The sequence below is a fragment of the Actinokineospora lacus genome (genome assembly GCF_053813445.1).
In genome coordinates this window covers 173,014-288,356 of the sequence record NZ_JBQERA010000004.1, presented here as the reverse complement: position 1 = coordinate 288,356, position 115,343 = coordinate 173,014, and the positions used below count along the sequence as shown (strand labels likewise).

9 protein-coding genes and 1 pseudogene (2 of these 10 only partly in view) are annotated in these 115,343 nt (G+C 74.5%); all 10 read left to right on the top strand.

Annotation, left to right across the window (positions count from 1 at the left end; translation table 11 throughout):
• On the top strand, positions 1-10,851 hold the 3' portion of the coding sequence (locus ACTG9Q_RS12385) for an SDR family NAD(P)-dependent oxidoreductase (RefSeq protein ID WP_455572861.1). The gene continues 4,446 nt to the left of window position 1, outside the view; only the last 10,851 of its 15,297 coding nucleotides appear in the window; its start codon lies off the left edge, out of view; the stop codon is at positions 10,849-10,851.
• Between the two features lie 21 nt (positions 10,852-10,872).
• The gene (locus ACTG9Q_RS12380; protein WP_455572860.1) at positions 10,873-15,324 is read left to right on the top strand and encodes an SDR family NAD(P)-dependent oxidoreductase; all 4,452 of its coding nucleotides are present in this window, start codon (positions 10,873-10,875) and stop codon (positions 15,322-15,324) included.
• Between the two features lie 29 nt (positions 15,325-15,353).
• Entirely contained in the window at positions 15,354-25,715 is a 10,362-nt protein-coding gene (locus ACTG9Q_RS12375; RefSeq protein ID WP_455573081.1) for an SDR family NAD(P)-dependent oxidoreductase, read from the top strand.
• Positions 25,716-25,771: 56 nt separating this feature from the next.
• Positions 25,772-26,545: an ABC transporter ATP-binding protein gene (locus ACTG9Q_RS12370; protein WP_455572859.1), complete on the top strand. Its 774-nt coding sequence runs from the start codon at positions 25,772-25,774 to the stop codon at positions 26,543-26,545.
• A gap of 5 nt (positions 26,546-26,550) precedes the next feature.
• Positions 26,551-28,410: a hypothetical protein gene (locus ACTG9Q_RS12365; protein WP_455572858.1), complete on the top strand. Its 1,860-nt coding sequence runs from the start codon at positions 26,551-26,553 to the stop codon at positions 28,408-28,410.
• 254 nt (positions 28,411-28,664) lie between these two features.
• Complete coding sequence (locus ACTG9Q_RS12360) at positions 28,665-50,735, top strand: type I polyketide synthase (RefSeq protein ID WP_455572857.1); 22,071 nt, start codon at positions 28,665-28,667, stop codon at positions 50,733-50,735.
• Between the two features lie 18 nt (positions 50,736-50,753).
• Positions 50,754-75,500, top strand: coding sequence for an SDR family NAD(P)-dependent oxidoreductase (locus tag ACTG9Q_RS12355; protein WP_455572856.1), 24,747 nt, complete (start codon positions 50,754-50,756; stop codon positions 75,498-75,500).
• A 27-nt stretch (positions 75,501-75,527) separates the two neighbouring features.
• Positions 75,528-98,528: a type I polyketide synthase gene (locus tag ACTG9Q_RS12350; RefSeq protein ID WP_455572855.1), complete on the top strand. Its 23,001-nt coding sequence runs from the start codon at positions 75,528-75,530 to the stop codon at positions 98,526-98,528.
• Between the two features lie 264 nt (positions 98,529-98,792).
• On the top strand, positions 98,793-114,119 hold the full coding sequence (locus ACTG9Q_RS12345; RefSeq protein ID WP_455572854.1) for a type I polyketide synthase: 15,327 nt from the start codon (positions 98,793-98,795) through the stop codon (positions 114,117-114,119).
• Positions 114,120-114,154: 35 nt separating this feature from the next.
• Positions 114,155-115,343: pseudogene (locus tag ACTG9Q_RS12340) on the top strand (type I polyketide synthase); its annotated part runs 8,183 nt beyond the window's last position; the annotation flags it as partial.

Here is a 115,343-nt window from a genome sequence, read left to right as displayed (position 1 = left end):
CTCGGTCTCGGCCACCCCGCGGTCGTGCCGACCCGGCTCAACCCGGCGGCCTTCGCGGGCGCGCCGCCCCACCTGCTGCACGCGCTGATCAGGCCGACCCGGCGCAGCGCGGGCGAGACCGGCCCCGCCCGGCTCACCGCGCTGTCCACGGCGGATCGACACCGCGCCCTGCTGGACCTGGTCCGCGCCCAAGCCGCCACGACGCTCGGTTTCAGCACCGCCGAGGCCATCGCGCCCGACCGGCCTTTCGCCGAACTCGGCGTCGGCTCGCTGGCCGCGGTCGAACTGCGCAACCGGCTGGTCGCGGCGACCGGCGTCGCGCTGCCGACCACTGTGGTCTTCGACCACGCCACCCCGGACGCGCTCGCCGCTCACCTCCTCCGCGAACTGGTCGGCGAGGACCCGCAGGACACCGCCGAACCGCGCGGGCAGGCCGACGAGCCCATCGCGATCATCGGGATGAGCTGCCGGTTCCCCGGCGGCGCGGCCAGCCCGGAAGACCTGTGGCGGCTCGTGGCCGACGGCGTGGACGCGCTCGGCGGGTTCCCGACCGACCGCGGCTGGGACGTCGACGCGCTCACCGCCCTGGGCACCACCCCCATCGGCGGCTTCATCGCCGACGCTGACCGCTTCGACCCGGCGTTCTTCGCCATCAGCCCCCGCGAGGCGCTGGCGATGGACCCGCAGCAGCGGCTCCTGCTGGAGATCTCGTGGGAGGCGTTCGAGCGGGCGGGCATCCCCCCGGCGACGCTGCGCGGCAGCCGCACCGCGGTGTTCGTCGGCGCCGCCAACTCCGCCTACGGATTCGGCCAGTTCGACCTGCCCGAAGGCACCCGGGGGCACATGCTGACCGGCGCGGCCACCAGCGTGCTGTCCGGCAGGCTCGCCTACGCCTTCGGCCTCGAAGGGCCCGCGATCACCGTCGACACCGCGTGCTCGTCGTCGCTGGTCGCCCTGCACCTCGCCGTCCGCGCCCTGCGCGCCGGGGAGGCGACGATGGCGCTGGCGGGCGGCATCACCGTCATGACCAACCCGGCGATGTTCGTCGACAGCGGGCAGGTCGGCGCGCTCGCCCCCGACGGCCGCTGCAAGGCGTTCTCCGCCGAGGCCGACGGCACCGGGTGGGGCGAGGGCGTCGGGATGCTGCTCGTCGAGCGCCTGTCCGACGCCCGGCGCAACGGGCACCCGGTCCTCGCGGTGGTCCGCGGCACCGCGATCAACTCCGACGGCGCGTCCAACGGCCTCACCGCGCCCAGCGGCGCCGCGCAGCAGCGGGTGATCCGCCAGGCCCTCGCCGACGCCGGGCTCACCCCGTCCGACGTGGACGCGGTGGAGGCCCACGGCACCGGCACCGCGCTCGGCGACCCGATCGAGGCCACCGCGCTGATCGCCACCTACGGTCGCGACCGGGAGCGCCCGCTGTGGCTGGGGTCGGTGAAGTCCAACCTCGGCCACACCCAGGCCGCCGCGGGCGTCGCCGGGGTGATCAAGATGGTGATGGCGCTGCGGCACGGCTCCCTGCCCCGGACGCTGCACGCGGACGCGCCCTCACCGCACGTGGACTGGGCCTCAGGCGCGGTCGACATCCTCACCCGGCACCAGCCCTGGCCGGACACCGGCCGGGCGCCCCGCGCCGCGGTGTCCTCGTTCGGCATGAGCGGCACCAACGCCCACGCCATCATCGAGGGCGTTCCCTTCTTGCCTGCCGTCAGCCCGGAAGGCACCCCCGCCCCGGCCGAGCTGGCCGCTTCCGGCCTAGTCGAGTTGATCACCCCTGACCCGGCCGCGCTGGTCACCCCTGACCCGGTCGAGCTGGCCGCCTCCGACCCGGCTGAGTTGGCCGCTTCCGGCCCGGTCGAGCTGATCACCTCCGACCAGCAGGCGGGCGCGGGTCCCCGGCTGCCCTGGTTGCTCTCGGCGCGCACCGCGACCGCCCTGGCCGAGACGGCGCGGCGGCTCCGCGCCCGCCTGGGCGATCAGCGCGACATCGACATCGCCCACTCGCTGGCGACCACCCGCTCCGCGTTCGAGCACCGGGCCGTGCTCACCGGCCCCGACCGCGCGCGCCAGCTCGCCGCGCTGGCGGCGGGGGAGGCCGACCCCGGGCTGGTGCGCGGCACCGCCCGGTCCGGCAGGGTCGCCTTCGTCTTCCCGGGCCAGGGGTCGCAGTGGGCGGGCATGGCCCGCGAGCTGCTGGCGACCTCCCCGGTATTCGCCGAGCAGGCGGGGCGGTGCGCGCGGGCGATCGAGGAGCACGTCGACTGGTCGGTGCTGGACGTGCTGCGCGGCGCCGAGGGCGCGCCGTCGCTGGACCGGGTCGACGTCGTGCAGCCCGCGCTGTTCACCGTGCTGGTGTCGCTGGCGGCGGTGTGGCGCTCGCTCGGTGTCGAGCCGGACGCGGTGATCGGCCACTCCCAGGGCGAGATCGCCGCCGCCCACGTCGCGGGCGGGCTGAGCCTGGCCGACGCCGCGCTGATCATCGCCCTGCGCAGCAAGGCGGGCGCGAGCCTGGTCGGCCGCGGCGGCATGGTGTCCGTCGGCGCCGACGCCGAGCGGGTCCGCGGCTGGCTGTCCCGGTGGGGCGGCAGGCTGTCCGTGGCGGCGGTCAACGGTCCCGCGGCGGTCGTGGTCGCGGGCGACGTCGACGCGCTCGACGAGCTGGAGCGGCTCTGCACGGCCGAATCCTTGCGCGCCAAGCGGATTCCCGCCGCGTGGGCCGGGCACTCGGCGCAGGTCGACCTGATCCGCGAGCACCTGCTCGACGTCCTCGACGGCGTGCGCCCGTCGACCGGCGCCGTCCCAATGATGTCCACTGTGGACGTCGGCTGGATCGACACCGCGACGATGGACGCCGAGTACTGGTACCGCAACACCCGCGAGACCGTCGAGTTCGAGGCGGGCATCCGGGCCCTCGTCGAGGACGGCCACCGGTTCTTCCTGGAGATCAGCCCGCACCCGGTGCTGCTCGCCGCGATCGGCGACATCGGCGAGCGCGCGGCGGACGACCTGCTCGCGGTCGGCTCCCTGCGCCGCGACGACGGCGGAACCGACCGGCTGCTCGGCTCACTGGCCGAGCTGCACGCCCACGGCGCCCCGGTCGACGTCGCCGCCCTGTTCGCCGACACGGGCGCCCGCGTGGTCGACCTGCCCACCTACCCGTTCCAGCGGGACCGCTACTGGCTAGACGCCCCCAGCCCGGCCAAGGCGGCAACCGACCCAGCCGAGGCCGCCTTCTGGGACGCGGTCGACCGAGGGGACCGCGACGGCCTGGCCGACACGCTCGCCGTCCCCGCCGACGGCGTCGAGGCCGTGGGGAACCTGCTGCCGGTGCTCTCGACATGGCGCAAACGTCACCGCGCCCAAGCGGCCGTGGACGGCTGGCGCTACCGCGTGACCTGGCGGCCCGTCCGACCCGCCGGGGGAGCGGCGCTATCGGGCACCTGGCTGGTGATCAGCGACCCCGCCGCGAACCTCACCGCCCACTGCGTCAACGCCCTCACCACCGCCGGCGCGAACGCGGTGCTGGTCAACGAGATCCCCGAAGGCAGAGACATCGCGGGCGTGCTGTCCCTGCTCGCCCTCAACAAAACCGCCCACCCAGGAGTCGCACAGGAAACCGCCGACACCCTGGATTTGCTTGCCGTCAGGGCGGACGCGGTGCCGGTTGACGAGATTCCCGAAGGTGAGGACGGTGCGGGGGTGCTGTCCCGGCTCGCCCGCAACGGTACCGCCCACTCCGGGGTTCCTCAGGGAACCGCCGATGCCCTGGATTTGGTCGCTGCCGGGGCTGATGCGGCGCCAGTCAACGAGATTCCCGAAGGTGGGAACGATGCGGGTGTACGGTCCCTGCTCGCCCGCAACGGGACCGCATATTTTGGTGGGGTTCCTCAGGGGACCGCCGACACCCTGAACTTGGTCAACACCCTGGTCGCTGCCGGGATCACCGCCCCGCTGTGGCTGGTGACGAGCGGCGCGGTGGCCACCGGCGCCGACGACCGGTTGCGCGACCCGGCCCAGGCGCAGGTCTGGGGGCTGGGCATCGTCACCGGCTTGGAGCGTCCCGAGCTGTGGGGCGGTGTCGTGGACCTGCCTGAATCGATCGACGGCCAGGCGCTCGACCACCTCGTGGCCGCCCTCGCGGGCATCGATGACGAGGACCAGCTCGCCATCCGCCCGTCCGGGGTGCTCGCCCGCCGCCTCGTTCGCGCCACAGTGGACACTCGCGACCGCTGGCGTCCCCACGGCACCGTCCTGATCACCGGCGGCACTGGGGCACTCGGCGGCCACGTCGCCGCCTGGCTGGCCGCCAACGGCGCCGAACGGCTGGTGCTGGTCAGCCGCAGCGGCCCGGACGCCCCGGGCGCGGCCGCGCTGGCCGACCTCGGGGCGGGCGTCGAGGTCGTCATCGAGTCCTGCGACCTGACCGACCGCGCCGCCGTCGCCGACCTGCTCGCCCGGTACCCGGCCGACGCGGTCGTGCACGCCGCGGGCGTGACCCAGACAACCGCGCTGGCCGACCTCGACACCGCCGCCCTGGCCGACACGCTGGCCGCGAAGGTCACCGGGGCGGCGATCCTCGACGAGCTGACCGACGCGCCACTGGTGCTGTTCTCCTCCGGGGCCGGGGTGTGGGGCAGCGCGGGCCAGGCCGCCTACGCCGCCGCCAACGCCCACCTCGACGCGCTGGCCCGGCACCGCAGGGACCGCGGCCTGCCCGCCACCGCGATCGCCTGGGGCGGCTGGGCGGGCGGCGGCATGACCGACGACGCGACCGCCGCCCGGCTGGGCGTGCGGGGACTGCGCATGATGGAGCCCGAGTCGGCGCTGCTGGCGCTCGCGCAGGCCGTCGGGGCCGACGAGACCGCGCTGACCGTCGCCGACATCGACTGGGCGGGCTTCGTCCCGACCTACACCGCCGCCCGCTCCCGTCCGCTGATCGGCGAGATCCCCGAGGTGCGCGCCGCCCTCGCCGACGCCGAGCCCGCCGAGACCGAGCAGACCGGCCTGCGGCAGCGGGTCCTCGCCCTGCCGGAGCCCGACCGGGCGCCGTTCCTGCTGGAGCTGGTGCGGACCGAGGCCGCCGCCGCGCTCGGCTACCCGGACCGCTCGGCGATCGAGCCGGGCCGGGCGTTCCGCGACCTGGGCTTCGACTCGGTAACCGCGGTCGCCCTGCGCAACCGGCTGCGCGCCGCGACCGGCCACCGGCTGCCCACCTCCGCCGTGTTCGACCACCCGACCGCCTCGGCGCTGGCGGGCCACCTGCTCGCCGAGCTGCTCGGCGTCCGCGAGCCCGCCAGGACCGCGGTCGCGGCCACCGCCACCCTCGACGAGCCCATCGCGATCGTCGCGATGAGCTGCCGCTACCCGGGCGGGGTCACCTCGCCGGACGAGCTGTGGGAGCTGGTGCGCTCCGGCGGCGACGCGATCGGCGAGTTCCCCACCGACCGCGGCTGGGACCTGGCGAACCTGTTCCACCCCGACCCCGACCACCCCGGCACCTCCTACGCCCGGCAGGGCGGCTTCGTGCACGACGCGGGCGAGTTCGACGCCGCGTTCTTCGGGATCAGCCCGCGCGAGGCGGTCGCCATCGACCCCCAGCAGCGGATGCTGCTGGAGGCGAGCTGGGAAACCTTTGAGCGGGCCGGGATCGACCCGGAGCGGGTCCGCGGCAGTCGGGCCGGGGTGTTCGTCGGCGCGTCGTTCGTCGGCTACGGCGTTGGCGGCAGGCCCGGCGGTGAGGCCGAGGGCTACTTCCTGTTCGGCTCCGGCACCGCGGGCACCTCCGGCCGGGTGGCCTACACCTTCGGCCTCGAAGGCCCGGCGGTCACCGTCGACACCGCGTGCTCCTCGTCGCTGGTCGCCATCCACCTCGCGAGCCAGGCGCTGCGGCAGAACGAGTGCGACCTGGCGCTCGCGGGCGGCGTGGCCGTGCTGGTCTCGCCGGTGTCGTTCACCGAGTTCAGCAGGCAGCGCGGCCTCGCGGCCGACGGCCGGTGCAAGGCGTTCGCCGCCTCAGCCGACGGCATCGGCTGGGGCGAGGGCGTCGGGATGCTGCTCCTGGAGCGGCTTTCGGACGCCGAGCGCAACGGCCACCCGGTCCTCGCGGTGATCCGCGGCTCGGCGGTCAACCAGGACGGCGCGTCCAACGGCCTCTCCGCCCCGAACGGTTTGGCCCAGCAGCAGGTGATCCGCCAAGCCCTGGCCAACGCCCGCCTGCAAGGCTCCGAAGTGGACGCCGTCGAGGCGCACGGCACCGGCACCACCCTCGGCGACCCCATCGAAGCCGCCGCGATCCTGGCGACCTACGGCCAGGACCGCCCCGCGGACTCGCCGCTGTGGCTGGGCTCGGTCAAGTCGAACATCGGCCACACCAGCTCAGCCGCGGGCGTCGCCGGGGTCATCAAGATGGTGCAGGCAATGCGACACGGCCACCTGCCGCAAACCCTGCACGTCGACGAGCCCACCCCAGAGGTCGACTGGTCAGCAGGCGCGGTATCCCTGCTGACCGAGGCCCGACCATGGAAGACAACCGACCACCCCCGCCGCGCGGGCGTCTCCTCCTTCGGCGGCACCGGAACCAACGCCCACGCCGTCATCGAGCAGTACACCCCACCCCTCGCACGGCCGGACGCCGAACCCGACGACGCGGTCCCGAGGGTGTTGACCGGCAAGAGCGCCCCAGCGCAGCGGCTCACCGCGCACCTCGACAAGGTGCCCACGTCGGAGTCCGCGCGGGCGGGTGAGGAATCTGATGGTGCGGTTGCGAAGGTGTGGAGTGGTGCAGGCGCGCAGGCGCAGCGGGTTGCCTCGGACCTTGACCGGGTTGCGATGTCAGAGGCCGCGCAGGCGGGTGAGGAAGCCTACGGTCTGGTTCCGTGGGTGTTGACCGGCAAGAGCCCTCAAGTGTTGCGGGCGCAGGCGCAGCGGCTCGCTGCGCACCTTGATCGGGTTCCTGAGCTGCGTCCCGTGGAGGTCGCTAGGTCACTGTCCACCAGGGCCGTGTTCGGGCACCGCGCTGTGCTGCTTGGCGTTGGCCGGGAGGAATTTCTGTCCGCGTTGTCCGCCTTGGCGGCCGACATTCCTTCGCCTGCGGCGGTTGTGGGTGATGCCGCGCCGGGCAAGGTTGTGTTTGTCTTTCCTGGGCAGGGGTCGCAGTGGGTGGGGATGGCCCGTGAGCTGATCGACTCGTCGCCGGTGTTCGCTGCCGAGATCGCCGCCTGTGAGCGGGCGCTCGCGCCCCATGTCGACTGGTCGCTGCTCGACGTGCTCAGTGGTGATCCGCTGGACCGCGTCGACGTTGTCCAGCCGGCGCTGTTCGCGGTGATGGTGTCGCTGGCGGCGGTGTGGCGCTCGCTGGGTGTGGAGCCGGACGCGGTGATCGGTCATTCCCAGGGGGAGATCGCGGCGGCCTGTGTCGCGGGGGCGCTCTCGCTCGAGGATGCCGCGGCGATCGTGGCGTTGCGGGCCAAGGCGATCACCGCGCTGTCCGGGCACGGTGGCATGGTCTCGGTGTCGCTGCCGGTGGAGGAGGTGCGGCACCGGCTGGCCCGCTGGGCCGACCGGGTTTGTGTGGCGGCGGTGAATGGCCCGGCTTCCGTTGTGGTCGCGGGTGACGCGGGTGCACTGGGCGACCTGCTCGCCGACCTCACCGAGGACGGTGTGCGCGCCAAGCGGGTCCCGGTGGACTACGCGTCCCACACCGACCACGTCGAGCGCATCCGCGCGGAGCTGCTGGCCAGCATCGCCGGTGTCCGCCCGCGTTCGGCTAGCGTTCCGTTTTGGTCTACAGTGGACAATTGTTGGCTCGACGGTGCTGAGCTGGACGCTGAGTACTGGTTCCGCAACCTGCGTTACCCCGTCGAGTTCGAGCGGGGGGTGCGTGCGCTCGCCGAGCAGGGATTCCGGTTCTTCGTCGAGACCAGTGCCCATCCCGTGCTCACCATGGCGATCGACGAGAGCGTCGAGTCCGTGGTCGCGCTTGGGTCTTTGCGCCGCGACGGCGGCGGTCCGGACCGGGTCGTCCGGTCGGCGGCGGAGCTGTTCGTCCACGGTGGACCGGTCGACCTCACCGCGATCACCGGCACGGGCGCGACCGTCGACCTGCCGACCTACCCGTTCCAGCGCACCCGCTACTGGATCGAGCCGGTGGCGCTGGACGCCCGCGGCGGCGGACACCCGCTGGTCGGCACCCCGGTGCCGCTGGCCGACGGCGGCACCGTCGCGACCGGCTCGCTGTCCGTGCGCACCCAACCGTGGCTGGCCGATCACGCGGTACTCGGCACGATCCTGTTCCCCGCCACCGCGTTCATCGAGCTGGCCCTGCACACTGGCGCCCAAGCGGGCTGCCACGGGATCGAGGAACTCGTCCTGGAGACGCCGCTCGTGCTCACCGAGCGCGACACTGTGCGGCTCCAGGTGTCCGTCGGCAAGCCGGACCGGGACGGCCGCTGCGAGTTCACCGTCCACGCCAGGCACGACGACACCCTCGATGCCCAGTGGACCCGGCACGCCACCGGCACCCTCACCACGGGCGCACCCGCCAGCCCCGACCAGAGCACGGACGCATGGCCACCGGCCGGCGCGCGTCCGGTAGACGTCAGCGGCTTCTACCAAGGCGCCGCCGAGGCAGGTTACGGTTACGGCCCGGCATTCCAGGGAATGCGCGCGGCGTGGCACCACAACGGCGAGCTGCTTGCCGAGGTGACCCTCCCGGACGGCCTGCGCGGCGACGCGGGCGGCTACGGCCTGCACCCGGCGCTGCTCGACGCCGCCCTGCACGGCATCGGCATGGCCCGCGCCCTGCGCGCCGGCGGCAACCTCGACCGCCCCGCCGAACTCCCGTTCTCCTTCACCGGGGTCGGCTTGCACGCCGAGGGCGCCACCACGCTGCGCGTCCGGCTCGCTGTCTCCGCAGACGGCACAGTGTCGGCACGGATCACCGACGACACCGGCAACCCGGTCCTCACCGTGGGTTCGCTGGCGTGCAGGCCCGCCTCCTCGGACCTCGCCAAGGCACGCCGGGGATCGGGCGAGTCGCTGTTCGGCGTCGAATGGAGCCCGCTGACCACCCAGCCCACCGCCCCGCTGGCGCGCTGGTCGCTGCACGGCCCCGACCACCTCGGCATCGGCACAGCGGACCCGGACGGCGCCGACGTGGTCCTGGCCCAACTCGTCGCACCAGGCGCCACACCCGTGCAGGACGCGCTGAACCTGGTGCGGGACTGGCTGACGGACGATCGCAGACTCGTCGTGATCACTCGCGGCGCGGTGGCCGCACTACCCGAGGACACCGTTCCCGACCTCGCCCACGCCCCCGTGTGGGGCCTCCTGAGGTCGGCCCAATCCGAGCACCCCGGCCGGTTCCTCCTGCTGGACACCGACGACGACCCGGCATCGCTGGCCTGCCTCCCCCAAGCCATCGCCGCCGCAGCCGCCAACGCCGAACCCCAACTGGCCCTACGCGCAGGCGCCGCCTACACCCCCCGCCTGGTCCGCCTGGCCCCGCCCACCAACACCTCTGACACCGACCGCACCACCAAGGTGGGTAGTGAGTCCGGCGCCGGGACCGCGCTTGTCACCGGGGCCACGGGCACGCTTGGTGGTGAGTTGGCGCGGCATCTGGTGCGTCGGCATGGTTATCGGCATCTTGTGCTCACCAGTCGGACTGGTCGGGCCGCGCCGGGGGCGGACGACCTTGTCGCCGAGCTCACCGCGTTGGGTGCGGAGGTCACCGTTGCCGCCTGCGACGTTGCCGACCGGGACGCGCTGGCCGCCGTGTTTGACGGTGTGTCCGATGAGCACCCGCTGACCGCCGTCGTGCACACCGCCGCCGTGTTGGACGACGGGGTCGTGTCCGCGCTGACCCCGGACCGTCTGGATGCCGTCCTGGCGCCGAAGGTTCGCGGAGCGTTGAACCTGCACGAGTTGACCAGTGGCATGGATCTGGGCCTGTTCGCCCTGTTCTCCTCCGCCGCGGGTGTTCTCGGCGGGGCCGGGCAGGCCAACTACGCCGCGGCGAACACCTTCCTCGACGCGCTCGCCCAGCACCGGGTCGCGCGGGGGCTGCCCGCGGTGTCGATGGCGTGGGGGCCGTGGGCGCAGCGCACCGGGATGACCGGGGAGCTGACCGAGGTCGACGTGCGCCGCCTCACCCGCCACGGCCTCATCCCGCTGGCCACCGCCGACGGCCTGCGGTTGTTCGACGAGGCGTTGGCCACGGGTTCGGCGCTCGTGGTGCCGATGGGGTTCAGCCCCTCGGCCCTGCGCAACGGGGCCGCCGAGGTACCCCCGCTGCTGCGCGGGCTGGTCCGGGTGGCGGGCCGGGGTGTGGAGGCGGGGTCGGCCGACGCCCTGCGGCGCAGGCTCACCGGCGCGCCGGACACCGAGCGCGGCCGGATCGTGCTGGAGCTGGTCCGCACGCACGTCGCCACCGTCCTCGGGTACACCTCGCCCGGCCTGATCGACGCGGGCCGCGGCTTCATCGAACTCGGCCTTGATTCCCTCACCGGGGTCGAGCTGCGCAACCGGCTGGCCTCGGTGACGGGGCTGCGGCTGCCCGCCACGGCGGTGTTCGACCACCCCACCCCGGCCGCCCTCGCCCGGCACCTGAAGACCGGGCTGGAGCCCGAGGCGCGCACCGGCGGCGCGACCGCGCTCGCCGAGCTGGCCCGGCTGGAGCAGGCGCTGGCCGGGGTCGGCCCGGACGACGCCGACCGGTCCCTGCTGGCCGCCCGGCTGCGCGCCCTGCTGGCCGGGCTCACCGCGGCGGACGACGCCGCGCCCGACAGCCTCGACTCCGCCACGGCTGAGGACGTGTTCGAGCTTCTCGACCAGGAGTTCTCCAAGTTCTGACCGTCACCAAGGAGACGCCGCATGGCGAACGACGAGAAGCTCCTCGACTACCTCAAGCGGGCGACGACGGAGCTGCGCGAGGCCAACCGCAGGCTGCGGGACGCCGAGGAGCGGGCCGCCGAGCCGATCGCGATCATCGGGATCGGCTGCCGCTACCCCGGCGGGGTGCGCGCGCCCGAGGACCTGTGGCGGCTCGTGGAGTCCGGGACCGACGCGCTGAGCGGCTTCCCGGCCGACCGGGGCTGGGACCTCGCCGGGCTCACCGCCGCCCGCACGGGCGCGGGCGGGTTCCTGTCCGACCCCGGCGGGTTCGACCCGGGCTTCTTCGGCATCTCCCCGCGCGAGGCGCTGGCCATGGACCCCCAGCAGCGGCTGCTGCTGGAGATCTCCTGGGAAGCGGTGGAACGCGCGGGCATCGACGCCCGCGCGCTCAGGGGCAGCCGGACCGGCGTGTTCGCCGGGTGGATGTACAGCGACTACGCGGCCAGCCTCGACGCGGCGCCGGAGGTGTTCGAGGGGTTCGTCAGCACCAGCAACGCCGGCAGCGTGCTGTCCGGCCGCGTCGCCTACACCCTCGGGCTCGAAGGCCCCGCGATCACCATTGACACCGCCTGCTCGTCCTCGCTGGTGGCCCTGCACCTGGCGGGCAAGGCGCTGCGCGACGGCGAGTGCGGCCTCGCGCTCGCGGGCGGGGTCACGGTGATGGCGAGCCCGCTGATGTTCTCCGGCTTCGAGTTCGACGACGGCATGGCCCCGGACGGGCGGTGCAAGTCCTTCGCCGCCGCCGCCGACGGCACCGGCTGGGGCGAGGGCGCCGGGGTCCTGCTGCTGGAGCGGCTGTCCGACGCGGTCGCCAACCGGCACCCGGTGCTCGCGCTGGTCCGCGGCTCCGCGGTCAACTCCGACGGCGCCTCCAGCGGCCTGACCGCACCCAACGGCCCGTCGCAGCAGCGGGCGATCGAGCAGGCGCTGGAGCGCGCCCGGCTGACACCGTCCGATGTGGACGCGGTCGAGGCACACGGCACCGGCACCCGGCTCGGCGACCCCATCGAGGCCCAGGCCCTGCTGGCCACCTACGGCAGGCACCGCGCGGGCGAGCCGCTGTGGCTGGGCTCGGTCAAGTCGAACATCGGTCACACGCAGGCCGCCGCGGGCGTGGCCGGGGTCATCAAGATGGTGGGCGCGATGCGCGGTGGCGTGCTGCCGCGCACCCTGCACGTCGACGCGCCGACCCCCGTCGTGGACTGGACTTCCGGCGCGGTGTCGCTGCTGACCGAGGCCCGGCCGTGGCCCGAGACGGGCCGCCCGCGCCGCGCGGCGGTGTCGGCGTTCGGCGTGAGCGGCACCAACGCGCACGTGATCGTCGAGCAGGCGCCGGAACCCGCGGCCGCGGAACGCGCGCCCGCGCCACCCGCCGTCCTCCCGTGGCTGGTCTCCGGCAAGACCGCCGCCGGACTGCGCGGACAGGCCCGGCGGCTGCTGTCGGAGCTGGGCGGCGAGTCGGACCTGGACATCGCCCACTCCCTGGCCACCACCAGAACTCCACTCGGCCACCGGGCCGTGGTGCTGGCCCACGACCGGGCGGGCGTCACCGCCGGGCTCACCGCGCTCGCGGCGGGGGAGGAGTCCGGCGGCGTCATCACCGGCACGGCCGACGGCGGGGCGGTGGCGTTCCTGTTCACCGGCCAAGGCGCGCAGCGCGCGGGCATGGGATCGGGCCTCCACCGGTCGTTCCCGGTGTTCGCCGCCGCCTTCGACGAGGTGCGCGCCCGGCTCGGCGGCGTGCCGCTCGACGACGCCGCCGCGCTCCACCAGACCCAGCACGCCCAGGCGGGCCTGTTCGCGCTGGAAGTGGCGCTGTTCCGGCTGCTGGAGTCGTGGGGCGTCACCCCGGACTTCCTGCTCGGCCACTCGATCGGCGAACTGGCCGCCGCCCACGTGGCCGGGGTGCTGTCGCTGGAGGACGCCTGCGCGCTCGTCGCGGCCAGGGGCAGCCTGATGGGGGCGCTGCCCGCGGGTGGGGCCATGCTGGCCGTGGAGGCCGCCGAGGCCGAGATCCCCAGCGGTGTCGACATCGCCGCGGTCAACGGCCCGACTTCGCTGGTGGTCTCCGGCACCGAGGCCGAGATCAGGGCGCTGGAGTCCCGCTGGCGCGCGGAGGGCCGCCGGGTCAAGCGGCTCACCGTCTCGCACGCCTTCCACTCCCGGCTGATGGACCCGATGCTCGCCGATTTCGCCGCCGTCGCCGGGAAACTCACCTACCACCAGCCGCGGATTCCCGTTGTCGGCGGGGACGTCACCGACCCGGACCACTGGGTGCGGCAGGTCAGGGACACGGTCCGCTTCGCCGACGGGGTCCGGCGGCTGCGCGCCGAGAACGTCACCACCTGCGTCGAACTCGGGCCGGACGCGGTGCTGTCCGCCTTCGCCGACAACGCCGTCCCGATGCTGCGCGCGGGCCGGGACGAGACCGAGTCGGCGCTGCGGGCCGTGGCCGAGGTGCACGCGCGCGGTGTGGACCTCGCCTGGGACCGGGTGTTCGCCCCGTGGGGCGGCCGGACCGTCGACCTGCCCACCTACGCCTTCCAGCGCACCCGCTTCTGGCCCGCCCGCGAGACCCCGCCCGCCCACGACTGGCACTACCGCACCCAGTGGCGCCCGGTGCCCGCGGGTGCGCCGCCCCAGCTGTCTGGCACGTGGTGGATCGTGGAACCGCCGGGCACCGCCGAGCTGGCCGCGGCCTGCGCGGAAGCCATCGCCCGATACGGCGGCGCACCCGTCCGCGTCACCGACGCACCCGAGCGGCTCGCCGCCCGCGACGACCGGCCCAGCGGGGTGCTGTCCCTGCTGGCGCTGGACGAGCGCGCCCACCCCGAGCACCCGGCCATCACCACCGGCCTGGCGGACACCCTGACCCTGATCCGCACCCTCGCCGTCGACGCGAAGCTGTGGGTCGCCACCCCGGACGCGGCCGACAGCCCGACCGCCCAGGCCGTCGCCGCGCTCGGCCGGGTCGCCGCCCTGGAGCACCCCGAACGGTGGGGCGGCGTGATCGGCCTGCCCGCCGCACCCGACCCGACGGCACTGGCCGCCGTCCTGGCGGGCGGCGAGGACCAGGTCGCCCTCCGCCCGGAGGGGGTCGTCGCCCGCAGGCTCGTCCGCGCCCCGGCGGCCGAACCGCCCCGGGACTGGCGTCCACAGGGGACAGTCCTGGTCACCGGCGGCACCGGCGCGCTCGGCCGCCACACCGCCCGCTGGCTGGCCCGCCGGGGAGCCGCCCACCTCCTGCTCGCCAGCCGCGCCGGGGACCAGGCGCCCGGCGTCGCCGACCTGGTCGCCGAGATCAACGCGCTCGGCGCCAAGGCCACCGTCGCCGCCTGCGACGTCGCCGACGCCGACGCGCTGCGGGCGCTGCTCGCGGGCATCCCGGCCGAGCACCCGCTGACCGCCGTCGTGCACGCGGCCGGGGTCGGCGACCTCACCCCGCTGGCCGACACCACCACCGGGCGGCTCGCCGCCGTCCTCGCCGCCAAGGTGGGCGGAGCGCTCAACCTGGACGCCCTGTGCGGCGACGTCGAGGCGTTCGTCCTGTTCTCCTCGGCCGCCGCCACGTGGGGCGGGTCGGGGCAGGGCGCCTACGCCGCCGCCAACGCCGCCCTCGACGCGATCGCCGTCGGCCGTGCCGCGCGCGGCCTGCCCGCCACCTCGATCGCCTGGGGCGCGTGGGCGGGCGCCGGGATGGGCGACGGCGGCACCGGCGAGGCGCTGCGCCGCCGCGGCGTGCTCGCCATGGCCGCCGAACCCGCGCTCGCGGCGATGAAGCACGCCGTCGACACCGGCGAGCCGTGCGCCACGGTCGCCTGCGTCGACTGGTCGCGGTTCGCCCCCACCTTCACCCTGCACCGGCCCAGCCCGCTGCTGGCCGACCTCCCGGAAGCCCGCGCCGCCGAGCCCGAACCCGCCGCGGGTGGCGAGACGCTGCGCACCGATCTGGCCGCCCTCCCGGACTACGAACGCCGCGACCGGGTGCTCGCGGTGGTCAGGACCCAGGTGGCGGTCGTGCTCGGGCACGCGGGCGCGGGCGAGGTCGAGCCGGGCAGGCCGTTCCGCGACCTCGGGTTCGACTCGCTGTCCGCGGTGCGGCTGCGGGACCGCCTCCGCGCGGCCACCGGCCTCCCGCTGCCCGCGACGGCGGTGTTCGACCACCCCACGCCCGCACTGCTCGCCGAGCACCTGCTCACCCTGCTGAGCCCGGACGGCGCGGGCGAGCCCGACCCGGACGAGGACATCCGCCGGGCGCTGGCGGGCATCCCGCTGTCCCGGCTGCGCGAGGCGGGCGTGCTCGACCTGCTGCTGCGCCTGGCGGGCGGCGACGAGCCCGCCACGACGGCCGTCGGCGCCGACCCGCTGGACGCGATGGACGGCGAGAGCCTGCTGCGGCTGGTCACCGCCGGGGAGAGGGACCTGTCATGAGCCCCACGCTCGAGCAGTACGTCGAGGCGCTGCGCACCTCGCTCAAGGAGACCGAGCGGCTGCGCGCCCTCAACCGCGACCTCGTCGACGCGGCCGCCGAGCCGGTCGCGATCGTCGGGATGGCCTGCAGGCTGCCCGGCGCGGTGGCCTCGCCCGAGGACCTCTGGACCCTCCTCGACACCGGGGCCGACGCGATCGGCGCGGCCCCGACCGACCGCGGCTGGCCCGCCGACCTCGCCGCCGTCGGCGGGTTCCTGCCCGACGCGGGCCAGTTCGACGCCGCCCTGTTCGGCATCTCCCCGCGCGAGGCGCTGGCCATGGACCCCCAGCAGCGGCTGCTGCTGGAAACGGCGTGGGAGACCGTCGAGCGCGCGGGCATCGACCCGCTGTCGCTGCGCGGGAGCCGCACCGGGGTGTTCGTCGGCTCCTCCACCTCCGGCTACGGCGCGGCCACGCCCGCCACCGAGGAGATCGAGGGCTACCTCGGCACCGGGGCCGCGCCGAGCGTGCTCACCGGCCGCGTCGCCTACGCCCTCGGGCTGGAGGGCCCGGCGATCACCGTCGACACCGCGTGCTCCTCCGCGCTGGTCGCCCTGCACTTGGCCGCGCAGGCGCTGCGCCGCGGCGAGTGCGCGATGGCGCTGGCCGGTGGGATCACCGTGATGGCCAGCCCCGGCGCGTTCGCCGAGTTCGGCAGGCAGGGCGGGCTCGCCGCCGACGGGCGGTGCAAGTCCTTCGCCGCCGCCGCCGACGGCACCGGCTGGGCCGAGGGCGTGGCGCTGCTGCTCGTCGAACGGCTCTCCGACGCCCAGCGCAACGGGCACACCGTGCTGGCCGTCCTGCGCGGGTCCGCGGTCAACTCCGACGGGGCCTCCAACGGCCTCACCGCGCCCAACGGCCCGGCCCAGCAGCGGGTGATCGCCGACGCGCTGGCAGGCGCCCGGCTCACGCCGTCGGAGGTCGACGCCGTCGAGGCGCACGGCACCGGCACCACCCTGGGCGACCCGATCGAGGCCGCCGCGCTGCTGGCCGCCTACGGCCAGGACCGGCGGCACCCGCTGTGGCTGGGCTCGGTGAAGTCCAACATCGGCCACACCCAGTCCGCGGCGGGCGCGGCGGGCGTGATCAAGATGGTGCTGGCCATCCGGCACGGGCGGCTGCCGCGCACCCTGCACGTCGACCAGCCCTCACCGCACGTGGACTGGGCCTCGGGCGCGGTGTCGCTGCTGACCGACCCCCAGCCGTGGCCCGACACCGGGAACCCGCGCCGCGCCGGGGTCTCGGCGTTCGGGGTCAGCGGCACCAACGCGCACGTGATCATCGAGCAGGCACCCGCTGCCGAGCCCGCCGAGCCCGCCATCACCGAGCCCGCCCAGTCTCCCGCTGCCGAGTCCGCCGAGCCTTCCCCCGCCGGACCCGCCCGGCCTCCCGTCACTGGGCCCGCCGAGCCCTCCGCTGCCGAGTTCGCCGGGCATCCCGTGCCGTCGGCACGTATTCCCTGGGTGCTGTCCGGCAAGACCGAGCAGGCCCTGCGTGCCCAGGCCGACCGGCTGCGCGCCGCCACCGACCCGGCGGCCGACCTGGCCGACCCGGCCGACGTCGCGTTCTCGCTGGCCACCACCAGGGCCGCGCTGGAGCACCGCGCCGTGGTCCCGGCGGGTGACCGCGACGCCCTCCGCGCGCTGGCCCTCGGCGAGCACCACCCCGCGGTGGTCACCGGGACCGCCGCGTCCGGCGGGGTCGCGGTCCTGTTCACCGGTCAGGGATCGCAGCGCGCGGGCATGGGCCGGGAGCTGGCCGCGGCGTTCCCGGTGTTCGCCGCGGCGCTGGAGGAGGTGTGCGCGCGGCTCGGCGACGTGCCGTTCGACGACGCGCGCCTGCTCGAGCAGACCCGCCACACCCAGGCCGCCCTGTTCGCCTTCGAGGTCGCGCTGTACCGGCTCCTGGAGTCGTGGGGCGTACGCCCGCGCTACCTCATCGGCCATTCGATCGGGGAGCTGGCCGCCGCGCACGTGGCCGGGGTCCTGACCCTGGACGACGCCTGCGCGCTCGTGGCGGCCCGGGGCAGGCTCATGCAGGAGCTGCCCAGCGGCGGGGCCATGCTCGCGGCCCAGGCCACCGAGGCCGAGGTGCCCGCCGGAATCGACATCGCCGCCGTCAACAGCCCGACCTCGCTGGTGGTCTCCGGGCCCGAGACCGAGATCGCGGCGCTGGAGCGGGCCTGGCGCGACGAGGGCCGCAGGGTCAAGCGGCTGGCGGTCTCCCACGCGTTCCATTCCCGGCTCATGGACCCGATGCTGGCCGAGTTCGCCGCCGTCGCCGAGTCGCTGACCTACCACCAGCCGCGGGTCAGGATCGTGGGCGGGGACGTGACCGACCCGGCGTACTGGGTCCGGCAGGTCCGCGACACCGTGCGGTTCGCCGACGCGGTTGCCCGGCTGCGGGACGCCGAGGTCGGCGCCTGGGTGGAGATCGGGCCCGACGCGGTGCTGTCCGCGTTCGTCGACGGCGCCGTGGCGCTGCAGCGGGCGGGGCGCGGCGAGGTCGAGTCCTGGTGGCACGGGCTCGACCGGCTGCACGTCGCCGGGGCGGGCGTCGACTGGTCCGTCGCGGGCGGCACGCGCGTCGACCTGCCCACCTACGCCTTCCAGCGCGAGCACTACTGGCTGCTGCCCGCCGCGCCCACCGCCCAGACCGCTCCCGAGGACGCCTGGCGGTATCGCGTCGGCTGGAAACCCCTCGGCGACACCGGGGCCGCCGCGCTGTCGGGCACCTGGCTGCTGGTCAGCCCACCCGATCTCGACCCCGAGCCCTACGCCGACGTGCTCGCCGCGCACGGCGCGACCGTGCGCCGGACGACATCCCTCGGCCCGCCCGCCGAACCGGTCGACGGCGTGCTGTCCCTGCTCGCCCTGAACGAGACCACCGCGCTGACCGACACCGTCGCGCTCATCCAGGCGCTGGACGGGACCACGGCGCCCCTGTGGGTGGCCACCAGCGGCGCCGTCAGCGGCGAGCGGCCCAGCCCGACCGGGGCCGCGGTCTGGGCGCTGGGCCGGGTCGCCGCCCTGGAACTGCCGGACCGCTGGGGCGGTCTGGTCGACCTGCCCGCCGACCTCGACGCCCGCGCGGGCGACCGGCTCGCCAGGGTGCTGGCCGGGACCGCGGGGGAGGACCAGGTCGCGATCCGGCCGAGCGGGACGTTCGGCCGCAGGCTCCAGCCCGCGCCCGCCTCCCGGGCGGGGCGACCCTGGCGGCCGAGCGGCACGGTGCTGGTCACCGGCGGCACCGGCGCGCTCGGCGGCCACGCCGCCCGCTGGCTGGCCGACCGCGGTGCCACCCGGCTCGTGCTCACCAGCAGGCGCGGCCCCGACGCGCCGGGCGCCGCGCGCCTGGCCGCCGAGCTGACCGCGCTCGGCGCCGAGGTCACCGTGGCCGCCTGCGACGTGGCCGACCGGGAGGCACTGGCCGCGCTGCTGGCCGCGCACCCGGTGGACGCGGTCGTGCACGCCGCGGGCTGGGCGGAGTTCACCGCGCTGCCCGAGATCACCCCCGAGCACCTCGACGCCGTCTTCGCCGCCAAGGTCGCGGGAGCGGCGCACCTCGACGAACTGCTGCCCGACGCCGAGGCGTTCATCGTGTTCTCCTCGGTCGCGGGCGTGTGGGGCAGCGGGGGACAGGCCGCCTACGCCGCGGCCAACGCCGCCGTCGACGCGATCGTCCAGCGGCGCAGGGTTCGCGGCGCGGCGGGCACGTCCGTGGCCTGGGGGCCGTGGGCGGGCGGGGGCATGGTGGCCGCGGGCGCCACCGCCGAGTACCTGCGCGGCCGCGGGCTCGTCCCGATGGACCCCGCCCGCGCGATCGGCGCGCTGGCCACGGCCGTCGACGGCGGCGACGGCTGCGTCGCGGTGTCCGATGTGGACTGGCCGCGGTTCGCCGGCACCTTCACCGTGTCCCGGCCCAGCCCGCTGCTCGCCGACCTGCCCGCGCTGCGCGGGCGGCGGCCCGCGGCGAACGCGCCTTCCGCTCTCGCCACCCGGTTGCGCGGCCTGCCCGCCGCCGACCGGGACCGGATCGTCCTGGACCTCGTGCGGACCAGGGCGGCCGCCGTCCTCGGCCACTCCGGCGCGGGCGCCATCGATGCCCGCAGGCCGTTCAGGGACCTCGGGTTCGACTCGCTCACCGCGGTCGAGCTGCGCACCGCGCTCGGCGGGGCGACCGGGCTGGCACTGCCCGCGACCCTGGTCTTCGACTACCCGACCCCGGCCGCGCTCGCCGCCCACCTGCTGGCCGAGCTGACCGGTGCGGTTGTCGAGGAAACGTCAGCAGGCGGCGGGGCGGCCGACGAGCCTGTCGCGATCATCGGCATGAGCTGCCGGTACCCCGGAGGGGTGTCCTCTCCGGACGACCTGTGGCGGTTGGTAATGTCCGGTGGCGACGGGATGGGCCCCTTCCCGGCGGACCGCGGGTGGGAGCTCTCCGGTCCGGACGCGCCGCGCACGCGCGTCGGCGGGTTCGTCGACGGCGCCGCGGACTTCGATGCAGGCCTGTTCGAGATCTCCCCGCGCGAGGCGGTGACGATGGACCCCCAGCAGCGGCTGTTGCTGGAGGCGTCCTGGGAGGTGTTCGAACGAGCCCGCATCGACCCGACCTCGGTGCGCGGCAGCCGGACCGGCGTGTTCGCGGGCACCAGCGGGCAGGACTACGTGTCGCTGCTGCCCGCCGCCTCCGGGTACCTGGCCACCGGCGGCTCGGCCAGCGTCGTCTCCGGGCGGGTGTCCTACGCGCTCGGCCTGGAGGGCCCGTCGGTCTCGGTCGACACCGCGTGCTCGTCGTCGCTGGTCGCGCTGCACCTCGCGGCCCAGTCGCTGCGGCGGGGCGAGTGCGACCTCGCGCTGGCGGGCGGGGTCGTGGTGATGGCGACGCCCGCGGCGTTCGTGGAGTTCGGCAAGCAGAACGGCGTGGCCGCCGACGGGCGCTGCAAGTCCTTCGCGGCGGCGGCGGACGGCACCGGGTGGAGTGAGGGAGTGGGCTTGCTGCTGGTCGAGCGGCTGTCCGACGCGCAACGCAACGGCAGGACGATCCTGGCCGTCCTGCGGGGGTCGGCCATCAACTCCGACGGCGCCTCCAACGGGCTGACCGCGCCCAACGGCCCGGCCCAGCAGCGGGTCATCAGGGCCGCGCTGGCCGACGCCGGACTGCGGCCGTCCGATGTGGACGCCGTGGAGGCGCACGGCACCGGAACGCGCCTCGGCGACCCGATCGAGGCGCAGGCCCTGCTCAGCACCTACGGGCAGGACCGGGACGAGCCGCTGTGGCTGGGGTCGGTCAAGTCCAACATCGGGCACGGCCAGGCGGCGGCGGGTGTGGCTGGCGTGATCAAGATGGTGCAGGCGATGCGGCACGGCCACCTGCCGCCGACGCTGAACGTGGACGCGCCGACGCCCGAGGTCGACTGGACCGCGGGCGCGGTCTCGCTGCTCACCGAGGGCAGGCCGTGGCCGCGCGCCGGACGCCCGCGCCGCGCCGGGATCTCCTCCTTCGGCATGAGCGGCACCAACGCCCACGCGATCATCGAGGAAGCGCCCGCGCCGGAGCCGGTCACCCCACCCGACACCGACGGCCCCGCCGTGGTGCCGTGGGTGGTGTCCTCGCGGACCGCCGAGGGCGCCATGGCCCAGGCCGAGCGGGTGCGCTCCACTGTGGCCGGGAAGCGCCCGGTGGACGTCGGGCTGTCGCTGGCCACGACCCGGGCCGCGCTGGCCCACCGGGCCGTGCTGCTCACCGACACCACGCTCACCGGCCCCACACTCAACGGCCCCGTGCTCAACGACCCTGTGCTCACTGGCCCCACACTCAACGGCGCTGCAACCGAGGGCACCGCGCTCAACGATTCTGCGCTCACCGGCCCCGCCCTCAACGGCCTCGTGCTCACCGACCCCATGCTCAACGGCACTGTGCTCACCGGCACTGCGACCGAGGGCCGGACCGCGTTCCTGTTCACCGGCCAGGGCGCCCAGCGGGTTGGGATGGGCCGGGAGCTGCGCGCGGCGTTCCCGGTGTTCGCGGCCGCCCTGGACGAGGTGTGCGCGCGGTTCGACCGCGTTCCCCTGGACGACGCGGAGTCGTTGAACCGGACGGAGGGCGCCCAGGCGGCGCTGTTCGCCCTGGAGGTGGCGTTGTTCCGGCTGGTCGAGTCCTGGGGGGTGCGACCGGACTTCCTGCTGGGGCACTCGATCGGCGAGCTGGCCGCGGCCCACGTCGCGGGTGTGCTCTCGTTGGACGACGCCTGTGCCCTGGTCGCCGCGCGGGGCAGGCTGATGCAGGCCCTGCCGCCAGGGGGCGTGATGCTGGCGGTGGAGGCCACCGAAGCCGAGGTGCCGCAGGGCATCGACATCGCCGCGGTCAACAGCGCCACCTCGCTGGTGGTGTCCGGCGCCGAAGAGGAGATCGGCGCGGTGGAGGCGGTGTGGCGGGCTGAGGGTCGGCGGGTGAAGCGGCTTGTTGTGTCGCACGCGTTCCACTCGCGGCTGATGGAGCCGATGTTGGCGGAGTTCGCCGCCGTCGCCGAGTCGTTGACCTATGACGAGCCGCGTATCCCGATGTTCGGTGCGGTGACCGATCCGGGTTACTGGGTGCGGCAGGTGCGCGACACGGTCCGGTTCGCCGACGGCGTCACGCGGCTGCGCGAGGACGGCGTCACGACGTTCCTCGAACTGGGACCCGACCCGGTGCTCTGCGCGCACGTCGAGGAGGCCACCCCCACGCTGCGCAACGGCCGCGACGAGGTCTCGACGCTGCTCACCGCCGTCGCCACGGCGTGGACGCGCGGCACCCCGGTCGACTGGGCCGCGCTGTTCGCCACCTGGGACGCCCGGACCGTCGACCTGCCGACCTACGCGTTCCAGCGGGAGCGGTACTGGCTGGGCGGCCAGGCCCCCCTGCTCGACACCGAGGTGCCGCTCGCCTCCGGCGGGGTCGTCCTGTCCGGCAGGCTCTCCACCGCCGCCGCGCCCTGGCTCGCCGACCACCGGGTCTTCGGCCGCGTGGTCGTGCCCGGCACCGCGCTGCTGGAGATGGCGCTGCGGGCTGGCGCCCGGGTCAGCCGCCCCTCGGTCGACGAGCTGACCCTGCACACCCCGCTGGTGCTGCCCGAGGACGGCGCCGTCCAGGTGCAGGTCGTCGTGACCGCCGACCACGCCGTGGAAATCCACGCCCGGCCCGACGACGACACCGCCGAGTGGACCAGGCACGCCAGCGGGACCGTCGCCGAGACACCCGTCGCCGAGCCGTTCGACCTGACCGCCTGGCCGCCCCCCGGCGCCCGGCCCGTCGACCTGACCGGCCTCCACGACGGCCTCGCCGCGGTCGGCCTCGACTACGGCCCGGCGTTCCGCGGCCTGCGGGCGGTGTGGCGCGACGGCGCCGAGGTGGTCGCCGAGGTGGCCATGCCCGACCAGGACCGGGCCAGGACCGACCCGGGCGCGTTCGGCCTGCACCCGGCGCTGCTCGACGCGGCCCTGCACGCCGTCGGCGCGGGCGAGCTGATCGAGGGCGGCGCCGCGCGCCTGCCGTTCACCTGGTCCGGCGTCTCCCTGTACGCCACGGGCGCCTCGATGCTGCGCGTGCGGCTGTCCCGCACCGGCCCGGAGACCCTGCGCGTCAGGCTCCACGACGCCGCGGGCGCGGCCGTCGCCCTGATCGACTCCCTCACCGTGCGCAAGCCCGCCGCCGCCCCGGCCCGGCCCGTTGACGACGCCCTGTTCGCCGTCGAGTGGGCCCCGATCACGCTGCCCGCGGCGGCGGAGGACCCAGCGGCGGAGAACCTGGCCGTGGCGTGGCTGCCCACGGGTTCGGTGCACGAGGTAATACACCACGCCTTGGCACTGGTGCACGACCGCCTCGGCGACGACACCGCCAGCGCACCGCTCGTCGTGCTCTCCCGGGGCGCCGTCGCCGCCTGCCCCGGCGACACCGTCACCGACCTCGGCGCGGCGGGCGCGTGGGGGCTCATCCGGTCCGCGCAGACCGAGCACCCCGACCGCTTCGTGCTGGTCGACGCCGACGGGGACACGCCGCCGGACCTCCTCGCCGCCATCGCCGCCTCGGGTGAGCCGCAGGCGGCCGTGCGCGGCGGCGAGGTCGTCGTGCCCCGGCTGGTCCGCGCCGCCGCCCTGCCCGCGCTGATCGTGCCCGACGCGCCCACCTGGCACCTGGCCACGCCCGCGGGCGGCACGCTGGACGCCCTCGACCTGCTGCCGAGCACGCCGGAACCGCTGACGGCCAACCAGGTGCGCGTCCAGGTCCGCGCGGCGGGCATCAACTTCCGGGACGTCCTCATCGCCCTCGGCGCCTACCCGGAGGCCGCGGCGATGGGCACCGAGGCGGCGGGCGTCGTGCTGGAGGTCGGCGACGGCGTCACCGACCTGCGCCCCGGCGACCGGGTCTTCGGCCTGGTGTCCGGCGCGTTCGGGCCGGTCGCCGTGACCGACCGGCGGTTCGTGGCCCCGATACCCCCGGAATGGTCCTTTGTGGACGCGGCGTCGGTGCCGATGGCTTTCCTGACCGCCTACTACGCGCTGGTGGACTTGGCCGGGTTGCGGTCGGGGGAGTCGGTGCTGGTCCACGCCGCCGCGGGCGGGGTGGGGATGGCCGCGGTGCAGGTGGCCCGCCACCTCGGCACCGAGGTCTTCGGCACCGCAGGCCCCGCCAAGTGGGCGGCCACCGGGCTCGACGCCGAGCACGTCGCCTCGTCCCGCGACACCGCGTTCGCCGAGAAGTTCCCGCCTGTCGACGTCGTCCTGAACTCCCTGGCCGGGGAGTTCATCGACGCCTCCCTGCGCCTGCTCGCCGAGGGCGGTCGGTTCATCGAGATGGGCAAGGCCGACCTGCGCGACCCCGCGGGCACGGCCTACCGCTCGTTCGACCTGAGCGAGGCGGGACCCGAGCGCACCGGTGAGATGCTCGCCGAGCTGGTCGCCCTGTTCGACGCGGGCGCGCTGACCCTGCCGCCGGTGCGGGCCTGGGACATCCGCGAGGCCGAGGCCGCGTTCCGGCACATCGGCCAGGGCAGGCACACCGGCAAGAACGTCTTCACCATCCCGCGCCCGCTCGACCCGGGCGGCACCGTCCTGATCACCGGCGGAACGGGCGCGCTCGGCCGCGCGCTGGCCGAGCACCTGGTCACCCGGCACGGGGTCCGCCACCTGGTCCTGGCCAGCCGGGGCGGGACCGGCGCCCCCGACCTCGACGCGGACGTGCGGGTCGTGGCCTGCGACGTCGCCGACCGCGCCGCGCTCGCCGCGCTGCTCGCCGACATCCCCGCCGAGCACCCGCTCACCGGGGTGGTGCACGCCGCCGGGGTGCTCGACGACGGGACGGTCGAATCGCTCACCCCGGACCGCGTCGACACCGTGCTGGCGCCCAAGGCCGACGCCGCGCTGGCCCTGCACGAGCTCACCGCGGACGCCGACCTGGCCCTGTTCGCCCTGTACTCCTCGGCGTCGGCGCTGTTCGGCACCCCCGGGCAGGCCAACTACGCCGCCGCCAACGCCGTCCTCGACGGGCTCGCCCACCAGCGCCGCGGTGCCGGCCTGCCCGCGACCGCCCTGGCGTGGGGGATGTGGGAGGGCGGCATGACCGGCGCCCTGTCCGAGCACGACAGGGCGCGCGGCGGCACCGCGATCACCACCGCGCAGGGCACGGCGCTGTTCGACGCGGCCACCGCCCTGTCCCCGGCCCACCTCGTGCCCGCCAACCTTGACCTCGCCGGGCTCCGCGCCGCGGGGGCACCGGTCCCGCCGCTGCTGCGCGCCTTGGTGCGCCCGGCGACCCGGGCCGCGGCCAACCCGGCCAAGACCGCGGGCCTGGCCGACCAGCTGGCCCGCCTGCCCCGCCCGGAGCAGGTCCGCGTGGTGGTCGACGTGGTCCGGGCCAACGCCGCACTCGTGCTCGGCCACGCCGCACCCGAGGCGATCGGGGCCGACCGCCCGTTCACCGAACTCGGGATCGACTCGCTCACCGCGGTCGAGCTGCGCAACCGGCTGGCCGCGGTGGCGGGCGTCCGGCTGCCCGCCACGCTCGTGTTCGACCACCCCACCCCGGACGCGCTGGCCGTGTTCCTGTTGTCCGAGGTCGTCCCCGCCGGGCCGTCACCCGCCGCGGTCGCCCTGGACGACCTGGAGCGCGTGGCCGCCCTGCTGCCCGACCTGGACGGCCAGGACCTGGCCAAGGTCCGGGCCAGGATGGAGGCGCTGCTGGCCAAGTGGACCGGGTCGACACCGGCCGACGACGACCGTGCCGATGACGACGACCTCGCCCACGCCACGGAGGACACCATCTTCGACCTGATCGACAGCGAACTCGCCGACGACCTCGCCCCGCACCACTGACCGCCCGCCCCGGACCCTGACCCGACGACGCAGTTCCCCACCGAAGGAGTTCCCGCGTGAACGCGACCGGCCACCCACCCGCACTGGCGATAGCCGGACTGCACAAGACCTTCGGCGACCACGTCGCGGTCAGGCACGCCGAGCTCACCGTCGCTCCCGGCTCCTTCTACGGGCTCGTCGGCCCCAACGGGGCGGGCAAGACCACCATGCTGTCGATGGCCACCGGTCTGCTGCGGCCCGACGAGGGCCGGTCGCTGGTCTTCGGCGTCGACCTGTGGCAGGAGCCCGAGAAGGCCAAGCAGATGCTCGGCGTGCTGCCCGACGGCCTCGCCATGCCCGAGCAGCTCACCGGCCGCGAACTGCTCACCTACCTCGGGCGCCTGCGCGGCCTCGACCACGCCACCGTCACCGAGCGCGCCGCGGAGCTGCTGGAGGTGATGGAACTCGACGGCGACACCGAGCGCACCCTGATCATCGACTACTCCACCGGAATGCGGAAGAAGGTCGGCCTGGCGTGCGCGCTGCTGCACGCGCCCCGGCTGCTCGTGCTCGACGAGCCGTTCGAGGCCATCGACCCGGTGTCGGCGGCCAAGCTCAAGGCCATCCTGCGCGGGTTCGTCGCGGGCGGCGGCTCCGTCGTGCTGTCCAGCCACGTGATGGCCCTGGTCGAACAGCTCTGCGACACCGTGGCGATCATGGCGAAGGGGACCGTCCTCGCCGAGGGGCCGGTCGACGGCGTCCGCGTCGGCCGGACCCTGGAGGAGGCGTTCGTCGAACTCGTCGGCGCCGACACCGCCGAGGCGAAGGGCCTGTCGTGGTTGGCGTCCTGATCGGGATGAAGCTCGCGATTCTGCGCCGGGCGAGCACCGGCGGCAACGCCAACTGGACGGCCGTCGGCGCGCTGCTGGGCATCGTCGCCGCGTTCGCCACCATCGGGGTGGCCGGGCTCGGCAGCGACCTGGGCACGGTCCTCGACCTGCTCGCGGTCGTGCTGGCGATCTGGACGCTGGGCTGGATGGTCGCGCCCGCGTGGGTCGGCGACTCGGCGCTGCGCGCGGAGCACTTCGCGCTGCTGCCGATCCCGAAGCCCACCCTGGCCGTCGGCCTCCTCGGCGCCGCGTTCGTGGGCATCACCACCGCGGTCACGCTGGTGGCGTTCCTCTCGCTGGTGGTCTTCGCCGCCCGCCTCGGCGGGGTGCTCCCGGTCGTGGTCGCGGTGCCCGCGACGCTGGTGCAGCTCACCCTGGTGGTGCTGCTGTCCCGGCTCACCGCGCGGATGTTCGGGGCGTTGTCGCGCTCGCGCTCGGGCGCGGTCATCAGCGGGGTGATCACCGCGGTGATGATCGTGGTGGCCTCCTCGGGCTGGATCATCTTCGTCGGCGTCGAGGTTGTCCTCGCGACCGGTTTCTCGCCGGGCTTCTCGGCCGTCGTGCGGGCGCTGCCGTCGAGCTGGGGCCTGGTCGCGATCGAGGCCGCCGCCCGCCGGGACTGGGGCGTGGCCGCGCTGGCGCTGCTCGGGCTCGTCGCGCTGGCCGGGGTGCTCCTGCTGGCCTGGAGCAGGCTGCTGGGCCCGCCCCGGCTGGGCAGGCCCGCCGTCCGCGGCACCGCGAACCTCCCGGCCCAGGCGATCGGGGGCACCCGCTCGGTCTACGCCAAGGAGATGCGCACCTGGTGCCGCAGCCCGGGGCGGGTGCAGATCCTCGTCGCCGCCCCGGTGTTCGCGGTGCTGAGCTGCCTGGTGCCCCTGGCGTTCGGCTCGTCGGCGATGCTGCCGTTCGCGGGCGCGCTCACCGCGCTCATGGGCGCGGCGATGAGCGCGAACCTCTACGGCGAGGACGGCACCGCGCTGTGGCTGACCCTGGTCACGCCAGGCGCCGAGGCCGACGACGTCCGCGGCAGGCAGCTGGCCTGGCTGACGCTGTTCGCGCCTGCGGCCGTGCTGTTCTCCATCCTCGGCACGGTGCTCAGCGGGCAGTACGGCCTGTGGCCGTGGGCGTCGGCGGCGACGACCGCCGTGCTCGGCGCGGGGGTGGCCCTCGTCCCGCTGATCGGGCTCACCCAGCTCGCGCCCGGCCCCGACCCGCACCGCGACCGGTACTCGCCGATGGACCGCGGCGACGCCGTCGGCGGCGCGTTCGCCACGCTCGTCGCCGCGCTGGTGCTCACCATCCCCGCGCTGGTGCCGGTCGCCATCGGCGCGGCGATGGGCAGCGACGAGATCCAGGTCCTCGGGGTCGCCGTCGGCGTGATCACCAGCCTGTTCTACTGGACGGCGCTCGGCGGCCTCGCCGTGCGCAAGCTCGCCGACCGCGGCCCGGAGCTGCTGTACCTCATGCGCGCGGGCAAGGAGGCCCGGGAGCGCGCCGCCGCCGACGCCTCGGTGTTCGCGGCCATGCCGAAGACCAGGCGGCGGCTGCTGTGGGGCAGCTTCGGCGTCGGTTGCATCGCCCTGTTCCCCCAGGCGCTCGTGCCCACGGTGATGAAGCTGACCGGCGACATCGCCAAGGTGTGGTTCCTGGCCCTGCACCTGCCCGAACCCTGGCAGTGGCCGACCATCGCCATGATGGCCCTGATCGCCGCGGTGGCCTTCACCATCGCCGTGCGGGTCTTCCTCTCCGAGCGGGCCAAGCTCCGCCGCGCGCGCTCCCGCGAGGAGCAAGGGTCGGTGAGCGACAAACAGGGGTTGGCCGTCTGACACCCCGCATAGGGGTCGCATAACGCCGAGGGACTCTCCCCGGACACCTACGGGTCCGGGGGGAGTCCCTCGCGCATTCGGCGTGGGGGCCGTAGGGGTTGGTCGCCCCCAGGGCCATTACTAGCGTGAAACCAGTCCTGGTCAGGGCGCGTGGCGGCGGTGAACCCACCGCGCGACAACTGAATTCGATCACGCTTTTCCGCGGCTTGTTCCTGGGCAGGCTCTCCCGTGCCGAGTGAGTTTCGAGGACATTCATGCCTGAATTGCGCTCCGGCGACGTCGACGCCATCGCGATCGTGGGACTGGCCTGCCGGGTGCCGGGAGCGGCGAACCCCGAGGAGTTCTGGCGGCTCCTGCGGGACGGGACCGACGCCATCGGCGACGTGCCCGAGGGCCGGTGGGGCGCGGCCGCCGCCGAGGTGACCCGCGGGGGCTTCCTGGACCACGTCGACCGGTTCGACCCCGGCTTCTTCGGCATCTCCCCGCGCGAGGCCGCGGCGATGGACCCGCAGCAGCGCCTGGTGCTGGAACTGGCCTGGGAGGCGCTGGAGGACGCCCACGTCGTGCCGGGGCGGATGGCGGGCACCGGCACCGGGGTGTTCGTCGGCGCGATCTGGGACGACTACGCCACGCTCGCGCACCGCGCGGGCGCCATCGACCAGCACACGATGACCGGGCTGCAGCGCGGCATCATCGCCAACCGCGTCTCCTACGCCCTGGGGCTGCGCGGCCCGAGCATGACCGTCGACGCGGGGCAGTCCTCCTCGCTGGTGGCCGTGCACCTCGCGGTGGAGAGCCTGCGCCGGGGCGATTCCACCGCCGCGCTCGCGGGCGGGGTGAACCTCAACCTCGCCGCGGAGAGCACGATCAGCGCCGCCCGCTTCGGCGGCCTGTCCCCGGACGGCCGGTGCCACACCTTCGACGCCCGCGCCAACGGTTTCGTCCGCGGCGAGGGCGGCGTCATCGTCGCGCTCAAACCCCTGCACCTGGCCATCGCCGACGGCGACCACGTCCACGCCGTCATCCACGCCACCGCGGTGAACAACGACGGCGGCGGGGCGAGCCTGACCGCCCCGAGCAGGCGGGCCCAGGAGGCGGTGCTGCGCGAGGCGTACGCGCGGGCAGGCATCGACCCCGCCGCGCTGGGCTACGTCGAACTGCACGGCACCGGCACCCGGCTCGGCGACCCCGTCGAGGCCGCCGCGCTCGGCGCGGCCATCGGCGGGCTGCGGGAGGAGCCGCTGCCGGTCGGGTCGGTCAAGACCAACATCGGCCACCTCGAAGGCGCCGCGGGCGCCGCCGGGCTGCTCAAGACCGTGCTCGCCATCGCGCACGGGCGAATCCCGGCCAGCCTGAACTTCGACACCCCGAACCCCGAGATCCCGCTGGAACGGCTCAACCTGCGCGTCGTCCGGGAGCTGAGCGACTTCCCCGGGTGGCGGGGCAGGCTGGTCGCGGGCGTCAGCTCGTTCGGCGTGGGCGGCACCAACTGCCACGTCGTGCTCTCCGGCACCCCGCGGCCGGAACCGGCCGCGCTGCCCGACCCGGGCGCCCCGACGCCGATCGTCCTCTCCGGACGGACCGAGCCCGCGCTGCGCGCCCAGGCCGCGCGGCTGCGCGAAGCCGTGTCCGGCTCCGACGGCAGGCTCGTCGACCTCGGCTTCTCCCTGGCCACCACGCGGACCGCGTTCGAGCGCCGCGCCGGGATCGTCGCGCGGGACCGCGCCGAACTGCTCGGCGCCCTCGACGCGCTCGCCGCAGGCCTGCCCTCCCGCGCGCTCACCACCGCCCCGGCCCGGCTCGGGCAGGTGGCGTTCCTGTTCTCCGGCCAGGGCGGCCAGCGGCCCGGGATGGGGGAACAGCTCTACCGGACGTTCCCCGTCTACGAGGCCGCCGTCGACGCGGCCCGCGCCCGGTTCGCCGGGGTGGCGCTGGACGACGAGTCGGTGATGACCAGGACCGGGAGCGCGCAGTGCGCGCTGTTCGTCGTCCAGGTCGGCCTCTCCCGGCTGCTGGAGTCCTGGGGCGTCACACCCGATGTCATCACCGGCCACTCCATCGGCGAGATCGCCGCGGCGCACGTGGCCGGGGTGCTGTCGCTGGACGACGCCTGCGCCCTGGTCGCCGCGCGCGGCGGGCTGATGCAGGCGCTGCCCGAAGGCGGCGCGATGCTCGCCGCCGAGGCGGCCGAGGCCGACGTGCCAGCGGGCATGGACATCGCCGCGATCAACAGCCCGACCGCGCTGGTGATCTCCGGCGCCGAGGCCGAGGTCGCCGACCTCGCGGAGCGCTGGCGGGCGCAGGGCAGGCGGGTCCGGCTGCTGCCGATCTCGCACGCCTCGCACTCCAAGCTGATGGACCCGATGCTCGACGACTTCGCCGCCGTCGCCCGGACCCTGACCTACCACGAGCCGCGCGTCCCGATGGTGTCCGACGAGGTCACCGACCCGATGTACTGGGTGCGCCAGGTCCGGCGGACCGTCCGCTTCGCCGACCGGATGGCCCGGCTGGCGGAGCGGGACGTGGCCACCCACGTCGAGATCGGCCCGGACGCGGTCCTGGCCGCCCACGTGGCCAACACCGCCGTGCCGCTGCGGCGGGACCGCGACGAGGTCGAGACCGTCCTGTCCGCGGTCGTGGCCGCGTACGCGGGCGGGGCCGAGGTCGACTGGGACGCGGTGTTCGCCGGCGCGGGCGCGCGCCGTGTGCCCCTGCCGACCTACGCCTTCCAGCGCGAGCGGTACTGGCGGGAGGATGCCCGCCCCCTCCGTATCCCGGCGCCCGAGGGCCCACCTGCCGCGGTCGCCGAGCGCGACGCGCTGGACCTGGTCCGCGCGCACGTCGCCGCGGTGCTGGAGTTCGCGGCGCCCGACCAGGTCGCCGCCGACCGCACCTTCAAGGAACTCGGCTTCGACTCGATGACGGCGGTGGAGCTGCGCAACAGCCTCGCCACCGCGACCGGCGCCGCGCTGCCGACCACGCTGCTGTTCGACTACCCGACCCCGACCGCCGTCGCGGACTACCTGCGCGGCGCCTCCGACCTCGCTCCCGATGACGCGGTGCCGCTGCCCGACGGCGACGACCCGGTCGTCGTGGTCGGCATGAGCTGCCGGTTCCCCGGCGGCGTGCGGTCCCCGGAGGACCTGTGGGAGGTGGTGGCCGGGGGCGTCGACGCGATCTCCGGGTTCCCCACCGACCGCGGCTGGGACCTCGGCGAGCGTGACTTCCCGTCCCAGGGCGGCTTCCTGCACGACGCGGGCCGCTTCGACGCGGAGCTGTTCGGGATCTCCCCGCGCGAGGCCCTGGCGATGGACCCGCAGCAGCGGCTCCTGTTGGAAACCTCATGGGAGGTGCTGGAGCGGGCCGGGATCGACCCGTTCTCGTTGCGCGGCAGCAGGACCGGGGTGTTCGTCGGCGCGGTGGCCCAGGAGTACGGGCCCCGCCTGCACGAGGCGCGCGCGGACGCCGAGGGCTACCTGCTGACCGGCAGCACCGCCAGTGTCGCCTCCGGCCGGATCGCCTACGCGTTCGGCTTGGAGGGCCCGGCGGTCACGGTCGACACGGCGTGCTCGTCGTCGCTCGTGGCGCTGCACCTCGCGGTGCGCTCGCTGCGGTCCGGTGAGTGCTCGATGGCGCTGGCCTGCGGTGTCACCGTGATGGCGACGCCGGGCATGTTCACCGAGTTCAGCAGGCAGAACGGGCTCGCCGCCGACGGCCGGTGCAAGCCGTTCTCCGCCGCGGCGGACGGCACCTCCTGGGCCGAGGGTGTCGGCGTGCTGCTGGTGGAGCGGCTGTCCGACGCCCGGCGCAACGGCCACGACGTTCTCGCCGTGGTCCGCGGCACCGCGATCAACTCCGATGGCGCTTCCAACGGGCTCACCGCCCCGAACGGCCCGGCCCAGCAGCGCGTCATCCGCCAGGCGCTGGCTGACGCCGGGCTTTCGTCGTCCGATGTGGACGTTGTCGAGGCGCACGGCACCGGTACGCGGTTGGGTGATCCGATCGAGGCGACCGCGTTGCTGTCGGCCTATGGCCAGGACCGGGCCCGGCCGCTGTGGTTGGGGTCGGTGAAGTCGAATATCGGCCACACGCAGGCGGCGGCGGGGATCGCCGGGGTGATCAAGACGGTCATGTCGATGCGGCACGGGGTGTTGCCGCGTCTGCTGCACTTTGACGAGCCCTCACCGCACGTGGACTGGACCGCGGGCGCGGTGTCCCCCTTGACCGAGCCCCAGCCGTGGGAGCCTGGTGACCGCCCCCGCCGTGGGGCGGTGTCGTCGTTCGGGATCAGTGGCACCAACGCGCACGCGATCATCGAGGAGCCGCCGACTCCGGTTGCGGCCGAAGCGGTTCCGGTTGAGTCGCCCGCTGTGGTGCCGTGGGTGTTCTCGGCCCGGTCGGAGGCCGCGCTGCGCGCCCAGGTCGACCAGGTTCGCGGCCTCGACGGCTCGCCCGTGGACATCGGGTACTCCCTCGCGACGACCAGGGCCACGCTGGAGCATCGCGGCGTGCTGCTGGGCGACCGGCTGGTGGAAGGCGCCGTCGAGCCCGGCAAGCTGGCCTTTCTGTTCACCGGTCAGGGTTCGCAGCGCGTGGGGATGGGCCGAGGGCTCCACGAGTCGTTCCCGGTGTTCGCCGCTGCCCTGGACGAGGTCACCGCGCGGTTCGAGCGGGTTCCGTTTGATGACGAGGACTTGCTGAACCAGACCGAAGGCGCCCAGGCGGCGATCTTCGCCCTGGAAGTGGCGCTGTTCCGCTTGCTGGAGTCCTGGGGACTCACGCCGGACTTCCTGCTGGGGCACTCGATCGGCGAGATCGCGGCGGCGCATGTCGCGGGAGTTCTGTCCCTTGAGGACTCCCGTGCGTTGGTCGCGGCCCGGGGTCGCCTGATGCAGGCGCTGCCGCCGGGTGGGGCGATGCTGGCGGTGGAGGCCACCGAAGTCGAGGTGCCGCAGGGCATCGACATCGCGGCGGTCAACAGCCCCACTTCGCTGGTGGTGTCCGGTGCTGAGGATGAGATCGCGGCGCTGGAGGCGGTGTGGCGGGCCGAAGGTCGACGAGTGAAGCGGCTTGTTGTGTCGCACGCGTTCCACTCGCGGCTGATGGAGCCGATGCTGGCCGAGTTCGCCACCGTCGCCGAGTCATTGACCTATCACCAGCCGCGTATCCCGATGTTCGGTGCGGTGACCGATCCGGGTTACTGGGTGCGGCAGGTGCGCGACACCGTGCGGTTCGCCGAGGGAGTCCAGCGGCTGCGGGACAAGGGCGTCACCAGCTTCCTCGAACTGGGCCCCGATGCCGCGCTGTCCGCGCATGTCGACCAGGCCGTGCCGGTGCTGCGGCAGGGCCGCGACGAGGCCGGGACCCTGCTCACCGCCGTCGCCACGGCCTGGACCCGCGGCGCGGCGGTCGATTGGGCCCGGCTGCTGCCCGGCGGCAGGCGCGTCGAGCTGCCCACCTACGCCTTCCAGCGCAAGCGCTACTGGCTGAGCACCAGGACCACCACCGACACGACCGGGCACCCGCTGCTCGGCGCCGCGGTGTCCCTGGCCTCCGGCGGCGGCGCGGTGCTCACCGGGCGGCTGTCCGCGACCGTGCGGCCGTGGCTCGCCGATCACGTGGTGTCCGGCCGGGTGCTGCTGCCAGGCACGGCGTTCGTGGAGCTGGCACTGCGGGCCGGGGAGCATGTCGGGTGCGCGTCGGTGGCGGAGCTGACGCTGGAGGCGCCCCTGGTGCTGCCCGAGCGCGGCGCCGTGCAGATCCAGGTGAGCGTCACCGCCGAGAACACCGTGGAGATCCACTCCCGGCCCGATGCCGACCACGCGCCGTGGACCCGCCACGCCGACGGCGTGCTCACCGCCGACGGCGCCACCCCGCCGGGCGAGCCGGTCTGGCCGCCCGCGCATGCCACCCCGGTCGACGTGTCCGCGTGCTACGACGACCTCTCCCGCGCCGGGTTCACCTACGGGGACGCCTTCCGCGGCCTGCGGGCGCTCTGGCGCGGCGACGCCGCCGTGTACGCCGAGGTCGCCCTGCCCGCCCAGGCCCAGGACGACGCCGAGCTGTTCGGCATCCACCCCGCGCTGCTCGACGCCGCCCTGCACGCCGTCATGGTGGGCGGCCTGGTGCCGACGGACACCCCGCACCTGCCCTTCTCCTGGTCCGGCGTGACCCAGCACCAGGTCGGCGCCTCGGCGGTCCGGGTGCGGGCCGCCGCGACCGGGCCCGACAGCGTCTCGCTGGTGGCCTTCGACGCCGAGGGCGCCCCGGTCGTCTCGGTCGACTCGCTGGTGTGGCGGCCGGTGTCGGCCGCGGCGTTCGAGCGGTCGGTCGACGACGCCCTGTTCGTCGTGCGCTGGACCCCGGTGCCCGCCGCGGAGGCACCGGCCGCCGAGGTCCCCCGGGTGGAACGACTGCCCGCGGACCTGGCCGACGTGCTGAGCCTGGTGCGGTCCGCGGAGCCGCTGGTGCTCGTCTCGCGAGGCGCGGTCGCCACGACCTCCGCCGAGGACATCGCCGATCCGCGCGCCGCGGGGGCGTGGGGGCTGGTGCGCTCGGCGCAGGCGGAGAACCCGGGCTCGTTCGTGCTGGTCGACATCGATGACGACAGCGCCATGGCCCTCCTGCCGTCGGTGCTGGCCACGGGGGAGCCGCAGGTCGCCATCCGCGGTGGCGCGATGCTGGCGCCGCGCCTGGTGCGGGCCTCGGCCGAGCCGATGCTGCCGGTGCCGGGCGCCCCGGCCTGGCGCATGGTCCCCGGGGACGACGGCGCGCTGACCGGACTGCGCTTCGAGGAGACCGACGAGCCGCTGCCGCCCGGCCACGTGCGCGTCGAGGTCCGCGCCGCGGGCATCAACTTCCGCGACGTGCTGATCGCGCTGGGCACCTACCCGGACCCGGGCGTGCGGCTCGGCACGGAGGCCGCCGGGGTGGTCGTCGAGGTCGGCGACCAGGTCACGGACCTGTCGGTGGGGGACCGGGTCTTCGGCCTGGTCTCCGGCGGGTTCGGCCCCAGCGCGGTGACCGACCGGCGGCTGCTCGCGCCCATGCCCGCGGGCTGGTCGTTCACCGACGCGGCCTCGGTGCCCGTGGTGTTCCTGACCGCCTACCACGCGCTGGTCGACCTGGCCGGGCTGCGGGCGGGGGAGTCGGTGCTCGTGCACTCCGCCGCGGGCGGCGTCGGCATGGCCGCCGTCCAGCTGGCCCGGCACATCGGGGCCGAGGTGCACGGCACCGCGAGCCCGGCGAAGTGGTCGGCCACCGGCCTGCCCGATGACCGGCTCGCCTCGTCGCGCGACCTCGGCTTCGCCGAGCGCTTTCCCACCGTCGACGTCGTGCTCAACTCGCTGACCGGCGAGTTCATCGACGCCTCGCTGCGCCTGCTCGCCCCGGGCGGGCGGTTCATCGAGATGGGCAAGGCCGACCCGCGCTCCCCGGACGGTGTCGACTACCAGGCGTTCGACCTGTTCGACGCCGGGCCCGACCGGCTGCGGGAGATGCTGGCCGACCTGCTCGACCTGTTCGCCGCCGGGGCGATCACCCTGCTGCCGGTCCGCGCCTGGGACGTCCGCGACGCGCAGTTCGCGCTGCGCCACGTCGGCCAGGGCAGGCACGTCGGCAAGAACGTGTTCACCATCCCGCGCGCCCCGGACCCGGACGGGACCGTCCTCATCACCGGCGGCACCGGCACGCTCGGCGCCCGGCTGGCCCGCCACCTCGTCGCCCGGCACGGAATCCGCCACCTGGTGCTGGCGAGCAGGCGCGGTCCCGACGCCCCCGGGGCCGCCGAGCTGGTCGCCGAACTGGCCGCGGACGTCACCGTCGTCGCGTGCGACGTGTCCGACCGCGACTCCCTGGGCGCCGTGCTGGCGGCGATCCCGGCCGCGCACCCGCTGACCGGCGTCGTGCACACCGCGGGCGTCGCCGACGACGGCGTGCTGGACTCGCTGACCCCGCAGCGGCTCGACGCGGTGCTCGGGCCCAAGGCCGACGCGGCGCTGCTGCTGCACGAGCTGACCGAGGACGCCGACCTGGCGATGTTCGTCCTCTACTCCTCGGTCGCCGCCACCTTCGGCACCGCCGGGCAGGCCAACTACGCCGCCGCCAACACCGTCCTGGACGCCCTGGCCCACCACCGCCGGGCCCGCGGCCTGCCCGCGCTGTCGCTGGGCTGGGGCCTGTGGGCCGACGCCAGCGGCCTCAGCGCCGACCTCACCGACGTCGACCGCACGCGCCTCGAACGCACCGGGGCCGCGCTGTCCACCGACGACGCCCTGGCGCTGTTCGACCGCGCCGTCGCGGGCGGGCACGCCCACGTCCTGCCGACCCGCCTCGACCTCGGCGCCCGGGGCGAGGCGCCACCGCTGCTGCGGGCGCTCGTCCGCCCGCTCCCGCGCCGGGCGGCCGGAGCCGTGGTCGGTGGCTCCGGACTGGCGGGGCGGCTGGCGGGCATGGCCGCCGCCGACCGGGAGCGCGCGCTCACCGCCCTGGTGCAGACCGAGGTCGCCGCGGTCCTCGGCCACGGCTCCGCCGACACCGTCCGCGCCGCCCGCACGTTCAAGGAGCTGGGTTTCGACTCGCTGACCGCCGTCGAGCTCCGCAACCGCATCGCCGCCGTCACCGGCCTGCGCCTGCCCCCGACCCTGATCTTCAACTACCCGACCCCGGCCGAACTGGCCCAGCGGCTGCTGGTCGAGTTCGACGGCGCCGCCGCGGGCGCGACCCCGGCCGCCCCGGTGGCCGGGCTTTCGGTGGCCGATTCCCCGGCGGACGATCCCATCGCGATCGTCGGCATGGGGTGCCGGTTCCCCGGCGGTGTCCGCACCCCGGAGGAGCTGTGGCGGCTCGTCGAGTCCGGCGCCGAGGCGATCACCGGTCTGCCCGCCGACCGCGGCTGGCTGCTGCCGGACGCCCACCGCCTGCGCGGCGGGTTCCTGCACGACGCCACCGAGTTCGACGCCGAGCTGTTCGGGATCTCCCCGCGCGAGGCCCTGGCGATGGACCCGCAGCAGCGCCTGCTGCTGGAGTCGGCGTGGGAGGTCCTCGAACGGTCCGGCATCGACCCGCTGTCGCTGCGCGGCAGCCGGACCGGGGTGTTCGTCGGCGCCATGTCCCAGGAGTACGGGCCCCGCATGCACGAGGCGCCCGTCGACTTCGGCGGCTACCTGCTCACCGGCAACACCGCCAGCGTCGCCTCCGGCCGCATCGCCTACGTCTTCGGCCTGGAGGGCCCGGCGGTCACCATCGACACGGCGTGCTCGTCGTCGCTGGTGGCGCTGCACTTGGCCGTGCGGTCGCTGCGGTCCGGGGAGTGCTCCATGGCGCTGGCCTGCGGTGTGACCGTGATGGCCACCCCCGGCGTCTTCACCGAGTTCGGGCTGCAGAACGGTTTGGCGCCGGACGGGCGGTGCAAGCCGTTCTCCGACGCGGCGGACGGCACCGCGTGGTCGGAAGGCGTCGGGGTGCTGCTGGTGGAGCGCCTTTCCGATGCCCTGCGCAACGGCCACGACGTGCTGGCCGTCGTGCGTGGCACGGCGGTCAACTCCGACGGGGCCTCCAACGGCCTGACCGCCCCCAACGGCCCGGCCCAGGAGCGGGTGATCAGCCAGGCGTTGGCTGACGCCGGACTTTTATCGTCCGATGTGGACATGGTCGAGGCGCACGGCACGGGCACCCGGCTGGGCGATCCGATCGAGGCGACGGCGTTGCTGTCGGCCTACGGTCAAGGTCGGGATCGGCCGTTGTGGTTGGGGTCGGTGAAGTCGAACATCGGGCATACGCAGGCGGCGGCGGGGATCGCCGGGGTGATCAAGACGGTCATGTCGATGCGGCACGCCACCATGCCGGTGACCCTGCACGCGGCCGGGCCCTCGTCGCATGTGGACTGGACGTCCGGCGCGGTGTCGTTGCTGGCTGAACCCCAGCCGTGGTCACCGGGAGAACGTCCGCGTCGCGGGGCGGTGTCGTCGTTCGGTATCAGTGGCACCAATGCGCACGCGATCATTGAGGAGCCGCCGCGTTCTGTTGTGGCTGAGGTGGTTCCGGTGGAGCCGCCTGCTGTGGTGCCGTGGGTGTTCTCGGCCCGGTCGGAGGCCGCGCTGCGCGCGCAGGTCGACCAGGTCCGCGCCCTCGACGCCGCACCAGGGGATATCGGCCACTCGCTCGTCACCACCCGCGCCACGACCCTGGAGCACCGGGCCGTGCTGGTCGCGGACACCTCGGTGGCGGGCGCCGTCGAGCCGGGCAGGCTGGCGTTCCTGTTCACGGGTCAGGGTTCGCAGCGGGTCGGGATGGGCCGTGAGCTGTCTGCGGCGTACCCGGTGTTCGCGGCGGCGTGGGATGAGGTGGCCGCGCGGTTTGAGCGGGTTCCGTTTGATGATGAGGAGTTGCTGAACCAGACCGAGGGCGCTCAGGCGGCGATCTTCGCGCTGGAAGTGGCATTGTTCCGGCTGCTGGAGTCGTGGGGGCTGGCGCCGGATTTCCTGTTGGGGCATTCGATCGGTGAGTTGGCTGCTGCCCATGTGGCCGGGATTATGTCCCTTGAGGACGCTTGTGCGTTGGTGGCAGCGCGTGGTCGCCTGATGCAGGCGTTGCCCGCTGGTGGAGCGATGCTGGCTGTTGAGGGCACTGAGGCTGATGTGCCGGAGGGCGTCGACATCGCGGCGGTCAACGGCCCGACTTCGCTGGTGGTCTCGGGCGCGGCAGAAGAGATCGAGGCGCTGGAAGCCGCGTGGCGGGCCGAGGGTCGGCGGGTCAAGCGGCTGGTGGTGTCGCACGCCTTCCACTCGCGGCTGATGGAGCCGATGCTGGCGGAGTTCGCGACTGTCGCTGAGTCGTTGAGCTATCACGAGCCGCGTATCCCGATGCTGGGTGCGGTGACCGATCCGGGGTACTGGGTTCGGCAGGTCCGGCAGACCGTGCGGTTCGCCGACGGCGTCACGCGGCTGCGCGACGAAGGGGTCACCGGTTTCCTGGAGCTGGGGCCGGACTTGGTGTTGTCGACGCATGTCGACGGCGCGGTGTCGGTGCTGCGGCGCGGACGGGGCGAGGTCGAGACCCTGCTCGGCGCGATCGGCAGCGTGTGGACGCGGGGCGCCCACGTCGACTGGGCGCGGATCGTCCCGGCCGGGCGGCGCGTCCAGCTGCCCACCTACGCCTTCCAGCGGACCCGCTACTGGCCCCAGCCACGGCAACTGGTCGGCGACCTCACCGCAGCCGGGCTCGGCGGCACCGATCACCCGTTGCTCGGCGCCGCCGTCTCCCTCGCCGATGGCGACGGCCACGTGCTCACCGGGCGGCTGTCCACGATGGACCAGCCGTGGCTCGCCGATCACGTGGTGTCGGGCCGGGTTGTGTTGCCGGGCACGGCGTTCGTGGAACTGGCGTTGCGGGCCGGGGAGCATGTCGGGTGCGCGTCGGTGGCGGAGCTGACGCTGGAGGCGCCGCTGGTGCTGCCCGAGCACGGCGCCGTCGACATCCAGGTCATCGCAGGCCCGAACCACACCGTGTCGGTGCACTCGCGGCCGACCGGCGCCGACACCTGGACCCGGCACGCGACCGGCCTGCTCGCCACCGATGCCGAGGCCCCCGCCGAGCCGCTGACCTGGCCGCCCGCCGACGCGGACCGGGTCGCGGTCGACGGCCTGTACGACGACCTCGCCGCGACCGGCCTGCACTACGGCCCGGCCTTCCAGGGCCTCTCGGCGGCCTGGCGCTCCGGCGACACCACCCACGCCGAGGTCGTGCTCCCCGAGGCGGCCCGCGCCGCGACCGACCGCTTCGGCATCCACCCCGCGCTGCTCGACGCAGTCCTGCACGCCACTGCCCTGCACGCCACCGCCCTGGTGACCGGCGACGGCGCCGCGCGCGTGCCGTTCAGCTGGTCCGGCGTCACCCTCCACGCCACCGGCGCCACGGCGGTGCGGGTCCGGATCACCAGGACCGGGCCCGACGAGTACGCGCTGCTCGCCTGCGACGGCGCGGGCCTGCCGGTGATCGAGGTCGCCTCGCTCGCGCTGCGCGCGCCGCAGACCTCGGCGGGCGCCCTGTTCACCGTGGACTGGGTCGAGGTGCCCGCGGGCTCCGCGGACGACGTGGCCGTGGTCGACCTGCGGGAGGCGCAGACCACCGACCCCGCCGAGATCCACCGCCGCACCACCGCCGCCCTGCTCGCCGTCCAGACCTGGCTGGCCGCCCCCGAAGTGACCGGCAGGCTCGTCGTCCGCACCAGCGGCGCGGTCGCCACCCGCCCCGACGAGGACGTCCCCGACCTCGCGGGCGCCGCCGTCCACGGCCTGGTCCGCTCGGCCAGGACCGAACACCCCGGCCGCATCGTGGTCCTCGACGGAGAAGGCCCGCTACTGCTGGCCGACGACGAACCGGACCTCGCGACCCGCGACGGCAGACTCCTCGCGCCACGGCTGGTCCGCGCGTCGGCCACCGCAGTGGACCCTGCCGACGGCCAATCGGGTTTCGCGGTCCGTGGCGGCAGGCTGCCCGCGTCCCGGCTGGCTCGTGCGTCGGCCCCGGCGGCTGAGTCGGTGCTCCCGGCTGACGGCGAACCGGATCTCGCTGTCCGTGATGGCGGGCTTCTCGTGCCACGGTTGGCCCGTGCGTCGGCCACCGCGGTGGACTCGGTGCGGCTCGACGCCGGTACCTGGCTGATCACCGGTGGCACCGGGGCGCTCGGCGCGCTCGTGGCCCGGCACCTGGTGACCAGGCACGGGGTGCGGCACCTCGTCCTGCTCAGCCGGAGCGGTCCGGACGCCCCCGGCGCCGCCGACCTCACGGCCGAACTCGCCGCGCTCGGCGCCACGGTGACCGTGCTCGCCTGCGACGCCGCCGACCGCGCCGCCCTGGCCGCGGTGCTCGACGCCATGCCCGCCGAGCACCCGCTCACCGGTGTCGTCCACACCGCGGGCGTGCTCGACGACGGGGTCATCGAAGCTCTTACCCCCGAACGGGTCGCCGCCGTGCTGCGGGCCAAGGTCGACTCCGCGCTCGCCCTGCACGAGCTGACCCGGGACCTGCCGCTGTCGGTGTTCGCCCTGTTCTCCTCGGCGTCGGCGACCTTGGGCACGGCGGGGCAGGCCAACTACGCCGCCGCCAACGCCGCCCTCGACGGCCTCGCCGCGCACCGCCGCGCGTCCGGGCTGCCCGCGAACGCCCTCGCCTGGGGCCTGTGGGAGCACGGCATGGCGGGCCACCTGGGTGAGGACGACAAGGCCCGGCTCGGCGGCGCGCTGACGACTGAAACCGGCCTCGCCCTGCTCGACCACGCGCTCGCCGCCGACCACCCGCACGTCCTGCCGATGGCCGCCGACCTGCCCGCCGTCACCAGGGGCGGGCCGGTGCCCGCGGTGCTGCGCGGCCTGGTCCGGCCCGAGCGGCGGCGCGCCGCCGACGTGGCCACCCGGCCGGGACCGCCCACCCGCAAGCCCGGGGACGACAAGGCCGCGTGGCTCGTCGACCTCGTCCGCACCCAGCTCGCCGACGTCCTCGGCCACACCTCCGCCGCCGCCGTCGACCCCCGGCAGGCGTTCGCCGACCTGGGCGTCGACTCGCTGGCCGCGGTCGAGCTGCGCAACCGGATCAGCGCGGCGACCGGGCTGCGGCTGCCGTCCACCCTGGCCTTCAGCTACCCCACCCCGGCCGCGCTCGCCGACCACCTGCTCGGCGAGCTGACCGGGACGTCCGCCGCCGTGCCCGAGCGGCCCGCCGCGGCCGCCGCCACCGACGACGACCCCATCGCGATCGTCGCGATGAGCTGCCGCTACCCCGGCGGCGCCGACAGCCCCGAAGCGCTGTGGGAGCTGGTCGCGAGCGGCGGCGAGGGCATCACCGAGTTCCCCACCAACCGCGGCTGGGACATCGACCGGCTCTACCACCCCGACCCGGGGCACCCGGGCACCAGCTACACCCGCGAGGGCGGCTTCCTGCACGACGCCGACCGCTTCGACGCCGCGTTCTTCGGCATCTCCCCGCGCGAGGCGCTGGCCATGGACCCGCAGCAGCGCCTGCTGCTGGAACTGTCCTGGGAGACCTTCGAGCGGGCGGGCCTGGACCCGACATCGTTGCGGGGCAGCAGGACCGGCGTGTTCGCCGGGGTCATGTACCACGACTACGCCTCCAGCATGGCCGCCGTGCCGCAGGACGCGGAGGGCTACATCGGCACCGGCAGCGCCGCCAGCGTCGTGTCCGGCCGCGTCGCCTACACCTTCGGGCTGGAAGGCCCCGCGGTCACCGTCGACACCGCCTGCTCGTCGTCGCTGGTCGCCCTGCACTGGGCGGTCCGCTCGCTGCGCGCGGGCGAGTGCGTGATGGCGCTGGTCGGCGGGGTGACCGTGATGGCCAAGCCGAACACGTTCGTCGACTTCAGCAGGCAGCGCGGCCTCGCGGCCGACGGGCGGTGCAAGTCGTTCGCGGCGGCCGCCGACGGCACCGCGTGGTCGGAGGGCGCGGGCGTCCTGCTCGTGGAGCGGCTGTCGGACGCGCGCCGCAACGGCCACCCGGTCCTGGCCGTCGTGCGCGGCACCGCGGTGAACTCCGACGGCGCCTCCAACGGCCTGACCACCCCGAACGGCCTGTCCCAGGAGCGGGTGATCCGCCAGGCCCTGCGCGACGCGCGCCTCGCCCCCGAGGACGTGGACGCCGTGGAGGCCCACGGCACCGGCACCACCCTCGGCGACCCGATCGAGGCGCACGCCGTGCTGGCCGCCTACGGCCAGGACCGCCCCGGCGAGCCGCTGTGGCTGGGGTCGCTGAAGTCCAACCTCGGCCACACCCAGGCCGCCGCCGGGGTCGGCGGGATCATCAAGGTGGTCATGGCCATGCGCGGCGGCCTGCTGCCGAGGACCCTGCACGTGGACGAGCCGTCGCCGCACGTCGACTGGACGGCGGGCGCGGTGCGGCTGCTGACCGAGGCACGGCCGTGGCGGCCCGGCGACCGCCCGCGCCGGGCCGGGGTGTCCTCCTTCGGCATCAGCGGCACCAACGCCCACGCCGTCATCGAGGAAGCCGCCCCGGCGCCCGTCCCGGAGCCCGCCGGCGATCCCGCACCCCCTCTGGTGCCCTGGGTCGTGTCCGCGAGCAGCGAACCGGCTTTGGCGGCCCAGATCGACCGGGTGCTGTCCATGGTGGATGGTCCAAGCCCGGCCGATGTCGGGTTCTCGCTGGCCACCACCCGGGCCGCGCTGACCCACCGGGCGGTACTGCTCGGCGACCGCCGAGTCGAGGGCAAGGCCGCACCGGGCAAGCTCGCGTTCCTGTTCACCGGCCAGGGCTCGCAACGGGTCGGGATGGGCCGGGAGCTGTTCGCCGCATATCCGGTGTTCGCCGCCGCCCTGGACGAGATCACCGCGCGGTTCGAGCGGGTTCCGTTTGACGATGAGGAGTTGCTGAACCAGACCGAGGGCGCTCAGGCGGCGATCTTCGCGCTGGAAGTGGCGTTGTTCCGGCTGCTGGAGTCCTGGGGCGTGACCCCGGACTTCGTGCTGGGCCACTCGATCGGTGAGATCGCGGCGGCGCACGTCGCGGGTGTTCTGTCCCTTGAGGACGCTTGCGCGCTCGTCGCCGCGCGTGGTCGCCTGATGCGGACGCTGCCCGCTGGTGGGGCGATGCTGGCGGTCGAAGGCGCCGAGGCGGATGTGCCGGAGGGCATCGACATCGCCGCGATCAACAGTCCGACATCCTTGGTGGTGTCTGGTGCCGAAACCGACATCGCGGCGCTGGAGGCTGTCTGGCGGGCTGAGGGTCGCCGGGTGAAGCGGCTGGTGGTCTCGCACGCGTTCCACTCGCGGCTGATGGAGCCGATGCTGGCGGAGTTCGCCGCCGTCGCCGAGTCGTTGACCTTCCACGAGCCGCGTATCCCGATGTCCGGTGCGGTGGCCGATCCGGGGTACTGGGTGCGGCAGGTCCGCGACACCGTGCGGTTCGGCGACGGGGTGGAGCGGTTGCGGTCGCAAGGGGTCACCGGGTTCCTGGAGCTGGGGCCGGACCCGGTGTTGTCGGCGCACGTCGATGGCGCGGTGCCGGTGTTGCGCGGTGGGCGTGACGAAGTCGAGACCCTGCTGGCCGCTGTCGGCACGGCGTGGACGCGGGGCGCCGAGGTCGACTGGGCGCGGGTGGTCCCCGGCGTGCGGGTCGACCTGCCGACCTACGCCTTCCAGCGCGAGCGCTACTGGGTCGACGCCCCCGACGCCCTCCCGGCCAGTGCCGATGGCGCCGACGCCGGCTTCTGGCGGGCGGTGGAGGCAGGCGACCTCGCCGCGCTCGCCGGTGAGCTGCGGCTCGATGACAGCGACGCCCTCAACGCCGTCCTGCCCGCCCTGACCTCCTGGCGCGAGCGCAGGCGCACCGCGTCCACAGTGGACGAATGGCGGTACGCCGTCGCCTGGCGGCCGGTCACCCCACCCGCCGGGACGCTGTCGGGCACCTGGGCGCTCGCCGGAGCGGACGCCGCCGTCGCCCATGCCCTGCGCGCGGGCGGCGCGGACGTGGTCGAGATCGCCACCGCCGACGACCTGCCCGCCGAGGTCGCGGGCGTGGTGTCCGGGCTCGACCTCACGGGCAGCGTCGCCATCGCCCAAGCGCTCGACGCCCGGGGCACGGTGCCGATGTGGTGCCTCACCCGTGGCGCGGTCTCGACCGGCCGCTCGGACCCGGTCACCACCCCGGAAGCGGCGCAGGTGTGGGGTTTCGGCCTCGTCGCGGCGCTGGAGTGCCCGCAATGGTGGGGCGGTCTGGTCGACCTCCCCGAGGTGCTGGACGAGCGCGCGGGCGCCCGGCTCGTGTCCGTCCTCGCGGGCGGCGCGGGCGACCAGCTCGCCATCCGCGACTCCGGGGCCTTCACCCGGCGCCTGCGCCGCGCCCCGAGCCGCGCCGAAGGCACCCCGTGGGAGCCGGACGGCTCGGTGCTGATCACCGGTGGCACGGGCGCGCTCGGCGCCCACGTCGCCCGCTGGGCCGCCCGTCAGGGGGCACGACGGCTGGTGCTGCTCAGCCGCCGCGGCCCGGACGCCCCTGGCGCCACGGAACTGGTGGCCGACCTGGCCGCGCTCGGCACCGAGGCGACCGTGCGCGCCTGCGACGCGGCCGACCGCGCCGCCCTCGCCGAGGTCATCTCCGACCTGCCCGACCTCACCGGGGTCCTGCACGTCGCCGGGGTCCTCGACGACGGCGTGCTGAGCGCCCTCACCCCGGACCGGTTCGCGGGCGTCCTGCGGGCCAAGGCCGTCGCAGCCGCGAACCTGGACGAGCTGACCAGGGACCGCGACCTCAGCGCGTTCGTCCTGTTCTCCTCGGTCGCGGGCACCATCGGCTCGCCCGGCCAGGCCAACTACGCCGCCGCCAACGCCCACCTGGACGCCCTCGCGCAGGCCCGCGCCGCCCGGGGCCTGCCCGCGACCTCGATCGCGTGGGGCCCGTGGGGCGCGGCGGGCATGGCCGACGACGAGCTGGTCACCCGCCGCCTGCGCCACGTCGGCATGCCGCCGATGGACCCGGAGCTGGCGCTCGCCGCGCTGACCGACGCCGTCGCGCGGCCCGACCCGGTGGTCGCGGTCGCCGACGTCGACTGGGACCGCTTCGGCGCGGGGTTCACCTCCGCCCGCCAGAGCGGTCTGCTCGCCGAGCTGGTCACCCCGGCGGAACCGGACCCGGTGGCCCTGGCGGGCGTCACGCTGCCGGAACTGGAGGAGCTGGTGCGGGCCACCGCGGCAGGCGTCCTCGGCCTGGCCTCGCCGGGCGCGGTCGACCCCGGACGGGCGTTCCGCGACATCGGCTTCGACTCGCTCACCGCGGTCGAGCTGCGCACCCGGCTCGGGGCCGCCACCGGCCTGCGGCTGCCCGCGAGCCTGGTGTTCGACTACCCGACCCCGGCCGCCATCGCGGGCCACCTCCACGCCGCGCTGTCCGGCGCGGCCCCCGAACCCGAGACCGCCGCGCCCACGCCGGCACCGGACACCACCGACATCGCGATCGTGGCGATGAGCTGCCGGTTCCCCGGCGGGGTGCGCACCCCCGACGACTTCTGGCGGCTCGTCGCGGGCGGGGTCGACGCGGTCGGCGACTTCCCCGCCGACCGGGGCTGGGACCTGCCAGCCGACGTGCCGTTCGCCCGCCGCGGCGGGTTCCTCGACGGCGCCGCGGACTTCGACGCCGAGCTGTTCGGCATCTCCCCGCACGAGGCGCTGGCGATGGACCCGCAGCAGCGCCTGCTGCTCCAGGTGTGCTGGGAGGCCGTCGAGAGCGCGGGCATCGACCCGACGTCGCTGCGCGGCAGCCAGACCGGGGTGTTCGCGGGCACGAACGGCCAGGACTACCCGGCCCTGCTCGCCGGGGTCGACGGCGGCGTCGGCGGCGTCGGCGGCGTCGGCGACCACATCGCCACCGGCAACGCGGCGGCGGTGATGTCCGGCCGGGTCGCCTACGCCCTCGGGCTGGAAGGCCCCGCGGTCACCGTCGACACCGCCTGCTCGTCGTCCCTGGTCGCCCTGCACCTCGCCGCGCAGGCCCTGCGGGCGGGCGAGTGCTCGCTCGCCTTCGCGGGCGGGGCCACGGTCATGGCCACGCCGACCGCGTTCATGGAGTTCAGCCGCCAGCGCGGGCTGGCCGGCGACGGCCGGTGCAAGCCGTTCTCCGCCGACGCCGACGGCACCGGCTGGGGCGAAGGCGTCGGCATGGTCCTCCTGGAGCGGGTGTCCGACGCCCGGCGCAACGGCCACGAGATCCTCGCCGTCGTCCGGGGCTCGGCGGTGAACTCCGACGGCGCCTCCAACGGGCTGACCGCGCCGAACGGGCCCTCCCAGCAGCGGGTCATCCACCGCGCCCTCGCCGCCGCCGGTCTGCGTCCGCGCGATGTCGACGCGGTGGAGGCGCACGGCACCGGCACGGAACTCGGCGACCCGATCGAGGCGCAGGCCCTGCTGGCGACCTACGGGCAGGACCGGGACCGCCCCCTGTGGCTGGGCTCGGTGAAGTCCAACATCGGGCACACGCAGGCGGCGGCGGGCATCGCGGGCGTGATCAAGATGGTGCTCGCCATGCGGCACGGCGTCCTGCCCGCCAGCCTGCACCTCGGCGAGCGGTCACCGCACGTGGACTGGGCCGCGGGCGCGGTGGAGCCGCTGGCCGAGCGCACGCCGTGGCCGGTCACCGGCACGGCCCGGCGGGCCGGGGTGTCCGCGTTCGGCATCAGCGGCACCAACGCCCACGTGATCATCGAGCAGGGGGAGCGCGAGAGCGGTCCGCCCCCCGCACCCGGCTACGACGGCCCCCTGCCCTGGCCGCTGTCCGCGGCGTCCGAGCGCGCCCTGCGCGCCCAGGCGCGTGCCCTGCCCGTCGAGGGGTCGGTGGTGGACATCGGCTGGACCCTGGCCACGACCCGGGCCGGGCTGCCGCACCGCGCCGTCGTGCTCGCCGCCGACCCCGACGGGTTCCGCGCGGGCCTTGACGCGATCGCGGGCGGGACGCCGTCGCCCGCCGTCGTGCACGGCTCCGAGGTGGCGGGCGGGCCGACCGCGTTCCTGTTCACCGGCCAAGGCGCGCAGCGGCCCGGCATGGGGCAGGGGCTCTACCGGGCGTTCCCGGTGTTCGCCGACGCGTTCGACGCCGTCTGCGCCCGGATCGACCCGGAACTGGACCGCCCGCTGAAGGCGGTGGTGTTCGGCGAGTCGGATCTGCTGCACCAGACGCGGTACGCCCAGGCGGCGCTGTTCGCGGTGGAAGTGGCGCTGTTCCGGCTGTTCGAGTCGTGGGGCGTGACACCGGACTTCGTTTTGGGCCATTCGATCGGTGAGATCGCGGCTGCCCATGTCGCGGACGTTCTGTCCCTTGTGGACGCTTGCCTGTTGGTCGCGGCGCGGGGCCGGTTGATGCAGGCGCTGCCTGGGGGTGGGGCGATGCTCGCCGTCGAGGGCACTGAGGCTGATGTGCCGGAGGGCATCGACATCGCGGCGGTCAACAGCGCCACCTCACTGGTGGTGTCCGGTGCCGAGGACGAGATCGGCGCGTTGGAGGCCGTGTGGCGGGCGGAGGGTCGCCGGGTCAAGCGGCTGGTGGTCTCGCACGCGTTCCACTCGCGGCTGATGGAGCCGATGCTGGCGGAGTTCGCCGCGGTGGCCGAATCGGTGGAATACCACGAGCCGCGCATTCGCATGATCATCGACGGCGACCCGACCGACCCCGGTTACTGGGTGCGGCAGGTCCGCCAGACGGTCCGCTTCGCCGACGGGGTCCGGCGCCTGCGCGAGGAGAACGTCGGCGCCGTCATCGAACTCGGCCCGGACGGGGTGCTCTCCGCCTTCGTGGACGGCGCCGTGCCCGCCCTGCGCGCCGACCGCGACGACACCGAGGCGGTGCTGCGGGCCGTCGCCGAGACCTACGTCCGCGGTGCCCGGCCCCGGTGGGAGGCGGTCTTCGCGGGCTGGGGCGGCAGGCGCGTGCCGCTGCCCACCTATGCCTTCCAGGAGGAGCGCTACTGGCCCCAGGGCACCTCCGGCCCGCGCGACCCGTCAGACGGGTGGCGCTACCAGGTGGGCTGGCGCGGGCTGCCCGACCGCGACACGCCGCCGCCCCCGGGCACCTGGCTGCTCGTCAGCCCGCCCGCCGACCTCATGGACGCGATGGTGTTCGCCGGAGTCGACGTCATCACCGTCGACGGCGCGGCGGACCGCGCGGTGCTCGCCGAACGACTGCGCGCGCTTCCACCCGGCATCAGCGGGGTCCTCGCCGCCGACCAGCCGCTGGAGGCGACTGTCGCGCTGGTCCAAGCCCTCGGCGACGCCGGGCACGCCGCGCCGCTGTGGTGCGCCACCCGGGGCGCCGTGCGCACTGGCGACGCAGACCCGGCCGCCGACCCGCTCCAGTCGCGGATCTGGGGCTTCGGCCGGGTCGCCGCCCTCGAACATCCCGACCGCTGGGGCGGTCTCATCGACCTGCCCCCGACGCTGGACGAGGGCACCGGGGCGCGGCTGGCGTCGGTCCTCAGTGGAACCGAGGACCAGGTCGCCATCCGCGGCACCGGCACGTTCGGCAGGCGCCTGCGCCGCGCGCCCGCCACCCCGACAGCCGGGCCGGGCTGGCGGCCTGAGGGCACCACTCTGGTCACCGGCGGCACCGGGGCGCTGGGCGCCCATGCCGCCCGCTGGCTCGCCACGCGGGGTGCGCCCCGCCTGCTGCTGACCTCCCGGCGCGGCCCGGACGCCCCCGGCGCCCGCGAACTCGCCGAGGAGCTGACCGCGCTCGGCACCGACGTGGCCATCGTCGCCTGTGACGCCGCCGACCGCGGCGCCCTGGCCCGGCTGCTCGCCGAGCACCCGGTGACCGCCGTGGTGCACGCGGCGGGCGTCCTCGCCGACAGCACCGTCGACGCGCTCACCCCCGGGCGCCTCGCCGAGGTGCTGCGCGGCAAGGCGGGCGGTGCGGCGAACCTCGACGAGCTGACCAGGGGGATGGACCTCTCGGCGTTCGTGCTGCTCTCCTCCTTCGCCGGGGTGCTCGGCAACCCCGGCCAGGCCAACTACGCCGCGGCCAACGCCCACCTCGACGCCATCGCCGAGCGGCGCGCGGCCGAGGGCCTGCCCGCGACGTCGGTGGCCTTCGGGCCGTGGGCCGCCGGGATGACCGGCACCGGCCGGGCGGGCGTGTCCCCGATGACGCCCGCGTCGGCGCTGACCGCGCTCGGCCGCGCCGTGGACCGGGGCGAGGCGGTCACCGCGGTCGCCGACATCGACTGGGCCGCGTTCGGGCCCGGCTTCACCGCGAGCAGGCCGAGCCCGCTGCTGGCCGAGATCCCGGAGGCCGCCGCGCCGGAGCGGACCACGCCCCTGCGCGACCGGATCGCCGCGGCCCCCGCGGCGGAACGGGAGGGGATCGTGCTCGACTTCGTCCTCGGGCAGTCCGCCGCCCTGCTGGGCCACCGCGGCGGCGCGGCGATCGACGCGCGGCGGCCCTTCCGCGAACTGGGCCTCACCTCGCTGACCGCGGTCGAGCTGCGCAACCTGCTCGCCGCGGGCACGGGCTTGAGCCTGCCGTCGAGCCTGGTGTTCGACCACCCGACCCCGGCCGCGGTCGCCGACCTCATCGACGCCGAACTCCGCGGCCCGGACGCGGTCGCCGCGATCACCACCCTCGACCGGTTCGAGGCGGCGCTCGCCGACCTGCCGCCCGGCTCGGCGCAGCTGGCCGCGATCGCCACCAGGCTGCGCCACCTCGTGTCCACTGTGGATGGCAAGGGCGCCGCGGCGCCCGGCGAGGCGGACCAACTCGGCACGGCCAGTGCCGATGACCTGTTCCAGATCATCCAGAACGAATTCGGCAAGTCCTGACGTGCCCGGGAGAGCCTGATGGCGAACGAAGAGAAGCTGCTCGAGAACCTCAGGTGGGTGACCGGGGAACTGCGGCAGACCAGGGCGCGGCTGTCCGAGCTGGAGGAGCGGCAGGCCGAGCCCATCGCCATCGTCGGCATGAGCTGCCGCTTCCCGGGCGGTGCGAGCGACCCGGACGAGCTGTGGCGGCTGGTCGCGGCGGGCACGGACGCGATCGGCGACTTCCCGACCGACCGCGGCTGGGACCTCGACACCCTCTTCGACGACGACCCGGACCGCCCTGGCACCTCCTACGGCCGCTCGGGCGGGTTCCTGCCCGACGCGGCCGAGTTCGACGCCGAGCTGTTCGGCATCTCCCCGCGCGAGGCGCTGGCCATGGACCCGCAGCAGCGGCTGCTGCTGCGGGCCGGGTGGGAGGCGCTGGAGCGCGCGGGAATCGACCCGCTGTCGCTGCGCGGCAGCCGGACCGGCGTCTTCACCGGCACCAACGGCCAGGACTACGCCCAGCTGATGCTGGCCGACCGGGAGGTCTCCGACGGCTACCTCGGCACCGGCAGCGTCGCGAGCGTGCTCTCCGGCCGCGTCGCCTACACCTTCGGGCTCGAAGGGCCCGCGGTCACCGTCGACACCGCGTGCTCGTCCTCGCTCGTCGCCCTGCACCTGGCCGTGCGGGCGCTGCGCGACGGCGAGTGCGGCCTCGCGCTCGCCTGCGGCGTCACGGTCATGTCGACCCCCACCGCGTTCGTGGAGTTCAGCCGCCAGCGCGGGCTCGCGCCGGACGGCCGGTGCAAGGCGTTCGGCGCGGGCGCCGACGGGACCGGCTGGGGTGAGGGCGTCGGGGTCCTGCTGGTCGAGCGGCTCTCAGACGCGATCCGCAACGGGCACGACGTGCTCGCCGTGGTCCGCGGCTCGGCGGTCAACTCCGACGGCGCGTCCAACGGGCTGACCGCCCCGAACGGCCCGTCGCAGCAGCGGGTGATCCGCGACGCGCTCGCCGACGCCCGGCTCACGCTGTCCGATGTGGACGCAGTGGAGGCGCACGGCACCGGGACCGCCCTGGGCGACCCGATCGAGGCGGGCGCGCTCCTGGCCACCTACGGCCTGCACCACACGCCCGAGCGCCCGCTGTGGATCGGGTCGGTCAAGTCGAACATCGGCCACACCCAGGCCGCGGCCGGGATCGCGGGCGTCATCAAGATGGTGCAGGCCATGCGGCACGGCGTGCTGCCGCGCACCCTGCACGCCGACGAGCCGACACCCCACGTCGACTGGTCCTCGGGCGCGGTGTCGGTGCTCACCGGGAACCGGCCGTGGCCCGAGACCGGCAGGCCGAGGCGGGCGGCGGTGTCGTCGTTCGGGGTCAGCGGCACCAACGCGCACACCATCCTGGAGCAGGCCCCCGCCCGCGCGGCCGAGGACGCGCCCACCGGCAGGACTGTGCCGTCCACGACCCCGCTCGTGCTGTCGTCCTGCTCGGCCGAGGGCCTGTCACGCCAGGCGGAGAGCCTGCGGGCCTTCCTCGCCGACCGGCCGGAGCGCCCGCTGGCCGACGTCGGCCATTCGCTGGCCACGACCCGCGCCGCGCTGGAGCACCGGGCCGTCGTGCTCGCCGCCGACCACGCCGACGCCCTGACGCGCCTCGCCGACCTCGCAGGCGCCGACCTCGTGGGCACCGTCACCGGTGTCGCGACACCCGGTAAGCAGGCGTTCCTGTTCACCGGCCAGGGCTCGCAGCGCCCCGGCATGGGTCGGGCGCTCTACGCGGCCCACCCGGTGTTCGCCCAGGCCGTCGACGCCGCCTGCGCGCACTTCGACCGCGGGCTCGACCAGCCGTTGCGGCAGGTCATGTTCGGCGAGTCGGATCTGCTGCACCAGACGCGGTACGCCCAGGCGGCGCTGTTCGCGCTGGAAGTCGCGCTGTTCCGGCTGCTGGAGTCCTGGGGTGTCGTCCCGGACTTCGTGTTGGGCCACTCGATCGGTGAGATCGCGGCTGCCCATGTCGCGGGTGTTCTGTCTCTTGTGGACGCCTGCGCGCTGGTCGCGGCTCGGGGCCGGTTGATGCAGGCGCTGCCCAATGGCGGGGCGATGCTCGCGGTCGAGGCGCGCGTGGAGGACGTGCCCGCCGGGATTGATGTCGCCGCCGTCAACGGTCCGACATCGGTCGTGGTGTCCGGGACCGAGGACGAGATCGGCGCGCTGGAGGCCGTGTGGCGGGCGGAGGGCAAGCGGGTCAAGCGGTTGGCGGTCTCGCACGCGTTCCACTCGCGGCTGATGGAGCCGATGCTGGCCGACTTCGCCGCTGTCGCCGCATCCCTGACCTACCACCAGCCCACCATCCCGGTCATCCCCGCCGCGTCCTCGGCCGCCGGTGTCGCGACCGCGGAGTACTGGGTCCGGCAGGTGCGCGAGACGGTCCGGTTCGCCGACGGCGTGGCCGCGCTGCACCGGGCCGGGGTGACCCGGTTCGTCGAGGTCGGCCCCGACGCGGTGCTGTCGCCGCTGGTCGAGGCCCCGACGCCCGCGGTGCCCGTGCTGCGCGCGGGCCGGGACGAGAACGAGACCCTGCTGCGCGCGGTCGCGGAGGTCCACACCCGCGGCGGCCAGGTCGACTGGACCGCATTGTTCGCCCCATTCGCGCCGCGGCGCGTCGCACTGCCCACCTACGCCTTCGAGCGGCGGTCGTACTGGCCGAAGGGCCGCATCGGCGCGGGCGACCTCGCCGCTGCCGGGTTGGGCGCCGCCGGGTTGGGCGCTGCTGATCACCCGCTGCTGGCCGCTGCGGTGTCGCTCGCGGCGGGCGACGGCGTGCTGCTCACCGGCAGGCTGTCCGCGACCACCCACGGCTGGCTCGCCGAACACCGGGTGGCGGGCAGCGTCCTGCTGCCCGGCACCGCGTTCGTGGAGCTGGCGGTCCGCGCGGGCGAGCAGGTCGGCTGCCGCGGCCTCGCCGAGCTGACCCTGCACAGCCCGCTGGTGCTGCCCGAGCGCGGCGCGGTTCACCTCCAGGTGAGCGTCGGCCCGCCCCGCGAGGACGCCGCCCGCGCCGTGGAGATCCACAGCCGTGTCGTCGGCGGCGAGACCGAGTGGGTGCGCCACGCGGTGGGCCTGCTGACCGACGACCTCCCCGCCGAGCCGTTCGACCTCGCCGCCTGGCCCCCGCCCGGCGCCCAGCCGGTCGACCTCGGCGGGTTCTACGCGGCGGCCGAGGCCGAGGGCTTCCACTACGGGCCGGTGTTCCAGGGCCTGCGCGCGGCCTGGCGCTCGGGCGAGGAGATCTTCGCCGAGGTCGAGCTGCCCGAGTCCGCCCGGCGCGACGCCGCCGGGTTCGGGCTGCACCCCGCGCTGCTGGACGCCGCCCTGCACCCCACCGGGCTGGCGCCGGACCAGGCGGGCATGCCCTTCGCCTGGACCGGTGTCCGCCTCCACGCCACGGGCGCCGCGGCGCTGCGGGTGCGGATCACGCCCGCCGCGTCCGGCGGGTACGCGCTGCGCCTCGCCGACGGCACCGGTGCGCCCGTCGCCTCGGTCGAGTCGCTCGTCCTGCGCCCGGTCAGCGCGGGCGGGCCGCGCACGGCCGACTCGCTGTTCGCCGTCGAGTGGATCCCGGTGACGGCCACCGGGGCTGTCGACCTGCCGGTCCACCGGTTCGACGAGGTGGACGGCGTGGACCCGGCGGGCGCGGACGCGGTGGTCGTGCACCGGATCACCGAGTCCGGCTCGGTGCGGGAGACCGCGCACCAGGTGTTGTCGGTCGTGCAGACGTGGCTCGCCGACGAGCGGTTCGGGGGCTCTCGGCTCGTGCTGGTCTCCCGGGGGGCTGTCGTGGCCCGCCCGGGTGACGTCGTCACCGACCTCGCCGCCGCCGGGGCGTGGGGCCTGGTCCGGTCCGCCCAGTCGGAGCACCCCGGCCGGTTCGTGCTGGTCGACGTGGACGACGACGCCGCGCTCGACCTGCCGTCGGTGCTCGCGCTGGACGAGCCCCAGGTCGCGGTCCGCGGCGGCGAGGTCGTGGTGCCGCGCCTGGTGCGCGCGTCCGCGACGCAGGCGCTGAGCGTCCCCGACGCCCGGCAGTGGCGGCTCGACGTGGACGGCGAGGGCGCCCTGGAACACCTCGTGCTCCGCGAGACCGAGCCGTGCGCCGAACTCGGCCCCGGCCAGGTGCGGGTCGCGGTCCGCGCGGCGGGCGTCAACTTCCGCGACGTCCTCATCGCCCTCGGCAGCTACCCCGAGGCCGCCCTCATGGGCTCGGAGGCGGCGGGCGTCGTGCTGGAGGTCGGCGACGGCGTCACCGACCTGGTCCCGGGAGACCGGGTGTTCGGGCTGTTCGCGGGCGCGTTCGGGCCGGTCGCCGTGACCGACCGGCGATTCCTCGCTCCCGTGCCCGCCGACTGGTCCTTTGTGGACGCTGCTTCGGTGCCGATGGCGTTCCTGACCGCCTATTACGCGCTGGTGGACTTGGCCGGGTTGCGCTCGGGCGAGTCCGTGCTGGTCCACGCGGCGGCGGGCGGGGTCGGTATGGCCGCGGTGCAGATCGCCCGCCACCTCGGCGCCGATGTGTTCGCCACGGCCAGCGCGGGCAAGTGGGCGGCCGTGCGGGAACTTGGCGTGCCGCTGGACCGGCTCGCCTCCTCCCGGGACCTCGACTTCGCCCGCCAGTTCCGCGGGCACGGCGTCGACGTGGTCCTCAACGCGCTGACCGGCGAGTTCATCGACGCCTCGGTGGACCTGCTCACCCCCGGCGGCCGGTTCCTGGAGATGGGCAAGGCCGACCTGCGCGAGGCCGACCGGTACCCGCGCATCCGCTACCGGGCGTTCGACCTCGGCGAGGCCGGGCCCGACCGCGTGCAGGAAATGCTGGCCGCGCTGCTCGACCTGTTCGCCAAGGGCGTCCTGCGCCCGCTGCCGACCCGGGCGTGGGACGTGCGCGAGGCCGTGCCCGCGTTCCGGTTCATCGGGCAGGGCAGGCACATCGGCAAGAACGTCCTCACCATCCCGCGCCCGCTCGACCCGAACGGCACCGTGCTCATCACCGGCGGCACCGGGGTCCTCGGCGGCCTGCTCGCCCGGCACCTCGTCGCCCGGCACGGCGTGCGGCACCTGGTCCTCACGGGCCGCTCGGGCGTCGCCGACCTCGCGGGCATCGACGCCGACGTGCGGGTCATCGCCTGCGACCTGACCGACCGGGCCGCCGTCGCCGACCTGCTCGCCTCCGTGCCCGCCGACCACCCGCTGACCGCGGTGGTGCACGCCGCTGGGGTGGTCGACGACGGCATCGTCGAATCGCTCACCCCGCACCGGGTCGACGCGGTGTTCGCCCCGAAGGCGGACGCCGCGCTCACCCTGCACGAGCTGACCGCCGACCTCGACCTCGCCTGGTTCGTCCTCTACTCCTCGGCCGCGGCCACCTTCGGCTCGCCCGGCCAGGCCAACTACGCCGCCGCCAACGCGGTCCTCGACGGGCTCGCTTCACAGCGCCGCGCGCTCGGCCTCCCGGCGGCCTCGCTGGGCTGGGGGCTGTGGGCCAGGGAAAGCACGATCAGCGCGGGCCTGGACCGCGCAGGCCTCGCCCGCATCGGCGGCGCGCTGTCCGTCGAGCAGGGCATGGCGCTGTTCGACTCGGCGCTGTCCTGCGGCCTCGGGCACGCGGTGCCGATCCGGCTGGACCTGGCGGCGCTGCGCAACCGGACTCCGGTGCCCGCGCTGCTGCGCGGCCTGGTGCGCGCCCCGCTGCGGCGGGCCGCCCACGGCGGCCAGTCCCTCGCCCAGCGCGTGGCAGGTCTGCCCGAGGCGGAGCGCAGGCGCCTGCTCGTGGACCTGGTCCGCGCCGAGGCCGCCGCCGCCCTGGGGCACTCGTCGTCGGCGGCGGTCGAGCCGGGGAAGGCGTTCAAGGATCTGGGGTTCGACTCGCTGACCTCGGTGGAGTTGCGCAACCGGGTCAACTCCGCCACCGGTCTGCGGTTGCCCACGACGCTGGTGTTCGACCACCCGTCGCCCGCCGCGCTGGCCGAGCACCTGCTGGGCGAACTCATCGGGGGGCGGACGGCGGTGCCGGTGGCGCTGCCCGCCGCCGCCACCGACGACGACCTCATCGCGATCGTCGGGATGAGCTGCCGGTTCCCCGGCGGGATCGACTCGCCGGAAGACCTCTGGCGGCTGGTGGTCTCCGAGACCGACACCGTGGGGGAGTTCCCGGCGGACCGGGGCTGGGACCTCGACTCGCTCTACGACCCCGACCCGGACCAGCCGGGCACCAGCTACGCCCGCGCGGGCGGCTTCCTGCGCGACGCCGCCGAGTTCGACGCGGGGCTGTTCGGGATTTCGCCGCGTGAGGCACTGGCGATGGACCCGCAGCAGCGCCTCTTGTTGGAGGCGGCCTGGGAGGTCTTCGAGCGGGCCGGGATCGACCCCCGGTCGGTGCGCGGCAGCAAGGCCGGGGTGTTCGTCGGGGTCGCGGCTTCCGGCTACGGCGCGGGAATCCGGCTCCCGGAAGGAGTCGAGGGGCACTACCTGACCGGCAGCTCCACCAGCGTCGCTTCAGGCCGGATCGCCTACGCCTTCGGGTTGGAGGGGCCTGCGGTGACGGTGGACACGGCGTGTTCGTCGTCGTTGGTGGCGCTGCACTTGGCGGTTCAGGCGGTGCGCGGTGGTGAGTGTTCGATGGCGTTGGCCGGTGGGGCGACGGTGATGGTGACTCCGGGGATCTTCACGGAGTTCAGCAGGCAGCGCGGGTTGGCCGTGGACGGCCGCTGCAAGTCGTTCGCCTCGGCCGCTGACGGCACCGGGTGGTCTGAAGGTGTCGGTGTGCTGCTCGTGGAGCGGCTGTCCGACGCTGTCCGCCAAGGGCACCGGGTCCTGGCTGTGGTTCGTGGTTCTGCGGTGAACCAGGATGGTGCGTCGAATGGGTTGACGGCGCCGAATGGTCCGTCGCAGCAGCGGGTGATCCGGGCCGCTCTTGACAGTGCTGGTCTGCGTGCGGCTGATGTGGATGTGGTGGAGGCGCACGGCACTGGTACCGCGCTGGGTGATCCGATTGAGGCGCAGGCTGTTCTGGCGACGTATGGGCAGGATCGTGAGCGGCCGTTGTGGCTGGGGTCGGTCAAGTCCAACATCGGGCACGCGCAGGCTGCGGCTGGGGTTGCGGGGCTCATCAAGATGGTGATGGCGATGCGGCATGGAGTTCTGCCGCGCACCCTGCACGTTGACGAGCCGTCGTCGCATGTGGACTGGTCGGTCGGGGCGGTGGAGCTGTTGACCGAGGCGCGGCCGTGGGAGTCGCTGGGGCGGCCCCGCCGGGCCGGGGTGTCGTCCTTCGGGGTCAGCGGCACCAATGTGCACCTGATCGTCGAGGAGTTCGCCGCGCGGGCCGCGTCGGTCGAGCCGGTCGAGGTTCCCGCCGTGGTGCCGCTGGTGGTGTCGGCACGGTCCGAGGCCGCTTTGCGGGCGCAGGTGCGGCGGGTGCGTGAGCTGTCCAAATCCCCGGTGGACGTGGCCCACTCGCTGGCGACCACCAGGGCCGCGCTGGAGCACCGGGCCGTTCTCCTGGGGGACGACCTCGTTGAGGGCTCCGTCGAATCGGGTGGACTGGCGTTCCTGTTCACCGGTCAGGGTTCGCAGCGGGTCGGGATGGGCCGTGGGCTCGCCGAGTCGTTCCCGGTGTTCGCCGCCGCTCTGGACGAGATCACGGCGAGGTTCGAGCGGGTTCCGTTTGATGATGAGGAGTTGCTGAACCAGACCGAGGGTGCGCAGGCGGCGATCTTCGCGCTGGAGGTCGCCCAATTCCGGCTGCTGGAGTCCTGGGGTGTCATTCCGGACTTCCTGCTGGGGCATTCGATTGGTGAGATCGCGGCCGCGCATGTCGCGGGTGTTCTGTCCCTTGAGGACGCTTGCGCGTTGGTGGCGGCGCGGGGTCGGTTGATGCAGGCGTTGCCCGCTGGTGGAGCGATGCTGGCGGTGGAGGCCACTGAGTCTGAGGTGCCGGAGGGCATTGATATCGCTGCTGTCAACAGCCTCACATCGCTGGTGGTCTCAGGTGATGAGGATGAGATCGCGGCGCTGGAAGCCGTGTGGCGGGCTGAGGGTCGGCGGGTGAAGCGGCTGGTGGTGTCGCACGCGTTTCACTCGCGGCTGATGGAGCCGATGCTGGCGGAGTTCGCCACGGTCGCCGAGTCATTGACTTACCACGAGCCGCGTATCCCGATGCTGGGTGCGGTGACCGAGGCTGGGTACTGGGTGCGGCAGGTGCGGGAGACCGTGCGGTTCGCCGACGGGGTCCGGCAGCTGCGGGAGCGGGGTGTCACCCGCTTCATCGAGCTGGGACCGGACGCGGCGCTCTCCGCGCACGTGGAGAACGCCGTCGCCGTTCTGCGCCGCGACCGGGACGAGGCCACCACCCTGCTCACCGCCGTCAGCGCGGCCTGGGTGCGGGGGACCGACGTCGACTGGGCGCGCGTGGTCCCCGGCGGGCGGGTCGTGGACCTGCCGACCTACCCGTTCCAGCGGGAGCGGTACTGGCTGGAGCCCGCCCGCCCCGCGGCCGAGACCGACCCCGCCGAGGAGCGCTTCTGGACGGCCGTCGAGTCCGGTGACGTCGACTCGGTCGCCGACACCCTCGGGCTGCCGACCGACGAGGGCCTGCACGCGGTCCTGCCCGCCCTGTCCGGCTGGCGCAAGGACCGCCGGGACCGCTCCGCGCTCGACAGCTGGCGCTACCGCGTGTCCTGGCAGCCCGTGCCCGACCCCCAGGGCGCCGTCACGGGCACCTGGCTGGTGGTCGGCGGTGACGACGACGTCGCGCGGGCGCTGCGCTTGGCCGGTGCCGAGGTCGTCCGCACCCCGACGGCCATCCCCGGTGAGTGGGCGGGCGTGGTGTCCACCCTGGACGCCGCCGCCACCGTCGACCTGATCAAGGCCGGGCTCGACGCGCCCGTGTGGTGCGTGACCCGGGGTGCGGTGTCGGTCGGCCGCTCCGACCCGCTCACCGACCCCGACCAGGCGATGGTGTGGGGGCTCGGCCGCGTCGCCGCCTTGGAGCACCCACGGCGCTGGGGCGGGCTGGTCGACCTGCCCGAGCAGGTCGACGACCGGGCCGCCGCCCGCTTCGCCGCCGTGCTGGCGAGCGGTGTCGAGGACCAGGTGGCGATCCGGGGTTCCGGGGTGTTCGCGCGCAGGCTGCGCCGGGCCGCCCCCGCGACCGGCAGGCCCGCCCGGTGGACGCCGTCCGGGGCGGTGCTGGTGACCGGCGGCACGGGCGCGCTCGGCGCCAGGGCCGCCCGCTGGCTGGTCTCCCGGGGGGCCACCCGCCTGGTGCTGGCCAGCCGCTCCGGAATGGCCGCCGCCGGGGCCCAGGACCTGGCCGACGACCTGGCCGGGCTGGGCGCCGACGTCACCATCGCCGCCTGCGATGTGGCCGACCGGGACGCGCTGGCCGGGCTGCTGTCCCAGCACCCGGTGACCGCCGTCATCCACGCGGCGGGCGTGGACGACGGGGCGCCGATCGCCGAGCTGGACGCCGAGGCGTTCGCCGCCGCCCTGCGCGCGAAGGTCTCCGGAGCCCGGCATCTGGACGAGCTGCTGCCAGACGCCGAGGCGTTCGTGCTGTTCTCCTCGATCGCCGGGGTGTGGGGCAGTGGCGGGCAGGGCGCTTACGCTGCGGCGAACGCCTATCTGGACGCGCTCGCGCAGCGGCGCAGGACCCAAAGGCGCGCGGCGACATCGGTGGCCTGGGGTCCGTGGGCCGACGGTGGCATGGCCTCGGGCGAGGCCGCCGACTACCTGCGGCGGCGCGGACTGCGGGCGCTGCCGCCCGAGCGGGCGGTCACCGCGCTGGCGCAGGCCGTTGACGCCGGTGAGACCTGCCTGACCGTGGCCGACGTGGACTGGTCCCGGTTCGCCGCGTCCTTCACCTCGACCCGGCCCAGCCGCCTCCTCGGCGACCTGACCCGTGCGCAGGAGCCCGCCGGCACACAGCGGCCCGCCGCCGAACGCACGCGCGACCTGCCCGACCTGGTCCGCCGCAGCGTCGCCGCCGTGCTCGGCCACGCCGACTCGCGGGGTTTCGCCGCCACCACCCCGTTCGCCGATCTCGGGTTCGACTCGCTGACCGCCGTCGACCTGCGCAACCGCCTCGCCAGGGCCACCGGCCTCGACCTGCGCACCACCCTGGTGTTCGACCACCCGAACGCCGCCGCGCTCGCCGACCACCTCCGCGCCCTGCTCGTCGGCACCCTTCCGCGGGACACCCCTGCCGGCATCGCGGCAGGCCACGACGACCCGATCGCCATTGTCGGGATGAGCTGCAGGCTGCCCGGCGGGGTCGCCTCGCCGGAGGACCTGTGGCGGCTGGTCAGCTCCGGCGCCGACGCCATCGGCGGCTTCCCGGCCGACCGGGGCTGGGACCTGTCCGGGCTCGACCCCGACGTCGCCCGCCTCGGCGGCTTCCTCCACGACGCGACCGACTTCGACGCCGACCTGTTCGGGATCTCCCCGCGCGAGGCCACGGCGATGGACCCCCAGCAGCGGCTGCTGCTCGAAGCGGGCTGGGAGGTGTTCGAGCGGGCCGGGATCGCCCCGCACGCCCTGCGCGGCAGCAGCACCGGCGTGTTCGTCGGGGCCTCCAACTCCGGCTACGGCAGCACCACCGGCGTTCCCGCCGAGCTGGCCGGGCACCTGATCACCGGCAGCGCGAACAGCGTCATCTCCGGCAGGCTCGCCTACACCTTCGGCCTGGAAGGCCCGGTGCTCACCGTCGACACGGCGTGCTCGTCGTCGCTGGTCGCCCTGCACCTGGCGGCGAAGGCGCTGCGCGACGGCGAGTGCGACCTGGCCGTCGCGGGCGGCGTGGCGGTGCTGCCGACGCCGGTGGCGTTCGCCGAGTTCGGCAGGCAGGGCGGGCTCGCCGCCGACGGCCGCTGCAAGGCGTTCGCCGCGAGCGCCGACGGCACCGGCTGGTCGGAGGGCGTCGCCGTGCTGCTCGTGGAGCGGCTGTCCGACGCCCGCCGCAACGGGCACGACGTGCTCGCCATCGTGCGCGGCACCGCCATGAACGCCGACGGCGCCTCGAACGGGCTGACCGCTCCCAACGGCCCCGCGCAGCAGCGGGTGATCCGGCACGCCCTGGCCGACGCGGGCCTGGCGCCCGGTGACATCGACGCCGTCGAGGCGCACGGCACCGGAACGGCCCTCGGCGACCCGATCGAGGCGTCGGCGTTGTTGGCGGTGTACGGGCAGGGTCGGGATCGTCCACTGTGGTTGGGCTCGTTGAAGTCGAACATCGGTCACACGCAGGCGGCGTCGGGGCTGGCCGGTGTGATCAAGATGGTGCAGGCCATGCGGCACGGCGTCCTGCCCCGCACCCTGCACGCCGAGGACCCGACACCCCACGTGGACTGGGCCTCCGGCGCGGTCTCCCTGCTCGTCGGCGACGAGGAGTGGGCCGGTGGTGACCGGCCGCGCCGCGCGGGCGTGTCGTCCTTCGGGATCAGCGGCACCAACGCCCACGTCGTCATCGAGGCCGCCGAGCCCGCCGAGGCCCCCGCGCCCCAGGCCGGACCAGACGGACCGGTTCCCCTGGTGCTCTCCGCCCGGACCGCCGATGCCCTGCGCGCCCAGGCCGACCGCCTCCGCGCCGCTCTGGGCAGTGCCACCCTGAGCGCCGCCCGACCGGTCGACATCGGGTACTCGCTCGCGGCAGGCCGCGCCGCGCTCGACCACCGCGCCGTCGTCTTCGGCGCCAGCGTCGAGGAGTTGAGCGGCGCGCTTGCCGCCCTCGCGGCGGGCGGTGGCGGAGCGGACACCCATCGCGGCGTCGCCTCTCACGGCCGGGTGGCCTACCTGTTCGCCGGGCAGGGAGCGCAGCGCGCGGGCATGGGCCGCGAGCTGTACCGGGCGTTCCCGGTCTTCGCCGACGCGCTCGACGCCGTGTGCGCCCGGCTCGACACCGACCTCGACCACCCGCTGCGCACCGTCCTGTTCGCCGACCCGGGGACCCCGGAGGCGGAACTGCTGGACCAGACCGTGTTCACCCAGGCCGCGCTGTTCACCTTCGAGGTCGCGCTGTTCCGGCTCATGGAGTCCTGGGGGATGCGCCCGGACCTGCTGCTCGGCCACTCCATCGGCGAGGTGGCCGCCGCGCACGTCGCGGACGTGCTCTCGCTGGACGACGCGTGCGCGCTGGTGTCCGCGCGCGGCAGGCTCATGCAGGCGCTGCCCCCGGGCGGGGCCATGCTCGCGGTCGACCTCGGCGAGCCGCAGGTCACCGAACTGCTCGCCGGGCGCGCCGACGCCGTGGGCATCGCCGCGGTCAACGGACCCGAGTCGGTCGTGGTCTCCGGCGACGAGGACGTGATCGTCGAACTGGAGATCACCTGCCGCGCGGCGGGCCGCAAGGCCACGCGGCTGCGGGTCTCGCACGCGTTCCACTCGCCGAGGATGGACGCCATGCTGGCCGAGTTCGCCTCGGTCGTCGGCACCCTCGCGTTCCACCCGCCCACCGTGCCGATCGTGTCCAACGTGACCGGCGGGCTCATCGACCCCGACGTGATCACCACGGCCGACTACTGGGTGCGGCACGTGCGCGCCGCGGTCCGCTTCGCCGACGGCGTCACCACCCTGCGCGACGCGGGCGCGACGACGCTGGTCGAACTCGGCCCGGACGGCGTGCTCACCGCTCTGGCTCGGCGCTGCGCCGACCTCACGGCGATCCCGGCGCAGCGGACCGCCAGGCCCGAGGTGCGGACCCTGCTCGACGCCGTCGCCGCCGCCCACGTCCGCGGGGTCGCGGTGGACTGGGCGCCGCTGCTCGCCGCGTGGGGCGGCAGGCGGGTCGACCTGCCGACCTACCCGTTCCAGCGGCAGCGCTACTGGATGGAGTCCGACACCCCGGCCGCCGACCCGGGCGAGGTCCGCTTCTGGGCCGCGGTGGACTCCGGCGACGTCGACGCGGTGGCGCGCACGCTGCGCACGGACCCCGCCGGGATGGACCGGGTGCTGCACGCGCTGTCGGCGTGGCGTCGCGGTCGCCGTGCGCGATCCACTGTGGACGGGTGGCGGCATCGCGTCGTGTGGCGGCCGGTGAGCGGCGGGAACGCGGTCTTGTCGGGGACCTGGCTCGCGGTCGGGTGCGACGACGCTGTGCGGCAGGCGCTGCTCGACGGGGGCGCGGGCGTCGTTGCCGTGGACGCGGTGGCCGAGGCTCCCCAGGGCGACTACGCCGGGGTGCTGGCGGAGGTGTCCGCGCTCGACCTCGTGGCGCTGCTCCGGGCCGGGATCGGGGCTCCGGTGTGGTGCGTGACTCGGGGTGCGGTGCCGGTGGGTGATGTGGACGTGGTGCCGGATGGCGCGTTGGTGTGGGGGCTGGGGCGGGTCGCGGCGTTGGAGTGCCCGGGTGCGTGGGGTGGGTTGATCGATCTGCCCGAGGTTCTGGACGAGCGGGCCGCCGCCGGGCTGGTGGGGGTGCTGGCGGACGGGTCGGAGGACCAGGTCGCGGTCCGGCCATCTGGGGTGTTCGCCCGGCGGCTGGTGCCCGCTCCGGCTGGTGATGACGTCGTGCCCGAGTGGGTGCCGTCGGGGCCGGTGCTGGTGACCGGTGGCACGGGGGCGTTGGGTGCTCATGTCGCTCGGTGGTTGGCCGGGCGGGGTGCGCGCAGGCTGGTGTTGGTGAGCAGGCGTGGTCCGGATGCGCCTGGTGCTGTGGAGTTGGTGGGGGAGCTTGGGGAGTTGGGTGTTGAGGCGGTGGTGGTGGCCTGTGATGTGGCTGATCGGGAGTCGTTGGCGGGGGTGCTTTCGGAGCACCCGGTTGCCGCTGTCGTGCACACGTCGGGCCTCGACCGGCCTGCCCGCCTCGCCGACCTGACTGAGGCGGATTTCGCTGAGGTGTTGGCGGCGAAGGTGGTTGGTGCTCGGCATCTTGATGAGTTGTTGCCTGGTGTTGAGGCGTTTGTGGTGTTCTCCTCGATTGCCGGGGTGTGGGGCAGTGGTGGGCAGGCCGCCTACTCCGCCGCCAATGCCTACCTCGATGCTCTTGTGGAGTCCCGGCGCGGACGAGGGCTGAGCGGGACGTCGGTGGCGTGGGGTCCGTGGGCCGGGGCGGGGATGCTCGGTGATTCGAAGGATGCCGAGGAGTATTTCCGGCGTCGTGGACTTGTCGGTATGGACCCGGTGTTGGCGGTCGCCGCTTTGGGTGGTGCGGTGGACCGTGGCGAGGCGTGTGTGGCGGTCGCTGATGTCGAGTGGGAGCGGTTCGCCGCCGCGTTCACCGCTGCCCGGCCGAGCCCCCTGCTGGCGGAACTGGTCACCAGGGCTGAACCACTGATGACCGACGACGCGCCGGAGTTGGCCGCCCGGCTTGCCCACCACACGCCCGCCGAACGCACGCGAGCCCTGTGCGCGGTGATCCGCGCCGAAGCCGCGGTCATCCTCGGACACGGCGATCCCGTCGCGCTCGACGTCGACCGGCCTTTCCGTGATTTGGGTTTTGATTCGTTGACGGCGGTGGAGTTGCGGGATCGGTTGGTGGTGGCGACTGGGCTTGTCCTGCCCGCGAGTCTCGTGTTCGACTACCCGACCGCGACCGTCCTCGCCGAGCACCTGTCCGGGCAGCTCACAGGCGTCGGGACCGACGCCCCAGCAGCCCCCGTCACCCTCGCCGCCACCGATGAGCCGATCGTGATTGTGGGGATGAGTTGTCGTTTTCCGGGTGGGGTGGATTCGCCGGAGGCGTTGTGGGATTTGGTGTCTTCGGGTGGGGATGTGATGGGGTCGTTCCCGGCCGACCGTGGCTGGGACCTCGATGCCCTGTTCGACAGCGACCCTGACACCGTCGGCACGTCCTACGTCCACGTCGGCGGGTTCCTCGACGGCGCGGCGGACTTCGATGCGGGGCTGTTCGGGATCTCTCCTCGGGAGGCCACTGCGATGGACCCGCAGCAGCGGTTGTTGTTGGAGTCGACGTGGGAGGTGTTCGAGCGGGCGGGGGTTGATCCTCGGTCGTTGCGGGGGAGTCGGACGGGGGTGTTCACGGGCACCAACGGGCAGGACTACGCCCGGTTGTCGGTCATCGCCTCCGACGCCCGGGAAGGTCACGTCGCGACCGGTGCTGCGGCCAGCGTGATGTCCGGTCGCGTCGCGTACGCGTTCGGGCTGGAGGGCCCGGCGGTCACGGTGGACACGGCGTGTTCGTCTTCCCTGGTGGCGTTGCACCTGGCTGTGCAGGCGCTGCGGGCGGGGGAGTGCTCGCTGGCGGTGGCGAGCGGTGTCACGGTGATGGCGACCCCTGGGGCGTTCGTGGAGTTCAGCAGGCAGCGCGGCCTCGCGTCGGACGGCCGGTGCAAGCCCTTCGCTGATGGGGCCGACGGCACCGCGTGGTCCGAGGGCGTCGGCGTGCTGTTGGTGGAGCGGCTGTCCGACGCGCGGCGCAATGGGCACCGCGTGTTGGCGGTGGTGCGCGGGTCGGCGGTGAACCAGGACGGCGCGTCCAACGGGCTCACCGCGCCGAACGGACCGTCTCAGCAGAGGGTGATCCGGCAGGCGCTGGGGGCGGCGGGCATCGACGCCCGGGACGTGGATGTGGTGGAGGCGCACGGAACCGGCACCCGGCTGGGCGACCCGATCGAGGCGCAGGCTTTGTTGGCCACCTACGGTCAGGGTCGGGACGAGCCGTTGTGGTTGGGGTCGGTGAAGTCGAATATTGGTCATACGCAGGCGGCTGCGGGTGTGGCTGGCGTGATCAAAATGGTGCAGGCGATGCGGTCCGGTGTGCTGCCGCGAACGGTTCACGTGGACCAGCCCTCGTCCCAGGTGGACTGGTCGACTGGTGCCGTGTCGCTGTTGACCGAGGCGCGGCCGTGGGAGCCGGACGGCCGCCCCCGGCTAGCCGGGGTGTCGTCGTTCGGGATGAGCGGCACCAACGCCCACGTCATCATCGAGGAAGCGCCCGCGACCGAACCGGTAAGTGATCCCGTCGCTGACGCTCCGGTTGTGCCACTGGTGGTCTCGGCGCAGTCTGCTACAGGTTTGGCCGCCCAGGTCGACCAGATCAAGTCCTACCTGGATAGTCACCCGGCGGTCCGGTCGGCGGATGTCGGTTTGTCGTTGGCGACGACCCGGGCCGGGTTGGAGCATCGTGCTGTGTTGCTCGGGGAGTCGGTGCTTCAGGGGTCCATCACTGAGGGTCGTACGGCTTTCCTGTTCACCGGTCAGGGTTCGCAGCGGGTCGGTATGGGCCGTGGGCTCTACGAATCGTTCCCGGTGTTCGCCGCTGCTCTGGATGAGGTGACCGCGCGGTTCGAGCGGGTTCCGTTCGATGATCAGGAGCTGCTGAACCAGACGGAGGGTGCCCAGACGGCGATTTTTGCCCTGGAAGTGGCGTTGTTTCGTCTAATGGAGTCGTGGGGTGTGACGCCGGACTTTGTGTTGGGGCATTCGATTGGTGAGATCGCGGCTGCGCATGTCGCGGGTGTGCTGTCCCTTGAGGATGCCTGTGCGTTGGTCGCGGCCCGGGGTCGCCTGATGCAGGCGCTGCCGTCGGGTGGGGCGATGCTGGCGGTTGAGGGCACTGAGGCTGACGTGCCCGCTGGCATCGATATCGCGGCGGTCAACAGCCCGACGTCACTGGTGGTGTCGGGGGCTGAGGATGAGATCGCGGCGCTGGAGGCCGCGTGGCGGGCCGAGGGCCGTCGGGTGAAGCGGCTCGTTGTGTCGCACGCGTTCCACTCGCGGTTGATGGAGCCGATGTTGGCGGAGTTCGCCACGGTCGCCGAGTCGTTGACCTATCACGAGCCGCGTATTCCGATGTTCGGTGCGGTGACCGATCCGGGGTACTGGGTGCGGCAGGTGCGGGGGACCGTGCGGTTCGCTGACGGCGTCACAGCGCTGCGCGACCAGGGTGTCACGTCGTTCGCCGAACTCGGTCCGGACCCCGTCCTGTCGGCGCACGTCGAGGACGCGGTTCCCGTGTTGCGCGGCGGTCGGGACGAGGTCGCGACGTTGCTCGGGGCTGTGGGGGCGGTGTGGACGCGGGGTGTGGCCGTTGACTGGGCTGCGGTTTTTGGTACGTGGGGGGCTCGGGTTGTGGAGGTGCCGACTTATGCCTTCCAGCGTGAGCGGTACTGGGCGGCGGTCCAGGAGCCGTTGTTGGGCGCTCCGGTGCCGCTGGCTTCCGGTGACGGGGCGGTGGCGACTGGGCGGTTGTCGGTGTCGGCGCAGCCGTGGCTCGCGGATCACGTGGTGGCGGGGCAGGTGGTGGTGCCGGGGACCGCGCTGGTTGAGCTGGCACTGAGGTTCGGGTACCCGCAGGTGACCGAGCTGACCATGGAGTCGCCGCTCGTCCTGCCCGACCGGGGTGCCGTCCAGGTCCAGGTGACGGTGTCCGGCGATCAGGCGGTCGGGGTCTACGCCCGGCCGGACCGCGCCGACGCGCCGTGGACCCGGCACGCGACCGGGTTCGTGGCCGACACCCCGGCTCCCGGCCGGCCGTTCGACCTGGCCGCCTGGCCGCCCGCCGATGCGGAGCCGGTCGCCACCGATGACCTCTACGACCGCCTGTCCGACGTCGGTCTTCACTATGGGCCGGGGTTCCGGGGGCTGCGGTCGGTGTGGCGCGCGGGTGGTGAGGTGTTCGCTGAGGTGGTGTTGCCTGATCTTGTTCTGGCGTCAGGGTTTGGTGTGCACCCGGCGTTGTTGGACGCGGCGCTGCACGCGATCGCCGCGAGCGGCCTCATCGGCGACGGCGTGCCCCGGGTGCCGTTCTCGTGGTCCGGCGTGACGCTGCACGCGACGGGTGCTGCCTCGGTGCGGGTGCGCCTGGCCTCCGTCGGGGCGGACGCGGTGCGGGTGGACACCTGGGACCACACCGGGGCGCCGGTGCTTTCCGTCGACTCGCTGGTGCTGCGACCGGTCTCCGCTGATGCCTCCACCCAGGTCGCGGACGCGCTGCTGGCACTGGAATGGGTGCCCGTGGAGCCGTCCACGGCGACGGGCCACCCGGAGGTGGTGTGGCTGCCGACCGGGTCCGTGCGGGAAGTCACCTGCTGGGCGCTGGGAACGGTGCGGGAGCGGTTGGCCTCCGGTGCCGGTGAACCGCTGGTGCTGGCGTCACGGGGTGCGGTCGCGGTCGGCCCCGAGGAGTCGGTGTCGGATCTGGCCGCCGCTGCGGCCTGGGGCCTGGTGCGGTCGGCGCAGTCGGAGCACCCGGGCCGGTTCGTCCTAATCGACGTGGACGACTCGCCGCTGGACGCGGTGGCCGGGCTGCTCGCCTCGGGCGAGCCACAAGCGGCGGTTCGCGGCGGTGAGGTCTTGGTGCCCCGGCTGGTGCGAGCCACCCCCCTGCCGCTGCCGGACCACCTCGCCTGGCGGCTCGACGCGCTAGAGCAGGGCTCGCTGGAAAACCTGGCCCCCGTGGAGTTGGAACCTGCGGTCTTGGGACCGCTGGATGTCCGCCTGGAAGTCCGCGCCGCTGGGGTGAACTTCCGGGACGTGCTGATCGCCTTGGGCACCTACCCGGAGGCCGCCCTGATGGGTTCGGAAGCCTCCGGTGTGGTGGTCGAGGTCGGGTCTGATGTGGTTGACCTGGTGCCTGGCGACCGGGTGTTGGGTCTGGTGTCGGGTGGGTTCGGGCCGCAGGCGGTGACGGATCGCAGGCTTGTGGCGCCAATGCCTCCGGGGTGGTCGTTCGCTGAGGCGGCGTCGGTGCCGATGGCGTTCCTGACCGCGTACTACGCGCTGGTCGATCTGGCCGGACTGCGCTCGGGTGAGTCGGTGTTGGTGCACGCCGCTGCCGGAGGCGTGGGGATGGCGGCCACCCAGGTGGCCCGTCATCTCAGTGCGGAGGTGTGGGGGACCGCCAGCCCAAGCAAGTGGGTGGCCACAGGTTTGCCCGTGGAGCGACTGGCGTCGTCGCGGGACACCGGGTTCGCCGAGCGGTTCGACCAGGTGGACGTGGTGCTGAACTCCCTGACGGGCGAGTTCATCGACGCCTCCTTCGGCCTGCTCCGGCCTGGTGGCCGGTTCATCGAGATGGGCAAGGCGGATCTGCGGACACCGCACGGTGTCGCTTACCGCGCGTTCGACCTGAGTGAGGCTGGTCATGACCGGCTTCAGGAGATGTTGGTCGAGTTGCTGGGCCTGTTCGAGCGAGGAGCACTGCGGCTGCCGCCCGTTCGGGCCTGGGACATCCGGGACGCGAAGTCGGCGTTCCGGTTCATCCGCCAGGGCAAGCACGTCGGGAAGAACGTGCTCACGATGCCGCGCGCGCTCGACCCCGACGGCACCGTCCTGATCACCGGCGGGACCGGCGTCCTCGGGGGCCTGCTGGCCGAGCACCTGGTCACCTCGCACGGCGTGCGGCGGCTGGTGTTGCTCAACCGCAGCGGCGGACCGGTCCCCGACCTCGACGCCGATGTCCGCGTGGTGGCCTGCGACGTGGCTGACCGGGACGCGCTGGCGGCGGTGCTGGCCGAGATCCCGGCCGAACACCCGTTGACGGGTGTGGTGCACGCGGCGGGCGTGGTCGATGACGGCTTGGTCGAGGCCATGACACCGGCACGGATCGACACCGTCTTCGCCCCGAAGGTGGACGCGGTCCTCGCCCTGCACGAGCTGACCGCCGATCTTGACCTGGCGATGTTCGCGCTCTACTCCTCGGCGTCGGCGTTGTTCGGCACGCCTGGTCAGGCCAACTACGCCGCCGCCAACGCCGTGCTCGACGGGCTCGCCCACCAGCGGCGGGCAGCTGGATTGCCCGCGCTGGCCTTGGGCTGGGGGCTGTGGGAGCAAGCCAGCGCCATCAGCGGGGACCTCAGCGCCGTCGACCGGGCCCGGCTCGGGCCGCCGTTGTCCAGCGCGGACGGGCTCGCGCTGTTCGACTTGGCCCGCCGCAGCGGGTTGGCGTATGTCGTGCCGACCCGGCTCGGCGCGGGCAAGCACGCCACCGTCCCGCCGCTGCTGCGGAAGCTCCTCCGAGCGCCGATCCGCAAGGCTGCGGCAGGTGTCGGCTCGTCGTCGCTGGCGGACCGGGTCGCCGGGCTGCCCGTGGCGGAACGCACGCGGTTCTTGGTCGCGCTGGTCCGCGCCGAGGTCGCCACGGTTCTCGGGCACTCGTCGGGGGACACCGTCGAGCCGGGGAAGGCGTTCAAGGATCTCGGGTTCGACTCGCTGACCTCGGTCGAGCTGCGGAACCGGGTCAACTCCGCCACCGGTCTGCGGTTGCCCGCGACGCTGGTGTTCGACCACCCGACGCCCGCCGCGCTGGCCGAGCACCTGCTGGACGAACTCGTTGGCACGACTCGGGACCACGCCGTCCAGGTGCGCGGCCAGGACGACGACCCGGTCGTGATCGTCGGCATGAGCTGCCGCTACCCCGGCGGGATCGCCTCGCCCGAGGACCTGTGGCGGCTCGTGGCCTCCGGAGCGGACGCCATCGGCGCGTTCCCCACCGACCGGGGCTGGGACCTCCCCGCGCTGTTCCACCCCGCCCACGACCGCGTGGGCACGACCTACGCCCGGGAAGGCGGCTTCGTCCACGACGCGGCCGAGTTCGACGCGGGGCTGTTCGGTATCTCGCCGCGTGAGGCGTTGGCGATGGACCCGCAGCAGCGCCTGTTGTTGGAGGCGGCGTGGGAGGTGTTCGAGCGGGCCGGGGTTGATCCTCGGTCGGTGCGCGGCAGCAAGGCCGGGGTGTTCGTCGGGGTCGCCTCGTCCAACTACGGCATCGGGCTGCCGCTGTCGGGAGCGGTGGAGGAAGTCGAAGGACACCTGCTGACCGGCAGCGCGACCAGCGTCGCCTCGGGCCGGATCGCGTACGCGTTCGGTCTGGAAGGGCCTGCGGTGACGGTGGACACGGCGTGTTCGTCGTCGTTGGTGGCGCTGCACTTGGCGGTTCAGGCCGTTCGCAGCGGTGAGTGCTCCATGGCGTTGGCCGGTGGGGCGACGGTGATGGTGACTCCGGGCATCTTCACGGAGTTCAGCAGGCAGCGCGGGCTGGCTGCCGATGGCCGCTGCAAGTCCTTCGCCGCGAATGCGGACGGTACCGGGTGGTCCGAGGGTGTCGGCGTGCTGCTGGTCGAGCGGTTGTCGGATGCTCGGCGCAACGGACATGATGTCCTGGCTGTGGTTCGTGGTTCTGCGGTGAACCAGGATGGTGCGTCGAATGGGTTGACGGCGCCGAATGGTCCGTCGCAGCAGCGGGTGATCCGGGCCGCTCTTGACAGTGCTGGTCTGCGTGCGGCTGATGTGGATGTGGTGGAGGCGCACGGCACTGGTACCGCGCTGGGTGATCCGATTGAGGCGCAGGCTGTTCTGGCGACGTATGGGCAGGATCGTGAGCGGCCGTTGTGGCTGGGGTCGGTCAAGTCCAACATCGGGCACGCGCAGGCTGCGGCTGGGGTTGCGGGGCTCATCAAGATGGTGATGGCGATGCGGCATGGAGTTCTGCCGCGCACCCTGCACGTTGACGAGCCGTCGTCGCATGTGGACTGGTCGGTCGGGGCGGTGGAGCTGTTGACCGAGGCGCGGCCGTGGGAGACGCAGGGGCGGCCCCGCCGCGCGGGCGTGTCGTCCTTCGGGGTCAGCGGCACCAACGCGCACATCGTGCTGGAACAGGCGCCGTCTTCGGTCTCCCCGGCCGAGCGGGCCACCGCGCCGACTCCGGTGCCGTGGGTGCTCTCGGCCGGGTCGGCGAAGGCGCTGCGAGCCCAGGCGGTCCGGCTGGAAAGCCATGTCGCCGAGCGGCCGGAACTGGATGTGGCCGGGGTGGGCCACTCCCTGGCGGCGAAGGCGCGGCTCGGGCACCGGGCGGTTCTGCTGGCCTCTGACCGCGACAGCGCCCTGTGCGCCCTGGCCGACTTCTCCGCGCTCCTCCAGGGCACCGCGGGAAGCGGTGGCCTGGCGTTCCTGTTCACCGGTCAGGGGTCGCAGCGGGTGGGGATGGGCCGAGAGTTGTCCGCGGCCTATCCGGTGTTCGCGGCGGCGTGGGATGAGGTCACCGCGCGGTTCGAGCGGGTTCCGCTGGATGACGAGGAGCTGCTGCACCAGACGGAAGGTGCTCAGGCGGCGATCTTCGCCCTGGAGGTCGCGGTGTTCCGGCTGCTGGAGTCCTGGGGACTCGCGCCGGACTTCCTGCTCGGACATTCGATCGGCGAGCTGGCTGCCGCCCATGTCGCCGGGGTATTGTCCCTTGAGGACGCCTGCACGCTCGTTGCGGCACGTGGTCGGCTGATGCAGGCGTTGCCCGCTGGCGGGGCGATGCTGGCCGTGGAGGCCACTGAGGCTGAGGTGCCTGCGGGTATCGACATCGCGGCGGTCAACAGCGCCACTTCGCTGGTTGTTTCGGGTATCGAGGACGAGATCGAGGCGCTGGAGGCCGCGTGGCGGGCCGAGGGTCGGCGGGTGAAGCGGCTGGTGGTGTCGCACGCGTTCCACTCGCGGTTGATGGAGCCGATGTTGGCGGAGTTCGCGTCCGTCGCCGAGTCGTTGACCTATCACGAGCCGCGCATCCCGATGCTGGGTGCGGTGACCGAGCCTGACTACTGGGTGCGGCAGGTGCGGGAGACCGTGCGGTTTGCTGACGGGGTTCAGCGGCTGCGGGACCACGGCGTCACCACCTTCATGGAGCTGGGACCGGACCCGGCGCTGTCGGCGCATGTCGACGGCGCGGTGTCGGTGTTGCGTCGCGGACGGGACGAGGTCGAGACGCTGCTCGGCGCGGTCGGTGCCGTGTGGACGCGGGGCGCCGAAGTCGACTGGGCGCGGGTGGTGCCCGGAGCCCGGGTCGACCTGCCCACCTACGCCTTCCAACGCGAGCGCTACTGGCTGACCGCCACACCGGCGGCCACGGCCGACCGGGCCGAGGCCGAGTTCTGGGCCGCCGTCGACAACAGCGACGTCCAGCAGCTCGCCCAGACCCTGCGGCTCGACCCCGGCAACGGGCTGAGCACCGTCCTACCCGCGCTCTCCGCCTGGCGCAAGGACCGCCACGACCGCTCCGTCCTCGACGGCTGGCGCTACCAGGTGTCGTGGCGCCCGCTGACCGCGCTGCCCGGCGCGCTGACGGGCACCTGGCTGGTCGTCGGCGAGGACGAGGACATCGCCCAGGCACTGCGGGCAGGCGGCGCTGAGGTCGTCCAGTCCCCGGCGGCGGTCCCCGGCGACTGGGCGGGCGTGGTGTCCTCACTGGACGCCGCCGCCACGGTCGACGTGATCGGGACCGACCTCGGCGCGCCGGTGTGGTGCGTGACCCGGGGCGCGGTCGCCACCGGGGACGCCGATCCGCTGCCCGACCCGCACCAGGCCATGGTCTGGGGGCTCGGCCGCGTCGCGGCGCTGGAACACCCGGACCGCTGGGGCGGGCTCGTCGACCTCCCCCGACACCTCGACGACCGGAGCGCCGCGCTGCTGGTCTCCGCGCTGCTCGACCGCACCGAGGACCAGGTCGCGGTGCGGGACGCGGGCACCTTCGCCCGCAGGCTCGTCCACGGCGTGCCCGCCGAACCAGCCACGCCGTGGACCCCGTCCGGCGCGGTGCTGGTCACCGGCGGCACCGGGGTGCTGGGGGCCAGGGTCGCCCGCTGGCTCGCCGGTCGCGGCGCCCGCGAGCTGGTGCTGGCAGGCCGCCGGGGGATGGCGGCGCCGGGCGCGGCCCAACTGGTGGCCGAGCTGGCCGACCTGGGCGCGCACGCCACCGTCGCGGCCTGCGATGTGGCCGACCGCGACGCGCTGGCCGCGCTGTTGGCCGCGCACCCGGTGACCGCTGTCGTCCACGCGGCAGGGGTGGACGACGGAGCCCGCATCGCCGACCTGAGCGGGGAGGCGTTCGCCGAGGTCGTGCGCGCGAAGGTCTCCGGTGCCCGGTATTTGGACGAGCTGTTGCCGGACGCCGAGGCGTTCGTGCTGTTCTCCTCGATCGCCGGGGTGTGGGGCAGTGGTGGCCAAGGTGCCTATGCCGCGGCGAACGCCTATCTGGACGCGCTCGCGCAGCGGCGCAGGGGCCAAGGGCGCGCGGCCACCTCGGTGGCGTGGGGTCCGTGGGCGGATGGCGGGATGGCCTCGGGCGAGGCGGGGGACTACCTGCGGCGCCGGGGGTTGCGGGCACTCGCCCCCGAACGGGCGGTCGCGGCGCTGGCGCAGGCCGTTGACGCCGGTGAGACCTGCCTGACCGTGGCCGACGTGGACTGGTCCCGGTTCGCCCCCGCGTTCACCGCCGCCCGGCCCAGCGCGCTGTTCGGCGAGTTGCCCGAGGTCCGGGGCCTGCGGGAGGCCGAGCAGCCCACCGAACCGGAAGGGCTCACCGAGTTCGCCAGGCGGCTCACCACCGCCACCGCGGCTGACCGCGAGCGGGCCCTGCTCGACCTGGTCCGCACCCACGTCGCCGCCGTCCTCGGCCATGACGGCACCGCCGCCGTCGCGGAGACCACCCCGTTCAGCGCGCTCGGCTTCGACTCGCTGACCGCCGTGGACCTGCGCAACCGGGTCGCAGAGGCCACCGGCCTGCCGCTGTCGTCGGCGCTGGTCTTCGACTACCCGACCCCGGCCGCCCTGGCCGGGCACCTGGGCGCGGAGATCGCCGCCAACGACGGCGAACCCGACGAGACCCGAATCCGGCAGGCGTTCGCCGCTGTCCCGCTGTCCCGGTTCCGCGACGCGGGCGTCCTCGACGTGATGCTGCGCCTCGCGGGCCTGGAAGCCGACGAGCCCGCCCCCTCGGCCGACGCCGACCCGATCGATCTGATGGACGTCGACGCGCTGATCAAGGCCGCGCTCGACAACCTCGACTCCTGACGCCACCCGATGACTCGGAGCTGAACCATGACCACACGCGAGGAACGGACCGTCGAGGCGTTGCGCGCGTCCTTGAAGGAGGCCGAGCGGCTGCGGGAGCAGAACCGGCAGCTGGTCGCCGCGGCCCGCGAGCCCATCGCGATCGTCGGGATGAGCTGCGGGCTGCCTGGCGGCGTCGCGTCCCCCGACGACCTGTGGCGCCTGGTCGAGGCGGGCGGCGACGCGATCACCGGCTTCCCGACCGACCGGGGCTGGGACCTCTCGCCCGCGGACTACGCGCGGGTCGGCGGCTTCATCGACCACGCGACCGGGTTCGACGCGGGCCTGTTCGGGATCTCGCCCCGGGAAGCCACCGCGATGGACCCGCAGCAGCGCGTGCTGCTGGAAGCGAGCTGGGAAGCCCTCGAGCGGGCCGGGATCGCCCCGGAGTCGCTGCGCGGCAGCAGGACCGGGGTGTTCATCGGGGCGTCCAACGCGGGGTACGGCGCGGGCGCCGACGTTCCGGACGAGGTGGCCGGGCACGCGCTCACCGGCACCGCGAACAGCGTGATCTCCGGTCGGCTGGCGTACGTGTTCGGTTTCGAGGGGCCCGCGGTGACGGTCGACACCGCGTGCTCGTCGTCGCTCGTCGCGCTGCACATGGCCGCGCAGGCACTGCGCGCCGGGGAGTGCGACACCGCGCTCGTGGGCGGGGTGACGGTGATGCCGTCCCCGGCCACCTACGCCGAGTTCGCCCGGCAGGGCGGGATCGCCGCGGACGGCCGGTGCAAGTCGTTCGCGGCCGCCGCGGACGGCACCGGGTGGTCCGAGGGCGTCGCCGTGCTGCTGGTGGAGCGGCTGTCCGACGCGCAGCGCCATGGGCACACGATCCTCGCCGTGGTCCGGGGCTCCGCGGTCAACTCCGACGGCGCGTCCAACGGCCTCACCGCGCCGAACGGGCCGTCGCAGCAGCGGGTCATCAGGTCCGCGCTGGCGAGCGCCCGGCTCGCCCCGGCCGACGTCGACGTCGTGGAGGGCCACGGCACCGGCACCCGGCTCGGCGACCCGATCGAGGCGTCGGCGTTGCTGGCGGTGTACGGGCAGGGTCGGGATCGGCCGTTGTGGTTGGGGTCGTTGAAGTCGAACATCGGTCACACGCAGGCGGCGTCGGGGCTGGCCGGTGTGATCAAGATGGTGCAGGCCATGCGCCACCGCAGGCTGCCGATGACCGCGCACGTGGATGAGCCGACACCACACGTGCCCTGGTCGCGCGGCGCGGTGTCGCTGCTGACCGAGGCGCGGGACTGGGCCGTGGACGGCCGCCCGCGCCGGGCCGGGGTGTCGTCGTTCGGCATCAGCGGCACCAACGCCCACGTCATCGTCGAGGAGGCGCCGGAAGAGCGGCCCGTCGAGCCGTCCCCGGATACCGTTCCGTGGGGGACCGTCCCGTGGGTGGTGTCCGCTCGCTCTGCCGACGCGCTGCGGGCCCAGGTGGACGCCGTCCGCGCGCTGCCCTCCTCGGCCGTGGACATCGGGTTTTCCCTTGCCACCACCCGGGCGCGGCTGGAGCACCGCGCGGTGCTCCTGGGCGACCGGATGCCCGTCACCGGGGTGGCCAAGGGCGGCCGGACCGCGTTCCTGTTCACCGGCCAGGGATCGCAGCGGGTCGGCATGGGGCGTGGGCTCTACCGCTCGTTCCCGGTGTTCGCCGCCGCTCTGGACGAGGTGTGCGCGCGGTTCGAGCGGGTTCCGTTCGATGACGCGGTGTCGCTGAACCAGACCGAGGGCGCGCAGGCCGGGCTGTTCGCCCTTGAGGTGGCGCTGTTCCGCCTGCTGGAGTCCTGGGGCGTGACCCCGGACTACCTGCTGGGGCACTCGATCGGCGAGTTGGCGGCAGCACACGTGGCGGGTGTGCTGTCCCTTGAGGACGCCTGTGCCCTGGTGGCGGCTCGCGGTCGCCTGATGCAGGCGCTGCCCGCCGGTGGGGCGATGCTGGCCGCCGACGGCGTCGAGGCCGATGTGCCGGAGGGCATTGACATCGCGGCGGTCAACAGCGCCACGTCGCTGGTGGTCTCGGGTGCCGAGGACGAGATCGAGGCGCTGGCGGACCGGTGGCGGGCCGAGGGTCGGCGGGTGAAGCGCCTGGCGGTGTCGCACGCGTTCCACTCGCGGCTGATGGAGCCGATGTTGGCCGAGTTCGCCGAGGTCGCCCAGTCGCTGACGTACCGGTCGCCAGAGATCCCGGTCGTCGGGGCGGACGTGACCGATCCGGCGTACTGGGTGCGGCAGGTCCGCCAGACCGTCCGGTTCGCCGACGGGGTGCGGACGCTGCGGGACGAGGGCGTCACCACGTGCCTGGAGCTGGGGCCGGACGGCGTGCTGTCCGCCCTCGCCGACAACGCGTTCCCGCTGCTGCGGCGCGACCGCGACGAGCCGGACACCCTGCTGACCGCGCTCGCCAACGCTTACGTCCGGGGCGCCGACGTCGACTGGGCGGAGCTGGCGCCTGGGGGCAGGCGGGTTGACCTGCCGACCTACCCGTTCCAGCGTCAGCGCTACTGGATCGACCCACCGAGGACCACGCTGTCCGCCGATCCGGGGGAGGAGCGGTTCTGGGCCGCTGTCGAGTCCGGCGACGCCGACGCGGTCGCCGATACCATCGGCGCCGCGCCCGACGGTCTCGACCCGGTGCTGACCGCCCTGTCGGCGTGGCGCCGGGGCAGGCGCGCGCAGTCGACTGTGGACGGATGGCGCTACCGGGTGTCCTGGCAGCCGCTCACCGGCGTGTCCGGGACGCTCTCGGGCACCTGGCTCGTCATCGGCGATGACGACGCCGTGGCGGACGCCCTGCGGGCAGGCGGCGCCGAAGTCGTCCAGGCCGAGCGGCCGGTGCCCGGCGACTGGGCGGGTGTGGTGTCGCTGCTGGACGCCTCGGGCGCGATCGATCTGGTCAACTCCGGCACCGGGGCTCCGGTGTGGTGCGTGACTCGGGGTGCGGTGTCGGTGGACGGCTCGGATGTCGTGGTGCCGGATGGTGCGTTGGTGTGGGGGTTGGGCCGGGTCGCGGCGTTGGAGTGCCCGAATGCGTGGGGTGGGTTGATCGATCTTCCTGAGGTGTTGGACGAGCGGGCCGCCGCCGGTCTGGTGGGGGTGCTGGCGGGTGGCCGCGAGGACCAGGTGGCGGTGCGCGGGTCGGGGGTGTGGGCTCGGCGGCTGGTGCGTGCTCCACGGCCGAGTGGTGTCGTGCCGGAGTGGGTGCCGTCGGGGCCGGTGTTGGTGACTGGGGGGACCGGGGCGTTGGGTGCTCATGTCGCTCGGTGGTTGGCTGGGCGGGGTGCGCGGCGTTTGGTGTTGGTGAGTCGGCGTGGTCCGGATGCGCTTGGTGTTGCGGAGTTGGTGGGGGAGCTTGGGGAGTTGGGTGTTGAGGCGGTGGTGGTGGCCTGTGATGTGGCTGATCGGGAGTCGTTGGCGGGGGTGCTTTCGGAGCATCCGGTTGTCGCTGTCGTGCACACGGCGGGGGTTGATCGGCCTGCTCGTCTCGCTGATTTGACTGAGGCGGATTTCGTTGAGGTGTTGGCGGCGAAGGTGGTTGGTGCTCGGCATCTTGATGAGTTGTTGCCTGGTGTTGAGGCGTTTGTGGTGTTCTCCTCGATTGCCGGGGTGTGGGGTAGTGGTGGGCAGGCGGCTTATTCGGCGGCCAATGCTTATCTGGACGCGCTTGTGGAGTCTCGGCGGGGTCGGGGGCTGGCCGGGACGTCGGTGGCGTGGGGTCCGTGGTCTGGGGCGGGGATGTTGGGGGATTCGGAGGATGCTGAGGAGTATTTTCGGCGTCGCGGCCTGATCGCGATGGACCCTGCGTTGGCGGTCGCCGCCTTGGGTGGTGCGGTGGACCGTGGCGAGGCGTGTGTGGCGGTTGCCGATGTCGAGTGGGAGCGGTTCGCCGCCGCGTTCACCTCGGGCAGGCCCAGCCCGCTGCTGAGCGGGCTGGTGGAAGCCGTGGTCGACCAGGCCGACTCCACCGCCGGGCTGGTCGGGCAGTGGGCGGAGCTGTCCGCCGACGAGCGGCGGCGGGCCGTCACCGACACCGTGCGCGCCGAGGCGGCCACGGTGCTCGGGTACCCGGACTCCGTCGCGCTCGATGTAGACCGGCCTTTCCGTGATCTGGGTTTTGATTCGTTGACGGCGGTGGAGTTGCGGGATCGGTTGGTGGTGGCGACTGGGCTGGCCCTGCCTGCGAGTCTCGTGTTCGACTACCCGACCGCTGCCGTGCTGGTCGACCACCTCATGTCGCGGCTGTTCGGTGGCGAAGTCGTGACCGCGCCGGTCTCGGTCGCGTCTGTTGTGGACGATGAGCCGGTCGTGATTGTGGGGATGAGTTGTCGTTTTCCGGGTGGGGTGGATTCGCCGGAGGCGTTGTGGGAGTTGGTGTCTTCGGGTGGGGATGTGATGGGGCCGTTCCCGGCCGACCGTGGCTGGGACCTTGACGCCTTGTTCGATGAGGACCAGGACCGGCATGGCACGTGCTATGTGCGTGTGGGTGGATTCCTGGATGCCGTGTCCGAGTTCGACGCGGGTCTGTTCGGGATCTCTCCTCGGGAGGCCACTGCGATGGACCCGCAGCAGCGGTTGTTGTTGGAGTCGACGTGGGAGGTGTTCGAGCGGGCGGGGATTGATCCTCGGTCGTTGCGGGGGAGTCGGACTGGGGTGTTCACGGGCACCAATGGGCAGGACTACACGCGGCTGACCCTGCTCAACGCCGACGCGCTTGAGGGGCACCTCGGGACCGGCACGGCCGCGAGCGTGATGTCGGGCCGCGTCGCGTACGCGTTCGGGCTGGAAGGTCCGGCGGTGACGGTGGACACAGCGTGTTCGTCGTCGTTGGTGGCGTTGCACTTGGCGGTGCAGGCGCTGCGGGCGGGGGAGTGCTCGCTCGCTGTGGCCGGTGGTGTCACGGTGATGGCGACTCCTGGGGCGTTCGTGGAGTTCAGCAGGCAGCGCGGGCTGGCCGTCGATGGGCGGTGCAAGCCGTTCTCGGCCGGCGCGGACGGCACGGCGTGGTCAGAAGGTGTCGGTGTGCTGTTGGTGGAGCGGCTGTCTGACGCGCGGCGCAACGGGCACAGCGTGTTGGCGGTCGTACGTGGGTCGGCGGTGAACCAGGATGGGGCGTCGAATGGGCTTACCGCGCCGAATGGCCCATCTCAGCAGAGGGTCATTCGTGCCGCGTTGGCCAGTGCTGGGCTGACGCCTGCCGATGTGGATGTCGTGGAGGCGCACGGGACTGGCACTCGGTTGGGCGATCCGATTGAGGCGCAGGCTTTGTTGGCCACCTACGGTCAGGGTCGGGACGAGCCGTTGTGGTTGGGGTCGGTGAAGTCGAACCTCGGGCACACGCAGGCGGCTGCGGGTGTGGCTGGCGTGATCAAGATGGTGCAGGCGATGCGGCACCAGGCGCTGCCCGCGTCATTGCGCGCCGATGAGCCGTCCCCGCACGTCGACTGGTCGACCGGTGCGGTGAACCTGCTCAACAACGCCAGGGAATGGCCGGAGTCGGACAGGCCGCGCCGTGCCGGGGTGTCGTCGTTCGGGATGAGTGGCACCAATGCCCACGTCATCATCGAGGAAGCGCCTGCGATCGATGCCGTGGTTTCGGAGACACCGGACGCGCCGATTGTTCCCCTGTTGGTGTCCGCCCAGTCCGCAACTGGCGTTTCCGCTCAGGTCGACCGCGTAAAGTACTTTTTAGACAACAATGCGGCTGTTCGATTGGTCGACGTTGGTTTGTCGTTGGCGACGACCCGGGCCGGGTTGGAGCATCGTGCTGTTTTGCTCGGGGAGTCGGTGCTTCAGGGGTCCATGACTGAGGGTCGTACGGCGTTTCTGTTCACCGGTCAGGGTTCGCAGCGGGTCGGTATGGGTCGTGGGCTTTACGAGTCGTTCCCGGTGTTCGCCGCTGCTCTGGATGAGGTGACCGCGCGTTTTGAGCGAGTTCCGTTTGATGATGCGGAGTTGCTGAACCAGACGGAGGGTGCCCAGGCGGCGATCTTCGCGGTGGAGGTCGCACTGTTCCGGTTGCTGGAGTCGTGGGGTGTGACTCCGGACTTCGTGCTGGGGCATTCGATTGGTGAGATCGCGGCCGCGCATGTCGCGGGTGTTTTGTCCGTTGAGGACGCGTGCTCCTTGGTGGCGGCGCGTGGCCGGTTGATGCAGGCGTTGCCCGCTGGTGGGGCGATGCTGGCGGTTGAGGGCACTGAGGAGGATGTGCCGGAGGGCATCGACATCGCTGCGGTCAACAGCCCGAATTCGCTGGTGGTGTCGGGGGCTGAGGGCGAGATCGCGGCGCTGGAGGCTGCGTGGCGGGCTGAGGGACGTCGGGTGAAGTGCTTGGTGGTGTCGCACGCGTTCCACTCGCGGTTGATGGAGCCGATGCTGGCTGAGTTCGCCGCCGTCGCTGGATCGCTGACCTATCACGAGCCGCGTATCCCGATGTTCGGTGCGGTGACCGATCCGGGGTACTGGGTGCGGCAGGTCCGCGACACGGTGCGGTTCGGTGAGGGGGTTGGGCGTCTGCGGGAGCGTGGGGTCACCAGGTTCCTGGAGCTGGGGCCAGACCCGGTGTTGTCGGCGCACGTCGAGGACGCGGTGGCGGTGCTGCGTCGCGGACGCGATGAGGCGGAAACCCTGTTCGCCGCTGTGGGAGCACTGTGGACGCGGGGCGTTGACGTCGACTGGGCTGCGGTTTTTGGTACGTGGGGCGCTCGGGTTGTGGAGGTTCCGACCTACGCATTCCAGCGTGAGCGGTATTGGGCGGCGGTCCAGGAGCCGTTGCTCGGCGCTCCGGTGTCACTCGCGACCGGCGATGGCGTGGTGCTCACCGGGCGGCTGTCGGTGTCGGCGCAGCCCTGGCTCAGGGACCACGTGGTGGCGGGGCAGGTGGTGGTGCCGGGGACGGCGCTGGTCGAGATGGTCCGGCACGCGGGTGACCAGGTGGGCTGCTCGACCGTCGAGGAGCTGACCCTGGAGGCGCCGCTGGTGCTGCCCGAGCGCGGTGCCGTCGAGGTGCAGGTGGTCGTGACCGGGGAGCGGGCGGTCGAGGTCTACGCCCGCCCGGACGGCGGCGTGGACTGGGTCAGGCACGCCGCCGGGGTGCTGGTCCCGGACGGCCCGCCACCGGCGAGGGACGGCGAGACCTGGCCCCCGGCTCACGCCGTGCCCGTCCCGCTGGACGGGCTGTATGAGGGACTGGCCGAGGCCGGTCTCCGTTACGGGCCCGGGTTCCGGGGGCTGCGGTCGGTGTGGCGCGCGGGTGGTGAGGTGTTCGCTGAGGTGGTGCTGCCCGATCCCGGTTTGGCGTCAGGGTTTGGTGTGCACCCGGCCTTGTTGGACGCGGCCCTGCACGCGATCGCCGCGAGCGGGCTGATCGAGGGCGCCGCTCGGCTGCCGTTCGCCTGGTCCGGGGTCACCCTCCACGCCACGGGTGCGACGGCCCTGCGGGTGCGCCTGACCTCGGTCGGCGCGGACGCCGTCGCCGTCTCCGCCACCGACGCCACCGGTGGACCGGTGTTGACCGTGGACTCGCTCGCCCTGCGGCCCCTGTCCGCCGAGGCGTCCCGCCGAGTCGACGACGCCCTGTTCACCGTGCAGTGGACCCCGACGGCACCGCCGCACGCCGCCGGGGCGCCGGAGCTGGTGTGGCTGCCGACCGGCCCGGCCCGTGAGGTCGCGCACCGGACGCTGGAGATCGTGCGGCAACGGCTGGCCTCGGGTGGGGACGAACCGGTGGTGCTGGTGTCGCGCGGTGCGGTCGCTGTGGCCGGCGAGTCCGTGGACGTGGCCGCTGCGGGGGCGTGGGGCCTGGTGCGGTCGGCGCAGTCGGAGCACCCGGGTCGGTTCGTCCTGGTCGACGTGGACGACTCGCCGGTTGAGACGTGGTCGGGAGTCGTGGAGTCGGGCGAGCCGCAGGTGGCGGTGCGCGGGGGAGAGGTGCTGGTACCTAGGCTGGTGCGGGCCGCGTCGGTGGGGGCGCTGCCGCTGCCGGGATGCCCGCAGTGGCGGCTCGACTCGACCGAACCCGGGTCGTTGGACGACTTGGCGCTGGTGGAGTCGGAGCCTGCGGTCTTGGGGCCGCTGGATGTCCGTCTGGAGGTTCGCGCCGCTGGGGTGAACTTCCGGGATGTGCTGATCGCCTTGGGCACGTATCCGGAGGCCGCCCTGATGGGCTCGGAGGCATCTGGGTACGTGCTTGAGGTGGGGTCGGGTGTAGCGGATCTGGTTCCCGGTGACCGGGTGTTTGGTTTGGTGCCGGGTGGGTTCGGGCCGCAGGCGGTGACGGATCGGCGGTTGGTTGCGCTGATGCCGTCGGGGTGGTCGTTCGCTGAGGCGGCGTCGGTGCCGATGGCATTCCTGACCGCGTATTACGCGCTGGTGGATTTGGCTGGGCTGCGTTTGGGTGAGTCGGTGTTGGTGCACGCCGCTGCTGGTGGTGTGGGGATGGCGGCTACGCAGGTGGCCCGTCATCTGGGCGCGGAGGTGTGGGGGACGGCGAGTCCTAGCAAGTGGGCGGCGACGGGACTGCCTGAGGAGCGGTTGGCGTCGTCTCGAGACACGGGGTTTGCTGGTCGGTTCGACCAGGTGGATGTGGTGGTGAACTCGCTGACGGGTGAGTTCATTGACGCGTCGTTGGGTTTGTTGCGGCCTGGTGGTCGGTTCATCGAGATGGGGAAGGCGGACCTGCGGACACCGGAGGGTGTTGCTTACCGTGCGTTCGATTTGAGTGAGGCTGGTCATGACCGGCTTCAGGAGATGCTGGTCGAGTTGCTGGGCTTGTTCGAGCGTGGAGTGCTGCGTCTGCCGCCTGTTCGGGTGTGGGACGTGCGGGATGCGAAGTCGGCGTTCCGGTTCCTCGGCCAGGGCAAGCACGTGGGGAAGAACGTGCTCACGATGCCGCGCGCGCTCGATCCGGACGGCACGGTCCTCATCACCGGCGGCACCGGTGTCCTGGGTGGACTGCTGGCCGAGCACTTGGTGAATTCGCACGGGGTGCGGCATCTGGTGTTGGTGAGCCGCAGTGGTGGTCCGATTCCTGATCTGGATGCCGATGTCCGTGTGGTGGCTTGTGATGTGACCGATCGGGATGCGCTGGCGGCGGTGCTGGCGGGGATTCCGGCTGAGCACCCGTTGACGGGTGTGGTGCACGCGGCGGGCGTGGCCGATGACGGTCTGGTCGAGTCGATGACGCCCGAGCGGATCGATCACGTGTTCGCGCCGAAAGCGGGCGCGGCCCTCGCATTGCACGAACTCACCAAAGACCTTGATCTGGCGGTGTTCGCGCTCTACTCGTCGGCGTCGGCGTTGTTCGGCACGCCTGGTCAGGCCAATTACGCGGCTGCCAACGCCGTGCTCGACGGTCTTGCGCATCAGCGGCGGGCGGTCGGGTTGTCGGCGGTGGCGTTGGGTTGGGGGTTGTGGGAGGAAGCCAGTGCCATCAGCGGTGATCTGAGTGCGGTCGACCGTGCGCGGCTTGGGACGCCGTTGTCCAGCGCGGACGGGCTCGCGCTGTTTGATCTGGCGCATCGCAGCGGGTTGGCGTATGTCGTGCCGACCCGGCTTGGCGCGGGCAGGCACGCCACCGTCCCGCCGCTGCTGCGTAACCTGGTGCGGTCCGGGCCGCGACGGGCGCAGGCGGCGGCCGGGAGCGCCGACAGCCTCGCCGACCGGCTCGCGGGCATACGGGCCGAGGACGCGCGGCGCGTGCTGGTCGACGTGGTCCGGGTCGAGGTCGCGGCCGTGCTCGGGCACGGCTCGGCCGAGGCGATCGAGCCGGGACGGGCGTTCCGGGACCTCGGGTTCGACTCGCTCACCTCGGTGGAACTGCGGAACCGACTCGGCGCCGTCACCGGGCTGCGGCTGCCCGCGACCGTGGTGTTCGACCACCCCACCCCGGACGCCCTCGCCGAGCGGCTGCGGACGGAGCTGGTCGGCGAGACGGCCGTCGCCCAGGTCACGCGCACCACGGCAACCGACGACGACCCCATCGTCATCGTCGGCATGAGCTGCCGCTACCCCGGCGGGATCGCCTCGCCCGAGGACCTGTGGCGGCTCGTGGCCTCCGGAGCGGACGCCATCGGCGCGTTCCCCACCGACCGGGGCTGGGACCTCGGCGCGCTCCTCGGCGACCAAGCGGGCAGCCGGACGGCTGAAGGCGGCTTCGTCCACGACGCGGGCGACTTCGACGCGGACCTGTTCGGCATCTCGCCTCGCGAGGCGCTGGCCATGGACCCGCAGCAGCGCCTCCTGCTGGAGGCGACCTGGGAGGTCTTCGAGCGCGCCGGGATCGCGCCGATGTCACTGCGCGGCACCCCGGTCGGGGTGTTCGTCGGCGCGGCCAACTCGCTCTACGGGCTGAGCGGGGAGATCCCCGACGAGATCGTCGGGCTGTCCCTCACCGGCACGTCCACGAGTGTCGCGTCCGGCCGGATCGCCTACACCTTCGGGCTCGAGGGGCCCGCGGTCACCGTCGACACGGCCTGCTCGTCCTCGCTGGTCGCCCTGCACCTGGCCATCCAGGCGCTGCGCTCCGGTGACTGCGTCATGGCGGTCGCGGGCGGGGTCAACGTCATGGCGACGCCCGGGATCTTCACCGAGTTCACCCGGCAGAACGGCGTGGCCGCCGATGGCCGCTGCAAGTCCTTCGCGGCGGATGCGGACGGCACTGGCTGGTCCGAGGGCGTCGGCGTGCTGCTGGTGGAGCGGCTGTCCGACGCCCGGCGCAACGGCCATGAGGTGCTGGCCGTTGTCCGTGCTTCCGCCGTCAACCAGGACGGTGCGTCGAATGGGTTGACCGCTCCGAACGGCCCTTCCCAGCAGCGGGTGATCCGGGCGGCCCTCGACGCCGCTGGACTGCGTCCGGCCGATGTCGACGCGGTCGAGGCGCACGGCACCGGCACCACGCTCGGCGACCCGATCGAGGCGCAGGCTGTTCTCGCCACCTACGGTCAGGACCGCGAGCGGCCGTTGTGGCTCGGGTCGATCAAGTCCAACATCGGGCACGCGCAGACCGCCGCCGGTGTCGCGGGGCTCATCAAGATGGTGATGGCCATGCGGGCCGGGGTGCTGCCGAAGACCCTGCACGCGGCTGAGCGCTCGTCCCATGTGGACTGGTCGAGCGGTGCGGTGGAGGTGCTGACCGAGGCACGGCCCTGGGAGTCGCCGGGACGGCCCCGCCGGGCCGGGGTGTCGTCCTTCGGGGTGAGCGGCACCAACGCGCACGTGATCATCGAGGAGGCGCAGGCCGAGCCGGCCGGCCCGGTCACGGAGACCGCGCCCGCCGTCGTGCCGCTGGTCTTCTCGGCCAAGTCCGAGGCCGCGCTCCGCGCGCAGCTCGACCGCGTCAGCGGCCTGCCCGGTTCCCCGGTCGACATCGGGCACACGCTGGCCACTGCCAGGGCGACGCTGGACCACCGGGCAGTCCTCCTGGGCGACACCTGTGTCACCGGTTCGGCCATCAGCGGACGCACGGCGTTCCTGTTCACCGGTCAGGGCTCGCAGCGGGTCGGGATGGGCCGGGAGCTGTACGAGTCGTTCCCGGTGTTCGCCGCCGCTCTGGACGAGGTCACCGCGCGGTTCGAGCGGGTTCCGTTTGACGATGAGGAGTTGCTGAACCAGACCGAGGGTGCTCAGGCGGCGATCTTCGCGCTGGAAGTGGCGTTGTTCCGGCTGCTGGAGTCGTGGGGGTTGACGCCGGACTTCGTGTTGGGGCACTCGATCGGTGAGATCGCGGCCGCGCATGTGGCCGGTGTGTTGTCGCTTGAGGACGCGTGCAGCTTGGTGGCGGCGCGTGGCCGGTTGATGCAGGCGTTGCCCGCTGGCGGGGCGATGTTAGCTGTTGAGGGCACTGAGGCTGAGGTGCCGGAGGGCATTGACATCGCGGCGGTCAACAGTGCCACGTCGCTGGTGGTGTCGGGCGGCGAGGACGAGGTCGCGGCGCTGGAATCGGCCTGGCGGGCCGAAGGGCGCAGGGTCAAGCGGCTCGTGGTCTCCCACGCCTTCCACTCGCGGTTGATGGAACCGATGCTCGCCGAGTTCGCCGAGTTCGCCGCATCGCTGACCTACCACGAGCCGACGATTCCGATGCTCGGCGAGGTGGCCGACCCGGCCCACTGGGTGCGGCAGGTGCGCGACACCGTCCGGTTCGTCGACGGCGTCCAGCGACTGCGGGACCAGGGGGCCACCCGCTTCGTCGAACTCGGCCCCGACGCCGCGCTGTCCGCGCACGTCGACACGGCCGTGCCCGTGCTGCGCCGGGGGCGCGGCGAAACCGAGACGCTGTTCACCGCCGTCGCCTCCTCCTGGGTGCGCGGCGCCACAGTGGACTGGCCCACCGTGTTCGCGCCGTGGGGAGGCAGGCGGGTTCCCCTGCCGACGTATCCCTTCCAACGGCAGCGGTTCTGGCTGACCCCGACACCCGCGCAGCCGACCGGTGACCCGTCCGAGGCTGATTTCTGGGCCGCCGTCGACGCCGAGGACGTCGACCGGCTCGCCACGACGCTGCGGCTCGACCCCGACGACGGGCTCGGCACCGTCCTGCCCGCCCTGACCTCCTGGCGGCGCGGGCGGCGGGAGAAGTCCACTGTGGACGCGTGGCGCTACGTCGAGGCGTGGCAGCCGTTGCCCCCGGCGACCGGATCGCTCAGCGGCACCTGGCTGGTGGTCGGCGGGGGTGACGACGTGGCCGCCGCCCTGCGGGCCGGTGGCGCGGAAGTCGTCCACGCCGACACCCCGGTGCCGGGCGAGTGGGCAGGCGTGGTGTCGATGGCCGACGCCCCCGCCACCGTCGAGCTGCTGCGGTCGGAGGTGGGCGGGCCGATCTGGGCGGTGACCCGGGGCGCGGTCTCGGTCGGCGGCTCCGACGCCGTGACGCGGCCCGAGGCCGCGCAGGTGTGGGGTGTTGGCCGGGTGGCGGCCCTGGAGGCGCCGGACCGCTGGGGCGGGCTGGTCGACGTCCCCGAGGTGGTCGACGCGCTGTGCGGTGACCGGCTGGTGTCCGTGCTGGCGGGCCGTGGCGAGGACCAGGTCGCGGTGCGGGGGAGCGGCGCGTTCGGCCGCAGGCTGCGGCGCGCGCCTAGGGCGACCGGCCAGCCTGGGGAACCGACTGGTCAGACCCGGGAACCGACCGGCCAGACCTGGGTGCCGACCGGCCCGGTCCTGGTTACCGGCGGCACCGGGGCGCTGGGCGCCGAGGTCGCCCGGTGGCTCGTCGGGCGCGGCGTGCGGAAGGTGGTGCTCGCGAGCCGTCGGGGCGGGGAGGTCCCGGAAGCACTCGTGGCGGCGGGCGTGGAGGCGGTCGTGGTGCCGTGCGACGTGGGGGACCGCGACGCGCTGGCCGCGCTGCTGGCCGCGCACCCCGTCACCGGCGTGGTGCACGCCGCAGGCGTGAGCGGGATGACCGCGCTGGCGGCACTGTCGGGAGCGGAGCTGGCCGCGGCGACCCAGGCGAAGGTGCTCGGCGCCGTTCACCTGGACGAGCTGCTGCCGGAGGCCGAGCTGTTCGTGCTGTTCTCATCGGTCGCGGGCACCTGGGGCAGCGGCGGCCAGGCCGCCTACGCCGCGGGCAACGCGTTCCTGGACGCCTTCGCCCGGTGGCGCCGCGCCCAGGGCCGCGCGGCCACCGCGGTCGCGTGGGGGCCGTGGGCGGACGCCGGGATGGCCGTCGAGGACGGGGCCGCCGACTACCTCGGCCGCCGCGGCCTGGCGGGCATGCGCCCGGACCTCGCCCTAGCCGCGCTGGACGACGCGGTCGACGCCGGTGAGACGTGCGTGGCGGTCGCCGACGTGCGGTGGGAGCGGTTCGCCGCCGCGTTCACCGCCGTGCGCCCGAGCCCGCTGCTCAGCGACCTCGTCGCGCCCGCTCCGACACCCGCGGCACCCGTCGGCCTGTTCGCAGGCCTTCCGGAGGCCGCCCGGCCCGGCGCCCTGCTGGACCTGGTCCGCACCCAGGCCGCTGCGGTGCTCGGCCACCCGGACGGCACGGCCGTCGACAGCGCCCGCGCGTTCACCGACCTCGGCTTCGACTCGCTCACCGCGCTCGACCTGCGCGACCGGCTCGCCGCCGCCACCGGCTTGACCCTGCCGGGAAGCCTGGTGTTCGACTACCCGTCCGCGTCGGCGCTCAGCGCCCACCTGCTGACCCGACTCACCGGCGAACCCGCAGAGCCTGCCGGGCTTGCCGGTCACCGGCCGGTCACCACGGTCGCCGTGGACGAGCCCATCGCCATCGTGGGCATGAGCTGCCGCTACCCGGGCGGGGTGTCCTCGCCGGAGGACCTGTGGAACCTGGTCGCGTCCGGGACCGACGCCATCTCGACGTTCCCGACCGACCGGGGCTGGGACCTCTCACCCCAGGGCTACGCGGCCGTCGGTGGGTTCGTCCACGACGCCACGGCGTTCGACGCGGGCATGTTCGGCATCTCCCCGAGGGAGGCCGTGGCGATGGACCCGCAGCAGCGGCTCGTCCTGGAGGCGTCGTGGGAGGTCGTCGAGCGGGCGGGCATCGACCCGCACGCCCTGCGCGGCAGCCGCACCGGCGTCTTCGTCGGCGCGTCGCACTCCTTCTACGGCATGGGCGAGATGCTCTCCAGCGAGCTGGAGGGCCACTTCCTCACCGGCACCGCGAACAGCGTCGTGTCCGGCCGGGTCGCCTACGCCCTGGGCCTGGAAGGACCAGCGGTCACAGTGGACACCGCGTGCTCGTCGTCGCTGGTGGCGCTGCACTGGGCGGCCCAGGCGCTGCGGTCCGGCGAGTGCGACCTCGCCATCGCGGGCGGCGTCGCCGTGCTCGCCACCCAGGCCGGGTTCGCCGAGTTCGCCCGCCAGGGCGGCCTCGCCGCCGACGGCCGCTGCAAGCCCTTCGCCGACGCCGCCGACGGCACCGGCTGGGCCGAAGGCGTCGGGATGCTGTTGGTGGAGCGGCTGTCCGACGCGCGGCGCAACGGGCACAGCGTCCTCGCGGTCCTGCGCGGGTCGGCGGTCAACTCCGACGGCGCGTCCAACGGGCTCACCGCGCCGAACGGGCCGTCCCAGCAGCGGGTGATCCGGGCCGCGCTCGCCGCCGGCGGACTGGTGCCGTCCGATGTGGACGCCGTGGAGGCGCACGGCACCGGCACCGCCCTCGGCGACCCGATCGAGGCCACGGCGGTCCTGTCCACCTACGGCCAGGACCGGGACCGGCCGCTGTTGCTGGGCTCGCTCAAATCGAACATCGGGCACACCCAGGCCGCGTCCGGCGTGGCGGGCGTGATCAAGATGGTGCAGGCGCTGCACCACGAAGCGCTGCCCGCGAGCCTGCACGTCGACGAGCCGAGCAGGCACGTGGACTGGTCATCGGGGAAGGTGGAGCTGCTGACCGAGGCGCGGCCGTGGCGGCGCGACGGGCGCCCGCGCCGGGTGGGCGTCTCCTCGTTCGGCATCAGCGGCACCAACGCGCACGCCATCATCGAGGAACCCCCCACGCGACCAACCGCACCGAACCCGGTGGTCACCCCACCGGTCCTGCCGTGGGTCCTCTCCGCCCGCAGCGCCGCGGCCCTGCGGGGCCAAGCGGCGCGGCTGCGCGCGGCGGGCACCGACGCCCTCGGGCACGTCGGCTGGTCGCTGGCCGCGACCCGCGCCCGGCTGGAGCACCGGGCCGTGCTCCTCGGCCGCGATGGCGACGACCTGGCCCGCGGGCTCACCGCCCTGGCCACCGACAGCGCGGCCCCCGGCCTGCTCCGGGGCACGGCCGCCGAGGGCAGGCTGGCGTTCCTGTTCACGGGCCAGGGTTCGCAGCGGGCCGGGATGGGTCGGGAGCTGTCGGCGGCGTTCCCCGTCTTCGCCAACGCGCTGGACGAGGTGTGCGCTCGGCTGGGTGAGATCCCCTGGGACGACCAGGAGAAGCTGAACCAGACCGCGCACGCGCAGGCGGCGCTGTTCGCGCTGGAAGTGGCGCTGTTCCGGCTGCTGGAGTCCTGGGGCGTCGTCCCCGATGTGTTGCTGGGCCACTCGGTTGGCGAGATCGCGGCCGCGCACGTGGCCGGGGTGTTGTCGCTGGACGACGCGTGCACATTGGTCGCCGCGCGGGGCAGGCTGATGCAGGCGTTGCCCGAGGGCGGGGCGATGCTCGCGGTCGAGGGCACGGAAGCCGAGGTCGTCGAGACCCTGCCCGTGGGGGCGGACATCGCCGCGGTCAACGGGCCGCGGTCGGTCGTCGTCTCCGGCGACGAGGACGCCATCACCCGGGTGGCGGCGCTGTGGCAGGGCCGCCGGGTCAAGCGGCTCACCGTCTCGCACGCCTTCCACTCCCACCGCATGGAACCGATGCTGGCCGACTTCGCCGCCGTCGCCGCGACCCTCACCTACCACCAGCCGCGCGTCCGGGTGATCGCCGCGGGCGACCTCACCGACCCGGACCACTGGGTGCGCCAGGTCCGCGACACCGTCCGGTTCGCCGACGGCGTGCGGCGGCTCGCCGCCGAGCACGTGACCACCGCCATCGAACTCGGCCCCGACGCCGTGCTGTCCGCCCTGGTCGACACCGCGACACCGCTGCTGCGCGGCGGGCGCGGCGAGGTCGAGACCGCGCTGGCCGCCGTCGGCGCCGCCTGGGTGCGCGGCGCCGAGGTCGACTGGGCGCGGCTGTTCCCCGGCGGGCGGGCCGTCGACCTGCCGACCTACGCCTTCCAGCGCGAGCGCTACTGGCCCACCATCGCCGCCCGGCCCGGCCCGTCCGCGGAGGACTCGTGGCGGTACCGGGTCCAGTGGCGGCCCGCGCCGGACACCTCCGGCACGCTGAGCGGGACCTGGCTCGTCGCCGGGCCCGCGGACGAACCGCTGCGCGCCGCGCTGCGGGCAGGCGGCGCCGAGGTGGTCGAGTGCGCGGTCGACGGTTCCGACCGCGCCGCCCTGGCCCAGCGGCTCCCGACGGGACCGGTCAGCGGCGTCCTGTCGACCGCCTCGCTCGCCGACACCGTGCCCCTGATCCAGGCGCTGGGCGACACCGGGATCGACGCGCCGCTGTGGTGCGCCACCCGGGGCGCGGTGTCGACCGGCGCGGCCGATTCAGCACCAGATCCCGCGCAGGCCGCCGTGTGGGGCCTCGGGCGGGTGGCCGCTCTCGAACTGCCCCACCGCTGGGGCGGCCTGGTCGACCTGCCCGCCGACCTCGACCCGGCGTCGGCCCGCAGGCTCGTCGCGGTCCTGTCCGGGGCGTTCGCCGAGGACCAGGTCGCCCTGCGGGGCGCGGGGGCGTTCGGCAGGCGGCTGGAGCGGGCCCGGCCCGCCCCGACCGGGCGGGCATGGGCGCCGACCGGCCCGGTCCTGGTCACCGGCGGCACCGGGGCGCTGGGCGCCGAGGTCGCCGTCTGGCTCGCCCGCCGCGGCGCGCCGAAACTGGTGCTGGCCAGCCGGTCCGGGATGGACGCGCCGGGCGCGGCCGACCTGGTCGCGCGGCTCGCCGAGGCGGGCGCCGAGGCCGTCGTCGTCTCCTGCGACGTCGCCGACCGGGCCGCGCTCGCGGCGCTGCTGGCCGAGCACCCGGTGACCGGCGTCGTCCACGCCGCCGGGGTCGTCGCCGACGGGGTGCTCGAATCGCTGACCCCCGGACAACTGGACGAAGTGCTGCGCGCCAAGGCGATCGCGGCGTCCACACTGGACGAGCTGGCCGGCGGCCTCGACCTGTTCGTGGTGTTCTCCTCGCTCGCGGGCACCCTCGGCAGCCCCGGCCAGGCCAACTACGCCGCCGCGAACGCCTGGCTGGACGCGCTGGTCGAACGGCGCAGGGCCGCGGGCCTGGCGGGGACCGCGATCGCCTGGGGCCCCTGGGCGAACGGCGGCATGGCCGCGGGCGACCAGCTCACTGAGCGGCTGCGCCGCGGCGGGGTGCGGCCGATGGCGCCCGAGCGGGCGCTGGCCGCGCTCGCCTCGGCGCTCGACGGCGACGGTGACGGCGGTGCGCCCACCCTGGTGGCCGACATCGACTGGGCGCGCTTCGCCGCCGGGTTCACCAGCGCCCGCCCGAGCCCGCTGCTCACCGACCTCGCGGGCCCACGCGAGGACACCCCGACTGAGGGCAGGCGCGAGCGGCTGGCCCGCCTCACGCCCGCCGAACGCGACCGGGCGGTCCGCGACCTCGTGCGCGGCCAGGTCGCCGCAGTGCTCGGGCACGGCTCGCCGAGCGCCGTCGAGGACGGCCGGGCCTTCCGCGACCTCGGGTTCGACTCGCTGACCGCGGTCGAGCTGCGCAACCTGCTCGGCGCGGCCACCGGGCTGCCCCTGCCCGCGGGCCTGGTGTTCGACCACCCCACCCCCGCCGCGCTGGCGGCGTTCCTCACCGGCCTGCTCGCCGACACCGCGCGCCCACCCGCCGTCGTCACGGCCGCTCTTGGCCCCGTTGACGACGAACCGATCGCCATTGTCGCCATGAGCTGCCGCTTCCCCGGCGGCGTGTCCTCGCCGGAGGAGCTGTGGGAGCTGGTGCGGGTCGGCGCCGACGCCATGTCCCCGTTCCCCACCGACCGCGGCTGGCCGCTCGACTCCCTCCACGACCCCGACCCCGACCGGCCGGGCACGACCTACGCGCGGGAAGGCGGCTTCCTGCACGACGCGGGCGGGTTCGACGCCCGCCTGTTCGGGATCTCCCCCCGCGAGGCGCTGGCCATGGACCCGCAGCAGCGCCTGCTGCTGGAGGCGGCCTGGGAGGCGTTCGAGCGGGCCGGGATCGACCCGCACTCGGTGCGCGGCAGCCGGACCGGCGTGTTCGCGGGCACCAACGGGCAGGACTACCTCGGCTTGCTGCTGCGCTCGGACGCCGACCTGGAGGGCCACCTCGGCACCGGCAACGCGGCGAGCGTGCTGTCCGGCAGGCTCGCCTACGCCTTCGGGCTCGCGGGCCCGGCCATGACCGTCGACACCGCGTGCTCGTCGTCGCTGGTGGCCCTGCACCTGGCCGTGCAGGCGCTGCGGCGGGGCGAGTGCTCGCTGGCGCTGGCGGGCGGCGTGACCGTGATGTCCACGCCGAGCGCGTTCATCGAGTTCAGCAGGCAGCGCGGCCTCGCGCCGGACGGGCGGTGCAAGCCGTTCGCCGCGGCGGCCGACGGCACCGGCTGGGGTGAGGGCGTTGGTGTGTTGTTGGTGGAGAGGTTGTCCGACGCGCGTCGCAACGGGCATCCGGTGCTGGCGGTGGTGCGGGGTTCGGCGGTCAACTCCGATGGCGCGTCCAACGGGCTCACCGCCCCGAACGGCCCCGCCCAGCAGCGGGTGATCCGCGACGCCCTGGCGGACGCCCGGCTGGTTCCGTCCGATGTGGACGTCGTGGAGGCGCACGGCACGGGCACCGCGCTCGGCGACCCGATCGAGGCGGACGCGCTGCTCGCCGCGTACGGCCGCGACCGGGACCGGCCCCTGTGGCTGGGGTCGGTGAAGTCCAACCTCGGCCACACCCAGGCCGCCGCGGGCGTCGCCGGGGTGATCAAGATGGTGATGGCGCTGCGACACGCGACCATGCCGAAGTCGCTGCACGTCGACGCGCCGACCCCGCACGTGGACTGGGCGTCGGGCGCGGTCTCGGTGCTCGCCGAGGCCCGGCCGTGGGAGCGGGACGAGCGTCCCCGGCGGGCCGCGGTGTCCTCCTTCGGCATCAGCGGCACGAACGCGCACACGATCATCGAGGAGGCCCCCGAACCCCTTCCCGCTGCGGAACACCCGGCCGCGCCGGCCGCGCCGCCCGCGGTTCTGCCGCACCCGCTGTCGGCCAACTCCGAGCAGGCACTGCGCAACCAAGCGGAACGGCTGTTGGGCACGGTCGGCGACGAGCGCGCCGTCGACATCGCGGTGTCGCTGGCCACGACCAGGGCCGGGCTGAACCGGCGCGCCGTCGTGCTGGCGCGGGACGCGGCCGAGTTGGCCGCCGGGCTGGCCGCGGTCGCCTCCGGCACCGCCGCGCCGGGCGTGGTGACCGGGCGGCAGTCCCGCGGCGGCCTGGCGTTCCTGTTCACCGGCCAGGGTTCGCAGCGGGTCGGGATGGGCCGTGGGCTCGCCGAGTCGTTCCCGGTGTTCGCCGCCGCTCTGGACGAGATCACGGCGAGGTTCGAGCGGGTTCCCTTCGATGACGAGGAGTTGCTGAACCAAACGGAAGGCGCTCAGGCGGCGATCTTCGCGCTGGAGGTCGCCCAATTCCGGCTGCTGGAGTCGTGGGGTGTCATTGCGGACTTCCTGCTGGGGCATTCGATTGGTGAGATCGCGGCCGCGCATGTCGCCGGTGTTCTATCCCTTGAGGACGCTTGCGCGCTCGTCGCCGCGCGTGGTCGCCTGATGCAGGCGTTGCCCGCCGGTGGGGCGATGCTGGCGGTCGAAGGCGCCGAGGCGGATGTGCCGGAGGGTATTGACATTGCGGCGGTCAACAGCGCCACCTCGCTGGTGGTGTCGGGTACCGAGGACGAGATTGAGGCGCTGGAGGAGCGCTGGCGGGCTGAGGGTCGGCGGGTGAAGCGGCTGGTGGTGTCGCACGCGTTTCACTCGCACCTGATGGAGCCGATGTTGGCCGAGTTCAGCGCCGTCGCCGAGTCGTTGACCTACCGTGAGCCGCGTATCCCGATGTTCGGTGCGGTGACCGATCCGGGCTACTGGGTGCGGCAGGTGCGCGAGACCGTCCGGTTCGCCGACGGCGTCACGCGGCTGCGGGACGCGGGCGTCACCGCGTGCCTGGAACTGGGGCCGGACGCCGTGCTCGCCGCCCACGTCGACGGCGCGTCCGCCGCGCTGCGCCGGGGCCGCGACGAGGCCGAGTCGCTGCTGAGGGCGGTCGCCGAACTGCACGTGAGCGGCGTCCCGGTCGACTGGGCCGCGATGACGCGGGACTGGGGCGGCCGAGCGGTGCCGCTGCCGACCTACCCGTTCGACCACGAACGGTTCTGGCCCGAGCCCGCCCCCGCAGGCGGGCAGACGGGCCTGGTCGCCAACCGGGTCGAAAGCCGGTTCTGGGCGGCGGTCGAGCAGGAGGACGTCCAGTCCGTCGCCGAGACCCTGCGCCTCGACCCCGGCAACGGGCTCGCGAGCGTGCTGCCCGCGCTGTCCGCGTGGCGCAGGCAGTTCCACGACCAAACCCTGACCGACCAGTGGCGCTACCGGGTCGGCTGGAAGCCGGTGCCCGACCCCGCCGAGACGGCGGCGGGCACCTGGCTCGTGGTCACCTCCGCGGCAGGGTCCGATCACGAGGTCGCCGACGCGCTGCGCACGCACGGCGCCGAGGTCGTGGCGCTGGCCATGGAGCAGACCGGCCGGGCGGCGCTGGCCGAGCGGCTGGCGGCGGTGGGGCCCGTCGACGGCGTCGTGTCGCTGCTCGCGCTCGACGAATCCGACGGCCCCGGCCTCACCCAGGGTGTCGCCGGGACGCTGACCCTGGCGCAGGCCCTGCTCGACGCCGACGTCACCGCGCCGCTGTGGCTGCTCACCCGGGGCGCGGTCGGCACCGGCCCGTCCGACCCGCTCACTGGCCCCCTGCAGGCGCAGGTCTGGGGCCTGGGCAGGGTGCTCGCCCTCGAACACGCCGCGACCTGGGGCGGGCTGGTCGACCTGCCCGAGCGGCTCGACGCCCTGACCGGCAAGCGGCTGGCCGCCGTCCTCGCCGGGACCACGGGGGAGGACCAGGTGGCGGTGCGGCACCGCGGGGTGCTGGCCCGCAGGCTCGCCCGCGCACCGCTCGGGCACCCGCCCGCCGACCGCTGGACCCCCACCGGCACCGTGCTGGTCACGGGTGGGACCGGGGCGCTGGGCGCGCGGGTCGCGCGGTGGCTGGCCGAGCGGGGCGCGCCGAGGCTGCTCCTCACCGCCCGCGGCGGCATGGCCGCCCCCGGCGCCGCGGACCTCGTCGCGGAACTCGCCGAACTCGGCACCACCGCGACCGTGGCGGCCTGCGACGTCGCCGACCGTGCCGCCCTCGCGGCACTACTGGCCGACACCCCCGTCACCGCGGTCGTCCACGCCGCGGGCGTCACCGCGACGGCGACGGTCGCCGAGACCGACCCCGCCGCGTTCGCCGAGGTGCTGCGGGCCAAGGTCGACGGCGCCCGGAACCTGGACGAGCTGCTGCCCGACGTGACGGCGTTCGTGCTGTTCTCCTCCATCGCCGCGACCTGGGGCAGCGGCGGCCAGTCCGCCTACGCCGCGGGCAACGCCTTCCTCGACGCGCTCGCCGAGCAGCGCCGCGCCCGGGGACGGGTGGCGACCGCCATCGCCTGGGGGCCGTGGGCCGAGACCGGCATGGCCGCCGACGACACCGCCCGCGAGTACCTGCGCCGCCGGGGCCTGCGGGCCCTGCCCGGCCCGACCGCGCTCGTCGCGCTCGGCCAGGCCGTCGACGGCGACGAGACCTGCGTGACGGTCGCCGACGTGCGGTGGGAGCAGTTCGCCGCCGCCTTCACCCTCGTGCGGCGCAGCCCGCTGATCGAGGACCTGCCGGAGGTGCGGGCGCTGGCCGAGGCGGCCCGGGTCGCCGAGCCGGAACCCGACCAGGGCAGGCAGCTGCGCGAGCGGCTCGCCGGGCTGGACCGGGCCGGGCAGGAGGCGGCGCTGCTGGAGCTGGTCTCCGGCGCGGTCGCCGTGGTGCTCGGCCACGCCGAGGCGGGCGCCGTCGAACCCGGCCAGGCGTTCGGCGAGCTGGGGTTCGACTCGCTGACCGCCGTCGAGCTGGCCAACCGGCTCGCCGCGGTCACCGGGCTGGCCCTGCCGGTCACCCTGGCCTTCGACTACCCGACCGCGCTGGAGCTCGCCCGGCACCTGGGCGCCGCGCTGGGCGGCGGGGTCTCGGGGGTGGGCGCCCTGCTCGCCGGCCTCGACGCGATGGACGAGGTGTTCGGCAGGCAGGCGCCGGACGGCCTCACCAGGGCCAGGGTCGCCGTGCGGCTGCGGGCCTTCCTCGACCGCTGGGCGGACGGCCGCCCGAGCGCGCCGGAACCGCTGGAGGAGTTCGCCGCGGACTCCGACGACGACATGATCAGGATGATCGAGCAGGAGCTCGGCATCTGACCCGTTCGCCTGGACGCCACTCGCCTGAACGCCACATCGGGACCCGCCGGGTGTCCGATGTGGCGTTCCGGCGGGTGCGCGGACCGGGTGGGTAAGGGCACCTCCTTGGGGCCGCTAGGGGTGTCTTCGGGGTTCGGGCCGCTCCTATCGTCGCCTCAACGTCCGAGAACCCGGGCCACCCGTTTCAGCAGCGGAAACGCGGTGGCTCCCGGGCTGCGCGGACCGGTGCGGGAAGCCTTCGCCTGCCGGAGAGGTGACGTTTCAGTGGCGGACGACCAGAAGTACCTCGACTACCTCAAGCGGCTGACCGCCGACCTCCGGCAGACCCGGCGCCGCCTGTCCGCCGCTGAGGCGCGCGAGCGCGAGCCCATCGCGATCGTCGCCATGAGCTGTCGCTTCCCCGGTGGGGCCGCCACCCCGGAGTCCTTCTGGAACCTGGTCGCCGAGGGCCGCGACGGCATCGGCGGCTTCCCCGCCGACCGCGGCTGGGACCTCGCCCGGCTCTACCACCCGGACCCCGAGCACCCGGGCACCAGCTACGTCCGGGTCGGGAACTTCGTCCGCGACGTCGCCGACTTCGACGCCGCGCTGTTCGGGATCAGCCCCCGCGAAGCGCTCACCATGGACCCGCAGCAGCGCCTGCTCCTGGAGGTGGTCTGGGAGGCCGTCGAGCGCGCGCGAATCGACCCCACCGCGCTGCGGGGCAGCCGGACCGGCGTGTTCGTTGGGGCGGCCACCTCCGGCTACGGCCTCGGCGTGCGGGAACTCCCCGACGGCGCCGGGCACCTGCTGACCGGCAACGCCGCCAGCGTCGTCTCCGGGCGCGTCTCCTACACCCTGGGCCTCGAAGGCCCCGCGGTCACCATCGACACGGCCTGCTCGTCCTCCCTGGTCGCCCTGCACCTGGCCGCGCAGGCGCTGCGCGCGGGCGAGTGCGAGCTGGCGCTCGCGGGCGGCGTCACGGTCATGACCAACCCGGACATCTTCACCGAGCTGAGCAGGCAGCGCGGGCTCGCCGAGGACGGCCGCTGCAAGGCGTTCTCCGCCACCGCGGACGGCACCGGCTGGTCGGAGGGCGCGGGCGTCCTCGTGCTCGAACGGCTCTCCGACGCGCAGCGCAACGGCCGCCAGGTCCTCGCCGTGGTCGCGGGCTCCGCGGTGAACCAGGACGGCGCCTCCAACGGCCTGTCCGCGCCCAACGGCCCGTCCCAGGAGCGCGTCATCCGCGCCGCGCTCGCGGGCGCCAGGGTCGCCGCGTCCGATGTGGACGCCGTGGAGGCGCACGGCACCGGCACCCGGCTCGGCGACCCGATCGAGGCCCAAGCCCTGCTGGCCACCTACGGCCAGAACCGCCCCGTCGACCGTCCACTGTGGCTCGGGTCGGTCAAGTCCAACATCGGGCACGCCCAGGGCGCCGCCGGGGTGGCCGGGGTCATCAAGATGGTGATGGCGCTGCGCAACGAGTGCCTGCCCAAGACCCTGCACGTCGAGCAGCCCACCTCGCACGTCGACTGGGCGTCCGGCGCGGTCGAGCTGCTCACCGAGCAGCGGCCGTGGCCCCGGGGCGGGGAACCCCGGCGCGCCGGGGTGTCGTCGTTCGGCGTCAGCGGCACCAACGCCCACGTCGTCCTTGAGGAAGCACCCGCGCCCGTCGCCGCTGACGACCAGGCGCCTGGACCTCGTCCTGTCCTGCTGCCCTGGGTGGTCTCCGGCAAGACCGCGGCGGCGCTCACCGCCCAAGCGGCATCCCTGCTGTCCCATGTGGACGAACGGCAGGCGGACCCGGCCGACGTGGCCCACTCGCTCGTGACCTCCCGGGCCGCGCTGGACCACCGCGCCGTCCTGCTCGGCGCCGACCAGGACGCGCTGCGCGCCGGGCTGGCCGCCCTCGCCCGAGGTGACGAGGCCCCCGGCGTGATCCGCCGGACCGGCGACCTCGGCCGGGGCGGGGTCGCGTTCGTGTTCCCCGGCCAGGGCTCGCAGTGGGTCGGCATGGCGTCCGGGCTGTTGGACGCCGAACCGGTCTTCCGTGCCCGGATCGGGGAATGCGCGCAGGCGCTGAGCGCTCACACCGACTGGTCGTTGACTGATGTGCTGCGCGGCGCGCCCGACGCGCCGTCGCTGGAACGGGTCGACGTCGTCCAGCCGACGCTGTGGGCCGTGAACGTCGCGCTCGCGGCGTTGTGGCGTTCGGTCGGGGTGGTGCCCTCGGCGGTGGTGGGACACTCGCAGGGTGAGATCGCCGCCGCCGTGGTGTGTGGTGGTCTCACCCTGGAAGACGGGGCCCGGGTTGTCGCCCTGCGCAGCCTGCTGTTGGCGGAGTTCATGGCGGGCCGGGGCGGCATGGTGTCGCTTCCGGTGTCGGCGGAGGCGGCGGAGCGGCTGATCGCTCCTTGGGATGGTGCGCTGAGCCTGGCCGGGCTCTCCGGTCCACTGTCCTCAGTGGTGTCAGGTGACATCGCCGCGGTGGAGGAGTTGTTGGCCGAGTGCGAACGGCGGGCCATCCGGGCCAGGCGAGTCCCCACGGACTGCGCCGGGCATTCGCGGCAGGCCGACCAGGTCCGTGGGCGGCTGCTGGAGGTGTTGGCCCCGGTCAGCCCGCGCCGGGCAGAGATCCCGTTCTACTCGGCGGTCACCGGCGCCATCCTGGACACCGAGTCGCTGGATGCCGCGTACTGGTACCAGAACCTGCGTGAGCCCGTCCTGTTCGAGCAGGCCACCCGCGCGCTCATCGCCGACGGGCGGTCCACCTTCGTCGAGGTCAGCGCCCACCCCGTGCTGACCACCGCCATCGAGGAGACCATCGACGCGGTCGACACCGCGGGCGTCGTCCTGGGCACGCTGCGCCGCGACGACGGCGGCCAGGACCGGTGGCTCACCGCCCTCGCTGACGGCTACGTCCACGGCGTGGCCCTGGACTGGACCGCCGTCCTGCCCAAGGGCCGCACAGTCGAGCTGCCCACCTACGCCTTCCAGCGCACCCGCTACTGGCTCGACGCCCCGACGCACACCAGCGCCGAGAGCGGCGAGCCGTCCGCGTTCTGGGACGCCGTCGAGCGCGCCGACCTCGGCGAACTGGCCGCGCTGCTGGACGTCAGCGGCGACACCCCGCTCAGCGCCCTGCTCCCGTCGCTGTCCGCGTGGCGCAGGCGCGACCGCGCCACCCAGGACCCCTGGCGCTACCGCGTCGAGTGGCACCCAGTCGACCCCCAGCCCCGGCCCGCGCGCGGCACCTGGCTCGTCGTCCTGCCGCCCAGCGGCGCCGACCTCGCCGCGGACTGCCTAAAGGCCCTGCGCGACAACGGCGCCGAGGTGCGCGAGGTCGAGCTCGACCTCGCGGAACTGGACCGCTGGGCCATCGCCCAGCACCTGGAGGACGCCGCGGCCCGCCACCCGGACCTCGCGGGTGTGCTGTCCCTCGTCGCGCTCGACCCGGGGCCGCACCCCGACGACCCGGCGCTGCCCGTCGGCGTCGGCGCGACCGTCTCGCTGATCCAGGCGTTCACCGACACCGCCATCGACGTCCCCCTGTGGTGCGCCACCACCGGGGCGGTCGCCGCCGCCGACACCCTCGCCAACCCGGTCCAGGCGCAGGTGTGGGGCCTCGGCCGGGTCGCGGCGCTCGAACACCCCAACCGCTGGGGCGGCCTCATCGATCTGCCCCCGTCCCTCGACGAGCGCGCCGGGGCCCGGCTGGCGGGCATCCTCGGCGGCGGTCTCGACGGCGAGGACCAGCTCGCCGTCCGCGACACCGGGGTGCTGGCCCGCAGGCTCCGCCGCGCCCCCTCGAGCACGCGCCCGGCCACCCCGTGGACCCCCAGCGGCGCGGTCCTGGTGACCGGCGGCACCGGCGCCCTCGGCGCCGAGGTGGCGGCCTGGCTGGCCGAGCGCGGGGCGCCGAGGCTGGTCCTGACCAGCCGCCGCGGCCCGGACGCCCCCGGCGCGGCCGAGCTGGTCGACCGGCTCGCCGACCTGGGCGCCGCCGCGACGGTGGTGGCCTGCGACGTCGCCGACCGCGACGCCGTCGCCGCCCTGCTGGCCGAGCACCCGGTCACCGCCGTCGTGCACGCCGCGGGCGTCGACCCGTCGATGCCGCTGACCGACCTCGACCTCCCCGACTTCGCCGACGGCGTGCGCGCCAAGGTCCTGGGCGCCGCCCACCTGCACGAGCTGGTGCCGGACGCCGAGGCGTTCGTGCTGTTCTCCTCCGTGGCCGGGATCTGGGGCAGCGGCGGCCAGGCCGCCTACTCCGCCGCGAACGCCTACCTCGACGCGCTCGCCGAGCACCGCGCCGCCGCGGGCCTGCCCGCCACCTCGATCGCCTGGGGCGCCTGGGACGGCGGCGGCATGGCCACCCGTGGCGGCGTGCTGGACTCGCTGCGGCGCAGGGGTTTCAGCCCGATGCCCGTCGACCGGTGCGTGGCCGCGCTGGCGCTGGCGGTCGACGCGGGGGACACCGCGCTCACCGTCGTCGACGTCGACTGGGCCCGCTTCGCCGAGACGTTCACGGCGGTCCGGCCGAGCAGGCTCATCGCCGAGCTGACCGCGCCCGCGCGGGCCGAGGCGGCCGACGAGACCGCCACCAACGAGACCGCCACCGGCGAGGCGGCCCGGCTGCGGGACCTGCCCCCCGCCGAACGCAGGCACGCCGTCCTGGAACTGGTGCGGGGCGCTGCCGCCGCCGTCCTCGGCTACCAGGGCACCGACGCCGTCGAGCCGAACCGGCCGTTCAAGGACCTCGGGATCGACTCGCTCACCGCGGTCGGGGCGCGCAACAGGGTCGCCGCCGCCATCGGCCGCAAGCTCCCGGTCACCCTGCTCTACGACTACCCGACCCCGCTGGCCCTGACCCGCTTCCTCATCGACACCCTGACCGGAACCGCCGACGACACCGAGGACCGGGCCGCCGCCACCGCGGTCGACCAGGACGACCCCATCGTCATCGTCGCCATGAGCTGCCGCTTCCCGGCGGGCATCCGCACCCCCGAGGACCTGTGGGAAGTCGTGGCCTCGGGCACCGACGGGATCTCGGTCTTCCCCACCGACCGGTGCTGGGATTTCGACCCGGCGGGCGGCTACACCCCCGAGGGCGGGTTCGTCCACGACGCGACCGAGTTCGACGCCGACCTGTTCGGCATCTCCCCGCGCGAGGCCGTCTCCATGGACCCGCAGCAGCGGCTGCTGCTGGAGGCGGCCTGGGAGGTGCTGGAGCGCGCGGGCATCGACCCGCACTCGCTGCACGGCAGCGCCACCGGGGTGTTCGTCGGCGCGTCGACCTCCGGCTACGGCGTCGGCATGCGGGTGGCCGCCGGCCTGGAGGGCCACTACATCACCGGGACGTCGGCCAGCGTCATGTCCGGCCGCCTCGCCTACACCTTCGGCTTCGAGGGCCCGGCCATCACCGTCGACACCGGCTGCTCGTCCTCCCTGGTCGCCCTGCACCTGGCCGCCGCGGCGCTGCGCGGCGGCGAGTGCGACAAGGCGGTGGTCGCGGGCGTGTCCGTGCTCACCAGCCCCGACCTGTTCGCCGAGTTCAGCACCCAGCGGGGGCTGGCGTCCACCGGCCGCTGCGCCTCGTTCGCCGCCGCCGCGGACGGCACCGGCTGGGGCGAGGGCGTCGGCGCCCTGCTGGTCGAGCGCCTGTCCGACGCCCGCCGCCACGGCCACGAGGTCCTCGCCGTCGTGCGCGGCTCGGCGGTCAACTCCGATGGCGCGTCCAACGGGCTCACCGCGCCCAACGGGCCGTCCCAGCAGCGCGTCATCCGCGCGGCGCTCGCGGGCGCGGGGCTCGACCCGTCCGATGTGGACGCGGTGGAGGGGCACGGCACCGGCACCACGCTCGGCGACCCGATCGAGGCCCAGGCACTGCTGGCCACCTACGGCAGGGACCGGGACCGGCCGCTGTGGCTCGGGTCGCTCAAGTCGAACCTCGGCCACACCCAGGCCGCCTCCGGCGCCGCCGGGGTGATCAAGATGGTGCTGGCGATGCGCCACGGCGTGCTGCCGAAGACGCTGCACGTCGACGAGCCCACCCCGCACGTCGACTGGGCCTCCGGCGCGGTCGAGCTGCTCACCGAGGCCCGGCCGTGGCCCCAGAACGGCCACCCGCGCCGGGCGGGCGTCTCCTCCTTCGGCGTCAGCGGCACCAACGCCCACGTGATCCTGGAGGCGCCGCCCGCGGTGGCCGTCCCGGAGCCGGTCGAGGAACCCGCGCCCGCCGTGCTGCCGTGGCCGGTGTCCGCGCGGACCGCCACCGGCCTGGCCGCCCAGTGCGCGGCACTCGGCGCCCACGTCGACGCTGCTGAACCGTCCATTCTGGACGTGGCGCACACGCTGGCCGTCGGCCGGGCCGACCTGGCGCACCGGGCGGTCGTGCTGGCCGCCGACACCCAGGGCGCCGTCGACGCCCTGGCCACCCTGTCGGCCGGTGACCTGCCCGCCGACGCGGTCACCGGCACCGTCCACGAGGGCAAGCTGGCGTTCCTGTTCACGGGCCAGGGTTCGCAGCGGGCCGGGATGGGCCGGGAGCTGTCCGCGGCGTTCCCCGTCTTCGCGGGCGCGGTGGACGAGGTGTGCGCCCGGTTGGGTGAGATTCCGTGGGATGACCAGGAGAAGCTGGATCAGACCCGGCACGCGCAGGCGGCGTTGTTCGCGCTGGAAGTGGCGTTGTTCCGGCTGCTGGAGTCCTGGGGGCTCGCGCCGGACTTCCTGGTGGGGCACTCGATCGGCGAGATCGCGGCCGCGCACGTGGCCGGGGTGCTGTCGCTGGATGACGCGTGCACGTTGGTCGCCGCGCGGGGCCGGTTGATGCAGGCTCTGCCTACGGGTGGGGCAATGCTCGCTGTCGAGGCCACTGAGGCCGATGTGCCCGCGGGCATTGACGTCGCGGCGGTGAACAGCCCGACGTCGTTGGTGGTCTCGGGTGCTGAGGGCGAGATCGCGGCGCTGGAGGCGGTGTGGCGGGCTGAGGGGCGTCGGGTGAAGCGGCTCGCGGTGTCGCACGCGTTCCACTCGCGGCTCATGGAGCCCATGCTCGCCGAGTTCGCCGCCGTCGCGCGCACGCTGACCTACCACCAGCCGCGCGTTCCCGTGGTGTCCTCCGGTGACGTCACCGACCCCGCCTACTGGGTGCGGCAGGTCCGCGACACGGTCCGCTTCGCCGACGGCATCGCCCGGCTGCGCGCGGAGAACGTCACCACCTGTCTGGAACTCGGTCCCGACGCCGCCCTCTGCGCCCACACCGACGACGCGGTCCCGGTGCTGCGCCGCGACCAGGACGAACTCACCACCGTGCTCACCGCCGCGGCCAAGGCGTGGGTCCGCGGCGTCGCCGTCGACTGGTCCCGCGCGGTCCCCGGCGGGCGGACCGTCGCCCTGCCGACCTACGCCTTCCAGCGGCAGCGCTACTGGCTGGACACCTTCGCCCCCGCGCTGCCCGAGCCCACCGGCGGCCAGGACGTCCGCCACGCGGGCTTCTGGGCAGCCGTCGAGCGCGAGGACACCGCCGCTGTCGCCGAGGCGCTGCGGCTCGACGCCGACACCCTCGCCGCCGTGCTGCCCGCCCTGTCCGCGTGGCGCCGCCGTGCCGCCGAGAAGTCCATCGTGGACAGCTGGCGCTACCGCGCCGGATGGGCGCCGATCCCGGACCGCCCCGCCGCGCCGCTCGCGGGCACCTGGCTGCTCGTCACCCCGCCCACGGGCGCGCCCGACCTCGCCGCCGCTTTGCGGGACGCGGGCGCCTCGCTGCGCGAGCTGGTCCTCGACCCCGCCGCCACCGACCCCTGGTCGGTGGCGGGCCAGGTGGCCGAGGCCACCGCGGGCACCACCATCGCGGGCGTGCTGTCCCTGGTCGGATTGGGCGAGGACCAGCACCCCGACTACCCGGGCATGACCACCGGGCTCGCCGCCACCGTCGTCCTGCTCAAAGCGCTCAACGCCGCCAAGATTGACGCACCACTGTGGACCGCCACCGTCGGCGCGGCCTCGGTCGGCAGGCTCGACCCCCCGCCCAGCGCCGAGCAGGCCCAGGTGTGGGGCCTCGGCCGGGTCGCGGCCCTGGAGCTGCCCCGGCTGTGGGGCGGTCTGGTCGACCTGCCCGCGACCGTGGACCGGCGCGTGGGGGAGCGGCTCGTGGGGCTGCTCGCCGACGGCACGGAGGACCAGGTCGCCGTGCGCGGCTCCGGTCTGTTCGCCCGACGCCTGCGCCGGGCGCCCCTCACGGGCACCGCGAAGACCTCGTGGCGTCCATCCGGGACGGTGCTCGTCACCGGCGGGACCGGCGCCCTCGGCGCCCAGGTCGCCCGGCTGCTCGCCGAGCGCGGCGCCCCGCACCTCCTGCTCGCGAGCAGGCGCGGCCCCTCGGCCCCCGGCGCCGGTGACCTCGCCGCCGAGCTGACCGCCCTCGGCACCCGGGTCACGGTCGTCGCCTGCGACATCGCCGACCGCGCCGCCGTCATGGCGCTGCTGGCCGAGCACCCGGTCGCCGCCGTCGTGCACACCGCGGGCGTCGTCGAGCAGCAGCCGCTGGCGGACGCGGGCCTGGCCGAGCTCGCCGACGTGCTCCGCGCCAAGGTCGACGGCGCGCGCGTCCTCGACGAGCTCCTGCCCGACGCCGAGGCGTTCGTCACCTTCTCCTCGATCTCCGGGGTGTGGGGCAGCGCGGGCCACGGCGCCTACGCCGCCGCCAACGCCCACCTCGACGCCCTGGTCGAGCACCGCAGGGCCGAGGGCCGCGCGGGCACCTCCATCGCCTGGGGCCCGTGGGCCGGTGGGGGGATGCTCGCCGCCGAGGACGCCGAGGACCAGCTGCGCCGCCGCGGCCTGGCCGCCATGGACCCGCGCTCGGCCGTCGGCGCGTTCGGCGATGCGGTCGACCACGACCTGGCCTGCGTCGTCGTCGCCGACGTCGACTGGACCCGGTTCGCCCCCGCCTACACCTCGTCCCGGCCCAGCCCGCTCCTCGCGGAGCTGCCCGAGGCCGCCCGCCCGGCGACCGCGGCCGCCGAGCCCGAGCGGGTGGGCTCGGCCCAGCTGCACCGCAAGCTCGCCGAGGGCGACCGCGACGAGGTCCTGCTCGACCTCGTCCGCGCCGGGGCCGCCGCCGTCCTGGGCCACGCCGAGGCGGAGTCCATCCAGCCGGACCGGGCGTTCAAGGACCTCGGGTTCGACTCGCTGACCGCGGTGGAGCTGCGGGACCGGCTCACCGAGCTGACCGGGCTCACGCTGCCCGCCACGCTGGTCTTCGACCACCCGAGCGCCCAGGTCCTCGCGGGCCACCTCGGCACCCTGCTCGCCCCCGCCGTGCCCACCGCCGACGAGCCCGCCGCCGACGAGCCCAGCACCACGGCGGCCGGGCACGACGAGCCCATCGCGATCATCGGCATGAGCTGCCGCTACCCCGGCGGCGTCACCTCGCCGGAGGACCTGTGGCGGCTGGTCGCCTCCGGCGGCGACGGCATCGGCCCGTTCCCCGCCGACCGCGGCTGGCCGCTGGACTGGCTGCGCGCCGCCGACCCCGACCGGCCGGGCAGCTCGCACACCGCGGAGGGCGGTTTCGTGGCCACCGCCGCCGAGTTCGACGCGGGCCTGTTCGGGATCTCCCCGCGCGAGGCGATCGCCATGGACCCGCAGCAGCGGCTGCTGCTGGAGGCGTCCTGGGAGGTGTTCGAGGACGCCGGGCTCGACCCGACGTCGCTGCGCGGCAGCCGGACCGGGGTCTTCGCGGGCACCAACAGCCAGGACTACCTGTCCCTGCTCGCGGGCTCGGCCGACGGCGTGGAAGGCCAGGTCGCCACCGGCAGCGCCGCGAGCGTCGTGTCCGGGCGGGTCTCCTACACCTTCGGTCTGGAAGGGCCCGCGATCACCGTCGACACCGCGTGCTCGTCGTCGCTGGTGGCGCTGCACCTCGCCGCGCAGGCACTGCGCGGCGGCGAGTGCGCGATGGCCCTGGCCGGTGGCGTGGTCGTCATGGCCCGCCCCGGCATCTTCACCGAGTTCAGCAGGCAGAACGGCGTCGCCGCCGACGGCCGGTGCAAGTCCTTCGCCGCGTCCGCCGACGGCGCAGGCTGGGGCGAGGGCGTCGGCGTCCTGCTGCTGGAGCGGCTCTCCGACGCGCGGCGCAACGGGCACCGCGTGCTGGCGGTGGTGCGCGGGTCGGCGGTCAACCAGGACGGCGCGTCGAACGGCCTCACCGCGCCGAACGGCCCGTCGCAGCAGCGGGTGATCCGCGCCGCGCTGGCCAACGCCCGCCTGACCCCCGCCGACGTGGATGTCGTGGAGGCGCACGGCACCGGCACCCGGCTGGGCGACCCGATCGAGGCCCAGGCGCTGCTGGCCACCTACGGCCAGGACCGGGACGAGCCGCTGTGGCTGGGCTCGGTGAAGTCCAACATCGGCCACACCCAGGCCGCCGCGGGCGTCGCAGGCGTGATCAAGATGGTGCAGGCGCTGCGCCACGAGACCCTGCCGCCCACCCTGCACGTCGACGCCCCCACCCCCGAGGTGGACTGGACCGCGGGCGCGGTCGCGCTGCTCACCGAGTCCCGCCCCTGGCCCGCCGCCGACCGCCCCCGCCGCGCGGGCGTCTCCTCCTTCGGCGTCAGCGGCACGAACGCCCACGTGATCATCGAGCAGGCCCCCGCCGTCCCGCCCGCGCCGCCCGCGCGGCCCCGGGGCCCCGTGCCGTGGGTGCTGTCGGCCAACACCGGCCGCAGCCTGCTCGACCAGGCCGCCCGCCTGCTGCCCGCCGCCGACGGCGACCCGGCCCGCGTCGCCTGGACCCTCGCCACCGCCCGCGCCGCCCTGGACCACCGCGCGGTCGTCCTCGGCGCCGACGCCCTCGCCGCGCTCGCCGAGGACGCCGAGGCCCCCGGCCTGATCCGCGGCACGGCCCGGCCCGCTGGTGGCGCGGTGTTCGTCTTCCCCGGGCAGGGCGCCCAGTGGCCGGGCATGGCCGCCGAACTCCTCGACGCCGAGCCGGTCTTCCGGGACGCGATCGAGGACTGCGAGCGCGCCCTCACCCCGCACGTGGACTGGTCGCTGCTCGACGTTCTGCGCGGCGGCGTGCCCGACCGGGTGGACGTCGTGCAGCCCGCGCTCTGGGCGGTCATGGTCGGCCTCGCCGCGCTGTGGCGGTCGGCCGGGGTCCGCCCGGCCGCGGTGATCGGCCACTCCCAGGGCGAGATCGCCGCCGCGGTCGTCGCCGGGGCGCTCAGCCTCGACGACGGCGCGATGGTCGTCGCGCTGCGCGCCAAGGCCATCGCGGGCGGGCTGTCCGGCAAGGGCGGCATGGTGTCCGTCGCCGCGGGCCCCGAGGACGTCGCCGCCCTCATCGAGCCGTGGGGCGACGCGCTCGGCATCGCCGCGGTCAACGGCCCGCTGTCCACTGTGGTCTCCGGGAGCAACGCCGCCCTCGATCAGCTGCTCGCGGCCGCACCCGACCGGGCCCGCCGCGTCCCGGTCGACTACGCCTCCCACTCCGCCCAGGTCGAGCTGATCCGCGACGGCCTGCTCGCCGAACTCGCCGCGATCACCCCGGGCCCCGCCGAGGTCCCGTTCTTCTCCGCCCTCACCGGCAGCGAGTTCGACACCACCGGCCTGGACGCCGGGTACTGGTACGAGAACCTGCGCCGCACCGTCCGGTTCGACCAGGCCACCGAGGCCGCCCGCGGGCGCGGGCGGTCCACGTTCATCGAGGTCAGCCCGCACCCGGTGCTCACCACGGGCGTCGAGGAAACCCTGGCGGGCGACGGGATCGTGCTCGGCACGCTGCGCCGGGAGTCCGGCGGCCGCGAGCGCTGGCTCACCGCGCTCGCCGAGGCGTGGGTGCGGGGCCTGCCGGTCGAGTGGTCCGCGGTGCTGCCCGCGGCCCTGCCCGTCCCGCTGCCCACCTACGCCTTCGACCGCGAGCGCTACTGGCCGCGCCCCAAGGGCGAGGTCGCGCTCGACAGCGCCGACCACCCGCTGCTCGACGCCGCGGTCCCGGTGGCCGACGCCGGTGTGCTGTGGCTCGGCACGCTGTCGCTGGCCACCCATCCGTGGCTGGGCGACCACGCCGTCTTCGGCGCCGCGCTGCTGCCCGGGACCGCGTTCGTGGACCTCGCGCTCTGCGCGGGCGGGCACCTGGGCTTCAGCCAGGTCGCCGACCTGACCCTGGAGACCCCGCTCGCCATCCCCGAGACCGGCGCGGTCACCGTGCAGGTGCGCGTCGAGGACGACCGGTTCACCGTCCACTCCCGACCGGCGGGCGACCCCGACGCCGACTGGACCCGCCACGCCACCGCTGTCCTCGCCCGCGACGAGCCACCCGCCCCGGCCGGTCTGACCGCGTGGCCGCCCCCCGGCGCCGAGCCGGTCGACGTGACCGGCGCCTACGCCGCCCTCGACGCCGCGGGCTACGGCTACGGACCCACCTTCCAGGGCCTGCGGGCGCTGTGGCGGGCGGGCGGGGAGGTCTACGCCGAGGTGGCGCTGCCCGAGGCCGCGCACGCCGACGCCGCCCGGTTCGGGCTGCACCCGGCGCTGCTCGACGCGGCGCTGCACGCGGCGGGCATCGGCGGGCTGGTGGCCGGGCAGTCGCTGCCGTTCACCATGACCGGCGTGTCGCTGCACGCGAGCGGCGCCACCGTCCTGCGCGCCCGGATCACCGCCCTGGGCGCCGACACCGTCGCGGTCGTCGTCGCCGACGCCCTCGGCAACCCGGTCGCCACCGTCGACTCCCTCACCCTGCGCCCGGCGAACCCCGGCAAGACCGGCGACACCGACGCGCTGTTCCAGGTCACCTGGGTGCCGGTCACCGCCGACGCGCCGCCCCCGGAGCGGATCGCCGTCCTCGGCGAGGACCGCGCGGGCCTCGCCGAGGAACTGGCCGCCCGCCTGGGCGCGGTCGCCTGGTACTCGGACCCGGCCGCGCTCGCCGAGGCGGTCGACACCGGGGCCGCGGTTCCCGAGGTCGCGCTGTGGGCCTGCGAGTCGGACGCGCCGGGCGAGGCCGCCGCCGAGGCGCTCGCCGTCGCCCAGTCCTGGCTGGCCGACGACCGGTTCGCCACGGCCACCCTCGCGGTGCTGACCCGGGGCGCGGTCGGCGTCCACCCCGGCGAGCACGTCGACGACCTCGCGGGCGCCGCGGTCCAGGGCCTGGTGCGCAGCGCCCAGTCGGAGAACCCCGGCCGCTTCGGGCTCATCGACCTCGACGGCCGCCCCGATCCGGTCCCCGGTCTGCTCGCCGCCCTGAGCACGGCGGACGAGCCGCGGCTCGCGGTCCGCGCGGGCGAGCTGTTCGCGCCGCGACTGGCCACCGCCACCCCGACCGGCATCACCATCCCCGACACCCCGTGGCGCCTCGACGTCGCGGGCGGGGCCACGCCCGACCACCTCGCCCCCATCGACGCGCCGACGGCGGAACTCGGCCCCGAGCAGGTCCGGGTCGGCGTCCGCGCCGCGGGCGTGAACTTCCGCGACGTCGCCATCGCCCTCGGCATGGTGCCCGACCAGTCCGGCATGGGCACCGAGGGCGCGGGCGTCGTGCTCGACGTCGGCTCCGCGGTGACCGACCTGCGCGTGGGCGACCGGGTGTTCGGCCTGTTCGCCGAGGGTTTCGGCCCGGTCACCACCACCGAGCGGGCGGTGCTGGCCCCGATGCGTCCTGAGTGGACCTTCGCCCAGGCGGCGTCGGTGCCGACGGTGTTCCTCACCGCCTACTACGGCCTGGTCGACCTCGCGGACCTGCGGCCGGGGCAGACGGTCCTCATCCACGCGGCGGCGGGCGGGGTCGGCATGGCCGCGGTGCAGATCGCCCGGCACCTCGGCGCGGAGGTGTTCGCCACGGCGAGCCCCGCCAAGCACGACGTGCTGCGCGGCATGGGCCTCGACGACGAGCACATCGCCTCCTCCCGCACGACCGACTTCGAGTTCGCCTTCCGCGCCGCCACCGACGGCCGCGGCGTCGACGTCGTGCTGAACTCGCTGGCCGGGCCGTTCGTGGACGCCTCGCTCGGCGTGCTCGCCCCCGGCGGCAGGCTGGTCGAGATGGGCAAGACCGACATCCGCGACGCGGACGAGGTCGCCGCCGCCCACCCGGGCACCGCCTACCGCGCGTTCGACCTCGCCGAGGCGGGCGTGGAGCGGATGGCCGCGATGCTGGCGGCCGTCCTCGACCTGCTCGACGCGGGCGCCCTGCGCGTGCTGCCGGTCACCGGCTGGGACGTGCGCGAGGCCGCCGCCGCGTTCCGGCACATGGGCCGCGGCGGGCACGTCGGCAAGAACGTCCTCACCTTCCCCCGCCCGACCGACCCGGACGGCACGGTGCTGATCACCGGCGGCACCGGCACGCTGGGCGGTCTGCTCGCCCGGCACCTGGTGACCCGGCACGGCGCGCGCCACCTGGTCCTCACCAGCCGCGGCGGGCCGGACGCGCCGGGAGCGGCCGAGCTGGTCGCCGAGCTGACCGGCCTGGGCGCCACGGCCACCGTCCTGCGCTGCGACGCCGCCGACCGCGACGCCGTCGCCGCCGTGCTCGCGGGCATCCCGCCCGAGCACCCGCTGACCGGCGTCGTCCACGCGGCGGGCGTGCTCGACGACGGCGTGCTGGACTCCCTCACCCCGGCGCGGCTGGACGCGGTGCTGCGGCCCAAGGTCACCGCCGCCGCCGTCCTGCACGAGCTGACCCGGCACGCCGACCTCGCGATGTTCGTCCTGTTCTCCTCGGCGTCGGCCACCATCGGCGCGCCCGGCCAGGCCAACTACGCCGCCGCCAACGCCTACCTCGACGCGCTCGCCCAGCACCGCCGCGCCCTCGGGCTCCCGGCCGTCTCGCTCGGCTGGGGGCTGTGGGCGGAGGCCAGCGCGATGACCGGGCACCTGTCCGACCGCGACCGGGCCCGCGCGGGCGCCCGGATCTCCTCCGCGCAGGGCATGGCCCTGTTCGACGCGGTCCTCGGGCTGCCGCAGGCGCACCTGGTGCCGGTCCACCTCGACCTCGCCGCGCTGCGCGGGTCCGAGACGGTCCCGCCGCTGCTGCGCGGACTCGTGCGCACCCCCGCCCGGCGGACGACCGCCGCGGCAGCCGGGGCCGGTGAGGTGTCGCTGGCCGACCACCTCGCCCGGCTGCCGGAACCCGAACAGCGCCGCACGGTCCTCGACCGCGTCCGCTCGCACGCCGCCGCCGTCCTCGGCCACCGCGACGCCGACGCCATCGGGCCGGACAAGTCGTTCAAGGACCTCGGGTTCGACTCGCTCACCGCGGTCGAGCTGCGCAACCGGCTGGCGGCCACGACCGGCGTCCGGCTGCCCGCGACGCTCGTGTTCGACCACCCGACCCCGAACGACCTGACCACCCGGCTGCTGGAGCGCCTCGGCGCGCAGGCCCCGCCGAGCGACCCGCTCGACCGGCTGGCGGCCGACCTGGAGGCGCTGCTGGCGGGCGGGGTCGACCCGACCGCGCTGGCGGCCCGGCTCCAGCGGTTCACCGCGCGGCTGCCCGGCGCCGAGGCGCCTGGCGACGGGGTGGCGGGCGACAGGGTGGCCGAGCGGCTGGAGACCGCCTCGGCCGACGACGTCTTCGACTACATCGACAGAGAGCTTGGTGTGTCGTGACCAACGAAGCGAAACTGCTGCGGTACCTGAAGAAGGTCACCGCCGACCTCGCCGAGACCCGCGGGCAGCTGCACCAGGCGCGGTCCGCGGCGCCCGAGCCGGTCGCCGTCATCGGGATGGGCTGCCGCTACCCCGGCGGGGTGGCCGCGCCCGAGGACCTCTGGCGACTGGTGATCAGCGGCGCCGACGCCATCACCGGGCTGCCGGGGGGCCGGGGCTGGGACACCGCGGCGGGCGACGCCATGGGCATCCGCGGCGGGTTCGTCGCCGACGCCGACCGCTTCGACGCCGCGCTGTTCGGGATCAGCCCGCGCGAGGCGCTGACCATGGACCCGCAGCAGCGCCTCGCCCTGGAGTCCTCGTGGGCGGCCTTCGAGGACGCCCGCATCGACCCGCTGTCGCTGCGCGGGCACCAGACCGGGGTGTTCCTCGGCGCGGGCGCCTCCCACTACGCCATGTCCGCCGACCTGCCCGACAGCGCCGAGGGGCACCTGCTCACCGGCAGCGCGGGCAGCGTGGTGTCCGGCCGGGTGGCCTACGTGTTCGGGCTCAAGGGCCCGGCGATCACCGTCGACACCGCGTGCTCCTCCTCCCTGGTCGCGATCCACCTCGCCTGCCAGTCGCTGCGCGCGGGCGAATGCGCGATGGCGGTCGCGGGCGGCGTGTCGGTGATGGCGGGCCTCGGGCTGTTCAGCGAGTTCAGCAAGCAGGGCGGCCTGGCCGGTGACGGCCGGTGCAAGGCGTTCGCCGACGCGGCCGACGGGACCGGCTGGGGCGAGGGCGCGGGCGTGCTGGTCCTGGCGCGGCTCTCCGACGCGATCCGCGACGGGCACAGGGTGCTCGCGGTGATCCGCGGCTCGGCGGTCAACTCCGACGGCGCCTCCAGCGGGCTCACCGCCCCGAACGGCCCGTCCCAGCGCAAGGTCATCGAGCGCGCGCTCGACTCGGCGGGCCTCGCACCGTCCGATGTGGACGCCGTGGAGGCGCACGGCACCGGCACCCGGCTCGGCGACCCGATCGAGGCCCAAGCCCTGATCGAGACCTATGGGCAGGACCGGGACCGGCCGCTGTGGCTGGGCTCGGTGAAGTCCAACATCGGCCACACCCAGGCCGCCGCCGGCGTCGCGGGCGTGATCAAGACCGTGCTCGCGCTGCGCCACCGGCTCCTGCCGCCGACCCTGCACGTCGACGCGCCGTCCTCGCACATCGACTGGTCGGCGGGCG

What these genes read in the sequence shown, in the direction of transcription:
- ACTG9Q_RS12360 (WP_455572857.1), top strand. Translation starts at nt 28,665, where the DNA reads ATGCCTGAATTGCGCTCCGGCGACGTCGACGCCATCGCGATCGTGGGA.
- ACTG9Q_RS12380 (WP_455572860.1), top strand. Translation starts at nt 10,873, where the DNA reads ATGGCGAACGACGAGAAGCTCCTCGACTACCTCAAGCGGGCGACGACG.
- ACTG9Q_RS12365 (WP_455572858.1), top strand. Translation starts at nt 26,551, where the DNA reads ATGAAGCTCGCGATTCTGCGCCGGGCGAGCACCGGCGGCAACGCCAAC.
- ACTG9Q_RS12355 (WP_455572856.1), top strand. Translation starts at nt 50,754, where the DNA reads ATGGCGAACGAAGAGAAGCTGCTCGAGAACCTCAGGTGGGTGACCGGG.
- ACTG9Q_RS12350 (WP_455572855.1), top strand. Translation starts at nt 75,528, where the DNA reads ATGACCACACGCGAGGAACGGACCGTCGAGGCGTTGCGCGCGTCCTTG.